Here is a 115343-nt window from a genome sequence, read left to right on the forward strand (position 1 = left end):
GTTACCATAATTTTATTTTTTTAATATCCTAAATATATGACTTCTAACGGAAAAGCTACCGAAGGTTTAGTTCAACAAGGGCTTGGCGCAATAGCGGGTTAAGGCTAAAATTAAATTTCGGCTTTCTATTCCGCAAAAGCCAATTATATTGGCTTTTTTAATATATTGGCAAATAGATGTAGCTTTTGCTACGTTTCGGCTGAATTGAAACTCGTCGCTTCAATTCACTGTAACTTCGTAAAGCACTCAAACGTTATAGACAAGCATAACCGCAGACGAACAGACAGAGTAAAAAATGACTACAAAGCTTTATATAATAGGAAATGGATTTGACCTTCATCATTATTTGAAAACCAGCTATAATGATTTTGCTAATTATTTACGTAAAAATCATAACGATATTTATTCGATATTGGAAAGTTATGTTTCCTATCCAACTTCGGATAAAGACTTGTGGTCTAGATTTGAAGAGAATTTAGCCAATCTTGACGCAGAAGAAATTCTATCTGAACATTCAGACACTTTACCAAATTATGCAAGTGACGACTTTAGAGACAGAGATAGATATGTTTTCCCTGACATAATGGAAGAACACTTTCAGAAATTAACGAGTGGACTTTTCTCGGCATTTGAAGAATTTATTCAACAAGTTGAGTATCCCTACTATTCTTGGGAACACAAAATTGAAATTGACAAAGAAGCTACATTTTTAACTTTCAATTACACTAATACGCTTGAAAGGCTTTATTCAATAGATAAATTTAGAATCATTTATATTCATAACTCTGTCTTTTATAGTGCAGGCGAAATCATACTTGGACACGGAATTGACCCAGAGACTTTTGATGAGAAAAAACCAGAGCCACCTGACGACTTAGACTCTGAAGAACTAGAAGATTGGTATAATAGAAATGATAACTATGACTACTCCTATGACGAGGGAAAACAGAACTTAATGAGATATTTTAAAGCCACATATAAACCAACAAAAGAAATAATAAATCGATATTCTACCTTCTTTTCTAACCTAAAAACGGTTGAGAAAATCTTCGTTTATGGACATTCAATTTCTTCGGTTGACTTACCTTACTTTGAAGAAATAGTAAGAAATATAAGTGATGATGTTAAATGGACAGTTTCATATTACAACTCTGACGAACATAAGAGACACAAAGCAACACTTGCCAAACTTGGAATTACATCTGAAAATATTCGACTTATTCAACTTGAAGACATACAAGAGAATAATAAACAGTTGAAAATTGAATTTTAAACTGACAAAATGAAAAGAATGACAGCCTATAATAACTAAGCTTTCGTCTTGCCCACAGGGCTAGAGATGAAAGCCCGTTGAACCGAACCGTAGTAGCTTTATATATTATGGAGTTTTCGAAGTGTTGTTTTAAGATACACCAGCAGTAATTTTAGGATTACTGCTTTCAGCTCCACTCTCTAAAAGATTTGGTTATCTTTGGATTTTCGAAAAAAAAATGATTAACATTTTCTAATTGATTTTTTAATTCGTTTTTTTCATTAACTAGTAGTTCACACTCCGATTTCTCAATATTGGCAGAATAACATTTTGAGGCGACAACTTGAAAAAAGTAATTGCAGAAAATAAACTTTTAACTTAAAGACGACAAGAATGCCAGTCTATAATACTATATTGATAAAATACACATTTTAGAGATATACTAAAAAAAATTCTTATCCCCCTAAAATCAATTATTAAACAGTATATTTGATATAGAATCAAACGATTCCAATCATAGTTTAAAACTTTCCGAATAAGGTGCTTACTACAATTCAAAAAAGTGAATATCCCTGTTTATAAAGCATACGGAACAAAAGAGGCTAACCCTCTTTCTCCGCGAAGAAAACCGATAACGAAAGCTATCGGTTTTCTTTGTGTCTATTTACCAACTTGGGGATCTGTAATCCCTTGTCGTTTTGAAATAAATCTTCAGGTTCTAGGACGAATGGCCATTCGTCCTTACGTTTATTTCCTATTTAGGTGAATTAAGAGCCATTTGGTTTCCCTCGGAGTCCAGAAAGATGGCAAAGTATCCAATACCATCTGCGTGTGCTGTTTTAGGCACTATTATTTGTCCGTTGTTTTTCTCTACTTGATCCAGTGCTATTTGTAAATCTTCCCCAGCGTTTAAGTACATAGTAACACCATTTGCTGATGGTTTATATCCTTCTGCCTGAATGATAATACCAGGAACCATTTGTCCATCATGAGGAAAAATCCCCATTTGCATTCCATCAATATCTATTTTTTCTATCTCGATGCCTAACAAGATTTGGTAAAAACGAATGGCTCTTGAAATATCAGTAGCAGGAATTTCGAATAAGGCTATGTAACTATTCATCTTTTTTTCTTTAAAAGTGATTAAAGTGTCTTTTATTTTGGCTTCAGCATCGGTGTTGTTCAAATTATGGCATGAAACAAAACAGATGAGAGCAACTAAGGAGTTAAAAAATATTCTTCTGACTATCATATGTTTTTAATTAATTTGATAGTGTAAAAGTACAAGTTAGCAGAAGATCAAAATAGTATAAATGCGACACTAGTTTATTTCTTTGTAGAAGAGTACAGAGAGCACCATATTTTCACTTCCCAAATACTCTTTTGGTGTTATACCTACGAGGTCTTTAAAATCTTTTATAAAGTGATTTTGATCGAAATATTCACTCTCATAAGCAATGTTTGTAAGTGTCTTTGATTTCTTGTTGAGCAATAAATGTAAAGTAGCTTGCAAGCGAATGGCTTTTCCTAACTGCTTTGGACTAATGCCAATTTGTTTTTTAAAATGTCTTTCAATTTGTCTTCTTTTTGAAAGGTTCTCTTGCACAAGAATGTATATGGGTGTCGTTCCATTTGCTTTGAGAAGAGCATCAACCGTTGATCTTACAATAGTATGGATGGTATTTGTCTCCTTTAGTTTTTTTAATAAGAAGGTTTCAATAACTTGAATTCTCTGCTCTGTATCAATAGCTTGAATCATTTGTTGTTCTAGTTCTGAGGCTTCAACTAATCCGAAAAGTTCAGAAATAGGAGTTTCTTTGTCAACCAAGTTTTCAAGCGGTGTTTTTACGAAATTTGCAAATCCAATGGGATAGAAGCAGATCGCAAAAGTATCAACATGTCCAGTAGGTAAAATATCAAATGATTTTGTTCTTTGTCCCATTACCATTGCATTAGGGTGAAATATAAAGTCTGTTTTAGAAACGTATCTTTTAATCTTGTCACCAAAATTGAACGCCATTTCGATGCATCCATCCGGTATAATTTTTTGTTTTTGATTCATTGGATCAAAAGGCACTTCTAAGGTCCAATAATATTTGACAATGGATGCTAAGTCTTTATGTGGTTTGTATGTATGGTAAATCATTTAATCAAGGGGTTAATAGTGTGACGCAAACTTTATTTGATTCAAAATACAAGATAAGAAGTATTGGTGAAAGTACTACTATAGCTATGGTTCGTAAAAATAGTTGATTTAGATACATTAAATTCTTATGAGAAAACACTTTGGATGTCTTATTTTAAAATTGATCTACTTATTTTAGAGCTACTCCTGTTGAAAAAGGTAGCGCAAAGGTAACAGCAAATTATGTTTTTGAGGCACTCGAAATTGAGATTCTCACTTTGAAAACGACTTGCTCTTGGAGCCGGCTGGAAAACTACTCCGAAGTCATGAGTTTTTTCTATTTAAACATAAAGATATTTTGTAAAAAACACATGTTTTTATAAAAAAACAGTCATAATTACATATAATTTGTGTTTTTGAAATTATACCATATATTTGACTTATGTTATTTTGTATTTATTTATAATAAATAAATGTTGAATATCTATTAAATAGAAAAATTAAGTTTAAACACTCTTAAAATGAGAGCGGAAGCTATTGCATCAAAAGATTTATTAGCAAAAATTCTGGTGGAACAGAAAATTCATGCCATAATGAAGCCGTTATTAGACATGTAGCTCACGTACAAGGTCAACCTAAACCAGGATATACTCCATTAGGAGAAGCTATACTAAGATGGATTTTTGATTAATAGTTAAAACACAAGAGAGATTGTTTTCTGATAAAATAATCTCTCTTTTATAAATAAGTATAAAAAATGATGCAAATAGGGGTACTAATTAAAACAGTAATACTTTTAATTATATTATTGGTATTACAAATATTACTTACATTAGCTTTTCATTTTCTTTACCCAGAATCAAACTTACAAATTCATGTTCAGATTGCTATAGATATAAGTATTCTGTTTGTTTTTATTCTGGGATTTTTTTCTTTTTATAAAGATAAAATAGAGATTAATAAGAAATCTCTTAAGCCTAACTTAATAATATTCTTTTTGTGTCTCATTATAATTTGGGTTTATGTAAGTCCAATATTTAAATACCCTTTTTTATCATACTCTTTAAATCTTGAGAAATTAAATATATGTATAGAAAAAATTATTGTCCCAAATAGAAATGGAATTTTAGAACTCTATCCTTTTGCGAGATTAATATTGATAACTCCAATATTAGAAGAGTTACTTTTTAGAAAAATAATACTAGTACAATTAAGAAATAAATATGGAATATATTTATCAGTAATTTTCACAAGTATATTATTCAGTATTAGTCATTTATATTTATATAATTTTTTAATATTTTTTATTGGCAGTGTTATTCTCTGTATTATTTTTTTAAAAAGTAATAATATCAAATATAGTATAGTATATCACATACTAATGAATTTAATCACTATTTTACTATGTTAATTAACTCGAAAGTCATTGACTGTATGTCTTAAAACTAATCTCCAGCTGTTCATATTCGTGTTTTTTGTAAATTTACAAATAATGGAACAGTTTTAGCGAAGTTTAGTTAGCAACAAGCTCATTTCAACATTGCGAAATAAACAACTGAAATAAAATGTATAAGTATCATTTTCGCCCTGAATTTGGATCAGAGAAACTTTTGATTGAAATCTTTAATGGTGTAGAAAAAGAAGAATTTCTTTCTGATTTCTTTAATGCAATTAAAATATTAAAGCCCAAAGTTGTAGACCTTGAGGATTTATGGATGAATGATGAAATTTTAATACATATAAATTCCGAAATGGGAGAATTCATTCTTTCATTGCAAATAAAGTGGTTCAACAAAAGCTTCATAAAAATTCTTATCTAGACGAATTTAACTGAATAACAAAAACGTCAGCCTAACATAAATAAGCTGACGTTTTTGTTGTATTCAAAGCAGCATTGAAAATCCCTTACTAAAACGAGTTTTTCAATTTTATACTTAATTAGTTTCTTTTTTACTTACTTTATTTATTCTCTCTTGAATATCTTTCCAATCATAATAATGAAATACTTTACCGTTACTCATCATTACCAGCATACCTTGATTAAAAATATTACTCACCCCTAAAGAAGTTACCTCTAAGCCATCACATTCAATTGCAGAAACAGGTATCTTAGCAATTAATCTGTGTTCATGAGGGTTTCCCTGTTCACCTTCCCTAGGATAAATTAAAATTGAATTATCTTGTTGATCTGAAACAATAATATACCCCGAATTAGCATCTTTTTTATAAATAGCTATTCCTTCATGATCTCTCTTAGCATCACCTTTAACAAAGAAAGCCAACTCTTCATTTCCTTTTTCTGGATCAGCATAATATTTGCGCAATCCTGCTGTTTCATCAGAGTAATAGACATAACCTAGCTCTTGGTCTACTGCAATAGCTTCTATTTCTTTTTTTCCGCTATAAACACCAAACTTTCTTTTTAACACCAAATTTATCTGACCTTCCTTATTCGCTTGCAGAGCATATTGCCATAAATACTCATTAGAAAGCCCACTTTTACGTCCTACAATAGCATAGATTTGCTTATTATCATCCTCTTTCTTCTCATATAAAGCGATTCCCATTGGTTCATTATACCCATCCTCTACTTCTCCTTCAAAAACTTTTAAACCACCTTGATCAATTGGCGTTAACTCTGGCAATTTAAAAATTCTTATTGCATTTGCATTTCTCTCTGTAACAACAGCAATATCAATCACCATATCTTTATAAAAAAAACCATAAGCAATATCAACATTATTTGGACGTGCCATATCAATAAACTTATGTACAACTTTACCTTGTAAGTCATATGCATATACTCCTCCTCCATCTTCTTTATCTGTTCCAATAATTAAGCTTTTAGATTGATCTATTGGATTAATCCAAATAGCAGGATCATCTGTATCAAAAACTGTTTGCTCTGTAACAATTGTTGGCTGAATAGCATCTGGGGCTATAGGAGCTAACTTATCTTTACAACTACTCAATAATCCTAAGACTGCTAAAGAGTATAAAAATCTATATTTCATTATTTCTACTTTTTTATTTGATGTGTAAATAAAACCTTTGCTTCTTTCTTATCTGCTTGAACTACCTGAACTATTAATTCATTATCTAAAATAGTGAAAGTCATAAAACCTGGTTCTGCAGCGGCAAAAATGGTATGCTCCATATCTCCAGAAGCTCGAACTTCACTCGCTGCACCAGAAAGAAATTGTGTGGTATAACGATGTTTAGGCTTGATAATTTGCAGGTCATGTTCATGTCCACATATATAAGCATCTACTTTATGTCTATCAAAAAAATCCGCAAACTTTAAAGCAAAACCTTGTGTATCTTTATTTTCTTTACGTTTTCCTCCACTGTACATTGGATGATGTCCTACTACAATCTTCCATTTTATAGTATCATCTTCTTTACCTAAAGTTTCTTCAAGCCATTTCATTTGTTGTTCGGTGTCTTGTTGTCGTAAATCACCGTATTTACTTCTCTTGTGATAACTTTCTATAAATGGATTTGTATCCATTATTACTAACAATACCTTCTCACCATTATCTAATTTAAACTCTTTACTATAATAACGGTCTGGCATATTCCAACGTCTACTAATATTAGTATAATCTATTTGTGCTTGAACATTACCTAAATAATCATGATTTCCCAAAGCTACATACCAATCAGTATATAAAGATGGATTAGTATATATACTCTCAAACGAAGATATCCAATGATAATCGCTTGTGCTAGCAACTCCATTTGGGTAAAAATTATCACCTACTGATACTACAAATTCACCATCTAATACTACCATTGCATTTCCCATTTCTCTAGCCACATCTTTCTGGTAATAATCCCCTACACGTCCAAAATCTCCCATGACAATAAAGTTAAAACTATTCTCTTTGTAAGTTAAACTTGGAATATTACTTCCTGTATACCCCGTACTTTTTTCATATTCAAAAGGAGTCTGTGCTTGTATTGTAGCGGTACAAACTGCTAATAATAAACTATATATTATTTTTTTCATGATAGATTGTATAATAAAACTAGGGCGAATATTCTTCGCCCTAATTTCTATAGATATTTATTTATTAGAAATCAAACTTAAGTCCTAAAGTAAATTTAGGTTGGTAATACTCCATTTGTTTTACTCTATGACTCACTCCTTGATAATATCTTAGGGGTTGATTAGTCAAGTTATTTGCTTCAGCAAACACACGTAAATATGAAGTTATTTTATACGAGGCATTTGCGTCCAAGAATAATTGTTTATCATAATAACTATCTTCAAAACTATTTCCTCCTAATGCATCTAAATAATCTGAAGAGTAATTTAATGATACACGGGCTGAGAAACGATCATTCTCCCAAGACAACGAACCATTAAACATATGCGGCGATGCACCAGGTAACTCCATGTTTTTTCTTATCTCTCCATCTTCATTAGCTATTCCCTTAGCTTCTGTATATGTATATGTATAATTCACATAGACTCCTAGACCTTTCCAAAATTTACCAGGTATAAAATCAAATTGTCTTTGAAAAGCCACCTCTACTCCAAACAAGTTTACTTGGTCCCCATTTCTTTGTTGCATAAACTTCCATGTGTCCTCTGATTGAATAGGATTAACTTGTCCGGGAAACAACTCGTTAAAATTCTCATGTGTAAAAGAATCAGATCTATAGTTATAGATAAAATCTTTTAAGTTCTTATAAAAAACACCAGCAGAAAACATTCCTACAGATTGAAAATATTTTTCTGCCATTAAATCAAAGTTATAAGCATAAGTTGCCTTTAAGTCTGGGTTACCTGCAGATACCATATTATCTTGAGATACCACATTAATATATGGAGCTAAGGCATAATAGTCAGGTCTAGCTAAAGCAGTCGTAAAGGCTGCTCTATAAATCCAATCTGAATCTGTCTGATATTTAAAAGTAACACTAGGCAATACATTAGTATAATTATTTGTATTACTAACCTCTCCTATTAAGTCGCTTTCATCTACAATATGATTACCTGTATAATCTATACTTGTATGTTCAATTCGAGCTCCCAATATCATAGATAATTTCTCATTGAAGTCTTGATCCCAACGAATATATCCTGCATATATATTTTCTTTAGCTTTATAGTTTAAAGCTAAATATTCTCCTGGCACTGCCTCCTTCTTAAATAAATTAGAATTGTGTAAATCTAATCCTCCTAAATATTGATTTGAAGCAAAATGTCCTGGAACATATTTACTACCTGGCTGAAAACCAGATCCATCATAATAACTACCAGGTACAGTAGCTAAATTGCCAATGGTATTCGTTCCTATTGGAGAGAACTCATAGAACATATTCTCTCTCTTTTTATCTTTTAGTCGAAGACGACCTCCGAATCTTAAACGTCCTTTTTGATTTTCAACAACAGAAAAAGGAACTCTAAAATTTAATTTAGCACCAAACTCGCTATCCTTTGTGAAATTATCATTTTCTGATAACTTTCTCAATGAAAAGTTATCTGGTTGATCTCCTAAGGCAGTTACTAGTGGATATTTTCCATTAGTTAAATCTTCTTGCATCGCGACTTTCTTATTTTGAAAATCTATATAACGTTCCCCTGGACGATCTTCTGATGCACGTGAATAATTAACAGACCAATCCATATCTAAATTACTAGACCATAAATGCGTTCCACTTAATGCATAATTCTGAATTCTTTGATCTTCTAAGCGAGTGTTTTTATTTCTATTATTATCAAGTCCTCCCTTTGTTTCTCTTCTTATATCGCCAGTAAACCCAGTGATACTGTTATCTTGATCATACTCTGGCTTAATACCTCTGTAACGCACACGATAACGATTCTCTCTGTCGTCTCTCCAGTTATACATTGCACTAGCATAGATAGTATGATTATCATTAATCTTATAATCAAAAGCTCCTGAGAAACTACGACGAACGCGTTGTACATCATACTTACGAATGTCATATTCGCTCATATAAATATTGTCATATTTATCCTCACTCCATACTCCCTCCACATTATCTGATCCAAAATTATTACTATTATAAGAACCACTTAAGATCATTCCGAATTTAGAATCTAAAAAGCGATTACCATACACAAAACTTCCTATATAATTTCCTTTGTCTCTTATAGGGTTAAGTCCACCTGCTAGAGTTGCCGAAATACGCTCACCATAAGGTGAAGCACGAGTAATCAAATCAACAGACCCTCCAATAGCATCAGCATCCATATCTGGAGTTAAGGTTTTGTTTACTTCTATAGAAGATATCATATCCGCAGGAATTAAGTCCATCTGAACATTTCTATTATCTCCTTCTGCTGAAGGAATTCGGTCTCCATTTAATGTAACAGAATTTAAACTAGGAGCTAAACCACGGATAACTATATTACGGGCTTCTCCTTGATCATTTTGCATTGTGATTCCTGGTACACGTTTTAGAGCATCACCAATATTAGAATCAGGGAAGCGCCCTACCTGGTCTGCTGAAATAACATTAGTAACATTAGCATTATTCATCTGTTGATTTAATGCTTTAGCTTGTCCTTTTAAACGTTCTCCTATTACTACAATACCTTCTAAGGTTTCTACATCTGTTGAAAGACTTAAATTAATTACTTTATTCTGTCCTGAACTCACTTCTACTTCTTGTTCTACTGAAGTATAGCCAATATAACTTACTGATAAGACATATTTCCCTTCTGGAATATTTAAAAATTCATAATACCCATTATTGTTACTTACCGTATATTGCTTGCCATTATCTAATAAAACAGCTGCACCTGGTAATGAACTCTTATCACCAGAGTCTATTACTCTTCCTGACACAATTCCTTTTTTAACACTATTATTTTGTCCTTGTATTGGTATTGCAAAACAAATTGCAAATAAGAAAAATAAGTACTTTAATTTCATAATAATAACATTGAATAGTTTTGCTAGCAAACTTAGTATCAACCTATCAAGTCAATGTTTAGTTAATATTATTAATAAACAAATTACTATATTTTAAAATAGATATAAAATAAACAAAAATAGAATCAATAAAGAATCATATATCTAAATAAATATACTTTAACTCAACAAATCCACACACAATTACTAAAATCACCAATAAAACCAACATTAACGCTTTATTAATTATCTATTCCAACGTTAATTTACTGAAAACAAAAAGCCCTCATAGAATATCTACAAGGGCTTTGTTTATATATAAAAACTTATCTCATTAATTACTTTTATTCTTAATAGACACACCTTCAAGGCTAAGATCATTCACTAAGGCATACGAGGTATATTTTCTGATAGGAACTATTTCCTTCTTACTTTCCACACCATTTGTTCCCATGATAGTTATAAACTGTTTTCCATCACTAGTTAAACTTATAGCAGAATAAGGTATTTCTATAACATCTTTATACACTAACGAAATCACCACTCTATTCTCTGCAATCCCCTCTCCATTTAGTTTTAAACCGTCCATCACTTGAGGTGATTTATCTAAAAAGAAAATATTTGTATCATTCTTAAGATTCACTTTGATAGGAATGTGTTGCCCTTCCTTAGTCTCGAATGAACTCACAAGAGTACTCTGTCCTGTCATACCTTGTTTCCATTGTACCATATCACTAGTAGGTATTTCAAAAAACACATCATAGCCCACTATAGTATATAAACTATGCTTATCATTCGCTGTCAGTATATCGCCTACTTTTACAGTGATATTCTTTACTACACCACTATATTCAGACTTAACAGCATATCTACTATACTTGGTATCTGATGCATTTATTTTATCACTTAGCTCAATTACATTCTTACGCAACTCTTCCACAACTTCACGTTGTTTAACAAAAGCGACACTGTCTCTTCTAGCTAATTTTTGTAATCTATTCTCTGCACGTTCTAAATCTTTCTTGAGCCCTTTGTATTCACTCTTTTCTTTATCTTTCTCTTTCTTAGAGACCTGTAGACTCCCCACCTCTACTTCATAGATTACCTGTCCTTCTGAGACTGCCTGTCCTTCTTTTATAAAAAGTGACACTACCTTCCCTTCTATAGACTCCTTGACAGGTGTGTTAAATTTCATTTTCACCTTAGCTGCATACTCCTTTGTATAGGTATGGTATTTACTATTCAACACTAACACCGTAGGAGCCACATTCTCTTTCACTACTTCAGTTTTCTCCTCTTCCTCTTCTAAGACTACTTCTTTTTCAGGTTGAATTACTTCCTCAGTAGCTGCAATCGTTGGAGATTCAGTCACCTCCTTTTCTCCACCTTTATCTTTATTTCCATAATAACCTACCCCTACTAAGAATACAATACTTAGAAGTGTCATTATAATCTGCTGAAGTTTTACATTTTTTTTATTCATAACCCACTCTTATCCTTACAAAGATAACTAACTGATGCAAAGGACTGAAAAAAAAACAATCCAAACATCTAAATTACAATAAAAAAAACCAATATTGTAAACAATATTGGTTTCATCCTCAATCAAAAATCTACTAGAGTATATTAATGTCCTCCCAAAGCTCTATACAAATCAACTAGCGACGCTAAATGATCTCTTTTTAACTCTGCAAAACTCAAACTACTCTGCAATGCTAAACTCTGTGCATTAATAACCTCTAAGTAAGATGCCTTATCCATCTCAAACATAAATTTAATGTTAGCTAAAGAAGTGTTTAGAATATTCACTCGCTTTTGCATCATCTCTTCTTTTTGAGATAGTTTATCGATTTTTACCAATGCATTATGTACATCCGTAAAACCAATTATAACTTTATTTTTAAATTCTATACCAGCTTTCTCTCGTTCTACAACAGCGATTTCATAAGCTGTTCTTAACTTCTTTTGATTAAATATAGGCTGTATTAAACCACCACCAAACATACCAAATAAAGAAGCTGGTGTCTTAAACCACTGTGAACTTTCAAATGCGTTCAATCCTCCTTGAGCAGATATTATTAAATTAGGATACATCTGCCCTTGAGCTGCTCCTACTTTTGCATTAGCTGCTTTTAAAGCATATTCTGCTACTTGTACATCTGGACGAGTACTTAAAAAATCCGCAGGTACTCCTGTATTTAAATCTGTTGAAAAATTTAAATCACTAATCGTAACAGAGCGAGATATAGCCTGCGGATAATTATTTAAAAGTAAATTCAATCCACTTTCTTGTAAGGCAATTTCTTGCTCTATCTGAGGTAATAATTCTTTTGATTCTAACCACTGTGCCTCTGCTTGTTGCATCGCTACAATAGTCTCGTTACCTACCTCGAACATCTTTTTAGTTAATAAGTATGTACTCTCACGAAGTGCAATACCTTCTATCGCTATTTCGAGCTGTTCGTCTAACATTAGTAAGTTGATATAACTAGTAGCTACCTCAGCTACTAATCTATTTTGGATAGCTCTCTTTACCTCTTCCGTCTGCATCATAGTTGCTAATGCAGCTTCCTTCTCTCTTCTAAGCTTCCCCCATATATCTAACTCCCATGATAAATCAAGGCTTGCTGTAAAATCATCATTAACACGTCCTGCCCCACTAGCTGCCAATTGGCTATTCTTAGAAGACTCTGTTCTACTACCTGCTACGTTCATAGTCAACTGTGGTAATAGTGCCATTTTTGACTGAGTGAATAACAACCTTGTTTGTTCGATATTTTTAACAGCAACTTGTAAATCAGCATTGCGCTCTAATGCAGATTCAATCAAACTCGTTAATTCAGTGTTCTTAAAGAATTCCGAATAACTCAACTTCGCTAGATTATTAGCTGTAGTATCAGAAGCAGTCTCTTGATAAAACTGCTCTGGTGTGTCTACAGTTGGTCTTTCATAATTCTTACCTACTTTACAAGCAGTTAATAATGTCGAACCAATCGCTATATATACTATTTTTCTCATTGTTTTCTTGTTTTGAACTACCATTAATCTCTTAGTTTTCTACAACTTCAGAAACGTCTGGTTGCTTACCACTAATTTTCTCTTGTAAGTACTGGAATGCAACATAAAGGAAAGGAATAACGAATACTCCAAGAATAACTCCTAATACCATCCCTCCTGCTGTACCAATACTAATAGAGTGGTTACCTTGTGCTGACGAACCTTGAACGAACATCAAAGGAATTAGACCTGCTACGAAAGCAAATGATGTCATCAAGATAGGACGAAGACGTAAACGCGAAGCTTCTAATGCTGAGTCTACAATACTCATCCCTCCTTGTCTTTTCTGAACAGCAAACTCTACAATCAAAATTGCATTCTTCGCGAGCAGTCCGACCAGCATGATGAGTCCTACTTGCACATAAATATTATTAGCAATACCTACAGAACCTATGGCTAAGAATACTCCCATAATACCAACTGGTAGTGATAACAATACTACTAATGGTAAGATATAACTCTCATACTGAGCTGAAAGAATAAAATAGATAAACAAAATAGATAACCCAAAGATAAACACCATCTGTCCTCCAGATTTCTTCTCTTCTTTACTCAGTCCTAACCATTCAATACTATATCCTGAAGGTAACTTCTCAGCTGCTACTTTCTCTACTGCCGCCATTGCATCCCCTGTACTTGTACCAGGGTTGATAATACCATTTACAGCGATAGAGTTAAATAAGTTATGACGACTGATAGCTTGTGGTCCATACACTTTTTCTAAGTGCGCTAATGAACTAATCGGAATCATCTCTCCCGAACCAGCTGTCACATAGATAGTTTTAAAAGATTCTTCATCTGCTCTAAATTGAGCGTCTCCCTGTACAAATACCTTAAACTGTTTACCAAAACGGTTAAAGTCATTTACTTGTGCTGATCCGTAGAACAACTGTACTGCACTCATCATATCACTTACTTCCACTCCATGCATCTTTGCTTTTACAGGATCTACTACGATTTTATACATTGGGAAGTTTGCTTTAAACATCGTGAAGGCACTTAGCACTTCATCAGTCTCACTTAGGTCTTGATTAAACTGATTTACAACATTTGCAAACTCTGTAATATCTCCACCACGTCTATCCTGAACTACCATCTCTAATCCATCAAAATCTCCAAATCCTGGAACTGTTGGGTTAGCAAACACATAGAAATCACCTTCTTTTAATGATGATAATTCTTGATTTAACTGTGCAATCAACTCATTGATGTCAGTTACCTCTCCTCTTTCTTCTAAAGCTTTAAAAGAAATGAATCCCATACCATAAGCAGGACTGGCTGCATTACCTAAAATGTTGAATCCTGAAATAGTGGTTACAGACTTAATAGCAGGGTTCTTTCTCATGATCTCATCCCCTTCTTTTAAGACCTGTGCTGTTCTATCAATAGATGACCCTGGAGGTAATGATAGAGCAAACATCGCAAATCCCTGATCCTCATTAGGGATAAACCCTTTAGGGGTTGTATTCATTAAGAATACCATTCCTACTATAGAACCTACTAGAATACAGAAACTCAATACTTTTCTTTTGATTAAGAAATGTACTCCTTTTATATATCTATTCGTTAATGCTGTAAATCCTGCATTAAACGATCTAAAGAATCTTCTCTTAAACCCATCTTTCTTTACCTCTCCCGTATGTTCTAAATCATGGTGATGATTCTTTAATAACAAGGCACATAAAGCAGGGCTCAATGTCAAGGCATTTACAGCAGAAATCATAATCGCTATCGCAAGTGTATATGCAAACTGCTTATAGAATACTCCCACTGGTCCTTCCATAAACCCTACAGGTAAGAATACTGCTGACATTACTAAAGTAATCGAGATAATCGCTCCTGAGATTTCACTCATGGCCTTAGTAGTTGCCTCTTTTGCATCTAAGCCCTCGAGTTCCATCGTACTGTGTACTGCCTCTACTACTACAATGGCATCATCCACTACAATACCAATAGCTAGTACTAATGCAAACAACGTCAACATATTAATCGAGAACCCTAACATATTCAAGAAGAAGAAGGTACCGATTAATGATACTGGTACTGCTATCGCTGGAATAATAGTTGATCTAAAATCTTGTAAGAAGATATATACTATCAAGAATACTAATAAGAATGCCTCTATTAATGTTGTTTTTACCTGATTTATAGATTCATCTAACTGTGTCTTATTAGCGAACGTTACATTGTATTTTAGCCCTTTTGGCAACTGAGGAGTTAATTCTTCTAATACCTTGTACACTTGAGTTTGAATCTCATTTGCATTAGATCCTTTTGTCTGGAATACAGCCATTGTTACAGCTTCTTGTCCATTGATTTTATTCTCCTCATCATACGCTACTGCACCAAACTCGATGCGTGCGATATCTTTTAAATAAAGTACATTACCACTTTTATCTGCCTGTACTACGATATTCTCGAATTGTTCAGGAGTATTATATTTACCTGGGTATGTCAATGTATATTGTACTGCTCCTCCTGCATTCTGACCTAAGTTACCTGCAGCTACTTCCATACTCTGACTTTGGATAGAGCGCTCTACATCAGCAGGCGTTAATCCTCTATTTGCCAGTTTATGTGGATCTAGCCATATACGCATAGCATAATCCTTCTCACCAAATAGCTGTACGTTACCTACCCCTTTAATACGTTTTAACTCACGTACTAAGTTGATACGAGCATAATTCTGTACGAAGGTTTCATCATATAGAGCAGCATCCTCACTGATTAGGTCTACTACCATGATCATACCTCTCTGTTCTTTCTGAGTGATTACCCCCGCTTGTAATACCTCAGCAGGTAAGATACCTGTCACCTGAGCTACCCTGTTCTGTACGTTTACTGCCGCCTGATCAGGATCAGTTTCTAAATCAAAGAATACTGTGATAGCTGCTGTACCATCATTACTAGCTGTTGACTCTATATGAGTCATATTTTCTACCCCGTTAATTACCTCTTCTAAAGGAGTCACTACTGATTTCAATACTGTCTCAGCATTACCTCCCGGATAAGAAGCCATTACAGTTACACTCGGAGGTGCAATATCAGGGAACTGTGCCATAGGTAACTGTGTAAGTCCTACTGCCCCTAATATAACAATGATAAGAGATATAACTGTAGCTAATACAGGTCTATGTATTATCTTTTTAAGCATTTGATCTGTTTGTTTTAATTAAATAAAGAATCTTTGAGCCTACTTACTCGCTTGCTTTAGCAGTTTCTGTACTTGTATTACCTCCTGCATTTTTTGCTGCAGATAATACTGTCACAGTCATACCATCTTGCAGTTTATCTACTCCTGTTGTTACAAGTGTTTCTCCTTCTTTCACACCATCAGCGATAAAGTAAGTATGCAAGTTCTTTCCGATAATTTTAAGTTGTCTTTGATCAACTGTATTGTCTTTATTTACTACATAAGCAAAGATCTTATCTTGTAAGTCTGCAGTAGCAGCTATAGGTACTTGTACAGCATCTTTATGTGTAGCCATCAGGTTCACAATACCTGTACCTCCATTTCTCAATAAACGATCTGGGTTATCAAATACTGCACGTACACTGATAGAATTAGTACCTGCATCGAACTCTCCATTAATTACATCTACCTTACCACTTATAGGATACTTATCTCCATTACTTAATTCTAATTCTATAGGCATCTTCAGTACATTCTCTGAACCACCATTCTCTTTTACTAGATTAAAGTAGTCTGCTTCTGTCAATGAGAAATAAGCGAACATCTGAGAGATATCAGACATAGTAGTTAATTCCTCTACTTCACCAGCTGTCACTAAGTTTCCTACACGCTTAGTAATACGTCCTAAGAATCCATCTACAGGAGCCTTAATCGTACAGTAGCTTAAGTTTAACTTTGCTTCTGCCACAGCTGCCTCTGCCTGAGCCACGTTTGCTTTAGCGTTATCTAACACAGCTTGTGCAGTTTTTAACTGTATTGGAGATACAAAAGAATTATCTAATAAAGACTGTACTTTATCTTTTTCTAATTGAGCATTTACAAGAGCAGCCTGAGCTGCCTTTAGACTAGCATTTGCATTATTTAGTTGTATTTGATACGGTTGAGCGTCTATTAAGATTAATGCCTGCCCCTTCTTTACATAACTTCCTTCTTCTACAAGAATCTTATCAATATAACCTGAAGCTTGTGCACGTACTTCTACATTCACCCTTCCTTCTAACGATGCTGTATATTTTTTTAATACAAGAGCATCACCCTTCTCTACTACACTTGTTCTAACTTCTAATGAAGGCTGCCCTGCATCTCCTTCACTTGATTGCTTATTACAGCTAACGAAAAATACAGATAAACCAAATAATAGGCCTCCTAAAAACAAAACTTTCGTACTTCTATAAATTTTATTCATTTCTAACGCTTTTTACACAACAAAAATCAAAAATTATACCGCTCCTACTTCTAGAATTAGTTCGAAGCGTAAAAATTCGAACCTGAAGCGTCAAAAGGCCTTACTTACCTGAATAAACTCTCTCTTATACTTACACATAGACACAAAAAAAGCTACTAATGTAGCTTTATGAATTTAACCAATTTTTAAGTAATGGTGCCTTCTCACGGCTTACGATCACCTCTCTCTGAGGATCTTTTACTAAGCCTATTTTTAATTTCCCATTATAATAGTTCTGTACATGCTCTATACTATCTACACTCACGATATGCTGTCTATTAGCTCTAAAGAATATCTCTGGAGACAGCTCTTCTTCTAACTCCTCTAAGCTCTGACTTACGATTACAGTAGTTTTATCCTTTAAGACTAGATGTGTAATCTTTAATTCTGAATAAATAAAATCAATCTCACCCACCTTCACAGTCTTAAAACCATCCTTATAAGGAATCAAAAAACGAGAGCGATAAAATGCTTCTTTCTTGTGTAAGCTACCTAATATATCTTTAATCGAATCACTTAATACAGGAGAACTTCTAAGTGCTTTAAACTTATTCAATGCCTGTTCTAACTCTTCTTCCCTTACAGGCTTCATGATATAGTCTATACTATTCACCTTAAATGCTTTTAAAGCATACTCATCATAAGAAGTCGTAAATATCACAGGTGCTTTTATCTCTATCTGCTCAAATATCTCAAAACACAAACCGTCTTCTAATCTAATATCCATCATGATCAAGGACGGCTCCTCATGATGCTGTAACCATTCTATACATTCTTTTACACTCTCTACTACAGCTACGATTTCTATTGTAGAATCTAATACCTGCAATAAACGAGATAATTTATTAGCATTTCTTACCTCATCCTCTACGATCAAAACTTTCATCATGTATATTTTCTTTCTTAAGCTATTATTTCTAATTATTTATCATTCTTATTTAGTAACAAAGGCAACCTTACCACAAAATCTTTATCCGTTTTCTGAATAAGAACCTTGTGTTTACTTAGCAGACGATAGCGTTCTTTAATATTCGTCAACCCTACTTTAGAAGAAGGTAAGGTTACGACTAACTCTTGAATATTATTGCGAATCACCACATAATCCTCTTCTACATAAATATCTATTCTTAGTGGACTCTCTTTAGAAGCACTATTGTGCTTCACAGCATTCTCTACTAATAACTGTATAGCGATGGGTGCCACATAGAAGTTTTTCTTATCCACCTCTTGCACATTGATATTTAACAGTACTTTCGCCCCCATTCTTTCTTTAATTAAGTAGAAATAAGATTCTACGAAAGTCAATTCTTCTGACAGACTGATGGTGTTCTTTCTCACATTAGATAGCATATAACGATATACTAGTGATAAGTGATCTATAAACTTCACAGCGATATCCTGATCTTCTATTACTAACTCTGATAATGTACTGAAGTTATTAAATAAAAAATGAGGGTCTAGTTGCATCTTTAGCGATTCTAACTCTGACTGGCTCGCGATACGTTCTAGTTGTTCCGCTTTTAATTTAAGCTCTGCAGCATCTACCATGGACTTTTTCCAATTATTAATCAAAAAATAACCTGTGTGAATAGCACTGATAAAAATCCCTGTATTTAAACTAATGATTAATGACTGCCATAAATCTATCTTTGCCTCTAAATCTATTAACTCAAAAGACTCGTAAGGAGATAGATAGACATACACAAAATTAATAGCAAAATACACTGTAAAGATAAATATAAGTAGTAAGAAGAACTGTACTACTACACGCATCACTGGCTGTTTATCCCAAGGCAAAAACTTGTTCAAAGCTCTACTCAACCAAAGGCTCACCTCTGTAATGGCCATACAGTATAGAAATAGAACAAAGGCTGACTCCCACATCTCTTCTACATCCATTCTGAACCAATCTGCGTCATAAGGATTAAGTAAAAAATGAGAGAATAAGTAAAGTAAAAAAACTAATGGCACTACCATTAATCGATAGTGTTTTAAAAACAGTGATTCCTCTTTTACTTTCTTGGTCGACATCTTCCTTAATTAAATTCTATAACAAAAGTAAATCTATATTTCCACATTTAGAACCTTACCTTACTCAAAATGATATATCCTATCTTGAAACGGAAAAATACTACACCTACTTGTATTCTTTATCCATATTACCCATTTTAATTTCCAAAAATCATGTAATTAATACGAAAAAAACACAATTAGATAAAATCAGCTGAGATTTATACAAATAGCACATACCCATTTGCCAAATATATAATAACAAAAAAAGTAGTATAACATCAACTAGCTATACTACCTCTGGTAAAATGAAACAAAACAAATTATTTAATTAAAAGACACTTCTAACCCTAACATCTCAACTCTGTCAGACCTACTAACCTATTCTCAAAAAATTCTACAAAAGAATAATCTAATACACTAATCACACCTACCTCTTCTGATAATAATGCTGTTAATGTCTGTATATCATCTTGTAGGATATATTCTATATCTAAATCTGTATCTTCTAAGAGTTCTTCTACACTATCAATATCACAGTACTGATTCTCATCTAATAGTACAATAGCCCCTTTATGCTCCCCTATTAACAATTCTCCTATCAAGGTATGCTCATCCCATCTCCCTATAATAAAGATATACGAAGAGAAGATAGAGTCCTCATTCATCTCCTGAATAGACAATACATGATCTGTAGTAGTAAAAGTAAAGAAAGACACTGAAGCAACAGTTCTCATCAAAGCAGTATGACTACTGACCAACAAAAAACGAAAGTAATCATCCGAAAAGTTATAAGTATGCCTTAAGCCATTTATCTCATGCTTAAAAAGCACATCAACTCCTGAATCTATCAGAAATCGATAACGTAAAAACTCATTCATAGTAGTTGTATTGGTTACCTTAAAATTAATCAATTAAAAGGCATCAAAACACTCCTGACTAAAAACATAACATTCTGATAACATTAATATTAAATCCGAAAACAATAAAATGAATAGAAACGAAGAATGGGACAAAATAATTAATGAGCCTAAGGCTGATGATAGACCAATGCAACTATTAATAGATTATGATGAAAAAGGAAAAGTTATCTATCTATTATTATGTAGATACTTCTCTGATTCTGAGTTTAGAGCTATCGCTCCTGTCAAAACCATATCAGAGCCTAACTTCTCTCAACTCCTTAATAATTTTAAACAAACCACTAAATTCTAATCGATTGTATATAATTGTTTTTTTCCTTCTGAATCTACAGCTATTAAAAGTTAATTACCCACATAAGAATAAGGAGTAAAACTCATATACATCTACTGAGCGCTAATTCAAGTGCTTTCTCTAACTCCTCTCTAGAAGAATCTTTAGACATAATAATATTTTCATCTTTTTCTAATCCGATAAAACCATGTCTACTTCCTTTATTATGCATAGCACTAAAAACAATCTCAGTATCATTTGCTGATACAGATAATAGTATTGAGTTTTTATATAATTTAGCCATTGTCTTCACTCCTATTCCTTCAAGAAACTCTTGTTCCATCTTTTTTAAATCTCCTTCAGGTCTTTTTCCTTCCTTGCTAAAACTCAATGTATATAAAACAGTATCTAAAAGTACCCTAATACTAGGATTTTCAAGTGAGGTAAATGGAGGTATAGTAAAATTAAAACTATCCTTCACTATCAAAAAAGGATGTACTATATATTTATTCTTATCTTTAAATAGAATTATATCAACTAATTGTTTCATTATCTTATAACTCTAATTGTTATATTAATGTCATTATCTAATCCATATTTAATTGCACGGTTAATCTGTCCCCATTGATCAGTACTTCCTTTTCCTGTTTGAACAGCAAGTTCTAATGTTTTACTAGTATAACTTGTTCCCTCTTTAACACTAAGTGTCCCCTGCCTTGCGTTTGTAAATCTAGCTAACTTATCTATATATCCTTTCAATGTATTATATACAGCATTCTTTCCTTGATACCCTGTTAGAACCATACTCTTTATACTAGTAGCCACACCATTTTCTATTTTGTCTATTACAGGGAAATTATTAGCCTTTTCTGGATTTACCCCAACATTTGCTCTATTATTCTTCCTCGTTCTAAAGGAAGGTAAGACCCTACACTTTTTTAGGCATTAATGCCTTTACCCCTGTCATAATCCCTTTAGAAGCTAAAGTAAAACCTATTCCACTTGCAGCATACTCCATACCATGACCTGCCCAATCAGCCTGAGTAAAACTAGGATCATTATATCTAACGTAATCTAGATTATTAGCTGGTAATCTAATCTCAGATTTAGGTAATGCCCTTGGGTCGTTTGCCATTACTTTACCAAACATACGATCATACTCTACCTGTCTCTGAGTCATTAAACTTAGTAACTCTTGAGAAGTATAGTTTCCATTAACACCTCCAGTAACTCGAGGACCATACTGAACCGTAACTCTGTCTCCTTGTAAATTAAAAGATAATTCAAAACCTTCTAAGTCTATTCCACTTGTTACATTATTTTCAGCAAAAGCATAAGGAGAGTTCTGAGAATATTTAGGTGATAAAGGATCTATGTTTAAAAATCTTCCTATAGAAGGATCTGACATCCTAAACCTGAAAAAATAAATATTTAACCCTAACTCTTTTTGAATCTCTTGTCCTTGAAACTGATACTTATAATCCTTCATCAGCCCATCATTCTTCTGATTATAGCCCTTATGGGCTAACCCAAAAGGATAATAGTTCGTCTCCTCAATGATCTCATTAGACTCTATAGCGTTATTCTTATTTGCATCACTATATGAGAGTCTCACATTGCCCAAGTGATCTTTGTACTGATATACATACGCACTCTTCTCTGCATTAAAGAATCCCTCTGCTGTAGGGAAGAAACTAAGCTTGCCCTTTACATACTGAAATCCATCTAAATAATCCGTTAGCGTAACGACGCCCTTCTCTGTGACTTTCTTCTTTACCTTCTCTCCACTAGCTGTATAAAGATACTCTATTTTATCACTTCCGAAGTTAATCTCTACAGGTAAGTTTAGGTGATTATACCTAATCTTACTGATTTTTTTATGCTTATCACTAGTAAGGTTACCGAAGTCATCAAACCCATAATCTGCTCCACTAGTATTGACTTGCTTAAAACCCTCTTGATTTCCTGTAGCATCCCTTACAGTAGACAGTCTATTACTACCTAACTCATACCCAATTCTCTTAACTCTTAAAGTGAAATTAAAGAGTCATTATGCACGATAAACTCTCTTAAGTAAATACATTCAAATTCACTAGGTTGTATTTCTAGTGTTACTGACTTAATAGGCTTATCAGTTATATCAATAAATCTACTAACAGCTTGTCTAACCCTAGAAGAATTACTATAATATACATAAACTTTTTTGCCTTGATACTGCTTTAAATACACTAAATCAATCACTGTTGTAGGTGGACAATTTCGAATAGCAAGTATTAAATTACTCCTATTTTCATAATCGACATGAAAATCAATTATATATTGGTTAACATCCTCATCTACCAAATCAAACTCAATCTCTTTTATGGATTTCTCAAACACCCTTTTAAAAGTACTGTCTTTTATTACTAGTTCACTTAGTTTTTCTTCTTTAGAGGACTTTAACCGATTACTATTATTTTTACAACTTAATAGAGATATGCTCACTAATAAGATAATCAAGTATTTCATAATTCGTTCTTTTATTCTCACACATTAAACATTTTTAAACCAACTACTTTTAAAAAAACTTTCCCATTTTTCCATATATATAGTGAAATCCGTTTTCCAAAAGAAAGGAGATGCACAGAGCTCTGTTAACTCTTCCATTATACTAGTGAATCTTCTCTCCAACATCACATCATCATCACCGCTTACCATCACATAGCTATAATAACTGTTTAAAAACTGATCTATACAAACTTTCTCTAATCCCCTATTTCTAATACTATCTAATTCTGTGAAAAAAGCATACACAAAACCTTATACTCTTCAAAACTAATTATTGAGAGCACAGCATAAGTTAAACGCTCTTCTATAAGCGCCTTAAAATCGTTTATTAACATGTTACTATCAATCATAAACATTCATATCTATTAACTACAAGTCATAAAACAACCATTTCACATAGCTGCATTAAGGGTATTCAAATCCAAATGTTATTCGTTTCACACTATTATCTTTCAATAAAGTTATCTAAAAAAACCTTATCAGAATTACACAATTCAAATTGAGCACTATAATTTAACACTACTCATTTTTCCTCCTACACCCTCTTTTCTCCTATCTATTTTTTTACTACCTTTGCCTACAGTAAAGGCTTTGACTCAATGGCTATTATTGAGAATATTCTTCTATTCAAAGTCTGGTACATCTCACCAAAAAGAAAGCACAAATCACAGCTTTTAAAATTTTAACAAGTTTCTTAACATCATAAATTCACTACGAATCGAGTATTCATGCGGTCTCCGTTGTGGTTTTTTCGGAAGGTGTTCGGAAAACACCCCCTTTTTCCGAACACTTTGCAATGAACTTCCGAACAACGCCCAAACAACCTTCCCAAAAGCCTTACTATCATTGGCTTTACCGTGTGTTTCAAATCACTAAAAAACACTGATATGTTAATATTTTTAACATCTGTGATTTGTCCTGTTTTTAGATTTTAGATTGCTTTTAATATTCTCATATTTAGAACTTTTATAAACATTACTCTGCTCTAAATCTATTAAAATAGATATACTTCATCTAACATTAAATTTCTCTAATCCTAAAAAATGGCTTGATTTATGATTTAGTTTTGCAATAAAATCAGAGCTATGAACATACTTTTAATAGAAGACGAAGTAAGCGTATCTAACTTCATTAGAAAAGGTCTAGAGGAGAGCCAACATCAGGTGGCTTTTGCCTACGATGGGATGATAGGATTACAACTAGCGATGGAACAAGAGTTTGATTTGATTATTCTAGATGTCATTCTTCCCTATATGAACGGATTCGAAATCTGTCAACAAATAAAAAAATACAAAGGAGATATTCCCATCCTCATGTTGACTGCCTTATCTACGCTAAATGATAAGGTCAAAGGATTTAATATGGGGGCAGATGATTACCTGACGAAACCTTTTCACTTCGAAGAATTATTGCTGAGAATAAAGGCACTGACCCGTCGTAATACAATGGCTATGCCTACTCTAGAGTATAAAGCTGCGGATCTAATCATGAATACGTATAAAAAGACAGTAACGAGAGCAAATAAAGAAATCGTTTTAACCCAAAAAGAATATACCTTACTAGAATACTTCTTAGTGAATAAGAATAGAGTATTAACGAGAACACAGATAGCTGAGGCGGTCTGGGGTATCGGATTCGATAGAGGGACGAACCTCATCGATGTGTATGTAAATTATGTGAGACGCAAAATAGACAAAGAGTACAACACACAACTGATACATACAGTTATCGGTATGGGGTATATACTAAAGGATGAATAGTTTTTGGATTACAGTTAACGGTTAACGGTTTACAGTTTTCGGTTTACAGTATTGCCCTACGAGCATAATGTACTTAGATGAAGTAATAGTCTAATGATTGATACAATAGCCTAAACAGTTTCACAACATCACAACATCACAAAAAAACGATTTCACACCTTCACGGTTTCACTATTTCACAAAAAGACTATTTCACAAAAAAACAGAATAATGAAAATACGCAATAGACTTTCACTACAGTTCTCTGGCTTATTTGCAATTCTCTTATTGGGAGTGCTAATTGCAGTCTATTTTGTAGTATCTAGCCATTGGCAAAATACCTTCTTTAAACAATTAGAAGATCGCGCCTTCACAGTAGGCCATAACTATCTAGCAGAAGACAACTTCACTAAGGCAGAGTTCGATGAGGTCTTGCGCAAATATCCTCGTACATTACCTCTAGAGAAAATAAGAATCTATGATATTAATCTAGATCCAACCTTTATAGAAGAAGGGGATCTAAAATGGGATAAAAAGACACTAGAAGAGGTTATTGCAAAAAAGAAGATATACTTTAAACTTGATCAGGAGTACGTGGTAGGTATTTTCTATAGAGATAATTCTGGGGACTTTATCGTGATGGCTAAAGCAACTAATGAAAAAGGAGTAGCAGCATTACAACAGTTAAGAACAGTTATGCTGATCAGTCTAGTGATTGCCTTACTTATTACTTTTTTCCTCTCGCGTTTATTCGCTGGTTATTTTCTAATCCCGATTACCAGAATTAATAAGTACTTCGCGAAGAAGAATATAAATACTTTATTTCAGCCCATCCCTACACAGGATATGTCTAAAGACGAGATACGTACGTTAAGCGAGACTATTAATGATCTCTTTAATCGAGTACAAGAATCCTTTGACAACCAACAGGCATTCGTGTCTCATGCTTCGCATGAGCTAAAAACGCCTATCGCTTCTCTTATGGGGAATGCTGAGATAGCGCTACGTCAGAGCAGAACAGAACAGGAGTACGTAAAGGTACTACAAGGGGTAGTGAACGATGCAATACACATAGATCAGATGATCAATAATCTATTGGCATTATCACAACTAGACAGTTCTGTGTATCCATTACATAGACATGCTTTTGAAGAATTCTGGTGGACGATGATAGACCACCTTATAGCAGCTCAAAAAGACTTAAACCTAAACCTGACCATCAGCACAGAAGAAGACTTACACGAGCTATTCTTTAATGGCAACGGCAACTTATTAGAGCTAGCCCTTTCTAATATTATATTGAATGCCAACAAGTTTTCTCACAATGCACCTATAGAAGTAACACTGGATACTGATACCCACAATATCATTATTATAGTAGAAGATAAAGGCATTGGGATAAAAAAAGAGGATCTAGACAAACTATTTCTTCCTTTTTACCGTTCTAGTAATGCATTCGGGATAAAAGGAACTGGACTAGGTCTATCGTTAGCTTCTAAAATAGTACAATTGCACAAAGGCACATTGACCATAGAATCAGAACTAACAGTAGGTACTAAAGTGACCTTAATGATTCCGAAACTGCATCAATAGTAGTCATCTCAATCATTATCTAAATTATAATTCAACCTAACAGCGAGTATAAGATTTTATACTCGCTGTTTTTTTTGTGATGTTGTGGAGTTGTTTGTTGAAGGAGCTTGGTAGGCCCTCTAAGAGTATTTAACTATTAAACATCAGATGAAAACTGTTAAACCCAATCTCACATTAAAATTTTCTAATCTCCTTTTAATCCCCTATTCACATCTCTTTAAGACCGTCCTAATTATCGTGAAATAAGTTTGCCTTGTTAAAAAGAAAGTAAAAAAATAGACAAGAATTTATTTTATGCATATCACTAAAAGATCATTGTTATCCCTAGCTTTAGTACTGTCAGCGACAGTGACTAGCTATGCACAGGATAAAAAAGCACCTATCGTGGTGAGAGATGCGGAAACGCTAATTCCGCTACCTGGCGTGACTATCGAAGACATTACAAATGATAAAGTAGATATTACTTTAGACAATGGACAATTCGAATTAGACAATACAGACTTAAAAGAGATAAAACTACGCCTAACTTATATCGGATATACAGATAAAGAAATAACAATAAAGGTGGGAGATTATCCTTCATTTATAGACTTAGATGTAGAGGATAATTTATTAGAAGGAATTGTCGTAACAGGATATACTAAACAGTCTCGTTCTAAAACAACAGGAGCTGTCAGTAAAATAGAAGCTCAAGCGATCAATAAATCACAAGTGAGTTCTATGGATCAAGCCTTACAAGGACAAGTGCCTGGGTTATATGTGGCTTCTCCTTCTGGGCAACCTGGTACTCCTGGTAGGGTGACTATCCGCGGTATCGGTTCTCTTCAGGATGAGAACACGAATCCTCTTTATGTATTAAATGGAATGCCTATCTCTCCTGCTACATTTTCTGCTCTGAATCCTGAAGACTTTGAAGATATCACTGTTCTAAAAGATGCAGCGGCTACTGCTCAGTATGGTTCTAGAGGAGCTAATGGGGTGATCGTAATCACTTCTAAGAAAGGGGCACATGACTCTGATGGATTAAGGGTAACTTATCAAACTCAATACGGGTATTCTGAAGCCAATAACAGCAAATGGGATATGATGAATACGAACCAACGTCTTCAGTTCGAAGAAATGCTTCAAGACCAAGACTTACCTGGATGGGCATATTCTAGAAACAACCCTTATAAGACAGTAAATGGTGTACAGGTAGCTAAGACAGATGTTGATTATATAGAAGGAGATAGACGATTAGCTGAGATTAGACAGACTAATATTGATTGGAAAAAGAAGTTAATGAGAAGAGGGATTAATCAATCTCATAACTTAAGCTTCCAAGGGGGCGATGATAAGACTCAACACTATACTTCATTAAACTACTTCAAACAAGATGGTGTATTATACAACTCAGGTATAGAAAAGTTCAATGTGAATAGTAATATTCACCATAAGTCTGGTAGATTGAGTACTAACTTCTTCTTCAACTTAGCGAATATTAATAGTCAAACTTCAGAGTCTGACTTTGATGTAAGCGAGACAAATCCTGTAGCTTCTATGTACTTCGCGTTACCTTATGAGAATCCGTATGATGAAGATGGAAAACTTACTCCTGGTACGAATAGATTTGGTACAAATGCTTTAGCAATGTATAACGATGTTAGCCGAAGAGAAAAACAGCAGAAAGGTGTATTAGCAGGTAACTTTGCTTTTGATATTACAGATGACTTTAAACTTACTAGTACAATAGGGGTTGATTATACTAAGCTAAGTAATACACATATCATCAAACCTGATACGTACTTCGGAGACCTAGTAGAAGAAGGTGGTAAAGGAATGTATAGTCAAGGTGATCAGACTAACATCGGGCTAATGGCTAACTTCGGGGCTAACTATAAATACAGATGGGATGCACACGAGATAGAAGCGATAGCCTTAATGGAGATGAATAGACAGAAGTATAACTATCACGGCTTTACAGGATATGGGTTAATAGATGGGCTAGACCATACCGCAGGTGGTATCACACCAGGTACACCTGAGAATGACTTCATTCCTAAGATAGAGGGTAGAGCTTCTGAGAACTTATTACTTTCTCAAGTTGCTTTAGTGAGATACTCATATGAGAACAGATTTACGTTGTCTACGAGCTTAAGAAGAGATGGTTCATCCCGTGTACCTCGTAATAACAGATATAAGTACTTCTATGCTGTGGGAGGTAGTTGGAATATGAAAACAGAAGACTTTATGCAGAATATAGATGTTATCTCTATGGCACGTTTAAGAGCTAGTTATGGATTAACAGGTAATGCTAATGGCTTCGCTAGTGACTTCGGGTACCGCCGTCTTTATGGCCCTGGTCAATACAACGGAGGTACTGCCCTTAACCCTATAACGCCAGGGAACAATCAGTACAACTGGGAAATGAATAAGATTCTAGACTTAGGGTTAGAGTTCGGTTTATTTGAAAACAGATTAATTGGAGAAATAGACTTCTATAACCGTATTACGAGTGATTTATTCTTAGATAGATCTCTTTCTAGTACATCGGGGTTTGAATCCATAGCAGATAATATGGGTAAAATTCGAAACCGTGGTATTGAATTAAAACTGTCTGGAGATGTGGTAAGAAGTGGAGACTTCACCTTTAACTTAGGAGTTAACTTTGCTTATAACAAGAATAAAATCTTGAGCCTAGGAGATGAGGATGAAATCATCACAGAAGACTACTCTATCCATCAAGTCGGCAAGCAAATAGGACATTTCTATATGGTGAAATGGGCTGGTGTAGATCAGCAGACAGGTGCTCCACTCTATTATGACAAAGAAGGTAATATCACGACTACTTATGATCCTGATAATGCTGTATTAGTTAAAGGAGGGTTTGACCCTGCTATCAAAGGAGGGTTTACAACTAACTTTAAATACAAAAACTTAGAAGTAAGCGCCTTATTCTCTTTTATTAAAGGAATGTATAGACTTAACACAGGAGAGTTTTACAGAACATCCGCAGACCAAACTTACCGTATCTATAACCAGTCTACAAGTATGTTAGATATGTGGCAAAACCCTGGTGATGTCAGCGATAATCCTAGTGCAAAATACGCTCGTTATATGACTGATAGAGAGCTACAAAAAGCAGATTACTTAAAACTTAGAAACTTAAGTGTAAACTATAGATTTAAAGACTTCGGTAAATGGAATAAAATAGTGAAAGAGATCAATATATTCGCTCAAGGGCAAAACCTATTGACTTGGACAAACTTCAAAGGACAAGATCCTGAAGATGACAATAACTGGTACCAATATGAATACCCATTACCACGTACCATCACAGCAGGTGTAAAAGTAATTTTTTAAAGCAATGACAATGAGAACAACCATATATAAAATCAGTGCAATACTATGCTTAGCATTAGGAGCTATTAGTTTCCAGAGTTGTGATAGTATGCTAGATATAGACCCTAAAGATGCTGTAAATGAAGAACATATTTACAGTTCGGTTAAGCAATTTGAGTTTGGAGTATTAGGAGCTTATACAGAGCTAAACCTAGAATACAATACCTTAATCGGTTCGATCATGGCAGATGATTGTAAACTAGCTCCTAGTAATGCTGGGGTAAACTCTTATGCTGTCAATCTTAACCGATGGACTTTTAGCGCAGACGATGACCTTCTACAACAGATATGGATAGATTACTACCACAGCGTGTACAAGATTAACACACTACTAGAAAACATCCATAAAGTGCCTACTAGCAATGAGGCTGAAGTAGAAAAACTAAAGGAACTAAAGAGTGAATTACACGGTCTAAGAGCTTTAATACACTTCGAACTACACCGTATGTTTGGACAGTCTGAATACTTAGGGATGACAGCTTATACAATCCCTTATAAGACGAGTTCTGATGTATATGGGAAGCCAGGTAAACAAACAATACAAGACTTCTATAAACAACTAGAGAATGATCTAGTGGAAGCAGAACAGCATATTAATAAAGATACCACTATTCGCTTAAGTCAAGATGCTATCTTAGCTTTAACTGCACGTGTGGCATTATATTCACATGACTATACAAAAGCAGAAAGATATAGTACTCTGCTAATTAATAAATATCCACTAGCAACGGCAAAAGAGTTTGAAGGAATATGGGAGGACACTTCTAATGCTGAGGTTATTTTTAAACTGAAGCGCAACAATGATGACAACATTAGACCTAACATATTCTGGTATGACTTCAGCAATGGTAAAACACTGTACTATGCTTCACAGAAGCTAAGAGATCATTTTGACTCAGAAAATGACCAAAGGTATGAACACTTCTTCGGTATAGAAGATGATGCAGTCATCAGTAAATATGATGGTAGCGCATTCAACGATCGTATTAATGATTACAAAGTATTTCGCATCAGTGAAATGTATCTTATACGCGCAGAAGCATATCTAAAACTAGGTAATAATACCAGTGCTACTAATGATATTAATACGCTTAGAGACAATAGAATTAAAGATAATACTCACTTTACTACTGTGACGCTACAGGATGTATTACAAGAGCGTTTCTTAGAATTATCCTTCGAAGGACATCGCTATTTTGATTTAAAAAGATTAGGCTTGCCATTAGAAAGAGATTCACGTGATCTAGCAGTAGATACTGATAACACGATAATTAATGCTTTTGATGAATACTATCAACTACCTATTCCACAAAAAGAAGTACAAGCTAATCCAGCGTTAAAATACTAATACTAAAAAAGGCTATTCCTAAACAGAATAGCCTTTTTCATTTACAATAAACCTCGATTCATACTCTAAAGTATAAATCAACAATAGCAGGCCCCCACCTGCTATTGTTTTCGAAACAAACTAACCGTTATATCTGTATATTTTGACTTAATAATAACTTATCATATACAGTTACAACTTCTACATTAATTCCCCCAAACTAATGTATTTTTATATATTCGTCTTGGTGTTGCTCTAAAGCAAAACGCAATTCTTCAATAACTTCTTCCTTTAGTCTTTCTGGTGAAACGACTTTCACATATTTACCAAACTTCATGATTTGTTGCTTCAACTCATAATTTGGTTTTACTAATAAAGTAGCTAAAATACGTTCTCCACATACACTCTCTGTAATTACCTGAGATGAGTGAAGTGGGCAAGAATTTAAAACAGCTCTTTGACTCTTATCAAATGAAAGGACTACTTCGTGAACATCTTGATCGGTAAAGTTTAAGCCTATAATTTCACTAAACTTAGTTCTAGCTGACTCTGAGCATCCTTTAAAACGTTCGTTCTCAATCATCACATCTGATATAGTATCTAAAAAGTAAGTATGGTAATCATTATCTTCTAACGCAACAACATACCACGCATCTTCAAATTCTTTAAACAGTATAGGTGCTATTTTCACACGATATGGCTCTCCTTCTGACTGATTAGTATAAGTAAAAGATATTTTTTGATTTTTCGTCATTGCTGTATAGATCATTCTAATCGTATCTATTGGCAATACTCCTTTCTTAGATACTGGATCGATATAAGTAGAAGCTGACTCCCTAGATCCATTACTCGAATTAAGTATATCTGTAGTTACCAGATCTTTTAAATGTAATAAAACTTGATTTGCTCTTGCCAAATATTTAGGAGCAATATAATACCCTTTTTTAGCATTATCTAGTGATACCTCTACCCCAAACTCTGTAGACAAGTCACTAAGTGCGCGATACAGTGTACGTTCACTAATATCAATGTCATAACTTGCTAAGTACTCTAAAAGCTTTTCCCGCGAAGGATAATGATTTTGATTCAGGTAATTTAATACCAAAAAATAATAGCGTAATTTCTTCATTTTAACCCCAATTAAAATTAAGTGATAGTTGTGTTTTTTATAAATAACTAAATTAGCTTTTTTCTCTAATAAAAAAAACTATCTAATTGGGATACAAAAGTAATCCTATTATAATACAAGGTATTCAAAAATTGGGTGAAAGTGTCTTTTTTCTTAGTTAAGCCCAGTAATCTCAATTTGAGAATAGTTGAAATATTTATTCATAACCAGCTACTTCAACTATGTATTAACACATTTATAAATAGCTTAAATCAGGCAACGATAAGGTTATTTGATTACACCTTTATTAATAAAAATAGCGTCTATTTTAAATATAGACGCTATGGGGACACTCTAAATTCTTAGCTAGCCAACACTCTACTAGAAATTGCATCACAAGTTATACAACTCACAATATGCACGTTCTATACTAAGTATGGTTGATAGTAATGATACTTCTATACAATGTTCGCTCCTAATTAAAAAACAATTCGCTCATCTAAAAGAACATTACAAACATATTAATTTACCAATCTTCATAATCTAAAAAAAAGTAAAGCAAGTAATTTATTGAGTAAAGAAACTACTAACCACAATATACAGGTATAAAAAAGGAGTCACTTTACCCATGACTCCCTCTTCTTATACTATATAACTCAGATACTATCTCACTAGATAAATACCATCTTCTTTTATCTCTATCTTCTTCTCTTTATAAAGAGTTCCTATTGCCTTTTTAAAGGTCTTTTTACTCATGTTTAGAACTGTCTTGATATCTTCTGGATGACTATTATCATTCAGCCCTAAGAAACCTCTGTTGTGCTCTAATTCTCTGATAATAATTGTAGCACTGTCTACTACTCCATCAAAACCTAATTTGTTTCTACTAACGTCTATTTTTCCATCAGGACGAATAGATTTAATATACCCTATGATACGATCTCCTGTGTGTAACTCTTCAAACACTTCATTCTTATACATAAGACCAGCATGTTTTTCATTGATAATTACATTAATACCTAAATCTGTAATATGAGATACAACTAGTTCTACTTCTTCTCCTTCTTCTACAGTAATATCCTTATTATCGACAAACTGCTTTAATTTACTAGAACCTACCAATCGCTTACTTTGATCATCAAGATACATATAGATCAGATATCTATTCCCTTCTTTCATAGGACGGGCTTGTTCTCTAAATGGAACGAACAAATCCTTTTCTAACCCCATATCCATAAAGGCTCCATATTCATTAATGTAGCTTACTTTTAATAACGCAAACTCATTTACATATATTTTAGGCTCTAAAGTAGTAGCTACTGGTCTTTCTTCTTGATCTAAGTAAACAAAGACAATCATCTCATCTCCAACTCTAATATTCTCAGGTTCGTATTTACTAGGTAAAAGAATATCTGTTTCACCATCTGTTAAATAAAGTCCAATACCCGCTAAACGAGCAACCTTTAATTTATTATCATCTCCTATTTTAATCATATTCTTGTATATCTTTTATATTGTGAACTTAAGTTCACTTTTACTTTAATTCTAAGTCAAAAATGTCCTTCAATACCTCTACTTCAGGATTAATCTCTATAAAATGTTGGTACTTATCTTTTGAGTCTAATACTCTCTTAACTAGCTTAATCTCTTCGTTTACAGTAATATTTAATTCAATTGCAAAGTTCTGTAATTTTTTGCGAAGGTAATTAACCAAGTCATACTTATTCTCTTCAAAACTCAATTTAGAACCCTCATTTGGCAATTCTAATTCAATACGAGCTTCATACAAAGTAGGTTGAGCCATTCGCATTAAAGAAGCCATTAGCATTAATCCTGCTCTAGTCAAACGATCTATATAATAGTTCCATTCTCCCATTAACTGATCATAGGTAAAAGCCTGTTTAGGTAAGTCATCAGGGTTAATTACAACTTTTTCTAGAGACGAAGCCAACTCTTTTCTGTTTCGAATACTAGTCAACGATAAGGCAGAAGCTCTTTTAGGTTGTTCTGCTATAGGATTAGTATTACTTTCTATATTGAGTGACTGATTATTTAATGACTCACTTGCCTGAGGTTGTACTAGATGATTTGACTCAACAGTTTGAGCTCCTTGAGGAGCAACTGTATTATCATATTGATTATTTACACTTTGAGCATAACCACCTTGCTCTACTACAGGTACATTATTAGGCACTTGTATGTTTTGAGCTGATTGGTGAATACTATTTACCTCTTGTACAGATGTGTTTTTACTTACACTTGCCAAAGCATTTAACTCATCTAAATTACTTGTAAATTGTCTATTATGAAGTAATTCTTTAAGCGCTAAAGCTGGTATTATAAATTGTTTATCTTTTTTTTTTCGCCTTCAAAAGATAAAGACGCTAACTGCATTAGACACAATTCTACTAGTAATCTCTGGTTTTGACTTGATTTATACTTTAAATCACAATCATTCGCTATCTCTATTGCTTGTAACAAGAAAGGCATTGATGTTTGTTGTGACTGATTATAAAACAATTGTTTTCCATGATCTCCAATCTCTAATAGATTGATTGTCTCAGGTGTTTTACAAACCATCAAATCTCTAAAGTGAGAAGCCAATCCAGATACAAAATGGTGTCCATCAAATCCTTTAGATAAGATATCATTATACGCTAGTAATAATGCAGGAATATTATTCTGTAAAACAAAATCAGTGATACGAATATAATATTCAAAGTCTAATACATTAAGATTTTCAGCAACAGCTTGTCTTGTTAAGTTTCTACCACAATAAGAAACAACTCTATCAAATATAGATAATGCATCACGCATAGCACCATCAGCTTTCTGCGCTATAATACGCAAGGCATCATCCTCAAAGTTGACTCCTTGACTTCTAGCAACATCAGCTAAGTGATTAGCCGCATCAGCAATAGTGATTCGTTTAAAATCAAATATCTGACATCTAGATAAGATAGTTGGTATGATCTTATGCTTCTCGGTAGTTGCTAATATAAAAATAGCATGACGAGGCGGTTCTTCTAATGTTTTTAAGAAAGCATTAAACGCTGCAGAAGATAGCATGTGCACCTCATCTATAATATACACCTTATACTTTCCAGTCTGTGGTGGTATACGCACTTGATCAATAAGACTTCTGATATCATCCACTGAGTTATTAGACGCAGCATCTAATTCAAATACATTAAATGCAAAGTCCTCATTTGGATCATCATATCCCTCTTGGTTTATCTTTCTAGCTAAAATACGAGCACATGTCGTCTTACCTACTCCTCTAGGTCCTGTAAATAACAAAGCCTGTGCTAAGTGATTACTCTCAATAGCATTAACTAGAGTACTTGTAATAGCTTGTTGGCCTACTACATCTCTAAATGTTTGGGGTCTATATTTTCGGGCAGATACGATAAATTGTTCCATAGGTCTCTTATTATCGCAAAGGTAGTTTATTTTTTAGAATACAGAAATTATTCTCTTAACTCAGCAGGGAAAAACTCATCTTTACCTATCTTGTTTGACCACTGTTTTCTAAGTTCATTTAAGTGAATAGGCTTATGAGGCTCTCTGCTTTCTAACTCAAAAGTATAAAACAAATACTGTAACTGTACTTCTATATAAAAGTCATCCAAATAAAGTTCTGGATGATACTCCGACTTCAAATCTAAACTGAATGTTCGGGCGGCAGTATTAGACCAAAAAGCCTTCCACCCACTTTTAAACTCCTTAATCAATTTATATACAGTCTGTCCTGTCTGACGATCAATAAGCTTAATCAGCACTTTCCCATCATTACGAGACAGTTTCTTTAATCTCGCTGTAAACTGTTCTTCTAGATATTTCTGAGAGCGTTTTATATATTTACGCTTATCACTATTACTAGTCATCTTATCTAGGTTTGCATTAAGAATCACTAGATTCTCTGCTGTTGCCTTTGCATAAGGATATACTCTACGCAATCTATTGCGAAGAATAATCATATCACGTCGATACTTCTCGTCTTTAATATCTACCCCAATATAAATCTCAGGAATAGTATATTCCTGTATAGTATCTCCTTCTATTATGAGTTCATGCGGTATCTCTGGTACTTCAACTAGCTTCTTATCTTGTGCAATAAGGTATTGCACAAAAAACACAAAACTAATTACTAAAAGCTTTTTCATAACCTAAATTATACTCCAAAATTATCTCTTTTTGTTGAGTAATAATAATAGTATTAGGTAAATTAGCAAAAAAATAAAATCATGAGTACAAAGACAATTCTAGATGACAGTTCACTAGCTTTTTTAGAAACATATTTAAATAACCCATCTCCTACTGGACATGAGTCAAATAACCAAAAGACTTGGATGGAATATCTAAAACCTTATGTAGACACTTTTATTACAGACACTTATGGTACTGCTGTAGGAATAATCAATCCTGATGCTCCTTATAAAGTTGTGATAGAAGGACACGCTGACGAAATCTCTTGGTACGTTAAGTATATCACTGAAGAAGGTTTTATTCACGTAGTTAGAAATGGTGGTAGTGATCACATGATCGCCCCTTCTAAACGAGTACATATCCATACTAAAAAAGGAATTGTAGAAGGTGTATTCGGATGGCCTGCTATACACATCAGAAATAGAGCTGGAAAAGAAGAATCTCCAAAAATAGAAACAAACTTTATTGACCTAGGATGTGACTCTAAGGCTGAAGTAGAAGCATTAGGAGTACATGTAGGTTGTGTGATTACATACCCTGACACTTTCACTATCTTAAACAATAATCGTTTTGTATGTCGTGCTATTGACAACAGAATGGGTGGTTTTATGATTGCACAAGTAGCTCGTTTATTAAAGGAGAATAACAAGGCACTACCTTTTGGACTTTATATCGTAAACGCAGTTCAAGAAGAAGTAGGATTAAGAGGTGCTGAAATGATCACACAAACGATTAAACCTAATGTAGCTATCGTAACAGATGTTTGTCATGATTCTAATACACCGATGGTAGACAAGAATATCGAAGGGGATAATAAGATTGGTAGAGGTCCTGTAGTAGGATATGCTCCTGCTATCCAAAATAACTTAAGAGAGTTAATCGAAGAAACAGCTGAGTATAACAATATTCCTTTCCAACGCAATGCCATGAGCAGAGTAACAGGTACAGATACAGATGCCTTTGCTTATAGCAATGGAGGTGTTGCTTCAGCACTTATCTCTCTTCCTCTAAGATATATGCATACTACAGTAGAGATGGTTCACAGAGATGATGTTGAAAACACAATCAAACTAATCTACGAAACACTACTTAAAATAGAGAATAACGAAACTTTTTCGTACTTTAAATAACATAGTAAGGCAGCCATTCGCTGCCTTATTTTTTATGAATTATCTACCAATTTTATACAAACAAATCAAAGGAATATGATTAAATCCTCTATCTTTGAATAAAAATACATTTAGATAATGTCCAATTACAATCGCAACAAAAATAAAGTTGCAAAACTAAATACAAACTTAACTCTTGCACAAATCATTGAGCAAGCAGGTACCAATCCAGAATATAGAATTGTATTTTACAATCGTTTTTTAAAAGATGATATTTATGTGCTCGTTGAAAAAGGAGCTTTAGAAGGTAAGACTGATGGTAGCATGGATCCTACACCTCCTATTATTGCTTTTGAGAACAACTGTATTCCTGTATTTACACATCCAGATAGAATATACGATGCTAGTGCTATACATCAAGAAATGGATTATATGAAAGTAAGAGGAAATGACTTCTTAGAAATGACACTAGGAGCTACTATCATTGTCAATCCTTTTTCTAAAGTATACAAAGAATTAGTCGTAGAAGAAATAGCAGAAATGCTGAACGGTAGTATATTCAACACCTTAAGTAGCCCTGTATTAAAAGCTCAGATGAATGTAAAAATAGGAGCACCAGAGACTGAACCTACTGTTTTATTAGAAGAGTTAAAAACTGCCTTTTCTGAGCACGAACTTATTAACGCAGCTTATATCGGTTGGACATTTAATGAGATCTTAGATAAAAATGCTCATTATGTATTCGCGATAGAGTGCGCTAAAGAATTAACTGATTTTAAAGAAGTAGCAGATTTAATCTCTAACTTCTGTAAACCTCATTTAACGAAAGAGGAATATATAGATATTATCAAGTTAGAAAAGAATGGAAACTTTAGCGATTATTTCTATAATCACGCCACTCCTTTCTACACAAAATAACAAACAATGGCAAAGGAAGCTAAATTCACCCCTATCGACTTAGAATCGTGGAACAGGACTCCTTACTATGAATATTACCGAAATATTCTAAAGACAAAATATACGGTAAGTATTAAAATAGAAATTACAGAAGTATTCAGTCTATACAAAAGTAAAGGATACAAGTTCTTTCCTACCTTCTTATATATCATCATGAAAGCACTTAACAACAGTGAGGAGCTTCGCACTTGTATACATGAAGGTCAACTAGGCACATGGAATTTTTTAGCCCCACAATACACCCTCTTTCACGAAGATGACAAAACATTTTCTGATTTATGGAGTGAACACGCTGATGACTTTAAAGCTTTTCACCACAATATCATCTCTGATATCGAGAAGTACAAGGATGTTAAAGGAATAAAGATAAAAGAAGGTCTACCTGCTAATTTTGTTCCCATCTCTTGCGTTCCTTGGATTAGCTTTGAGAGCATTAGTCAAGATACTTCTCATGACTCTGATTTTTTAAAGCCAATTATTCGTTTTGGCAAGTATTATCAAGAGCATGATAAGGTTTTAATACCATTATCTATATATGTCAATCATGCTATAGCAGACGGATATCACACTTCCATGTTCTTACAAGACATACAAGATATCGCAAACGATGCTAGAAACTGGATATTATAAGGATTATCTCTACAAGAGGTAATCCTTTTTTTATTTCCTCCCTACTTCAATAAACCTCATTATCAAACAACTACCCTATCAATCCCTTCATAGTCTCTGTTAATTTATCCTTCTTAGACAAATAACCCCCTTGTCGCGTATATAATTAGTGTACTTTTGCCGATTCTAAAATTTTTAATATATGCCACAACAACATAAGAATAGTTTTTTCTTTTTAGTATATCTAGTAGGGTTAAGTATCATAGGGTTTTTAGCAACAGATATGTACTTACCAGCATTTGACAAGATGCGTATTGATCTTGACACCACTAAAAGTAATATTAGCGCTACCTTAAGTTTATTCCTTGCTGGATACGCTATCGCACAACTAATGTGGGGACCAATATCTGACAAAGTCGGTAAACCAAAAACCATTATAATAGGTCTTAGTATATTCACTATTTCCTCTTTAGCAATTTTCTTTACAGATAGCGTAATCGCCTTTATCGTATTAAGACTAATACAAGCTATCGGAGTATGTGCTGCTGCTGTTAGCTGGCAAGCCTTAGTTATAGAAAAATATCCTTCTAGCGAGACGAATAAGGTATTTGCATCTATTATGCCTTTAGTAGCCCTATCACCCGCTCTAGCGCCTTTATTAGGAGTATACTTATTAGATCATTTCGGATGGAGATCTATCTTTATCACATTAGCAATTATATCTGTTCTTCTGATTTTATACACTTTCACTATAAAAGAAGAAAAGAAAGTAGAAGAAACAGTACAAGTTGAAGCAAAGAGTATTTCTTATTTCGAAATACTTAAGTCAAAAAAATACGTAGGTAATGTACTTATCTATGCATTGTGCTCTGCTGCCTTCTTTGCATGGCTGACAGGATCACCTTTCTTCTTAAAAGAAATGGGATACAATGAAAGCGAAATAGGCTTTAGTTTTGTACCTCAGACCATTGCCTTCTTAGTAGGTGGCTTTGGATACAGAACACTATCTTCTAGAGTAAATGGAGACGTATTAATGCCTTTCTTTATAGCATTATTTGTTATCGCTATTAGTTCACTTACAGCATTAGCAGTGTTTACTACTCCTACCCTGACTACCTTATTAATCCCGTTTTGTTTAATGGCTTTTGTCAATGGAGCATCATACCCTATTGTAGTTTCAGAAGCTTTAAAGCTATATCCTAATAACTCAGGTAAAGCAGCTGCTCTGCAAAACACTATTCAATTAGGAATGTGTTTTATCGCTAGCTCCATAGTTTCTCTATTTACAGAAGACGCTTTATTTACTACTGTATTAGTTATGACCGGAACTATTCCACTAATATACATAGCCTACCGATTGACAAAAAGTTCAAAATAATAGACACAAAAAAAGGAACCTAAATATTTAGGTTCCTTTTTTTTATATATTCTATCTACATATTATGCGTTAGATACATCTACAGTAGTTGCTTCTGCAATTTGTTTGTAAGTACCATTCTCTAACTTCTCGCGGATAGCTTCATAAGCTTTTAATGTCTCATCGATATCCTCTTTAGTATGAGTTGCTGTAGGAATCATTCTCAATAAGATAATTCCTTTAGGAATAACTGGATAAACAACGATTGATAAGAAAATATTATAGTTCTCTCTCAAGTCATTTACCATAACCATTGCCTCAGGAATACTTCCTTCTAAGTACACAGGAGTAACACAAGTATTTGTATCACCGATGTTGAATCCTCTGTCTTTTAATCCATTCTGAAGTAAGTTTACATTCTCCCATAACTTCGCTTTTAACTCAGGATTAGTTCTTAAAAGCTCTAAACGTTTTAATGCTCCTTTAGTGAAAATCATTGGTAATGATTTTGCGAACATTTGAGAACGTAAATTATATTTTAAATAATCAATAATATCTTTATCTGCTGCTACGAAAGCTCCGATAGAAGCCATAGACTTAGCAAAAGTAGAGAAGTACACATCGATACCATCTTGACATCCTTGCTCCTCACCTGCTCCTGCTCCTGTAGCACCTAGAGTACCGAATCCATGAGCATCATCAACTAATAAACGGAAGTTGTATTTCTCTTTAAGAGCTACTATTTCTTTTAATTTACCTTGTTGACCTCTCATACCGAATACCCCCTCAGTGATCACTAAGATACCTCCACCTGTAGTTTCAGCCATTTTAGTTGCTCTCTCTAAGTTCTTTTCGATACTTTCGATATCATTGTGTTTATAAGTAAAACGTTTACCCATATGTAAACGAACACCATCAATAATACAAGCGTGAGAATCTACATCGTATACGATTACATCATTCTTCGTTACTAAAGCGTCGATGATAGAAACCATCCCTTGGTAACCAAAGTTTAATAAATAAGCTGCTTCTTTTTGTACGAATGCTGCTAATTCATTTTGTAATTGCTCGTGCATTGTAGTATGTCCAGACATCATACGAGCACCCATTGGATAAGCTGCTCCATATTCAGCAGCTGCTTCAGCATCTACTTTTCTAACTTCTGGGTGATTAGATAAACCTAAATAATCATTGATACTCCAGTTAATAACTTCTTTTCCATGAAACATCATACGATTTGACAAAGGTCCCTCTAGCTTAGGAAACACATAATATCCTTCCGCTTGAGATGCCCATTTTCCTAAAGGCCCTTTATTTTTCTGTATTCTGTCAAATAAATCGTTTACCATAATATAACTATGTTTAAAAAAACAATTGCAAAAATAATGATATTTTGTATGCTTTCATAATAAATAGGGAACTATTTGAACCGAAACCCCTCTAACTGTGATAGTATTAAATGCATTTTACATATAATATCTCAATATAAAAACGCGAACAAAATGACCATTTTTTTCACAAAACATCTAATGAAAAGTGTTTTTAAAATAAAAACCTCCCAATATGGGAGGTTTTTACTTCATATTTTTAATATAATGCAGGGTATAAATTAGGATTTACCTCATTCATCATTGCATAAACTTTTTCAAAAACATCTTCTGATGATGGCTTAGAGAAGTAATCTCCGTCTGTACCATAAGCAGGTCTGTGTGCTTTAGAAGTCAATGTTTGAGGATCGCTATCTAAGTGACGGTATCCTTTTTGTTCTTCTAACACTTTTTGAAGGATATAAGCAGAAGCACCACCTGGCACATCTTCATCGATAACTAACAGGCGATTTGTTTTAGCAAGACTCTTCACGATATCGTGGTTCAAGTCAAATGGCAATAAAGACTGAGCATCTATAATCTCAACATCTATTCCTACTTCTAACAACTCTTTTGCAGCTTGCTCTATAATTCTTAAGGTAGAACCATAAGATACGATTGTCATATCTTTTCCTTCTTTGATTGTCTCTACTACACCGATAGGAGTTTTAAACTGCCCTAAGTTATTAGGCATTTTCTCTTTTAAGCGGTATCCATTAAGACACTCGATTAATAAAGCAGGCTCATCACTCTCTAATAAAGTATTGTAGAATCCTGCTGCTTTTGTCATATCTCTTGGAACTAATACATGCATTCCTCTGATTGCATTTATAATCATCCCCATAGGAGATCCTGAATGCCAGATACCTTCTAATCTATGACCACGTGTTCTAACAATCAATGGAGCTTTTTGGCGACCTACTGTTCTATATTGAAGAGTAGCTAAATCATCACTCATGATTTGGATAGCATATAATAAGTAATCTAAGTACTGAATCTCAGCGATAGGTCTTAGCCCACGCATTGCCATACCGATACCTTGACCTAAGATAGTAGCCTCTCTAATACCAGTATCTGTTACTCTATTTAATCCATGTTTCTCTTGAAGTCCTTCTAATCCTTGGTTTACGTCACCGATATTACCAGAATCCTCTCCGAAGATCATCACATTTTTATGATTTTCTAAGATAGTATCGAAGTTATCTCTTAGTACTACACGAGCATCTACTTCTGTAGCATCTGCATCATAAGTAGGCAGTACCTCTTCAATAGCTGTAGCTGTACCCGTCATTAGGTGAGAGCTATATCTAGGTTGGTTCTTAGCGAAGAAATCATCGATATACTGCACTAATGCACCTTTACCTGATTCTTTAATCACCATTCTCAGTACCTTACGAGCTGTAGTGATTACATCTCTTCTGATTGGCTCTTTAATACCAGCTAAATCATTAGCCATCTTCTCTATAAATACTCTATTTGCACTAGATGCAGCTACAGTACCTAATAAAGCTACTAATTCATTACGCTCAGCGATGATTGGATCTACATAAGCTTTCCAAGCAGCTTTTTTGCCTTCTAGTACTTCTTTTTTAAGTTGTTTATCTAGCTCATCTAACTCTTCCGCAGTAGCAATATCAGAAGTAATCATCCAGTTTCTCATCTGAACGATACAATCGTGCTCTACTTCCCAAGCTAAACGCTCTGGACTCTTATATCTCTCATGAGAACCCGATGTAGAGTGTCCTTGAGGTTGAGTTAACTCTTGTACGTGTACTAATACAGGTACGTGCTCTTCTCTAGCTATTTTAGAAGCTTGGTTATAAGTATCTACTAAAGCTACATAATCCCATCCTTTCACACGTAAGATTTCATATCCATTACCATGCTCATCTCTTTGGAATCCTTTTAATATCTCAGAGATATTCTCTTTTGTAGTTTGGTATTTTGCGTGTACAGAGATACCGTATTGGTCATCCCACACATTCATTACCATAGGTACTTGTAATACCCCAGCAGCATTGATAGTCTCGAAGAATAATCCTTCTGAAGTAGAAGCATTACCTATCGTACCCCATGCTACCTCATTACCATTTACAGAAAAGTTTCCTTCCTTATCAGCATCTGCAAACTCTCTATAAAATTTAGAAGCTTGAGCTAATCCTAATAATCTAGGCATTTGCCCAGCTGTAGGTGATATATCTGCACTTGAGTTTTTTTGGTCAACTAATTTTTTCCAATTTCCGTTCTCGTCTAAGCTGTGAGTAGCGAAGTGCCCTCCCATCTGACGACCTCCAGACATCGGATCATTCTCTAAATCAGCATGTCCAAAAAGTCCTGCAAAAAATTGTTCTACTGTCAATTGTCCTATCGCCATCATAAAAGTCTGATCGCGGTAATATCCAGATCTAAAGTCTCCATTCTGAAAAGCCTTCGCCATAGCAAGCTGTGGCACCTCTTTTCCATCTCCAAAAATTCCAAACTTCGCTTTTCCAGTAAGCACTTCACGTCTACCAAGTAAACTACATTCTCTACTTAGTTTCGCAATCTTATAATCTTGAATTACTTCTTTCTTAAAATCATCGTAAGAAAGAGCCGTTTTTGTTTCTTTTTGACTCATTGTAAAATACACTAATTTACTTGTTACGAATATAAAATAATATCACTAAAAAAGCTAGTACATACTTCTTCATTATATTGAATTAATACATACATCTTTTGATAATCAATCAAAAAAACAGTAAAAAAATTACACTAAGTAAAAATTAAAGTATTTTTAACAAAACGATATTATGAATTTCGTAATCACATATAAAAAAATATCCCCTACAAAGAGGGGATATCTATTATTCGATAATTGTTAAAATATCTTCTAGTGCAAAACGTACTTTCTTCATAGGTAATAACCAATCATTTTCATGATCTCTTTCTCCTATCGCTAAAATAGTTACACTTCTCAGTCCTTTCTTATCTAAACCTAATGCCTCATCTAACTGATCATTATAGAAGCCCTCCATAGGTGAAGCATCTACTCTTAACTCAGCCGCAGCTGCAATAGCCATACCAAAAGCAATATAAGCCTGACGAGCTGCATGCTCTGCTTGCTTCTCTTGTGACATTGCTGCAAAGTTACCTTTGATAAATCCTTTATAATCATTCATAGCACCAGGAGCTAACTCTCTCGTCTTCTCTACATTATCGAATACAGCATCAATGCGCTCTTCTGTATAAGCATCCCAAGCAGCAAAAACCAAAACATGTGAACTATCCACCACCTGACTTTGATTCATAATCACAGGTAATAGCTTCTCTTTTAACTCTTGATTCTTGATTAAGATCATCTCGAAAGGTTGTAACCCAGAAGAAGTAGGTGCCATACGAGCTGCCTCGATGATCTGCATTACTTTTTCGTCTGCTATCTTAACTGAACTATTATATTTCTTAGTAGCATAACGCCACTGTAAACTCTTTAGTAACTCCATAATTTATTAATTATCTCTTAGCCAAAAAAGCTAAAACATTATTCTCTATACGTTCATTAATATTAGAGATATCAGCCTTCACAAATGGTTCTCCTATAATCTTCTCATATAGCTCTATATATCTATCTGATACACTATTGATATACTCATCCGTCATCTCTGGTATTGCCTGTCCTTCTTTTCCTTGAAAGCCATTGCTGATTAACCATTGTCTGACGAACTCTTTAGACAATTGCTTTTGAGCCTCCCCTTTTGCTTGTCTTTCTTCATAGCCCTCTGCATAGAAGTATCTAGAAGAATCTGGCGTATGTATCTCATCGATTAACACAATCTTTCCGTCTTTAGTCTTCCCAAATTCATATTTAGTATCCACTAAGATCAAACCGCGCTCTGCTGCTATCTCACTTCCTCTCTGATACAGTGCGTGTGTGTATTGCTCTAATACCAAATAATCTTCTTCAGAGACAATCCCTCTTGCCAAGATATCTTCTCTCGAGATATCTACATCATGAGCTCCTAAATCTTCTTTAGTAGATGGAGTGATAATAGGTGATGGCAATTGATCATTCTCTTTTACCCCTTCAGGCAAGGTCACTCCGCATAACACTCTCTTTCCTTCTGCATACTCACGAGCAGCATGCCCAGCTAGATAACCTCTGATCACCATCTCCACCTTAAACGGCTCACATACATGCCCCACCGCTACATTAGGATCAGGTGTAGCTACTAACCAGTTAGGAACGATGTCACTTGTCATCTCCATAAACTTGGTTGCTATCTGATTTAGGATTTGTCCTTTAAAGGGAATTCCCTTAGGCATAATAACGTCAAAAGCCGATAATCTATCTGTAGCAACCATAACTAATAAGTCGTCTGCTATATTATAAACTTCTCTTACTTTTCCGCGGTAAACTGACTTTTGATTTGGAAACTCAAAACCCGTTTTTGTGATTGTGTTATTCATATTCTTGTTATAGTTGTGTAGTTCTTTTCTATTCTAGTAGGCTATCAAATCTAATAGCGCTGTTTCAAATCTGTCCTTAGGCAGATATTGATCTTCTAAAGCTTTCACAAATGGTATGGCTGTCTCTAAACTGGCTACCCTTCTTACAGGTGCATCTAAGTCTTCAAAACAATTCTCCATAATCATCGCCGACATATCACTTGCAATTCCTCCGAATAAGGAATCTTCCTGCAAAATTATAACTTTATTTGTTTTTTTCACTGATTTAAATACAGTTTCCTCATCTAAAGGTTGTAAAGTTCGTAAATCTATCAAATCAGCCTTAATATCAGGGTGCTTGTCTAGCACTTCCATCGCCCAATGCACTCCTGCTCCAAAGGTCACTACGGTCACATCTGCCCCTTCTCTCAACACACTCGCCTTTCCAAACGGCAGTGTATAATAATCCTTAGGTACATCCTGATAAATACTCCTATACAACAGTTTGTGCTCAAAGAAGATCACAGGATTAGGGTCATTAATAGCAGTAGCCATTAGCCCTTTTGCATCATACGGAAAAGCAGGGTACACTACCTTAAGTCCTGGTGTTTTTGTAAACCAAGCTTCATTGGTCTGTGAGTGGAATGGGCCTGCTTGTGTACCACCACCACACGGCATACGCACGACCACATCTGCCTTCTCATTCCATCTGTAATGTATCTTTGCCAAATAGTTTACAATCGGATTAAACCCAGTAGATACAAAATCGCCAAACTGCATCTCCATAATCGCTTTTCCTCCATTGATAGAATACCCCATCGCGGCAGAGACTACTGCGCTCTCACAGATAGGTGTATTGCGAATACGCCCTTTGCCAAACTGCTCTACGAAACCATCTGTTACTTTAAATGCACCTCCGTATTCTGCAATATCTTGCCCCATGATGATTAAGTTATCATGGCGTTCAAAAGATTGTTTTAACCCTTCTGATATCGCATCTATCAGTCGAATATTAGCTACTTCTGCTGTTGGTTGTATATCTTCATACTGATAAGGAGCATACATATCATTCAGCTCTGTAGCCAAGTCCGCTACTATAGCAGGCTCTTCTTGTGTTGCCTTCCAGTCCTTGTCTATCTCTTGTTTAAACTCTTCTCTAATCTGTTCGTCTAAAGCATCTGTCAGTACGCCTATTTCTTTTAGATAAGCTCTGTAATTCTCCACAGGGTCTTTTAGTTGCCACATATCCATCAGTTCTTGAGGCACATACTTTGTACCACTAGCTTCTTCGTGCCCACGCATTCTAAAGGTCAAGAACTCTATCAATACAGGACGAGGATTCTCACGCATAGATTGTGCCAGTGCACTGATCCGCTGGTATACTTCTAAGATATTATTCCCATCTATAATATGACTTTCCATCCCATATCCTATCGCACGATCTGCTAGATGCTCACATCTATACTGCTCATTCGTAGGAGTCGACAGTCCATAACCATTATTCTCGATTACAAAAAGAACAGGTAAGTCCCACACAGAAGCAATATTCAGCGCCTCGTGGAAGTCTCCTTCAGAAGTAGCTCCTTCACCTGTAAATACTGCTGTTATCTTATTCTCATTTCTCAAGGTATGCGCTAGGGCAATACCATCTGCTACACCCAACTGAGGCCCTAGATGAGAAATCATCCCCACGATATGATACTCTTGAGTACCGAAGTGAAAAGAGCGCTCACGTCCCTTAGTGAACCCATTTGCCTTTCCTTGCCATTGAGAGAACAAGCGGTGTAAAGGAATATCTCTAGAGGTAAACACCCCTAAGTTTCGGTGCATAGGCAGAATGTATTCGTCCTGCTCTAAACTAGCAGTCACTCCTACACTGATAGCCTCTTGCCCTATTCCGGAGAACCATTTAGATACTTTGCCCTGTCTGATCAGGATAAGCATCTTTTCCTCTACCATTCTAGGTTTGAGTAATTTTTTATAAAGTCCAAGTAACTCTTGGTCTGTTAAGTTTTTTCGGTCGTAATGTAATTGTTTCATAATTGGTTTAATAGACTCTAAAAATAAGCATTTGCCCCTACTAAACAAATTAATTCTAAACAAGTAATTACATTATTCTATAATCACTTTTACAACTCATAACAATACTTACTTTCAAAAAACTTTAAAACATTCTTACCATAAACTTGATTAAACTCTTCTTCTGTTATTTCTATTTCTTTCCCATTCTTTATCTTATAATACCATGTTGGCGGATTAAAAGAATCATCTATTTCTCTTGTTCCAATATAGGTTCCAAAAACAGCATAGAGCTTATTCTCATGTAACTTATAAACTTTTTCAGTTCCTCCTCTACCTTCTCCATATTCGTATAATAACTTCTTTCTAAAATCTGTTCCAGGTACAGAGGTATAAATAGAATCATTATATACTTCATCAAAAACATACTCTTTACTATTGGAATTATACAATAAGAATTGAAATTTGACTGGTGGATACGCTGGTAAAAAATGAAATGCTGAAATATCTAAATAACCATCAAAATTATAATCTTGTAAATAAATCTTAAAATTAGGTTCGTCCTTATAATACCAAAATACAGACTCAATTTCTATTCGTTTAACCTCATGTTTATCACTTATTTCAGCTATCTCAGTTACATTATAAGTATCGTTCGAATAATCAGTTTTATTTAAAAACGCTTTATACTGTTTCTGAGGGTACCCCTTACCTTTAGGGTTAGCCATTACAAAAGGCATTACAGCACCATTGCTCACATTAGTCCATTCACCTACTACCTCTCCTTTATCATAATCAAAGTGCCCTCTGAATGTATTACCAAACTCTTCTTTAAACTCTAAAATTCCATGACTCACAGTTCCATTAATATCAATAAAAGTTCCATTATTTAGATAATAGTAATATCCTGATATCTCGTCTTCAAATACTTTTAAATACATATCAAAAGCATATTTATCATCTATCTTACCTGTAAAATGGTACGTATAATGAACATCTACATCCTTCCATCTTTTATCTGTAAAATCAGCACTATCATCCCACTCGCTTAGTTCTCCTTCGTCATCCCACTCCTCTTCTGCAAGAACCACTTCTTCTGTAGTCGTATTAGGAAATTCTTCTATCTTCTTCTTACAAGATATAGTGACTAATACCACACTTAATAACAATAATATTATTTTACTCTTCATATTTCAACTTTATTAACTCCTTAAAAATAAAGTTATTTTCATTCAGCTCCCTTATCCTTTTTACTTATAAGTATAATTCACAATCTACACCATCTCTCTTGCTGATTCTAGGAGTATTCTAGGGGTTTTCTTGCAGTTTACTAGCCTAGAGAGGCATTTTCTCGAAGGAAGGTGCAAGGATGCCTCTAGCAACCCTCAAGCAACATCATAGAAATATAAGCTAAACTCAAATGTCAAATCAACTTTCAATAAAGACAGTTTTAAATAAAATGCTGATAGTATTCAAAGTATTTTTAACTTTTTTTGCCTCTAAAAACGTATTTACTGGCTTCATCAAGGGTTCAATAAATGGACGAGAAGTGAACTAGAAGAAAAGTACCCTTCTGATATCTTAATTTTACAAAAAATAAAGCAACCATTTAAAAATCAAAATTATGGCAGAAGCAATGAACGGAATGTTAGGTGGCGTATCTGGTAAGGTAGGTCCCGTAATAGGCGTAAGATGGCGAGGTCGCTATTTCTGGCGATCTAAAGCGAGGAAAAGCACTAAACCTTTTTCAGAAAAACAACGGATACAGCAGGAGAAAATGGCACTTGTATCTTCTTTTTTAGCCAAAATAAGAGGATTTATTAATCAATACACACCAATGAGACAAGGTGAGAAATCACTTATCAATGGGACAGAACAACAATCTTCGTTTTTACTCAGACATGGTATCGGCTATGAAGGTGACAGAGGGTACTTACAACTCAATCTAGTCACTGTATCTATAGGAACACTTCCTGTAGCACATATCCATAAAATACAACTTACAGAAGATAAGCAAATCAAACTAGAATGGGAAGACAATAGCTATAACAGCATGACAGCAGAATCTGACCTGCTAAGCGTCGTAATCTTTCACAATGAAGAAGAGGAATTTCAGATCTATGATACGGTAGGACAACGAATGGATAAAATAGGACTGATCACACTGAAAGAACAATGGACTTACGGTACGATCCATATCTGGACAATGTGGAAAAACAAAGAAGAGACACTGAATAGCACAAGTTTATATCACGAAGAAATAGCTCTAGATTAGCTGATCAGATACAGTGTAGTACTCTACTTCATTCCTGCCTAAACAACCGATAGAAATGAAGTAGATACACTATGCTATTATACCTAATAGAACTTTTATATTATCTATCAGATTCATTTCATAGTACATTAGGTAGAATAATGAACTATATAATCTGATGATGATAACTGATGTAACGCTTAAAACAAAAAAAGGATTAGATAACCTACTGATTATCTAATCCTTTTTAATACTTCTAAGAGCAACAACTATTTCTTAAAGTCCTCCATAGGTACATAGATAGTGGTAGTCGTAGGAGTGTAAATACCAAAAGTAATACATCCTAATAGACCATCTACAAAGCTCATTTGAGTCTTCACAACATAGTTCGTTTTCTTATCTGCTAGTTCACTTCCTTTATACCCTTTGTTTAAAGGAATTAAACCTGCTATAAGCGCATGATTCTTCTTTTTGTTTACTTCTACCACAGGCATTGTTAGATCAGTATCACCTACTGCTACTTTTGCTGTATAACAAGATGTCATAGTTATTGCAACTACACAACACATCAAGGCTAATTTAATTGTCTTCATTTTTACTATTCTTATTTTTAATGATTCTAAATATACTACCCCTTGAAGTATATTAAAAATAGAGAGACAGTATTATAACAATATCATAGATAATATAGATTATCAAATAAATAACTTATAAAAAATATTAAAAACAGAAATGTAATTTAAAAACACTACTATTTAGAACAGTAATAAATAAAGACATAAATAGTCAATTTAAGCTATTCACTTTATAAATCAGATTACGTATCGCTAATTAGATCTAAATAAGTTTTTTTTACATACAAATCAAGGCGAAATATACACTGATTAATACAACAAATAACTCCCCCTAAAAGCTTTATCCCCCTCAGAATCACCTTACATATTAACCCAATACTACAAAGCAATTCTGCCCCCTGGTTCTTTCATTAGCGATATAACCTTACTCTAAGTGAAATCACTCATGTAGACCTGTTTTGTATAATAACTATTCGTTTAGATGCCAAATACATAATCTGGGTTAAAAATGAACTAAGATTTACACTAGATTAATCATTTCCCATTTATAGTACTTATATTTGCAAGGTTATACATTGAATAAACTACTCTGTCAGGGGAATCGTGTGAAACTCACGAGCTGTCGCGCAACTGTAAGTAATTAGAACTAATTATAAGTCAGATCACCTACACAGTAGAAGTATAATATTATGGTATTGCTTTCGCGATTTGAAGCAACATAGTTATACTAATATCTTTCCCTTATGACATTTTAGAAAGAATAGTATACTAAACAACTAAAAGCCAAAATAGCTATTCCATAATTTATGAATATTAAAAGTAATAACTAACTCAAAAAAGAATCATTACAACAATATGGAAGGTCAATTAACAAACAGAGAGTTACGTATCCAAAAAAAAATAAAGGATTCGGAAACACACGTATTTAAAGCTGTATTCCCAGGACAAACTAATCACCACAACACCATGTTCGGTGGAGCGGTAATGTACATTATGGATGAGATAGCATTCATGACAGCTACACGTTTCTGTCGTAAACCTATTGTAACTGTATCTAGTGATAAGATTGATTTTAATCATCCTATCCCTGCAGGAACACTAGTAGAGCTTATCGGGACAGTAGTACGTGTAGGAAGAACGAGCCTAGATGTACGCGTAGATGTATTCGTAGAAAGTATGTACAGAGAAGGAAGAGAAAAAGCGATGACTGGTACATTTACTTTAGTAGCGATCAATGAGAGCAAACGCCCTGTTCCTGTATTTGACGAAGTAGAAGAATAGTAAATCTTTATATCATACAAAAAATCCCTAACGAATAATCATTAGGGATTTTTTTATACACACTGTTTTGATTTCTATTCTAAAAACAGCACACGCTTGGCGTCTTCTAACAAGAATTTGCTCAAGCCACAACACTATTTCACAATAAAAGCTACCTTATTCAGATAGCTTTTATCGCAAAAAAAATTAAAGATTATTCAGCAATTGCTTGCTCAACTTCGTCTAACATCATTTTGATAGACTTAAGTCCTCCTCCTGATAAATACCATATTTCTGGGTTTAAGAAAATGATTTTATCATTTTTATATGCGTTTGTTTGTTTTACTAATGCATTAGCAAACTCCTCTTTACCCATAGTAGCTCTCTTAATAGCAGCTCCTCTATCGATTACGAAGATGTAATCTGGGTTTAATTCTTTAATGAACTCATTAGAGATCGCTTGACCATGTGTAGCAGCTTCGATGTTTTGATCAGCAGGTTTTAATCCGAATACATCATGGATAATCCCGAAACGAGATCCTTTTCCATAAGCACTTAAACGTCCTTCGTTAGCAAGCACAACTAAACCTCTTTTCTCAGATTTAGCAGTAGTCTCGTTAATCTTAGCCACACGCTCATCGATTACTTTTAACTCTTTCTCTACCAACTCTTCTTTACCAAACAACTTACCTACTGTACGTTGGCTAGCTTTAAAAGAATTCATATAATCTTTAATATCAATATCAAGATTAATAGTAGGAGCTATTTTACTAAACTCATCATACATAGCAGCAGTACGAGCTGCGATAATGATAAGTTCTGGTTCAGCTTCATTTATTTTCTCCATATTAGGTTCTTTAATACCACCTACATCTACTAAGTTAGCATCATCTGCATACTTAGATAAGTAAGCAGGCATATTACCTTTAGGAGCTCCTTTAAATTCTATACCTAAATCCTCAAAAGTATCTATCATTCCATAACTAAGAATAACAGTGTTTTTAGGGTTTTCTTTTACTTCAGTAGTTCCTGACAAGTGCTCAACTGTCACTTTTGCTACATTCTCCTCTGTAGTCTCTGTCTTCGTTTCTTTACAAGACGTAAAGATTAAAGCTGAAGCTGCCACGCAGCTTATTAAAAATTTACTCATAACAACTCGATTAGTTAAAATTATTTAAAGTATATACATACCTTATTGTTACAATTATCAACTATAGTCATATCTATATCGAAAACTTCTTTCATAATATCCTCGCGAATAATATCATCCGTTAATCCGAAATGGATAATCTTATGATCTTTAACTGCTGCAATATAGTCTGCATACGAAGAAGCATAATTAATGTCGTGCACTACAATAATTATGGTCTTTCCATAATCATCTGCCAAAATTCGAAGAATCTTCATAATCTCAACAGAGTGTTTCATATCTAAATTATTAAGCGGCTCGTCTAACAGAATATACTCTGTATCCTGTGCCAATACCATCGCTAAGAAAGTACGCTGACGCTGTCCTCCACTTAATTCATCTATGTATTGTTCTTGAATATCTGTTAATCCCATAAAAGCGATACTCTCCTCTACCTTCTCATGATCGATAGCATTCATTCTACCTTGAGAATGCGGAAAACGCCCAAACTCGACTAACTCTTTAACTGTTAACCTTACATTAGGATGATTTGCTTGTTTTAAGATTGATAATCTTTTTGCGAAATCTCTATTCTTAAAATTGACAATATCTTGATCTAATAAATTTATAAGTCCTGAGTCTTTAGCGACTAAACGACTAATAATAGATAACAGAGTACTCTTACCTGTTCCGTTCCCTCCTACTAGACATGTGATTTTTCCTTTTGGAAAAGAAACTGACACATCATTTAGAATCATCTTCTCACCATACGTCTTAGATACATTCTTTACTTCTATCATCCTTTGTTACTTTTTAATAATAAATAAATAAAATACACCCCTCCTACAAAATTGATAATAATACTAATAGTAGTACTCATATTAAAGAGATGCTCCACTAGATATTGTCCTCCTACAACAGTAACCGCTGTTAGCAAACAACATGCTAGTACCATATAACTATGCTTACTACTCTTCACAAGCTCGTAAGTCAAATTGGCAACTAATATTCCTAAGAACGTAATAGGCCCTACCAATGCCGTAGAAATAGCTACCATCACAGAGATAATAAGCAAATTAGCTTTGATCACTTTATGATAGTCTACCCCAAGACTTATGGCATTCTCCCTACCTAAACTAAGTACATCTAACTGTCTAAAATATTTAATCCCCACTAGCATAGAGGCTATTAATAAGACAGCGGATATAGTCAATAGATTTAGGTTTATCTTATCAAACGAAGCAAACATTGCCGACTGTATGATTAAGAATTCATTAGGATCAATAAGCATTACTATAAAAGAAGAGAAACTCCTAAACAGTGTTCCCATTAACAGTCCCACTAATAGTAATAAATACATACTCTTACTCTCTCTTCTGAATACTAAATAGTACATCACTAAAGAGAATCCTAACATTAATACTACAGATATCGCAAAGTTGGTTTCTGAATTAAGAACCTGAAATGTTCTATCTCCATAAGCAAACACTAGCAAAGACTGTAACAACAAATAGAATGAATCAAACCCCATAATAGAAGGTGTCAAGATTCTATTAGCTGATATTGTCTGAAATATAATAGAGGAATACCCTATAGCAAACGATATTAAAATCATCGCAATAACCTTATATCCTCTTCTAGGTAATACATAATCTAATTTGGTTCCCGTAAAGGTGAACATATATATAGCAATGAATAATAATAAAACAACTGCTAAAACTGTAATAATCTTGTTCTTAAACATGTTTAGCGCGTTTAAATATTAGTATTAAAAATATTAATCCACCTATAATACTTACTGTTAATCCTATCGGAATCTCATAAGGTGCTATTAACATTCTGCTTATTATATCACATACCATTAAAAAGATCGCTCCTATCAATGCTGTATAACTAATCGTCTTCTTAAGATTATCTCCAAACATCAAACTCACAATATTAGGAATAATAAGTCCTAAAAAAGGAATCACACCTGCTGTCAGAACCACTACAGTAGAAGTAATAGCTACAAATATCAATCCTAGATAAGTAATCTTCTTATGATCTAATCCTAAACTACTCGCGGTGTCTTCTCCTAAACCTACGATAGTAAACTTATTAGCGTATAAATAGCTCAAGAACACAATCGGAACTCCTAAGTATAAAATCTCATAGTTCCCTTTGATAATAGATGAAAAGTCTCCTATCAGCCAACCTTCCATATTCTGAACCAAGTTCGTTTTATAAGCAAAGAACGTAGATATCGCATTAAGGATATTTCCAAAAACTATCCCTACTAATGGAATAAAAATGATATTGCGCATTTTTATCTTACTCGAGATCTTTAAGAAAATAACACTTGCTAATAAAGCTATTGTAAATGATAAAATCATCTTATAGACCATCCCTCCTCCTGGAAATAATATCATACTAAATAATATTCCCATCTTACAAGCGTCTAAAGTCCCCATCGTAGTCGGTGAGACAAATTTGTTAAGAGAAATCTGTTGTACAATCAATCCAGAAATACTCATACCAATACCTGCTATTAATACAGATATCATACGGGGTAATCTACTTACTAACATAACCAATATCTCATCCTGATCTAGTCGGTGTATATCAAATACAGATATATCTTTTACGCCAACAAATACAGAGATGAAAGAAACTATAATCAGTATAAGAATTAATAATATTCTTATCATTTACTCGTTTGTTTTTATTTAGAATCAAATTAAATAATCGCAAATATAAAAAAGTAAAGTGGCTAACAAAAGAAAAAAACTTATCAATTTATGTAAACTCAATTAGTTAGATTATCGGTATACTAATGTATACACGGATTCTATCAAACAAACACAAGTATTAACTCTTCATTTTTTAATTAATTAAATTTTATAACGTTAAAATTAAAGTAATCACAATTCGGCCTTTTTTAAAATAAATCTCATTAAGTTCTATTTCATGGTAAATAACAGCTCATTTATTACCTAAACAGAGACTGAAACATACAGTTATAATGTGTTTAACCCATCTTTATTCTCATTCATTAATAAATCGACAAATACTCTCACGGACTTTTTGAGATAACTGTCTTTTAATTGAATAATAACAGCTTCTCGCTTCATATCACTATCTATAATCGGGATAGCATAAAGGTCTTTTTCTCCATGTACAGTTGCGTAAGTAAGAACAGTTTGATAAGCACCTTTTTTGACAAGGTCAATAATCATAGAAGTTTGATTAGTCTCTATGGCAATATTAGGTCGGATATTATACTTTTCGAACTCCCTGTCTAAAAAGTTACGCGTACTGAACCCCTGTACAGGCAAGGCTAGTCTATACTGTTCTATCTCCTTTAGTCTAATCTCTTTTAGAAGTGCTAATTCAGAATCTCTAGCAACCATAAAAGCCATATCTGATATCAATACAGTCTTATAAATGAAGTTCTCTTCATGTGCTCCATCAAAAAAAGTCAGAGCAAAGTCAATATACTGTTTCTCTAGATAATGCATTAACTCATTGGTCGTACCAAATGTCACCTCTATCTTCACTTCTGGATATGTCTGTGTAAAAAGAGTAAGAGAAGACAGTACTAAAGACTTTAGTCCCCACGTAAGCCCTATACGCAATACTCCTGTCTTTAGCCCCTCTAAATCCTCTAATAAGAGCTTTCCATCTTCTGCAGCTCTTATACTTCTCTCAGCATAAAAAGAGAATAACTCTCCTGCTTCTGTCAGTGCTATACGCTTTCCTATTCTATCAAATAGTGGTTGGCCTATTTCTTCTTCTAACTGTTTTATTTGTTGAGATAATGTACTCTGTGTAATAAATAAATGCTTAGAAGCTTCCGTAAAATTGAGTAATTCTTTTGCTTTTAAGAAATACCTTAGTTGTCTTAGTTCCATGAGTTGATCGTTTTTACCGATTGATGTAATAGAAAAATACCGTTTTACTAATATAGAGCTTCCTCGTAACTTTACAAAAAATAAAGAATATGAATACCACCACCTATACAGAAGAAGTCGTTCATATAAAAGCTGTTAAAGGAACCACTACGTACAAAAAGATTAAATGGAGTATATTTTTAGTAGGAGTTTCTGTATTCGCTCAATTATATAATTTCCAACCTATATTATCTGAAATCACACAATACTTTAAAGTAACACCTTCTGAAAGTAGCTATCTAGTATCTGCTAGTACTTTAGGTATGGCTATTGGTCTATTACTTTTTGCATTTATCGCAGATAGTTATCCACGTAAAGACATCATGCTCTTCTCTCTAGTCACCTCTACGATGCTCACCCTCTTATCTGTATGGGCTAATGATTTTTCTATCTTAGTCAATATTAACTTTATAAAAGGAATGTGCATATCTGGGGTATCAGCAGTGACATTAGCCTACTTAGCAGAAGAAATAGATCCTAAGTACATCGGAACAGCCATAAGTTTTTACTTGGCAGGAAATACTTTTGGAGGAATGTTTGGAAGAATTGTTGCCGCATTAGTATCTGGGTGGCTTGGTTGGCAAGCAGCAGTATTTACTATAGGTATACTCGCTGTAGTTATTGCCATTGCATTTTATATCTTATTTCCAGAGTCTAGATTCTTCACTCCTAAAAAGCTAAAAATAAAACACAAGCTAAGACAGATGAAGTCTATATTTAAGAACTATAAGATAATGGCTATGTATCTCGTCGCGATCTGTCTAATGGGGGCGTTCGTAAGTGTATATAACTTTTTAGGTTTTAAACTTGAATCAGCTCCTTATAACTTACCACATTATCTTATCGCTATGATATTCTTAATGTACGCATTTGGTATTTTTGGTAATATGGTTGCCGGATCTTTATCAGATAGATATTCATCTCGTATGATACTTCTAATCGCTTTAGGATTAATGTTAATAGGTGTAATAGGTATGTATATGGACAACCTTGTTATTATCCTATTAGGATTGACTTTCTTCACCATCTCATTCTTTAGTGGACATACCATAGCTAGTAGAGTAGTAACGACTCTAGGTAAGGAAGCAAAGAGTTCCGCAACAGCCTTGTATTGGTTCTTCTATTATATAGGCTCAAGTATTATAGGCAGTTCTACAGGAGTCTTTGTGAATAAAGGCAATTGGAATGGGTTCTTCTATACGCTTATGGGCATGACTATAATAGCCCTTCTTGCGACTTATCTAAGTACAAGACAAACGAAAAAAGCCACTGAATAGTGGCTTTTTGTTTATATGTTTCTATGTATTAGAACCAACCTTTTTTGTTTGCTTGGTATGTATTATAGAACTCCTCATCTGTTTTAGTTAAATAGATAATTCCTTCAATAAGTCCAATGATTCCAGCAAATCCACAAGTAACTAATCCTAAGATTAATTGGATAACACCTTCTTTAGTATACCCTAAGTAGAATTTATGGATAGCGAAAATAGGTAATAAAATTCCTAAAATACCAGCTACCACTTTTTTGTTCTCTTGAGAAGGAGTAGTTGCACTCTTCTGTGTAGTAAATTGTTCCATCTTTTTATATTATTTTTTTTGCAAAATTAAAATTGTTTATCCAACAAACAAGAAAAATATAACAATATTTTAAATAAAAACAACAAACACAAATAATACCACTACAAAACAACCACTTAACATAACTATTTTACAAAAACAACTAACTCTCAAAATAAAATAAAAAACACCAATACTTAAACTTCAATACAATAAAAAAAGCAATCTATAAAACATAGATTGCTCTTTTGTCAATAAGGTGAACTTATCTGAAGCTATTTCTTAAAGCTCACTAATTCCATTTGTGAGATCTCTTTAGTATTGATAGGACTAACAAGAGCTTCAGCTCTACTCAAATCAATAATTCTGTATCTCTTCACTTCTCCGTCGGCATCATTTTCTAGACTTATCATCTCACCTTCTAGTACCCAATTTCCTTTAGATTCCTCTAAACTGTATTTGTCAATTGCCTGGTACTTTCCACCTTTCATGATATCAATTTCAATTAGTGATTTTTGGTATCTTTCTTTATGACTTCTACTCACTCCTTCTTGGAAGTCGAAATGAGCTACAATCCATGTTTTTTCAATATTAATACTGTTAACACTTAATGCTTTGTCAATTTCTAAGTTATTATTATCGTCTGCACTGCAACTAGCTAATAATGAACTCATACCAATAATCAAAACTCCAATTAAAACTTGCGCACATCGTCTCATAATGTAAATAATTAAAAAAAATTAATAATAATCTTTTTTAATCCGTGTACACCTCCTCTCCCTCTGGAGGTATTAATACATCAACTGCCTTGCATTCCCCTTTTCGACGTTTTACAGGTATATAAAATCACTGTAAATAAAATAAACACAATTAAGTTTACATAATAAAAAACAGACTAAAAAAGAACGTTTTTAAATACTAGGTAACTCCGACATTGTTACCTTATCTTTTATTTTCTGAGACAAATGTATAACCGTAGTTTTCGCATCAATATGACATAAATCATAAAAATTCTACATATTAACTTCTAACTTAATGGAATAACCCTAATCTTATTCTAATATTAGAAACTTTTTTAGCAATACAAAAAGTTAACATTTATAATATAACAAACTAAACACAGTACTTTAACCTTATTAACACTAATATCCACAAACAAATCACGAATAACCAGAAATACAATAAAAAACAACAACAAGAATTACCTTAATTTTTTGTTGCTTTTTTAAAGACATAAAAGATTATAATTCTACATTTTGATCTGTTTTTTTAACTTTTATATCTCTTCGACCTCTATTTCCACTATATATCGCAAATTATTTTTAACTCCTAATACCTCTTTTTTCATAAAAGGCATCTACTATTTTTATTAAAACTAGAGATCACATCAACAAAAATGTTATAATATCTCAAACCTCATTAATAAAACACCTTAGCAATATACAAATACAGTAAAAGCCATGACATGAGTATTAGCTTTAAAAAAGAGATTCCAGAGCTTACAAAACAACAGTCCCCACCGTCACTAGCTCTGGAATCTACAAACACAATAACTCACTCTACATCAATAAAATACATCATATCTCACCTAAAACACGATATAACACCTAAGTATTTCAAAAAACCCTTTTCAATACTTATAAAACCTTATCTATACTCTAAACACATTATCAATATTTTTACAGACAAAAACTATTCCTAAATAGCTACTTTAAACAATTATTCTACTTTTTAACCAAAAAGAGCCTTAATCACATTGATTAAGACTCTCAGTACATATTATAAATAAAAATATCTTTTATACTTCTACTTCTTTTTTAGATAGCATTGGTTTCAACCCTAAGTTATTCAATAATCTTTGGTCTGATGATAGACTAGGATTAGGAGTCACTAATAATGTTTCGTTATCTCCTGAAAACATTGAGTTAGCTCCAGCCATAAAACACATTGCCTGTTCATAATCAGACATTTCTATACGCCCAGCACTTAACCTCACCATAGTAGTAGGCATCACAATACGAGCTGTAGCAATCATTCTGATCATATCCCAAGTTTCTACTTTAGGCATTTCTTCCATAGGTGTCCCTTTTACACGTACTAAAGCATTAATAGGTACAGATTCTGGATGTGTATCCATAGTAGCTAAGGTATGCAACATAGATATTCTATCTACATCATTTTCTCCTAAACCAATTATACCTCCTGAACATACTGTTATACCTGCCTTGCGCACATTATCAATAGTATTAATACGATTAGAAAATGTACGAGTAGAGATAACCTTGTCATAGTGATCTTCTGAGGTGTCTAAATTGTGATTATAAGCATATAAGCCAGCCTCTTGTAATCTTTTAGCTTGTTCCTCTGTTAACATTCCTAAAGTACAACAGACTTCTAATCCCATTTCATTTACACCTTTAACCATATCAAGTACTTTATCGAAGTCTTTGTTATCTCTTACCTCTCTCCATGCAGCTGCCATACAAAATCGAGAAGACCCTGCTTCCTTTGCTTTTTTAGCAGTGCCTAATACAGTCTCTAAAGGCAGTAGTCGCTGTACCTTTATATCTGTATGATATCTAGCTGCCTGTCCACAGTAAGAACAATCCTCTACACACCCTCCTGTTTTAATAGACAATAAAGTACTTACTTGTACTTCCTCTGGATTGTGATATTGACGATGTACTAAAGAAGCTTGATGAATTAATTCTAATAAAGGAGTATCATATATTGATTGAATCTCAGCTTTAGTCCAGTTGTGTCTAATTTCCATTTTCTCTTTGTTTATTTATGATAGATATTTCAAAAATAAAAGGAAAGAAAAAAGAAAGAATAGTCCACTTTTAGATTTAGACCTATTCCACTTCTAATTTTATACCAACCACTCTATACTCGTTATATTTCATATATAACACCACCATAATTATATTAAATCTAATTAAAGCAAAGCATTAATACATTAAATAAAAAATAAATACACATTCAATTAATTATTACCAAAATAATAACATTAAAAACACAATAAAATATATTACTTTATTGTTATAGAAAAAACAATAAACAGATTACACAAAAAACTCAATCACTATGTCAAACAATCCATCATTCTTTATTCCGTATAAATACTTACTTTGTTTTTACTTATTACTGAATTTTGTACTCCGCATTGTATTAATTAATCACCCTATAACCACTTCTACTTTTACCTCAGGAGAAGTATTATCTGTATTTGGGCTAGGTTTTATCCGTGATATTCTCATATTCAGTATAGGATATTTTATATTTTGGCTCTACTTTATTTTCTTTTCAAATCAGAAGTATAATAAACCCTATGGATATATCATATTCGCTATCCTATTAGGTTTATGGGGATGGGTTACCTTTGGCAAAACTATTATATCAGAATATGGTGGTGTACTTCCTGAGATAGCTATTACCTTCTTATCTATAAAAACAGTGTTATTCGGCATCTGTCTTTTCTTACCTCAACATAGAACAACCGTTCGAAAAATAAGTTATGCTCTTACATTATTTATCTTCGTATTAATCCTTGTGCAAAACACAGTGAGTGAATTCTTTTTTTGGAATGAGTTTGGTGTTAGATATAACTTTATCGCAGTTGATTATCTCGTATATACTAATGAAGTCATTGGTAATATTATGGAGTCTTATCCAGTGGTTCCATTATTTAGCATCATCGCTTTAATCACATTATTAACTACATATTACATTTTCAAAAAAACAGAGTATGTTATAGAACATCTTGCTCCATTGAAAAATAAGGTTATACTTAGTATTGTTTATTTACTTGTATTTGGAATTTCTTTATCTGCTATTACTAAGGTAATGACTCCTCTAAATACAGATAATATATTCGCTGAAGAATTAGAAAGTAATGGGGTTTTTAAATTCTATCAAGCTTTTAATAACAGTGTCATTGATTATTTTAAGTTCTACAATACGCTACCTGATGATGAACTAGCTAAAAATATTAAACAATTCTACCCTCAATATAATGGAGCTTCTTCACTTCTTAGAAATATCGATAATGATAGTACAACTACCAAAAAAAATGTAGTCCTCATAAGCATAGAGAGCCTTAGTGCAGACTTTATGGAGTTTTATGGCAATACAAATAAACTTACTCCTTTCTTAGATAGTCTAGCGATGAAAAGCTTATTCTTTACCTCTACATATGCTACTGGTAACAGAACTGTACGTGGACTAGAAGCTATAACGCTGTCTATACCACCTTCTCCTGGTGAAAGCGTTGTAAAGCGTAAAGACAATAAAGATAAATTTACAACAGGAAGTATATTTGCTAAAAATGGATACACTGTTAAGTATCTATATGGAGGAGACGCATATTTCGATAATATGCAAGACTTCTTCGAAGGCAATAATTATAGCATTGTAGATAAGTCTAATTTTAAGCCTGATCAGATTACCTTTCAGAATGTATGGGGAGTAGCAGATGGAGATATGGCTAAGAAAGCCATAGAAGTAATGAATGAAGAATATCAACAAGGCAACCCTTTCTTTAATCATATCATGACTGTAAGTAACCATAGACCTTTCACTTATCCTGATGGAGTATTAGATACCTCTGACCTTACTAGTGCTAGAGATAAAGGAGTTAGATATACTGACTATGCAATCAAAGAATTTTTTGCATTAGCTAAAGAACAACCATGGTATGATAATACCATCTTTGTGATCTTAGCTGACCACTGTGCTTCTAGTGCGGGTAAGACACAGCTACCTCTAGATAAATATAGAATACCTGCTATGATATATGCTCCTAAAGGGCTTATCCCACAACAATTTGATCAAATGATCTCACAGATAGATGTCATGCCTACCTTATTAGGTATACTTAACTTTAAATATGACTCTAAATTTTTTGGAACTAATGTTTTACAAGCAGATTATAAACCAAGAGCCTTTATAGCTACTTATCAAGATTTAGGTTATATCCGAGACAACACATTAACCATCCTTAGTCCTAATCAAAAGGTAAGACAATATGGATTCAATACTCAGACTGTTAATAATCTAGTAACTCCTCTTACTCCAATAGATGATGTACAATCTAAGTATGTAGATGAAGCTATTTCATTTTATCAATTTACAGCTAAACAGCTAGAATCAAAGAGTTATAATAAATAAAAAAGCAGGGAGAGTAGTGCACACTACTCTCCCTGCTTTTTTAAACACACGTAACACAATTATTTATATGAATGCTGTCTACAACAAATAAACAACACAAAATTGTTCTAAAATAATTCAATTCTACATTTACATAAGAAAACGGGAAAACACCACTTACCTTGCTCTCCCGTTTTAATTTTAAAAAACACTTATCACTTTGTAATATATAATTGAAAAAAACTTATCAAATTTAATTAATGAAAACACTAGCACAGCATTCTTCTTAATCTTAGTATAAAACTCCTTAATTCATTTAAATTAATAAGTATTAATACTTAATTTTGATACTGCAAAAATCACTATTATTGTATAACTCACATAGGACATTTGTCCTTAATGCTATAAAAAAATGTTAAGAATAAATATTGACTTTCTATCATACATTGAATCATTGGCACAGACTGATGTTTTTAATGACAAAATTTTATTGCAACCTTATAAGCCTAAAGAAGTTCTACTACATCAGGGTGATCCTGTTACTAAGGTTATTGTTATTAAAGAAGGGATTACTAAATGCTATATCACAGAAGAAAATGGTAAGGAATATATCCCTGAGTTCTTAAGTACAGGAGAGATAATGGGAGAGATAGAGTTTATTGGTAAAAAAAACTGTCTATGCTCAGTAGAAGCTATAACACCCGTAAGTGCTTATATCATTCCTCTATCCGTATTTGAACATTTATTAAAAACAGATATAACCTTTAATAACACCCTACTAGAAGTAGAAGCATTAAGAGTGTTTCATACTAGCGAAAGAGCATCTTTTCAACAACTTTATACAGTAGAACACGCACTAGAAAAACTGTTAGAGCTACAAGAGAAAGAACAAGTACATATCTCTAAAGAAGATATGGCTTCTTATCTAGGTATCACTACACGTACCTTAAACCGTGCTTTAAAAAAAGTACAAGAAGAGGAATAAAAAACGAGGGAATAGTATGTATTCCCTCGTTTTTTTATACTTATTACATCCAGTGTAATGCTGATGATTCTACCTGATAAAGCCATTTATCTCTTAACTTCACTAACTCACTATACTGAGTAGTACTAAAGGATACTATTCCACCTGCGGTATATATCTTTAAACTACCTACATCTGCAGACTGTTGCCACCATAACTGTGACACCACTATCTTCTGTATCTTATGCGGTTCTAAATAGATATGAGAGATATCCCATATTCCTCTTCTTATCACGATGAAGTCTTCATTTACTTGAAGTAATCCTACTTTATAAAGTCTATAAAGAGCTAATAACATTATCACACTATAGCTCATTGCCATTCCTATAAACGTAACAGAACTAAAGTTTGCTCTAAAGAACAAGGTTAAAAACACTAAAGGAACAACTATGAATAAGAATACTCTAAATCCTAAGTATCGATAATTATATTTTAGAACAGTAGTGTACCCCTTGTTATCTTCTTTAGCCATTATTATTTTAAACAGATCCTTTCTCTCTTGAGTAGAACAGCCAGGTATCTGTAATCCTGATTTCTTATTATTCTCCTTATCCCCTGCTACTTGGCTTATTTTCAAACTACAGATATCAAATAACTTCTGAAAATAATTCTGCTCTATCTCTATTTTTTGTACTCGATTAGGTCTAATGATTGTATTTCGTGTAGATAGTAATCCATGAGACAACAACAATGTCTTATTCGAAAATGTCACTTTAAAATCCCAAAATCGCAACAAAGTACGGATCACATTCACTACTAATACCGTAATCACTAAAAAAACAACTAAGTATAGAAAAGCGACCAAAGGCAGCCCTCCTTCTATATAATTTGTCACCTCTTCTTTATCAATATACTCTTCTATAGAAATACTTCTCACTATAGAATCATACACCATATTAAAGAATACAAGTATTAACCCCAATGTGTATAGATAATTAGACGTTATACCTACTTTTAGAAGAGTCGTTATACTGATTCGTTTTGAATCTTCTTGCTCTTCTATAATGTTTTGTTCTCCATCTACTAAGTCTATTGAGGTATCTTGTATTACGTGTTCATTCTTATAGTTCAGTAGTATTTGTTTTAATGCATTAGCATCTGATAAAGCCATAGAAGGGATGGTAGCTTCTTTATCTTTACTACCTGCAGAGTCTATTTCTACAGAGTACACATTGATTATTTTGTTGATAAAACTCTGATTAAGATTCACCTGTTGTATTTTCTCTAGTTGAATAGTAACTTTAGATTTATTAATAATCCCTTTTTGAATTATAAAAGAATTAGTTTCTTCATCAATGTAAAACAGAAAGTTACGATAACTTAAATAAGCTATTCCCAAACTTAAGATACTTCCTAAGATCACTACTCCCCAAATACTAATAGGTAAATCTATACGCTTATTCACTAAAAATAAGACTATAAGAGGAACAAAAGCTCTTACTATCTTCTGTAAAGCATTCAGAAAATTAGCAATGATTCCTATTGTAGCTTGTCTAGTAGGCTGATAAAAACTATTCTTATTCATGAACAGATTCGTGTGAGTGTTCTACAATATCTAGATTAGTCCTTAAAGCCTGTTGAGGAGACTTCGTTATCTTCTGTATAACATACGCTTTTAGTTGCTCTCCCTCCTCTTTAGATATCCCTGTTATCTTCAGATCACCTAATGCTCCTCCTGCAGTAAAAAACTCCACAGTACATAAATTAAATACACGTAGTAATGCTCCTTCATATACTCCTACATGCTGCACTCTATTAAAAGGAATAACAGTCTGAGATCTATTAATAATACCTGTTTTATAAATAATATCTAGCTCACGTAGCGCATAGCCTTTCATTGCTACTCCCTTCATAGAGATAATACAGATAAGAATAATCAATATAACTCCTAATCCCATAAGTGAGTATAACAATGCTTCATTCAACAAAGGTTCACTCGTCAAATACTGAAAAATATAAGGTGTAAAAGCAATTAGTAAGATAATAATAGAAATTATTATTAACCTTATCCCGACTACTGTTCGATACCTAGAATCTAAGTTTTTAAACATTACTTGCCCTACTTGAGGTAATGCATCGATATCGATTTGTTTATTTTCAAACATACTATTCATACTCTTGTCCTTCTGTGTAAACAGACATTAATTCTACTAGTAAATATATCATTTAAAAAGAGATACTACTGTATGCAATCCATAAAAAAAGTCCTTTAAAAGTAATACACCGTTAAAGGACTTCTTATTATAAGTTACTACATTCTTACTTTACAACTTGATTTACAACACCTATATAGTAAGGCTTTTTCGCATTATCTTTTGCACCAATTAAGATAATAGAATAAAACTGTGAAGGTTTAAACACAACATCTTTTCTAGTTGCGAGTACCTTACCATCCTTATCTTTGATTGTTAGTGCATAACTATTAGCATCTAATGCATTAAATTCCTGTGTTTTCACAGCAGTTGTCTCATTGTCTTGAACTCTATTTTCAAACTCCTTTACTACTGTCTTATCATTAAACTGAACAGTAGCTACTACATTATCCGAGCTCAAATTAAAGAAACGAACTCCTGACTGCTTAACTTCATTTAAAGGGGTTGCTTTCTTAACATTATCCTCTGTTATAAAGTGGATTACCTTCGATTCGTTCCCTCCTATAAAAGAAGTATAAAACTGCCCACTAGTTATCTTCTTCGTAGTTGTAGTAATTGGCTTGACCTTATTACCTCCATAGATGTCTATTAATCTATTTCCTTGCCATAGATTCACATAACCTACACTCTGATAAAACAGAGGATAATATGGACTCTGAATAGGGCGACCATCTGCAACATAAATAAGTGCATCTTCACTCTCATAGGCATTTACCATAGTAAAACCACCTGCATGTTCTGACAAATCAATATAATCGTCATCACTGCTACAACTAAACACTGCAAAACTTAGAAGCAATACTGTCAATAAACTTAAAACTCTTTTCATAATAGATCTTTTTAAATTAGTTTCTCATCATCTTTAATTACTTATAACGACATGCAATAATCATGCAAGTCTATGTATGAACTACCATTAAAATTTTCTAATACTCTTATTCACTTAGTTTTCTATTCGCATACAATAATAAAGACTCTACATAGTCTCCATCAAAGTCAATCTTATAAATTTTAGACACCTTAAATTCCTCTATCTCCTCAAACCATTCACCTGAAGCAGATAACTCTTCGAATGCAAAATACTCACTATCATCACTATCCATATACTTCCCTACATAGACACAATCCTCTTCCTTAAATTCTAATCCAAAAGCACCATATTTATTCCCAATAGCTTTTAAAGTATCAAAAATATTGTCTTTTAACTGAATAGGGCTACTATAAAAGTCAACATGTTTTGCTTTCAGTACTTCTTCAATAAAAGCAATATTTTCTCCACGCTCTATAGTAGATATTTTATCCACAGCTATCAACTCATACCCATCTATAATATAATCGACCGAATTACACTTCGTTAATAACCACTTATCATTATAAGCTAATACTATACCTAGTATTAATTCTTTCTTTCTACCTTTTAAGCGAATGCCTACTAATTTATTCAAGTAATCTTTTATCATAGTAATAGATATTAATGAATTAGGTAATACGTAATGAGAGAATTTTGCGCTCTCTACTCCCTATTCTCAATAGGTCTTTACTAAAATTATGAATATTTCGACAATTATTCACAAATAATCCCTCTTTTTTAACCACAAAACAGAAGTGAATCAACATTCTATTAATCAAATAGATATACTTAAATGAGTAAATCAATATTACTTTTTTTGATATTTATTTTTTCTATTCCCCTCTAAAAGAAAGCATATTTGACTAAAAACAAATACTTCTGTATAATAAAAAAGCAGGATATACTATCCCGCTTCTATTCTATAATTACTATTTTGCTTTAAGATGAGTAGCTACACCTATTCTATTCCATGCGTTTATAGTAACCATGCACATAATAAGTTGCGCTAAATACACTTCACCAAATAACTCTTCTGCTTGCGCATATAATGTATCACTAATTCCTCCTTGATGAATAAATGTAACCGCTTCAGTCATCTCCAGAATCACACGTTCTTCTTCTGTAAACAGCTCTGTTTCTTGCCACCCTGCTAACACTAATAATCTTCTAACAGATTCTCCATGCTTTAAAGCGTCTTGTGTATGAATATCTAAACAGTACCCACATCCATTTAACTGAGATGCCCTAATCTTTATTAGCTCTTTATGTATTGGTGTTAATTCTGATTCGTTTAAGTATTTTTCTAATAATAACATTCCTTCATACGCCTTAGGCTGTACACCATAAATTGTCTTTCTCATAATCGTAACTTTATTGTTTTTAATTTCAACAAATCTAAAGCTATGATTAATCAATAAACTTAAACAGGTTTAAGAAAATCTCTTCTTCTTTATCTCACTTAAATACTCTGGGCTAAACCCTAAATAAGAAGCCATTAAATACTGAGGAATACGTTGTATAAACTCTGGAAATCTCTCTTCGAAGTGGAAGTACAACTCTTCTCTACTAAACTCGTACAAATACTTCACTCTATATTGAGCAGCAGCATATGCACGTTGAAAAACTTGTCTATAGTACTTCTCCATAATTGGGTGTTTCTCTACTAGTAAAACAAATTGTTCTCTAGTAATCACGATTACTTCTGACTTCTCTACTGCTTGAATATAAAAGTTACTATTCGTATGCTGTTCAAAAGCCATATTATCCGTTAACCACCAATTCTCTATGGCAAAATCCGTAGTCTGTTCTATACCATTATTCTTCATATAATAACTTCTCAAGCACCCTACTTCCACAAAGAATAACTTATCACAAAGCATATCTGCTTCTAAAAGAATCTCTTTCTTTTTGACCTTGATCAGCTCAAAATAAGATAAAATAGAATCTGCTTCAGGTACTGATAAAGTCCCTACGAATTTTTCGATATGTTGTATAAGTTTGTTCATTGAATATAAGTTATAAAACAAAGATACTTACTTCAAGTGTAATTGTTTATAATACGTTATCTTATACTTTGTAAAATCATCTGTTAGTTTACACTCAAAGAAATCAAAAGTATGCACAGCACCTTTTACTTCTAAGACTGTGACTTTTCCTCCATTGCTCTCTACAGAAGTCACATACTCTTTTGCTTCATCTATTAGAGGATCATATTCTGCTAGTACCATTGTCATAGACGGTAGTGATTGGTAGTTCTGCATCTTATTAGGCACTGCATATTCCCTCCACTTATTCTTATCCCCTGACAAATAATGTTTCCACATATAAGTTGCACTTTTCTTAGATTGCATAGGTGCATAAGCATAAGTGTCCATAGAAGGAGTATTCAGCTCATCTGATGTAGGAGGATATAGAATAAAAGCATTGCTTATTGGGATATTATGATGATCTCTATTTAAGTGTAAGAGTGATAACGCTATTGTTCCTCCTGCACTACTTCCCATCACACTGATATTCTGTTTATTTCCTCCTATTGCTTCTATATTGCTATAACACCATTCTAGAGCACTTACACTATCTTCTAAAGCTGCTGGAAAAGGATGTTCTGGAGCTAATCTATAGTCAACAGAAACTATGATAACCTGAGCCTCTCTCATTAGATCTCGCAACTGAAAATCATACTGCTCTGGACTTCCAAAAATAAAAGCTCCTCCATGTAAGAACAAGACTACAGGCAAGGGTTTCTCTATTTCTCTTGGCTTATATATTCTTATTTTAAGAGAAGTATTATATGCTGTAGAAATTACTTGATTATATACACTGATATCATGAGGTATAGTTATAGCTCCCTCCCCTAGCATTAACCGTTCCTCTTCTATGCGTATTTGTTGAGGATTATACTCTAAAAGAGAGTCATAGGGTATCTGAGTCCAAGCGCTTAACGAAAGTGCTATTAATAGTTCTTTATCTATATTCATATCTTAAATGATTACTGTAAAGAACAAAAGTCTTGTCTTTTTACCACATCCTAGAGGACATAGGTCTATAAATTCACTTCCTTGCGTATTCTACTCAAATGCCTTGGGGTAATATTTAAAAATGAAGCTAAGTATATACCAGGTATCTGCTGTATATAGTGAGGATAGTTCTGAAGTAACTTCAGGTACCTATCTTTAGCATCTAGACGTTGGATATCGAAGAGTTTTTCTTCTAATTCCATAAACTGCTCTTCTAATAACTGTTTAAAGAAGTTTGTCCATACTATGCTATCTACACATAGTTTATCTACATCTGCTTTATAGAGGACATATAATTCTGTTTTGCCTATAGACTGTATATTCTCCTTAGATGGTTGTCCTGATATAAAGGAAGTCATCGCTGTCATCATACTTTCGTCGAAGGTGATACAGTATGTACGCTCTTCTCCACTTTCTAATAGAAAATAAGAACGCAAAACCCCCTTTTTTATCCACACTATCTTATCAGCTACCTCTCCTTCGCAGATTAGCATTTCTTTATTTTCTAATACCTGCTCTTGTACTAATAGTGATAATGACTTCCACAAGTCTTGTTCTATCACATTAGACAGTGTACTAAATGACTTCTTTCTCATCAGACAGACTCTTTTATTTCGATGGTTCTAAAGGTAAGATTAATACGTGGAGTATGAACCACTTTTGTAGGAGGTAATCTATGTAGCCAATTTTCTTGTGTAGTCCCTTTCATGACTAATAGACTTCCATTGTCTAAGATAATATCAATCTTAACTCCATTCTCTTTGTGTTTGAAAGCAAATTTACGAACTGCACCAAAGCTCAGAGAAGCTATAGCTCCATGTTTTTTTAAATCCTTCTCTCCATCGCTATGCCACGCCATTCCCTCTTCTCCTGTGTGATATAAATTTAAAAGACATGAATTATAAGTCTCCCCTGTCCTCTCTTCTACTATTTTCTTTAATGCTAATAACTCTTCCGTCCAGAGCAATGCTGTCTTTGTAATATTCGAATAAGTATAACTAAATGGAATGTCGCCATACCAAGCCACCTTTCGCTTAGTAGTTACTTTCTTCCCAAAGATAATAGCTTGATCACATTGCCAATCTACATGAGTCAAAAGTTGATCATAATAGTAGTCACACTGCTCTTTATTAAATACTATCCCATAATAATCAACTTCTCCATCATAAGGAAGAATGTTTGTAAACTCTTGACTATAATCACTAAACAAATCCATAAGCACTGATTTAATGCTACAAGTTTATAGATTATCTAACACAGAATAAAAAAAGTAATGCGATAAATTAAAGCAATATGATACTAACAAAAAAACGGAGTTACTATTTAAAGCAACCCCGTTTTATGATAACACTATATTCTTCTTTACTCCAATGGCTTCATCCCTGCTTCTCTAAAGTACTCTATTTTACTTAAGAACATCGCAGCCATACGCTCTGCTCGCCACTTCGCTTCATCAGCTATTTTTCCTTCATATAGTTCATCCACCGTACCATTAAAGATTCTCTTCCATTCTTCAAAATGCTCGCCTTCTACAGGTAGCTGTGCATGAGGAGGAAAAGGTTTTCCTCTATATGTATACTCTTCTAATAGAATAGTTTGCCAGAAGGCGTACATTTTCTCTAAATGCTCAGGCCATCTCCCCTCTAGTTTACTATTAAAAATAGGACCGATAAACTCATTCTCCTGTACTCTTCCATAAAAGGTATCTACTAATACCTTAATATCTTCTATGTTTTCTATATCTTTTCTCATTACAAATTATTATTTTTACACACTATCTGTTTACAAACAAATACTAAACTTCACTGCTATGATTTCAATATCCATTTTAGGTTCTGGTAAAGTTGCTCGACACTTGATACTAAACTTTTTAGAACACGACAATATTTGTTTACAACAAGTGTATGCACGAACTCCTAACAAAGTTAAGGACTTAGTCTCTCAGAATCAAATTATTTCAGATATCAATGAGCTAAAACCTGCAGATATTTTTATCATTGCAGTTAGTGATGATGCTATAGAAGAAGTATCCTCTATCATCCCTTTAAAAGATGCCTTTGTGGTTCATACTTCTGGGACAATGCCGATGAACTCTATTGCTACCACAAGTAGAAAAGGAGTCTTCTATATGCTACAGACTTTCTCTATCGATAAGGAGGTTGATTTCAGCCTTATCCCTTATTGTATCGAAGCTAGTAACAAACAAGATTTTGAACTTTTAGAAAAGTTAGCTTTATCTTTTTCTGAAAGAGTGTATAAAATCTCTACTGACCAGAGACAGTCTATACACCTAGCAGCAGTATTTGTAAACAACTTCACCAATCATCTTTTTAAACTAGGTGAAGATATTTGTAAAGAGAATATGGTGCCCTTTGACATTCTAAAGCCTCTAATTCTAGAGACTGCTACTAAGGTCCAGACTTTATCTCCTAGAGAAGCCCAGACAGGACCTGCTGCACGTAATGATCAAGGAACTATAGACCGTCATCTAGAAGCGCTAAATGACCCAATAAAAAAAGAAATATATCAACTTATAACTAATTCAATACAAAATAACTAATGTCTAAACATTTTAAAGAAATAATGAATGACATCACTACATTCATATTTGATGTAGATGGTGTATTAACAGATGGTACTGTACACGTAACGCAAGAAGGAAATTTACTAAGAGATATGTACATTAGAGATGGATATGCGATGAAAGCCGCTATCGAAAACGGATACAATGTATGTATTATCTCAGGAGGTAGTAATGAAGGTGTACGTACTAGATTTGCTAATCTTGGAGTGAAAGACATCTACTTAGGAGTACCTGATAAAGTAAAAGTATTTAAAGAGTATATAGCAGCTAATAACATCAATCCTGATACTGTATTATACATGGGAGATGATATACCTGACTATCATATCATGCAAGAAGTAGCACTACCTACTGCTCCACAGGACGCTGCACCAGAAATAAAAAGAATCTCTAAGTATATCTCTCATCTTAACGGTGGTAGAGGGGCTGTGAGAGATGTGATCGAACAAGTCATGAAAACACAACAAAAGTGGTTTCAACACTTTAACGCTAAATTTGACTAATAAAAACTATGCTTAATAAGCTATTTAAGGATTATAATATCGTACTAGGATCTAATTCTCCTAGACGTAAACAATATTTAACAGACTTAGGATTCACCTTTACAGTCCGAGCTTCGGATATAGATGAGTCTTATCCTGAAGAACTAGTAAGAGAACAAATCACTGACTATATCGCTAAAGCAAAGGCTGATGCTATAGAAATACTACACGATAACGAAATCATCATCACCAGTGATACTACAGTATGGAATAATGATACCTCACTAGGCAAACCTGAAAGTAGAGATGAAGCCTATACCATGCTGAAGAGCTTATGTGGTCATGAGCATGAAGTAATCAGTTCTGTATGTTTAAAGAGCAAGGAGAGCGTAAGTGTATTCCACTGTATTACTAAAGTGAGTTTCTCTGACCTATCTGATGAAGCCCTTTATTTCTATATAGACCAATACAAACCTTATGATAAGGCTGGGGCTTATGGTATACAAGAATGGATAGGATTAGTAGGCATAGATAAAATAGATGGTTCTTATACTAATATAGTAGGCTTACCTACTAAAGAGCTTGTTGAAGAATTACTAAAATTCATTAAAAAATAAATATGCTAAAAGAATATTACACAGAGATCATAGCGACTGTAATTACATTAGTTCTATATATTCCTTGTAGAAAGTTAATAGGATATATCATCCGATCATTCTCTACTAAAGAACAGCGTAAAGATAGCCGAGTACTACTGATCATCAGATTATTTAATACACTTCTATCTGTTATTTTTCTAATTCTCATACTAACGATTTGGGGAGTTCAGCCGGAGAATTTCATGGTTACACTTACGTCTGTATTTACAGTAATAGGTGTAGCGATGTTCGCTCAGTGGTCTTTATTAAGTAATATCACTGCCGGAATCTTATTATTCTTCTCATTTCCATTTAGAATAGGAGATACCATCAGATTACAAGACAAAGATTTTCCTATAGAAGCTAAGATCATTGATATCAAGGCATTCTGTACTATATTACTCACTACAGAGAATGAGAAAATCTCTTATCCAAACAGTTTATTATTACAAAAGGGAATCGTTATAGTCAATAAAAAAGAGGATATAGACAATCCTACAATATAATAGTGGCACAAATTTTGTATTTACCATTTCGGTTTAAATAGTCAAATGGTAGTAGAAGAAAGGCTAGTTAACCTATTTATAGGTTTTACTAGTCTTTTTTTTATAAAGTCAAAACTAATCAATAAAACTACTTCAGAACACAAACACTTATCTATACTGTACTCTTTATAGAAGATCATAGATTCTATTCTAGCTATATAAAGAACAGTACCACGAGATCATTTGCAGTTTATACCTCCTTAATTTCGTTGAAATGAATGCAATTGATTGGAGTATTTTTATACTAATTTTATTTATTGTTATCACCATTAAGCACTTTAAACTTAATAAAGCAGATAACAACTCTATTTACGAAAAGTCAACACTACACTATGGTTTCAAGATTATAGCGGTACAATCTTTTATATACACTTTTATCTCTCTTCCAGGACAAGCTTATTCACAAGGAATGACATTCCTACAGCTGTATCTAGGTATTCCCTTAGCCGTATTTATCGTTATATTCTTAATTATCCCAAAATACAAAAAACACAATACTAAAAGCGCATTTGAGTACATCAAGACGAAGTCTAATAAAAGAGTCTACTACTTAACCAGCATTATTTATCTAATCCTAAGATTACTTGTTCTTACTATTACATTCTATGCTACGGCTATGATACTCTCTATTTTATTAAAAATAGATTTCAAAATCTTACTCTTAATCATAAGTGCAATTTTTATCGTTCTAAACATTCTTTTTAAAAACAAAACCAATTTATTCCCTAGACGAAACCAGTTATTATACGCCATTATAATAACGACTATCATCTTTCTGACCATATTATATAAACTACCAGAAGGTATGTATCTAGAAGATACATTAAGCTTCACCGCCTCTTTTGATAAACTTACCGTGATCGATAGCGATCTTGCTTTAAAAGATAATTTTGACTTGCTTAAATGTTTAGTAAATGGTACTATACTATTCGTCGCCCTATTATCTATAGATACAAAGATTCTACAGATATATAGACAGAGTAAATACTCTGATAAGACTAAGGATGGATTGATTATCAATGGGCTATTCAATGTCCCATTTCATTTCTTTATTCTATTGACAGGGTGTGTGTTATTTACATTTTATCAGTTTAACGATGCCCCGCTACACTACAACCCTCATAATGTACACACAGTATATCAATCTGAATATGCAGAACAATACGACCATATCAAACAAGAGTATCAAAAAATATTGAACTTAAAGAAAGAAGCTAGCTTCTTATACAGTGGGCAAATCTATCAGAACTACAGTAATCAAATACTAAAAGATCAAATACTAAGCTTAACAGAAAATGCAAATAAACTTCAACTAGAAGCAAAAAAATTAATTAAAAAGGCGAATCATAATGTAGAAGTGAATGATTCTGACTTTATACTTCTTCACTTTATCAACTTTCATGTACCCACAGGGATAGCAGGTGTTATCATGGCTTTATTTTTTATCTGTTTACTTTCGATAGGATTTCACGAAATAAATTGGCTATCAAAAAAAACAAAAAAACTGTTATCTCAGACCAAGTCAAGTGCTCTGCCTCATCCAGACAGCAAAAGATATCATGATATCATTACTCTTATTATTATTATCCTTGCTCTGATTATAGTATATAATATTCCCGTATTTTTAAATCTTATCCAAATACTATGGGCGTACTCTTCTCTGTTTTCAGGAACTCTACTTGGTATTTTACTAGTGACCATGTACTTTAAAAACAATAATAAAGCTTTGTTTTACACCATTTTACTAACTCAAATCACTATTATTACCCTATACATCACTACTCCTATTCATTATCTATGGTATAACACTATTGGGCTAGCTACTATCCTTATACTAGTACCTATCTCTAACCTAATTAGTAAACTATTTTCTAATCATAATAGATCTAATATTTTATCTTAGTATTAGATTAACCACACTTAGTTTCTAACGCATATCATCCAAAGATTCGGATTAGCACTCTATTGCACTGAAGCACGTATGATGCTCTAGTCTCATTTTGTATAAAAGCTATATGATAATGCTATAGGTCTATATTGTGTCCGTTATTTTACTTGATTTAACGGACTCACTACAGACTCATAACGGACTCACTACGGACTCAAATCAAGTGAGACAAGAATAAGAATGCTCTCAGAGTACAATAAATTACTTACTTACCTGGCTTTAAAAAATGTACTGATGTATGAGTAGCTATATTATTACCAATGCATTGTTATCTCCTTAGCTCTTTGTAATATAGGTTCTTCTACTCTTTCACTTTTATAACCACCTATTATTTAACAATATAATCAATAAAAAAAAGTATATACTACATCATGATATGTACTATACACTTTATATTCTTTCTTTAGTTATTTATTCTAAGAAAGCAAGCTTACACATTCGCAAATGGCAAACTCCACTTATACTTCACAGCTAATACTCTAATCAGAATAATAATACCTGCTGTACCTACGTATAAGATATCCTTACTCAGCTCAAAATAATTTAGTAAATAATAAACCAAACCTCCAAGGATACATGCTGTGGCATAGATCTCTTGTTTAAAAATAAGTGGAATCTTATTCGCTAAAATATCGCGAATAACCCCTCCAAAACAAGCAGTAATCGTACCTAAGGTAACACAGATAATCGGGTGTAAGCCTACTGTCATCCCTTTTTCTATACCGATTAGTGTGAACACAGCGATACCTATGGTATCAAATAGGAAAAGAGAATAACGCAAGAAGTTAAACTTCTTATAGAACACAATAGCCATAGCTACCCCTAATAAGGTTACATAAAAATAACTAAGATTAGTAAGCCACATCACAGGTGTCCATCCGATCATCATATCTCTGATAGTCCCTCCTCCAATAGCTGTCGCGAATGCTAAAATAGTCATCCCAAACAGATCTAACCTTCTTTCACGCCCTGCTAATGCTCCCGAAATTGCAAAAGCTAATGTTCCGAGCAAATCTAAAATATCGAAAAAATTAAACATTAAATAGTATAAAAATAATGCGCTAAACCTTAGCTGTTAAATAATTGTAGTCTTTTAATACCGTTTCTATAAACTCCTGATCAGAGAGTGTCTTCAGCTCACCTATACCTAGTACGCTCTTAAGTTTAACGACTAGCTTCTGTAATAACTCGTGATCTCTATTTGCTTTAAAAGTAGTTAAAGCTTCTTTTATAATATAAACATCTTTATCTGTCAAACTTAACACCTGCGCAAATAATGGGGTGTACTCCTCCTCTACTTCCTGAAAAATAGTGGATGACAAAAGTAATCTTTCTTTAACAGATATCACTGCTGTACCTGCTAAAATATCACCTAATCGCTGACTCTTATCTGTACATATAATTGTAATCAAACCAACTGCTGCTGAACCTATCCAAAAATCTACTAATCTCATTACCCAACGGCTAGCATAGTCTACCACAGAAGCTTCATAGCCATCTATCTTAATTACCTTAATCCTCATAATCTTCTTACCAGGAGTAGCTCCCTGCATAATCGTCTCAAAAAATAGAGTATAAAACAAAGCAGGAGAAGCGATGAGAATCATAACCGCAATTTTAGACCAATCATCTATAAAAGCATTAACTATTCTTAGTTGACTTACAATATAAAAAATCAGAATCAAATACAATCCCTTAAAAATAAGATCTAAAATAGAAGCAATCATTCTTTCACCAATAGATGCAGTTTTAAATTCTATTTTGATATTTTGTGTTGTATTTATTGTTAAATTAGCCATAAATTATCTGCTTTTAAATGAGAGAAGTCGCTTTTATCAAATATAATAAAGAAAAATGGATTGAATATGAACATACAATATATTCTAACTCAATTCATAAACCTGATTACTTAGCCGATATGTACATTCAGTTAATGAATGACTTATCCTATGCACAAACTTATTATCCCAAGAGTAAAGTTACACAATATCTCAATATTTTAGCAGCGCAAACTTATCAAAAAATTTACAAAACAAAACGTATTGAGGAAAATAGACTTGTTTATTTCTTTAAAACAGAAGTACCTCTAGTTGTGCATGAAAATCGTAATTATCTTTACTTTTCTGTACTAACCTTTCTGATTATTGTAGGTATTGGTTTTGTTTCTGCTCATTATGATTTAGAGTTTATTCGTTTAATATTAGGAGATCATTATGTTAATCTAACGTTAGATAATATACAGAATGATGACGCGATGGGTATCTATAAATCTGGTAGTAACTGGGGAAGCTTTGTAGGTATAGCGTTTAACAATCTATATGTATCTCTACAATTTTTTATATACGGAATCTTCGCTGGGTTAGGCACACTATTCTATCTACTCTATAATGGCATTATGCTAGGTGCGTTTCAATATATGTTTATTAGAGAAAATGCTTTTATGGATAGCTTTAGAGGGATATGGTTACATGGAGCTATAGAGATCACAGGGATTATCATTGAGGCATTTGCAGGCTTTGTATTTGGAGGAAGTCTTCTATTTCCTAAAACCTTCTCGAGAAAGAATTCCTTTATTCGAGGATTTAAGAATGGATTTAAAATATTCTTAGCGATGGTACCATTCGTTATCACAGCTGCTTTTATAGAGGGCTTTATAACACGCTATGCTAAAGAGATGCCTGATGTACTAAACTATATTATTATACTAGGTACATTCTCTATCATTATTTATTACTTCTTCATCTATCCGAGAAGAGTATATTCAAAACTTATTAAATTATAATCTATGTTTGTTGTTTTTAAAAAAAGAGATTTTAGTGACTTAATGAATGATACAATTTCATTCTTTCAAAAAGAAGGAAAACCATTCTTCAAAAATTACTTTACCCTATGTGGTATCCTATTACTAGTCTTATTTGTATGTACTTACTTTTTATTTGATATGGTATTTTCTGGGTCTAGCTCTGCAAATAACTCATCATTAGATACATTTATAGACAATAATGTTGGTCTTTTCTTCTTAGTAGTCTTAGTAGCGGCGGTTGTTACTATTCTTATAAGTATTATCGCTATGTCATATCCTGTATACTATCTAAAGGCGATGGTAGAACACCCTAAGGATTATCAAGATATAAAGCATATTACTAATCCTCTAAAAAAGGATATTTGGAGATTACTTGGCTTCGCACTTGCTTCTTTTTTCACTATATTTCCCTTAATTATAATTGCTTTCTCTATCGCGGCTGTTTTAATATTTTTATTAATAGGGATTCCCCTTTTACTGATTATGATGCCTGCTATTGCTTCATGGATAAACTTAGCTTATTATGAATATGTGACCAATAGAAGTGGAATCTTTGAATCATATCAAACAGCTTACTATATGCTGAAAAGTAAATTCTGGATTATCGTAGGGAACACTTTCTTAGTATATCTAGTAATACAAATCGTTACTACTATGGTAAATATTATCCCTCAAATCATGTTCTATGGAGGTACAATATTCAGTGAAAAAAGTTCTTATGATCTAGAAGACACACAAGGTTTTAAACTAATGTTCATCGGTATCGTTATCTTAAGTACACTAGTATCTTTTGTGATGAACAATATTATGTTGATTAATCAAGGATTAATTTACTACAGCATCAGAGAACAAAAAGAAAACACACAGTCTCATACAGACATTGATATGATCGGAAAAAACTAATGAAGAGATTCTTATTTATACTATTATTTTTATCATTCTCTACTCCTCATTTTGGGCAGGCAGAGCAGGATACTATTGTATCTGGTGTAGAGTCTTCACAAGATGAAGAAGACGCTCATGAAGCTGGAGTTATCAAGGCTAAACCTGTCAATGTACTTCCGTACTTAGAGGAGACGAGTACAGATATAGTACCTACTAAATTTGAGACAGATTATAAAAAGAAATACAAGAAAGATCCAGACTTCGATTATAAAGAAGAGCTTAACAAAGACTCTATCTGGAAGCGCTTTAAGCGATGGTTTAATCAACAACTAACTGACTTCTTTAGACAATTTGATATTGACTATGAAACAAGTAGCCGCTTACAAGTTTTTTATAGAATAGCAGGAACACTAGTTATCTTTCTTTTAATTTATTATATCACAAGAGCTGTTATTCAGAAAGATGCCTATTGGCTATTCAAGAAGAGCGCTAAAAAGATGGAGATACAGGTAGATGAAATAGAGCTAAACCTTAAAGTAGTGGACTTCCCTTCTCTATTAAGCAAAACCATTGCAGAGCAACAATACCGTCTAAGTATTCGTTACTATTACCTATGGCTTCTACAGAGATTACAAGAAAAAGAGGAGATCGAATGGCATATCGAAAAAACAAACTCTGACTATCAAAACGAAATAAAAGATAGCAAACTAAAAGAGGATTTCAGGTACCTTTCTTATCTGTATAACAATATATGGTATGGAGAATTCGAAATAGAGGAATCTGAGTTTAACCGTGCAAAACAGTCATTTGACACTATACTAAAACAAAGCTAAAATGAGTAAATCGACAAAAACAATGTTGTTCCTTTTTATCGTGATTATGGGCTTTGTTTATTTCATAGAGTCTAATAAAGTAGATCCGATAGATTGGCGCGAAACTTTAGATAATACACATAAGATTCCCTTTGGGACATATATACTAGATCAGGAGATAGAGAAAATATTCCCTAATGATAGTGTAATCAGAATAACAGGAAACGTCTATGACTTCTTTAGAGATAAAAAATATGATAGTGTACATAACAGCACACTGTTTTCTTTAAAGAGCTATGGGTATATTGATTCTTTTGCTAGAGTAAATTTACATCACTATATCGCAAAGGGAAACAGTGCTGTTATCTTTCAAGATAATATAGACGGGCTAATAGAAGGTATAGAGATGAATCATCTACAGTATACATTACAAGAAGAACTATTAGATCAAGATAAAGTATCAGTGACATTGACTAATCCGAATATTTCTACTTATTCGTTTCAGTTAAAAGACTTAAATACAAACTACTTCAATATTCCAGATTCTCTACGTACAAAGGTAGAAGTGCTAGGATACTTAAAGTATAAAGGAGTCAAATATCCTAACCTCATCCGCTATAAAAAAGGATCAGGTCAACTTATATTAGGACTTCAACCTATTGCATTTACAAACTATAATTTGTTAGAAAGTAATAATCACCTTTATGTTCAGGGTATATTATCCTACTTACCTCAACAGAATACCTACTTCACAGTATCTAGATTACCAGGAGATAATGAGTACCACTCTACTTCTATTCTTAGATTTGTGTTTAAACATCCAGCCTTGACATGGGCGTGGTATTTCTTCCTAGGAACTTTGTTTGTATTTATCATTTTCACAGCTAAAAGAAAGCAAAGAGTTATACCTATTATCACACCGCTGTCTAATACTACTGTTGAGTTTACCAAAACAGTATCTAACCTTTATATTCAAAATAAAGATTACGAAGACCTGATTAATAAACATATAATATATACTCTAGAGAAAATAAGACGTGTACATTGGTTAGACACCTCCAAACTAGATGAATTATTTATCAACAACTTACATATCAAAACCAAGAAGGATAAAGAAGATATCATCAAATTTGTTAGGTTTATAGAGCAGTTTAAAGCTGCACCACACTATGCATCAGAAGAAATGCTAATCGAATTAAACAAAATAATTGAGAAAATCATTGATTAAAAATATACTATGGAAAATACAGTAACCCCAGAAGAAAACTTACACTTCGAATCTAGACTAGATTTGAGTTTGTTACAAGAGAAGGTAAAAGGAATCAAAAGTGAGATACAGAAAGTAATCGTTGGTCAAGATAAAACAATAGATCAAATCATTGTATCTCTATTAGCTAATGGGCATATTCTATTAGAAGGTGTACCAGGAGTAGCTAAGACACTTTCTGCTAAACTACTGGCACAGACCATCGATATGGACTTTAGTCGTATCCAGTTCACACCAGATTTAATGCCTTCTGATATATTAGGTACCTCAATATTCAATATGCAAAAAAGTGAGTTTGAGTTTAAAAAAGGTCCTATATTTTCTAATCTAATCTTGATCGATGAGATAAACCGTGCTCCTGCTAAAACTCAGGCTGCCTTATTTGAGGTAATGGAAGAAAGACAAATCACAATAGACGGGCATTCTTATAAAATGGAAGAACCTTTCTTAGTAATTGCTACTCAGAACCCTATTGAACAAGAAGGTACTTATCGATTACCTGAGGCACAATTAGACCGTTTCTTATTTAAGATTAATATAGACTATCCTTCATTAGAAGAAGAGATTGCAATCGTTCAGAGAGAGCATGAATTATTAGATAAAAAGAAAACTACGATGATTAATAAAGTAGTTACTCCTAATGAGATTATTTCTTTCCAAAAGCTAATCAAAGAAATTATCGTAGAAGAAAAGATCATCGAATACATTGCTAAGATCGTTGCTGATACTCGTATTAATCCACTGTTATATCTAGGAGCTTCACCTCGTGCCTCTATTGCTATTCTAAATGCTGCCAAGGGATTCGCTGCTATTAACAACAGGGACTTTGTGACACCTGAGGATATTAAAGAAGCTGCTATACCAGTGCTAAAACACCGTATCATAGTATCACCTGAAAGAGAGATGGAAGGGCTAACAGCGAATGACATTATTAATCAAATCATCGAATCAATAGATATTCCTAGATAATAAAGACAATACTTATGTTTAAATTATTCAAGCAACTTTATTTACAAAAACGAGTGTATATGGTCTTAGGGACTATTATAGCTCTATTTGTACTTGCCTTTATATTTCCAATACTGTATAAAGTTGTTTGGGGGTTATTTATATTATTTTTTGCTATCATCTTGGTAGATATCACACTGTTATTCAACAAGAAGAATAAAATAGATGCTGTGCGTATCTTACCAGAAAAATTGTCTAATGGTGATGATAATACCATTTATATCTCCATAGAGAATAAATATAACATCACAGTACAATGCTACATTATAGATGAGATCCCTTTTCAATTTCAAAAAAGAGATTTTGAAATCACTAAAACTCTGACTTCTAAGGAGCAAAAAACACTTAGCTATACCTTAAGACCTACGAATAGAGGAGAATATGTCTTCGGGAAGTTAAACATATATGTATCTAGTCCTCTTAGATTAGTATCTAGAAGATTTGTATTTTGTGATGACATTACTTTAGCTACCTATCCTTCTTTTATTCAGATGAAGAAATATGATTTGATTGCTTTTTCTAAAAACAAATATGCTTTTGGGATGAAAAAAATCAGAAAAATAGGTACTACTACTGAGTTTGAACAAATAAAAGAATATGTATTAGGAGACGATATACGCAATATAAACTGGAAAGCAACTGCTAAATCCAGTCAATTAATGGTCAACCAATTTCAGGATGAGAATACAGAATCTGTTTATAATATTATCGATAGAGGACGTGTGATGCAAATGCCTTTTAATGGTCTATCTTTACTTGATTATGCGATTAACTCTACCCTAGCCTTATCTAATGTTATCCTTAAGAAAAATGATAAAGTAGGATTAATGACTTTCTCAGAGAATATCACAAACCAACTTCCTGCTGAAAGTAAAATAAGTCAATTACAAAAAATCATGGAACAACTATACAGAGTTAATACAAACTTTGTAGAAAGTGATTTCGGTAGGTTATATGCACACATCAAACACAAGATTACACATCGCAGTTTGATTATTCTTTACACTAATTTTGAATCCTTATCTAGTTTAAAAAGACAATTACCTTACCTAAGAGCTATTGCAAAAAATCACGTTTTATTAGTCGTTTTCTTTGAAAATACAGAATTAACTAAACTCACTGAAAAAAAGGCTAAAAACACAGATGATATTTTTGACAAAGTAATTGCAGAAAAATTTAACTTTGAAAAGCGTTTAATAGTAAATGAATTAACCAAATATGGTATTCAGTCTATACTAACAGCTCCAGAAGAATTATCCATAAACACGATTAATAAATATCTGCAAATCAAAGCTAAAGGTACCTTATAACATGATGATTAAAAGAATAGATAGCCCACAAAACACCTTGATTAAAAGCATTGTCCAACTACAAGAAAAATCTAGAAATAGGAAACAATCAGGTACATTTGTTATTGAAGGGCTTCGAGAAATAGAATTAGCAACTAAAGGAGGATATGCATTAAAGACTCTTTTATTTTATCCTGACCTTGTATCTGAGACTTCTCTGCGACCTTTCATTTCAAGAGAAACAGAGTTAATAGAAATTTCTAAAGAGGTCTATCAAAAACTAGCTTATAGAGATACAACTGAAGGGGTGATAGCTATCGCGCATACAAAATCATTAGCTCTAGAGGATCTAAAGCTTTCTGAAAATCCTATTATCTTAGTAGCTGAAGCGACTGAAAAACCGGGGAACATAGGTGCTATACTTAGAACTGCTGATGCAGCTAATATAGATGCTGTCATCATCGCTAACCCTAAAAGTGATATCTATAATCCTAATGTAGTCCGCTCTAGTGTAGGATGTGTTTTTACAAATCAGATAGCAATGGCCTCTACAACAGATGCTATTGCCTTTCTAAAAAAACACAATATCAATATCTACTGTGCTACATTACAAGATTCAACTTCTTATCATACGAGAGATTACAAAGAAGCTACTGCCTTCGTAGTAGGTACTGAAGCTACAGGACTTACACAAGAATGGAGAGATGCTAGCACTAAGAATATCATCATACCGATGAGTGGAGTAATAGACTCAATGAATGTATCTGTGGCTGCTTCTATCTTACTGTTCGAAGCAAAACGCCAACGAGATTTTAAATAACAACAAACATAGCACCTCATCCAAGGTGCTTTTTTATTTTATATAGCGGTAAATAGTGACATTGCAATACTGTTTTTTATTCTATTTTTGAATACAAAAATAAAGCAACATGGGACACAGACATATCGTAACTAATATAGACTTAACACCACAGGGAGAAGTAGAATATCATTTTATAGGAGAGTGGAAATATGAAATACCTTTATTCTTCTTTCCTCTATTCAGCATTCCGGTACAGTCTAAAGAGTTAAAAGATTACAGTCTAAAACCTTCTTATCTTCTATACTTTAGAATGAAAGAAGCCATGCCTCTATTTGAACAATTCCACCAATGGATACAATCGAATATAGATCTACTCGTTCCTAAGGAACATCAACCTGCTTACTTTGAGTCTTATCAAAAGCAACTATATTACTTCAATAATTTAGAAGGTGATAGTCTTGTACTTGATGGTTCTGATGTGTATAATATGAGTGAAGGTAGTCACAAGACTTTAGCGAAAGAATATTTAGCTACTTTAGAAGGGTTAGCTACTGAGTTTAAAGAACTATTAGATAGTAATGCAAGTGTAGAAGAGTTTAACACCTCAGATATTGCCAGCTATTTCTTCCCTTTTAGCACCCTTCAAGAGTATCTTAATAATGATAATGCCAACTATGGATGGGATTGGTTAGAAGTTGCTTTTGAGCCAAACTACGACTTTTTACACTTTGAGGAAAATGAGCGCTGGGGAATAAAAAAGCTTAATGGAGAGGTTATTCTACCTGCTATTTATGATGGAATTGGAGAGTTTGAGGAAAGTGGCTTAGCCTATATTATTCTAAATGACAAATGTGGTTTAATCGATAAACAAGGAAACATTGTACTTGAACCAGTATGGGACTACGTTAGTACAACAGGGATAACTTATGTAGAAAGCACAACTGACAATCCTGATGAATATACATCTATTATAACTTGTTCATTAAAAATGAACGAGAAATATGCCTTATACAATATCAGTACGCAGTCGTATATCACTGATTTTATCTATGACGAAATTGAATTATTAAAAGACGATTACTATAACGTTCTTCAAGGAAATCTATACGCCGTATTCAATTACAAAGGAGAGGAATGCATTCCGTTTACCTCTACTGCACCATTCGAATATTACTATCAGTTCTTCTGTGGTAAGCACGATAATAAGGACATTATGTATTCTAATCAATATAGTTTTATAGGTAATTATGACTTTAGCGATATTTCTGATATTGGTACAGGAGATTGTCTATTAGTGCCATCTGCAAAGGGTACTAAACTAAAAAAGATAATTGATGCACACGGCAACTTGGTCTTAGACGATGTAAAGATGGCAGAAGGCCTAACGGATAAATGTATTAAAGTAATCACAGATCACGGAATGACGATCTATGATATAGAACTAAAGGAGAACTTAATTGATTATGTGAAAGGACGTATAGAGAAGTACATCTTGATGGACATCAATCTACAAATCGGACAGGTATATATCAGTTCAGGAAAGAAAAAAGGTGTTTACGATTGTGTCAATCGCACTTGGGCTATCCCACTACAAATAGCTGTTGAGCTTAAGGTTTTAGGCATAGAAGCTTATGCAATTAAGAACAACCTATGGAATATAACGCCGATTGGGCAAACTATACCTGTAGTAGAAGATTGTAATTATATTGCTTTGCACCCCCTAAATCATGAACCACAAGTTGTAGTGGTGTATAAAGATAAAAAAGTATACCAATACCAAGATAATGCTTTAGACTTATTACCACTTACACAGTTAATCGCATTAGCAACGCGTATGCACTATAATCAAGACGGAGAAGTAAGCCTATTTAAACCGTATTTTGCAGAACGAGTAAAACAAGTCACTACAGATGATTACCTAAGTTTAGAGTCTTTCTATATCCACAGAATTAAAGACTTTTACTTAGATAATGACTGGATAGAAGAATACAATCAATTAATCAACTTTGCAGAACAGCTCAATAATGATGAACTGCTTCAGGATTTAGCCTATCGTTATCTCACAGAAGAGGACTATATTGATTATCCTAAAGCTATGAAACTGTTTTTAAAAGCTTCAGAGCTCGGAAATCATTACGCAGCTACCAATATTGGTTATATGTATTTTGAGGCTTTAGGAGTACCTTATAACAGTGAAAAAGGATTACAATACTACCTACTTGGAGCAGAAAGAGGAAATAATCAAGCTAAACTTAACTTAGCTTACCTATATTACCAAGGAGCTGAAGGTATAGACATAGATTTCGAAAAAGCCTTACATTACTTCTTACCATTAGAAAAAGTTGGTGGATTTTATGTTACCAACTATATTGCAGATTGTTACTATCTATTAGGTGAGTATAAAAAAGCAATGAAATTCATCAAAAAAGACCTTAAAGGAGAAGATCATTTAGGTTCCTTTTTAATGGGTAAATGCTATAATTTAGGCTATGAAGTCAAACAAGATACAGCTAAAGCGATTGAATATTTTGAACAGGCAGTATCTAAAGGCTATGTATATGCAGCCACCGATTTGTTATATATCTATGCCTATGACGAGAAGTTTAAAAACAGTGAAAAGTTAGCCTACTATTTAGAAATAGCTAAAGAGAATGACTTAGATTTACCTACTGACTTCAAAGGTAAAAACACTTTAAAAAGTTTTTTAAAGAAATGGTTTAAATAATATGATACACATACGCCCAGCCATATTAGAGGATATACCTCAACTACAACTGCTTTATCAAAAGCAGTTTGTAGTGATGCAAGAATATCAACCAGATTACTTTAAAGCTGATCTACCTGCTATTGATTTCTTAGAAGAAACAATACAATCAGACGAATGGGACTTCTTAGTAGCTGTTGATCAAGGCAAGCTTATTGGTATGGTTGCTTTATTTATTGAGCAAACCTTACCTTATGAGTGTTTTGTACCTCATAAATACCTCAACTTTGCAGATATTTATGTAGAACCTGAGTATCGTAGTAAAGGGATTGGAAAACAATTAATAGATGCTGTTAAACAATGGGCAAAACATAGACAAGTAGACTACATAGAACTTCTGGTAGTGGAGCAAAACAAACGTGCTTATGACCTCTATCTCAAAGAACACTTTGAACCTGTACATACCGTAATGAGGTATAAAATATAATAGAAATACCCTTATATATCATTGCAAAGGCATTTCTTATTATTCTTTTAGACCTTTGACAATGCCAAAACTCAAAAACAAAGCTATCAATAACAATACACAAATTAAAACCAGCACTACTGCAAATGCTAAAGTGTAATCTACTCTATTTGCTACTCCAAAAAACACACTTCCAATAGCTGCTACTCCAAATGCTGAACCTATCTGTAGACTACAGTTTACTACTCCCGAAGCTAATCCTGCAAACTGAACAGGTACATTACTTAAGCTTAATCTAACTACAGATGCTAAGGTCAATCCCATTCCACATCCAATGACAAACAAATCAACCTTAAACAACAAGGGCTCAAAACTATACAAAGTATATAGTAATAATAAGAAACCTATACCATAAATAACTAATCCCAAAGAAAGAATAGTCTGTTTAAAATATCTACTAATTACAGAAGAACTCAATGACATAATAATAAATCCAATACCAAAAGGAATAATAGCCTTACCCGCTTCCATACTTGTCCAATACAATTCTTCTTGTAAATAAATACCTAATACTAAATAAAACACTCCACTTGCATAGTATAGAAAACTTATAATCACTCCTAGTTTTAAATTCTTAAACTTAAAGATAGTAAAGTCTACTAAAATGCTCTTTCCTTCTTGTTTACGCATATTCTGAACCTTGATAAACAAGTACAAAAACACTACTGATGCTATTAAAAACATAACAGTCTGTATAGCTATTCCTTTCTCTACTATTGTCGTTAAAGGATAAATAAAGCTCATTAATCCTAGACTTAACAATGCAGTCCCTCTATAATCAACTTTCTCTATAGACTTATGATCTTGTTTTGGTAATGTTATAATTGCCATCACCAACGCAATCACCCCAACGGGTAAATTAACTAAAAATATCACACGCCACCCTAAGTCAAATATATTCCACTCTATCAAAACTGCTCCAAGATATTGTCCTAACGCAGCGGCTATCCCAAAAGTGAAACTATACAAAGCCATTACTAAACGCTTTTCTTTTTCGTCAAAAAGCGTATGAAGAATAGCCAAAACCTGTGGTATCATAACTGCTCCTGATACCCCTTGTAATACTCTACCTATAATCATCATCACAGGAGATTGAGAGAGACCACAGAGTACAGATGAACTAATAAAACCTATCAATCCAATAATGAATATTCTCTTACGCCCATAAATATCTCCAAATCTACCACCTGATATTTGAAACACAGCATAAGCACAAGTGTAGAAAGATACTATCATCTGCAATTCACTACTACTCGATCGAAGAGAATATTGTATAGAAGGCAATGCTAAATTGACAATATAAAAATCCAAGGGAGAAAGTATAGTGGCTACTAATAAAATAAATAGTATAAACCTTTTGTCTTTAAAAATCATAGAACACATTTTAAAAACTTAGTTTAAGCTTTAACTCAACTAAGCTATTATTACCTTACAAAATTCCTAAAGAATTACACCTAATAGATAACGCATATAGAATTATAAACAACGTTAGAAGAAGTATTATAACTAACTACAAATCATTTTACTAACAACTTATTTAAAACCAATATAAATACTTATTTTTGCAAACGATAAGAAACATAAGCTATGTTACAAGGAAATAATCAGGGAAACTTAATCGTAGATAGTCATCATATAGAAGGAGCTACACATACTATGGATATTACAGTGATCCATACCGCTATAGCCAGTATAAAACACGGAACTTATACTGCGGAACAAGACTTCTATCACACTGTACTTCCTACTAAAGAATCTATTCTTACGTGTAATTGTATACAAGGAAGTAGCTTAACCTTAAACCATGACAACCTCAACATTCATGAACAAGGAGCGCTATTGTTTAAAGAAAGAGCTGTTCCTTATGAACACATTATGAAAACGGCAAAAGACAAAAGAGGAGAGTTTTTAGAAATTGCAGTAAACAAGACCTTTGTTACCAACTTATTTGAAGAAGAAAAAGAATACTTAGAAGAGCTATTAGGTAGCCAATCTCCTAAACTTGTATTTGACTTAAATCTAAATTCCCTCCAAGTCTTACAACAATTAGTTTCTCATCCTTATCAAGGAAAACTTGCTGAGCATTATATCAATAATAAAATAGAAGAAGCTCATTTATTACAATACCACAATTGGAGTTATAATAAAACCCCTAAAGAATTAAGCCTTCACAGAAAAGATGAACAAGCACTACACGAAATCAAATCGTATATTACAGATAATTATAACAAAGACTTCACGATACAAGAGTTAGCACTGAGAGTAGGTATTAATCAAACCAAACTAAAGAAAGGCTTTAAAGCACTCTTCGGGACGACTACGTTTAAGTACATCCATGACCTGCGCATGCAGAAAGCCTTAGAGATGATAAAAAGTAGAGAGTATAATATCTACGAGATAGCAGAGTATATAGGTTATAGACACAGTCACCACTTCTCCACAGCATTTAAGAAGTACTATGGTCAACTACCTACTAAAATAAAAACATAACCTATGCTACCAACTCCTTTCATATAAAACCCTTCCCTTGTTCACTTTCTTATCTTTAAATCCCTTATTTTAGTCATCATAATACTATAACACATGATTAGAAAAGCACACTTAGAAGACATACCTACTATACAACAGTTATACTTTAATTTATTCGAAGTAATGGCTGACTTAGAATCTCACTATATGAAGGCTGCTCAGCAAGACACTGCTTTTATAGAAAGCGTTATCAAAGGAGAAAATGATTTTATTATTTTTGCAGCAGAAGACGATAAGGAAGTTCAAGGCTTTGCTATAGCACAGCTGCAGAGTGCACCACCCTATAACTGCTTTGTACAACAGCGTTGTGTTTATCTAATGGATTTAGTTGTTGACCCAGATAGTCGCGGAAAAGGCTATGGAAAGAAGCTAATCCATGCTGTCAAAGAATGGGGAGTACAAAATAAGGTAGACTACTTCGAACTAAATGTTCTCTCTCAAAATAAAAAAGCTATAGACCTATACCTAAGAGAAGGGTTTGAACCATTTAATATCTCTATGCGTATGCGTCTTGACGACAAAGCATAAAACAAATGAAGCAAACTGACTATGCAATAGGTATCACCATACCAATAGAGGCAGATTATGTACTATCACCTACTGTACTATATGATGATACACTTACAGGTATCTACTTTAACACAGAAGATGAGCAGTACGGTCGTATCACATTTAGTAATCTAGATGCGATACGAGTATGTCGTGGAGAATATCTTCCCTATCCAGATGACTGGACAGAAGATAAGGAAGTGCCTTGGGTCTATGTAGTACAGCATTCTAAATGGCAAATGGAACGATATATGTATGAAAAAAGTCATTATGGAAGAACTTATGAATTTGGTGGTGATGTAGAAGATATGCGTACAGACTTTAAGCATTATATCTTTAAGTTTCACGACCAATTTGTTGAAGTTATCGCAAGAGGTTTTTGGTGGGAAAAGGACGCTAACTCTTTAATGAACCAACCTCTACAAAAAGGCCATCCTTTCTTAAACTTACCAGAGGAAGAAGCAACTTTACATCAAGCCCATGGATTAACTACTCAGATTACTAAAAATACACTGCCTATAGATGTACTAATAGAACAAGCTAAATATTGCTCTCAAAAGTTATATCAATTCGCTCTAATATTTGAAGGTAAAGCCAGTGTTGACAATACTGTATCTATAGTCAATAAAGATGGTAAAATACAGAGCGAGCTAAGAGGATATTTTGGCGGAAAGACTAAGGTATTCGACGGGGTTCCTACTTTAGAAGAAGTCCTTCCCTACATAGAAAAATATATGTCAGAAGTAGCAGAAAGAAGAAAAGCAATGAGAAAATAGATTTTATTTTCATTATATTACGCTCTAGAATTTCTAATCATTATGTAGACACTTTCAGATTAATGACTCATAAAATATTTCAAATTATCTAATTATCCAGAACTACTCTAGTTTTCTAGCTGACAGGTGTTAGGTTGATTTGATATGAGTCCGTTATGAGTCCGTAGTGAGTCCGTTATGAATCCGTTATTTTGACTAAAATAACGGAGTGAATATAGAAGCATTTCTCTATCACTGCTTATTCATTTCAAGCCAGACTCGACATAAACATTAAGAGAGGTCAAAGGGATTTACTAGATTATTCTTAACAATTACACAATATCATTCAGAATATATCTCTTTCGTAAGAATATACTTCATCAATTCACCTTCACCAATTGATATTTTATCATCACGTATTGTGTTATTTAGTCTATCAAATCCTATATGCACTGCAATATACAACCTAATCAATTGATAACAAACAAGGTGTAACAAATAATTCTAAATAATAAATCTCTATTTTTTTAACAAAACATAGTTCATCTATAACTGTTTTTTCACTATATTTAATGAACACTATTTTAGATATAAAAGTTGCGAATTATATATGACAGAGGAAGAAATAGAATTAGAAAACAGAGCAATTGCTAAAGAATACAAAGAGCTTTTAAAAATAAGTTATCAGACCTTATCTGAGGATGATAAAAAATTAATCCGTAAAGCATTTGATGTAGCGGTTGAAGCTCATAAAGATCAAAGAAGAAAATCTGGAGAAGCTTATATTTTCCACCCTATTGCTGTGGCAAAAATTGTCGCTTCAGAAATCGGTTTAGGCCCTACTTCCATTGCTGCGGCATTAATGCATGATGTAGTAGAAGACACAGATATTACAGTTGAGCAAATAGAAGAATGGTTTAATCCAAAAATTGCCAAAATTGTAGAAGGATTGACCAAGATGGCTATGTTAGAGCCAGATCCTCATATCTCTATGCAAGCGGAGAACTACCGTAAAATGCTATTGACACTAAATGATGATGTGCGTGTAATCTTGATTAAGATAGCTGACCGACTTCACAATATGCAGACCATGGAAAGCATGGTAGATTATAAACAGGCGAAAATAGCGTCAGAGACTTTATATATCTATGCTCCGTTAGCTCATCGATTAGGGTTATTTAATATTAAGACTAAACTAGAAGATTTAGGTCTAAAATATACAGAACCTCGCATCTATCAGGACATCGTCAATAGGATGAAAGAGAGTAAAGAAGAGCAAGATCAATACATACAAACAGTAAGTGATATTCTGAAAAAGTCATTAGACGAAGAACAGGTAGAATATTCAATGAAAGGAAGGCCGAAGTCGATCTACTCTATTCGTCGTAAGATGAAAGCACAGAATGTAACATTCGATGAGGTATATGACAAGTTTGCCTTGCGTATAATTTATAAATCTACTCCCCACGATGAGAAATTCATTGCCTGGAAGATTTACTCTATTGTGACAGATCACTTCCGCCCTAGTCCGAATAGACTTAGAGACTGGATATCAGCACCGAAATCTACTGGATATGAAGCTTTACATATTACAGTAATGGGGCCGAAAGGAAGATGGATAGAGATTCAAATCCGAAGTGAGCGCATGGATGAAATTGCAGAAAAGGGATATGCCGCTCACTATAAGTACAAGCAAGGTATTACAGAAGAAAATAGCTTAGACAAATGGTTAAATCAACTTAAAGAAGCTTTAGAAAATGCAGAGACAGACGCTGTAGACTTTGTTGAAGACTTTAAGCTGAGTCTATACGCTAAAGAGATTTATATTTTCACACCGAAAGGAGAGATTAAATCACTTCCTAAAGGAGCTACTGCTCTTGACTTTGCCTTTGCGATACACTCAGAAGTAGGATTGCGCACTAGAGGTACTCGTGTCAACGGCAGATTAGTACCGCTAAATCATGTACTTGTCAGTGGTGACCAGGTAGAAGTAATCACATCTGAGAATAAGAAGCCGAGCGTAAGCTGGCTAGACTATGTGACTACTACTCGAGCAAAAAATAAGATTAAAAGTTCGCTAAACGAAGACACGAAGCGCATTGCTGAAGACGGTAAGGAACAATTACAGCGCAAACTGAAACATCTAAAAGTAAATCTAGACGAAAAAACTGTGAATGAAATGGTAGCTTATTTTAAGCTAAAAACAAGTCAAGATTTATTCTATAGAATTGGAGCTGGTGTCATTGATAACGTTCAGTTAAAAGAATATGCTGCCAATAGAAACAACTCTTTATTTAGCTTCTTTAAAAAGACGATAAAAAGAGCGCCTTCTATCCCAGTTATCACAGATACAGCAGCTAATAAAACAGGTGATTTACTTGTATTCGGTAAAGACAATGAGAAGTTAGATTACAAACTAGCTACCTGTTGTAACCCTATACCAGGTGATGATGCATTCGGGTTCGTAACGATAAATGAAGGAATAAAAGTACATAAGACAGACTGTCCTAACGCGATCAGTATGCGATCTAACTATGCTTATAGAATCATCCAAGCACACTGGGTAGATTCTAAGGAAGCGATGAACTTCGAAGCGACTATCAATATCACAGGTCTTGATTCAGCTGGTCTAACTACTGAGATTACGAAGATTATCATAGAAAGTAAAGTCATCAATATTCGCAGTATCTCATTAAGTGAAAATGCTGGAATATTTAAAGGATCTATCACAGTGATCGTTCCGAATAATGATGTACTGAAAAAAATGATGGGTAACCTTAAGAAAATCGAGGGAATAGAAAAAGTAACACGTGTAAATCCATCATAAAATAATTATAATTTATTCGCATATAGACTAACCTTATTTGATTTATTATAATTCAAACGAAAATAGCTCTATATTTGCAACTAAGATATTTTTGAATATGGGAAGTGAAAAAAATCAAGAAATCGTAAAAAATGTGTTCACGAAGTTTTTAGAAGAAAGAGGACATCGTAAAACACCTGAGAGATATGCTATTCTTCAAGAAATATATGATAGCGAAGAGCACTTTGATATAGAGTCTCTTTATATCAAAATGAAGAATAAAAATTATCGTGTAAGTAGAGCTACGCTTTACAATACTATTGAAATTCTTTTAGAATGTGGACTTGTTAGAAGACACCAATTCGGTCAAAACCAAGCACACTATGAGAAGTCATATTTCGATAAACAACATGATCACATTATTTTAACTGATACAGGAGAAGTAATCGAGTTTTGTGATCCTCGTATACAGACTATTAAAAAGACAATTGAAGAAATCTTTAATATAGACATCCACAATCATTCTCTATACTTCTATGGAAATAGAAAGACAGTAGAAGAGGAAGAACAAGTGGAAAACAACAACTAATTTTCAAACTTTTTAACAACACAAACAATGACAGTAGACTTACTACTAGGCTTGCAATGGGGCGATGAAGGAAAAGGTAAAATCGTAGATGTACTAACTTCTAAATATGACATCATTGCTCGTTTTCAAGGAGGACCAAACGCGGGACACACTTTAGAATTTGATGGGATTAAACATGTATTACGCACTATCCCTTCTGGAATTTTCCATAAAAATTCTATTAACATCATTGGAAATGGTGTAGTGATTGACCCAGTAGTTTTCATCAAAGAGATTGAGGGATTAGAGAAGTTCAACATCGACATTTACACAAGATTATTAATTTCTAGAAAAGCTCACTTAATCTTACCTACTCACCGCTTACTAGATGCAGCTTCTGAAGCAGCAAAAGGAAAGGCAAAAATCGGTTCTACACTAAAAGGTATTGGCCCAACTTATATGGACAAAACAGGTAGAAATGGATTAAGAGTTGGAGACATCGAACTTGCTGATTTTAAAGAGCGTTACCGCAACTTAGCAGACAAGCATGAGGCGATGATTAAGTTCCACGATGTAGAGTTACAATACAACTTGGCTGAATTAGAAGAAGAGTTCTTCGCAGCAGTGGAGCAATTAAAGAAATTAACGTTCATCGATAGTGAAAACTATATCCATACAGCTCTAAGAGAAGGTAAATCTGTCCTAGCAGAAGGTGCACAAGGATCACTGTTAGACGTTGACTTTGGAACATATCCATTCGTTACATCATCTACTACTACAGCAGCAGGTGCATGTACAGGATTAGGAGTAGCTCCAAATAAAGTTAAAAATGTGTTTGGTATTTTTAAAGCTTATACTACACGTGTTGGTAGTGGGCCATTCCCTACAGAATTAGATAACGAAATCGGTGCTACTATGGCAACTGTAGGTCGTGAGTTCGGTTCTGTTACAGGACGTGCTAGACGTTGTGGATGGTTAGACCTAGTGGCTTTAAAATACGCAGTAGACGTGAATGGAGTTACAGAATTATACATGATGAAAGCTGACGTATTATCAGGTTTTGAATCATTACAAGTATGTACTAAATACTCGTATAAAGGAGAAGAGATCACTCACTTACCTTACAATATCGAGCCAGAAAACGTTGAGCCAATTTATGTTGAGAAAAAAGGTTGGAAAGCTGACTTAACAGGATTGACAGAGTATGATCAATTACCAGCGGAACTAAAAGAGTATATCAAATTCATCGAAGATGAAGTAGGTGTACCAGTAAAAATAGTTTCTGTAGGTCCAGATAGAACACAGACTATCTTAAAATAAGATACTTAAAAAACACTTCTTACGAAGTGTTTTTTTTTGCCCTTCTTCTAGCCTGTTTATAAATTCTTCTTAACTAAAATCTTTGTACGTATTTTTTACTTAAATTTGAAAAAAATATAGTGACTTGAGAACAATACCGTATTATTTACTTTTTATACTATTCGCATTACTAGGTTTTAGTCAAAACAAAAAAAAAATCATCATACATCACGCAGACTACTCTGATATCAATCATGAGGTACTGCCAGATGCTGTAATCTTAACAGGAAATATATCTGCTGAGCATGACGGTATGAATATGACATGTAATAAAGCGTACTTCTTCGAAAAAGAGAATTATCTAAAGCTTTTTGGGAATGTTCACATTGTACAAGGAGATACCTTAACAATGAATAGCCATTATGCTGAATATAATGGAATCAACGGTTTTGCTTATGCGCAAGGAGATGTATTACTTACTTCTCCAGACTCTACCTTAGAGACAGATACTTTAAAATATGATCGTTTAAAGGATCTTGTATTCTATGACAGTCATGCCACTATTCACAACAAGGGTAATGTATTAGAAAGCGAAAAAGGACGTTACTACACTACAGAAAAGAAGTTCCAATTCTTCACAGCTGTAAAAGTAACTTCAGATAAAGGAACAGTGATCAAGTCTAATCACTTAGATTTTTATGAAGTACCACAACACTCATATGTATTCGGTCCTTCCACTATAACTAACAAGGAAGATTATATCTATACTGAAAATGGTTTTTATGATGTAAAAAACGATTTAGGTAAGATGGTAAAGAACTCTTTTATCTGGTATGATAAAAGAAAAATAGAAGGAGATTCTATCTATTATTCTAAACTAAAAGATTTTGCTTCTGCAACGAATAACGTTAGAATAACTGATACTATCAATAAAAGTAAAATAACTGGACACTACGCAGAGTTATACAAAGCTAAGGACTCGATGTTCGTTACTAAAAAAGCTTTAGTTAGTATGAAATCACAAGAGGGAGATTCTGTGTATATGCACGCTCCGCGTATTTTACTGACAGGAAAGGATAAAGAGCGCGTAATACGCGCCTTTAACGATGCTCGTATACTACGTGATAGTATGAGTGGTAAAGCAGACTCTATTCACTGGAGTGAAAAAGCGGGCTTAACACAGATGATAGGTAAACCTGTTATCTGGAATGGAGATAGTCAGGTCACAGGTCGTTTTATTCACCTACTTAGTAATGCAGAGACTCAGAAGATGGACTCTCTAAAAGTATTAGAAAATGCCTTCGTGATTCAAAAAGATACAATAGGAGATGGTTATAATCAATTAAAAGGTGTTAACTTATACGGTAAATTTAAAGAGAATAAACTAGATGAGTTAGACTTGATTAAAAATGCAGAGCTTATCTATTATATGTATAATGACAAGAACGAATTAGTCGGTATCGATAAAGGGATTTGTAGTCATATCAATGTCAGTTTCTTAGAAGGTAAGATTAACACGGCTACAAAATATGTAGATCCTAAAGGAGACTTATATCCTGAGAAGCTACTACCTAAAAATGCTCGTCTATTAAGAGATTTCTTATACAGAGGTGACGAAAAGATAAACTCATTAGAAGATATATTCACTGATGAGGAATTACATAAAGAGAAAAAAGGAGAACAAGCAAGAGAAGACATGAAAGAAGGTTATAATAAGCCTATAGACATTCTCCCTGAAACAATAAAAGCTACACCTGGACTATCTAAAAAACTAGAAGAGGACAGCAAAAAACAAGAGAACAAAGCGCCTAAAAAAGGCAAAAAGTAAAGTAATGAAAGAAGATTTTTATAAATATCAAGCACAGACTTCACCTAATCCTCTAGCAATGGAGATATCTCATGCTAAAGGTTCTTATATATATGACAAGAATAACAAAGCGTATTTAGACTTCGTAGCAGGTGTATCTGCATGTACATTAGGACATCAACACGAAAGAGTGAATAACGCGATTAAGGATCAATTAGATAAATATTCGCATGTAATGGTATATGGTGAATATATCCAAGACCCTTCTGTAGAATTTTGTAAACTGCTAGCAGAGAATATCCCTGCTCCACTAAATAAAACCTATTTAGTAAACTCAGGTACTGAAGCTACTGAAGGTGCTTTAAAGTTAGCAAAAAGAGTAACAGGAAGAAGTCAACTAATCTCTTGCTTCAACGCGTATCATGGTAATACTATGGGATCTATGAGTGTTATGGGGTTTGAGGAAAGAAAGCGTGCTTTTAGACCACTACTTCCAGATGTAGACTTCATTCACTTTAACTGTGTAGAAGATTTACAAAAGATAACAACCAAAACAGCTGGTATTATCTTAGAGACTATACAAGGAGGCGCTGGATTTGTAGAGCCTTTTGACGGGTTCTTAACGAAAGTACGCGAAAGATGTACTGAAGTAGGTGCCTTAATGATCGTAGATGAAATCCAACCAGGTTTCGGTAGAACAGGTAAACTGTTTGGATTCCAAAACTATGACGTAGTTCCTGACGTGATCGTTATGGGAAAAGGTATGGCTAGTGGGATGCCAGTAGGTGCATTCACTGCTAGTGATGAACACATGAATCAGTTATATGACAACCCTAGATTTGGACATATCACTACTTTCGGTGGTCACCCTGTTATCGCAGCAGCAAGTTTAGCAACTTTAAGAGAATTAGTAGAAACTGACCTTATGGCTCAGACACTAGAAAAAGAAAAGTTATTTAGAGAACTATTAGTTCACCCCCTTATTGAAGAAATCAGAGGTCGTGGTCTAATGATTGCACCTATGACACCTAGTGCTGATATTACTAATAGAGTAATCATGAAGTGTCAAGACAAAGGATTAATATTATTCTGGCTACTGTTTGAAGGAAAAGCGATAAGAATCACTCCTCCCCTTACAGTATCAGAAACAGAAATAAAAGAAGGATGTGCTATCATCATTGAAGCACTAAATGAAGTACAAAAAGAATTAGGATTATAATATCCTAAATAATCAACTTAAATACAAATATGCATTTAGATAACGAAGAAGAAGAATACAAATTATCTCTATCTCGTTTTGAGTCTATGTTAAAGACCAATAAGGTTTTGTTTTTTGATTCAGAAGAGTTTGAGAATATCATTCTACACTATCTCGATTCTGGAAAGCTAAACCTAGCGAAAAAAGCGCTAAAACTGGGACTAGAACAACATCCTAACTCTATTGGGTTAAAACTGGTAGAAGTAGAATTATTAGTATTCCAAAATAAATTAGAAGCTGCTGACCGCTTATTAAACGAAATAGAAAGTATAGATCCGGAGAATGAAGAAGTGTTCATTCAACGCGCTACTGTATACTCTAAAAAAGGAAGACATGAAGAGGCTATCGTATCTCTACAAAAAGCATTGACTCTGACAGAGGATCTAGCAGACGTCTACTCTTTATTAGGAATGGAATATCTATTATTAGATAAAATAGATCAAGCAAAAGATAACTTTATTCTATGTCTAGAACATGATGAAGAAGATCAGTCTGCTTTATATAATGTTGTATACTGTTTTGACTTCCTTAGTGAGAATGAGGAAGCTATATCGTTCTTAACTAAATTTATTGACAAGAATCCTTATAGTGAGATTGCTTGGCACCAATTGGGAAGACAGTATTTTACAATTAAAAATTACGAAAAAGCAGAATGGGCTTTTGATTATGCTACCCTGATAGACGAAGAGTTTATCGGTGCTTATATCGAAAAAGGTAAAACACAAGAGAAGCTAAATAAGTTTAAAGAAGCTATTGACAACTATATGACTACTTTAGAATTAGATGATCCTAACTCTTATGTATTAATGCGCATAGGTAGTTGTCATGAAAGTCTTAATAACTTTCCTCAAGCTTATCAATATTACAAAAAAGCAGTACATGAAGACCCTATGCTAGACAAAGGATGGATAGCATTAACTGATTTATGTATCACAGAGTCTAATTATGAGAAAGCATTATTCTATTTGCAAAAAGCACTTCAAATAGATGAATTCAATGAAAAATACTGGATAAGACATGCTATTCTAAATAAAACATTGTTTAACTTTGAAGAGGCTGAACGAGGTTATAAGGTAGCTGCTGAACTTGGAACAGATATTGTAGAGCATTGGACAGGTTGGGCGGATGTATTGTATCTTCTAGGAGATTTTAACACTGCGATACAGAAACTTTTACAAATAGCTAACTTCCATCCTAATGATGCTGAAATTGATTATAGATTAGCTGTTATATACTTTACCCTACATGATATAGATAAAGGTACAGAATATCTAATTAATGGTCTGAATAAGAACTTTGAAAAGAGAGCAATTATAGAAACATACTTCCCTAATCAATGGGAGAACCCTATAGTACAAAGTATTATCAAAAATTACAATAAACAATAAAGCTATTCTTAAGAATAGCTTTTTTTATAAAAACTCAATATGACTAAACGCTACGGATTAATAGGTAAAAACATAGATTATTCTTTCTCACGTACCTACTTTGCAGAAAAGTTTGAGAAATTAAAAGACAAAAAAAGTATTTATGTAAACTTTGATTTACAAAACATAAATGAGTTTTCTAAAATACTAGAAAACCACAAGGATATAAAAGGGTTAAATGTAACTATACCTTACAAACAATCAATTATTCCCTATCTAGATTCACTTTCTAAGAAAGCTAAAGCTATTGGAGCTATTAACACAATTCAAATCAATAAAAAAGGACAATTAAAAGGCTATAATACAGATTGGTATGGCTTCTACCACTCCCTAAAACCAATGCTAAAGTTTCATCATAAACGTGCCTTAATACTCGGTACTGGAGGAGCTAGCAAGGCAATTGAATATGCCCTTAAGAAATTAGGTATAAAATACACTTTCGTCAGCAGAACAAAAGAAGACTATAATCTAACTTATAGTGAACTGACTGAAGAAATAATGAATCATTATACGATCATAATCAATACTACACCGGTTGGAACATTTCCTAATATTGACCAGATGCCTGAAGTTCCTGTACATCTGCTATCAAAAAGGCATATAGTATATGATCTTATCTATAACCCTGAAGAAACTACCCTAATGAAAGAAGCAAAAGTATATGGCGCAAAAGTGAAGAACGGCTATGAAATGCTAGTACTTCAGGCGGAAAAAGCATATAAGATTTGGAATAAACCATTCAGTAGAGATTAATACTAAATAATTGATATAATTAGTTCTAGCAGAATAAAAGTACGATTTATTCAATATTTTTTACTAAATTTGAGAGAGCGCGTTTATTTATTGCGCTTTACTACATATTGTTTAAATAAATACTTTTTCAAACATGTTAGAACAAAAGAATGATAACCTGCATGAGCTAGCAGATGGACAAAAACCGGAATCAAATTCAAATGCGGTTGTCCCAACTGATAAAGAAATAGCTCTTGATTCTATTACAGCTTCAAATGCTGAGGAAGGTGAAGATTTAGCTTCTTATGAAGAAACCAACATCCCTACTGTTAACTACGAAAAACTAGACTTAGAAAAACTAACTAAAGAACTTCATAAATTAGTCAAGAATTACAAAGTAACAGCTATTAAAGATCACGTAGAAGACATCAAAAAAGAATTCTATAGTAAATATAATGATCTTATAGATGAAAAGAAAGAAGCTTTCTTTGACGAAAACCCTGATGCAAATGAATCAGATTTTCAGTACATCCTTCCTATTAAAACTGATTTTGACAAATACTATGATGAGTATAGAGTAGCTAAAAATGCATACTTTAAACAACTTCAGAATAACCTTAATGTAAATCTAGAAAAACGTTTAGCTATTATAGAGAAATTAAAACAATTAATAGAAAACGAGCATAATGGTGATGCATTAAAACAATTAGGAGAACTTAGAGAAGAATGGAAGACCGCTGGTCCTATACCCAAAGACAAATACAATCACGTATGGAATAACTATCACTTCCATGTAGAGAGATTCTATGACCAGTTACACCTAGATAGAGAATCAAGAGATCTTGACTTTAAATATAACTTAGAACAGAAACAAAAGCTAATCGCAAGAGCAGAAGAACTATTAGAAAATGACGACATTATTAAGTCATTTAGAGAGCTACAGACGCTACATAGAATCTGGAAAGAAGAGATAGGACCAGTAGATCGAGAGATAAGAGAACAAATCTGGGATCAGTTCAGCGAAATCACAAAACAACTACACGATAAGCGAGAAATATTATTCGAACAACTGAGAAGTGTCGAAAGAGAAAATCTTGCCTTAAAAGTGGCTATAATAAGCGAAATAGACATTCTTTCTAAGCAAAAGATAACCAACCATAACCAATGGCAGAAAGAAATAGCTAAAGTAGAAGAGCTAAGACAGCGTTTCTTCTCTATAGGTAAAGTACCAGTAGATAATAACGAACAAGTTTGGGATCTATTTAAACTAGCTACAAGAAACTTTAATAGTAATAAAAATGCTTATTACAAAGAGCTTAAAAAAGAGCAACAAGACAACTATGCTAAAAAACTAGCATTGATAAAAAGAGCTCAAGAATTAAAGGACAGTGAGGATTTTGCAAAGGTTACTCCTATTATGAAAAAGATACAGGATGACTGGAAACTAATAGGTCATGTACCTCGCAAATATTCTGATCAACTATGGGCTGATTTTAAAGAAGCTTGTAACTCTTATTTTGATAGATACCATGCTATTAAAAATAAAGAATCTGCCGTAGAACTAGATGCTTATAATAGAAAGAAAGAATACTTAGATCTATTAAAAGGATTTCAATTATCTGGTGATCACAAGACAGATTTAGGAGAAATCAAGAATCATATCAACAATTGGAAATCTATTGGTGCTGTACCTGCTAACAAACGTTTTATAGAAGGTAAATTCAACAAGATTCTAGATGTGCTATTTGACAAACTAAGTTTAAGTAAAAGAGAAACTGAAGCGGTTAAGTTCAATAATAGATTAGAATCTATATTAGAGACAAATGATAAGCGAAAGCTACAGAATGAAGCTGTATTTATTCAAAGAAAAATAGAAGAAATAAACTCATCTATTATTCAATTAGAAAATAACCTAGCTTACATTCAGAATCCTAGTGACGATAATCCTTTTGTAAAAGAAGTTAAAAAGAGCATAGAAAAACAAAGAGATGATTTAAAAATCTGGGAAGATAAATTAACCCAAATCAGAAATATATAAGTACAAAAAAAGAGAAACTAAGGTTTCTCTTTTTTTTTGTATTCTTGAACAGAAATACTTTAGAAAAAAAGGTGGATTTAATAAATCCACCTTTTTATATCATAATAGAATCCTATTATTATTTATTTGTTTTAGCTTCTAATGCTTTTAATTTATCAGTCATTTCTAATGCACGATAAATATTTTTTAAAGTACTAATAGCTGCTTCATTACCAGGATTGATAGAAATAACTTTCTCTAAGTCATTCATCGCATCTTTATAAATAGCATGTTTTTCTTTTTGATACTGCTCATATTTCTTATTATCAGCAGCAGACATACCTAAACTATTCATTTTATTAGTCAACTCCTGGTCTGGTTGTAACTTAAGGAAAGCCATGTTTAAATAAGCATTTTCAGACTTAGGGTTAATACGGATAGCTTGTTCATAATATTTACGAGCATCTTCAAAACGTCCAGCATCAAAACTAGTAACTCCTAAGTTGTATAATAATACATCATCATTAGGGTTTTTAGCTAAAGCTTGTTTTGCTAATTCCTCATATTTACCCATATTATTAGACTTTAGGTAAAGATCCATATGAGTTAATAATAAGTTGATATCGTCTGGATTAGCTTCTCTAGCTGCTACGATAGCTTTTTCAGCCTCTTCTGTTTTACCTTCTTGGCTATAGATCAACACTAAGTTTTTAAGAATCTCTGGTCTTTTAGAGTCCTCTTTTACAAACTTAGGGTCAGTATGAGTACCTTGTTTTACCATCAAGTCACGCATTTTAGCGTCTTTCCCGAAACTTTGTACTTGACCAGAAGCTTTCTCTACTGCAGTATAGTAAGACTCACTTCCATTATATCCTAAATCAACTAATTTCTTATAGTTCTCTACAGCAGTAGCATAATCTTTAGAGTTAATAGCCGTAGAAGCCGCATAGTATAAATACACAGTATCTTTAGGACTTAACTCATAAGCTTGAGTAAAACGTCTAGTAGCACCTTTATAATTAGCAGAACCATTATCTTCGATAGCTTGTCCTACAACTTTAGTAGCAACACTTGCTATCTCTTCGTCGGCTTGCTTAACGATTTTACTTCCTTTATTTGTTTCAAACTCATTCAATTTTTTGTAAGAAGCAATAATAGCATCAACGTTATTATCTACATCTACATCCTTTTGAATTTGAGAATAGGCTAATGTTCCTTGTAGAGCATAATATTGTGCTTTCTCAGCGTTAGAAGCATTTCCTAATACTGCTTCAACTGCTTTTAAAGCAGCAGTTGCTTCAGTTACATTTCCTTTTTTTACAGCTTTCTCAGCGTCTTTAAGCTCTTTTTTTTGAGCCATTGTCAACCCTGATAACATTAAAGCTGACAATAAGTAAACATATCTTTTATTCATAATATATTGGTATGTGTTTTATTCTAAATTATCACTCCCTTGATCATCAATATCAATGATTGTATCAATATCTCCTTCTAAGATATCTTCATCATCCTCTGCCATAACTTTACATACAGCTGCGATAGAGTCATTTCCTTTAATATTAATTAAACGAACTCCTTGAGTTGCACGTCCCATTACACGAAGATCTGAAACTTTCATACGAATGGTTAAACCTGATTTGTTAATGATCATTAAGTCATCTGCATCAGTAACAGAATTAATAGACACTAACAATCCTGTCTTATCAGTAATGTTCATTGTCTTAACTCCCTTACCTCCACGGTTAGTCTCACGGTATTCATCTAAAGAAGAACGCTTACCATAACCATTCTCTGACACCACAAGAATCTCACTATTTAAATCACTTACAGATACCATTCCGATTACTTCATCTTTATCATCTGCTAGAGTAATACCTCTAACACCTGACGCAGTTCTTCCCATAGGACGAGTTTTCTCTTCATCAAAACGAACTAATTTACCAGAACGAAGTGCTAATAACACCTTACTCTTACCATCAGTTAATTTTGCTTCTAGTAATTCGTCATCTTCTTTAATCGTAATTGCATTAATACCATTTTGACGAGGTCTAGAATATTGCTCTAATGGTGTTTTCTTCACCTGACCTTGTTTGGTAGCCATGATAACGAAGTGCTCATTGATGTACTCTTCATCTTTAAGATCTTGAGTACAGATGAATGCTTTCACTTTATCATCATTCTCAATATTGATTAAGTTCTGAATAGCACGTCCTTTACTTGTCTTAGTTCCTTCTGGAATTTCATAAACTCTCATCCAGAAACACTTACCTTTTTGAGTAAAGAATAACATGTATTGGTGATTAGTAGCCACATACATATGCTCTAAGAAATCTTGATCTCTTGTACCAGCAGATTTCTGCCCTACTCCTCCTCTATTCTGAGTTTTGTATTCAGTCAGTGGAGTACGTTTAATATATCCTGCATGAGAAATAGTAATTACTACTTGCTCATCAGCAATTAAATCAGTGATACTAACATCTCCTCCTGCATATTCAATAACAGAACGACGCTCATCACCATATTTTTCTTTTATCTCAGTTAACTCCTCTTTAATCAAGTTCATTCTTAGCTCTACGCTAGCTAACAACTCTCTTAAATGATTAATTAACTTCATGATTTCTTCATACTCAGCACGTAGTTTATCCTGCTCTAGTCCTGTTAACTGACGTAAACGCATTTCTACAATAGCACGAGCTTGAATCTCTGATAAGCTAAAACGCTCTATTAATTTAGCTCTAGCCTCATCAGCATTACTAGAAGAACGAATAAGAGCAATTACTTCATCGATATTATCAGATGCAATAATTAATCCTTCTAAAATATGCGCTCTTTCTTCTGCTTTTCTTAACTCAAACTGAGTTCTACGAGTCACCACATCTAAACGGTGATCTACGAAATGAGAGATTAACTCTTTTAAATCTAATAACTGAGGTCTTCCATTTACTAATGCGATATTATTCACACTGAACGAAGACTGCAATTGAGTATATTTATAAAGTGTATTTAAAACAATATTTGGAACAGCATCACGCTTTAATACGTATACAATACGCATTCCTTTTCTATCAGATTCATCGCGAATAGTAGCAATACCTTCGATCTTTTTCTCGTTAATAGCTTCAGCAGTTTTCTTAATCATTTCTGCTTTATTAACTTGGAAAGGAATCTCAGTCACTACGATAGACTCTCTACCATCTACTTCTTCAAAATTAGCTTTAGCACGCATTACTACACGTCCACGACCAGTTTTAAAAGCTTCGCGTACTCCTTCATATCCATAGATAATACCACCAGTAGGGAAATCAGGAGCTTTAATATAATTGATTAATTCATCGATTTCAATATCATTATTATCGATATAAGCCAATGTACCATCTATAACCTCTGATAAGTTATGAGGTGCCATATTCGTTGCCATACCCACTGCGATACCCGATGCCCCATTCACTAATAAAGTAGGGATTCTAGTCGGCATTACTTTAGGCTCTTCTAAAGTATCATCGAAGTTTAATTGAAAATCTACAGTCTCTTTGTCAATATCAGCAAGAATCTCTTCAGACATCTTCTTCATTCTTGCCTCTGTGTAACGCATCGCTGCAGGACTATCTCCATCTACAGATCCAAAGTTACCTTGTCCGTCCACTAGTAGATAACGCATACTCCAATCCTGTGCCATACGTACCATAGCGTCGTACACTGAACTATCTCCATGTGGGTGATATTTACCTAAAACCTCTCCTACAATTCTCGCAGACTTTTTATGTGCTCTATTAGACATGATGCCTAATTCATACATTCCAAATAATACTCTTCGATGAACAGGTTTTAAGCCATCTCTAACATCAGGAAGCGCTCTAGAAACAATAACTGACATCGAGTAATCGATATAAGCAGATTTCATTTGCTCCTCTATGTTAATAGGAATTAACTTTTCTCCTTCAGACATAAGTATATAAAATTAAAAATTGTCAAATTATTAAACGCGCTAATATACAGTTTTTATAGGTTTTCTCCATGTTTTTATACAAGTATTTCACTTGATTATCTAACAAATTGATTTTTTCTAAAAAAAACACTTTCTTCCTTTTTTATTAAAGTTTTTTTTTGTCAATTAGCTAATGTCAGCTTTATACTATAGGTACACTTTTTGTATCTTTAAAGATTAAAATGAATATTCACCTAATTTGAATTGAAAAATGGATGATAATTTCTCACAAGAAGTAAAAGATGTAATTTCGTATAGCAAGGACGAGGCTATTAGGCTTAGTCATGACTCTATTGGTACTGAGCATCTATTACTAGGACTATTAAAAGTGGAACAAGGTGAAGCGTCTAATATTTTAAATAACCTGGACATAGATGTTGATTTTCTACGTCACAAAATAGAAACATTAAACCCTGCTTCTCATAATAAAGAACTGCTGAGTAATAAACTACAATTACACCTCACAAAGCAAGCTGAGCGTGCATTAAGACTTACATACTTAGAAGTAAAGTTATTCAAAAGTACAGAGATAAACTCTGTTCACTTGCTACTTTGTATTCTAAAAAATAGCGATGATCCTACTACGCAAATCTTAAATAAGATGAAGGTGGATTATGAAGCTGTGAAACAAGCTTATTTAAATACTAGTGAGCCTCAAAAAGACTCTTCTGATGATTTGTTCGAAAGTCCTAAAGCACAAACTTTTGATGATGCAAGTCAAGATGACAGTAAAAGTACTGACAGTAATGACAATATTACAGCTAAAACATCTAAGAGAAGTAAAACTCCTGTATTAGATAATTTCGGTAGAGATTTAACCGAAATGGCGGAGAACGGCAAGCTAGATCCTGTAGTTGGACGTGAAAAAGAAATAGAGCGTGTGTCTCAAATTCTAAGTAGACGCAAGAAGAACAACCCTCTACTAATCGGAGAACCTGGTGTAGGTAAATCTGCTATAGCGGAAGGATTAGCTCTACGTATTATTCAGAAAAAAGTATCTCGCATCTTATACAATAAGAGAGTTGTAACTCTTGACTTAGCTAGTCTTGTAGCTGGAACTAAATACAGAGGACAGTTTGAAGAGCGTATGAAGGCTGTAATGAATGAACTAGAGAAGAATGATGATATTATCTTATTTATTGATGAGATACATACTATAGTAGGTGCTGGTGGAGCTACGGGTTCACTAGATGCTTCTAATATGTTCAAACCTGCATTAGCTCGAGGAGAAATCCAATGTATTGGTGCTACTACATTAGATGAGTTTAGACAGCATATCGAGAAAGATGGAGCTTTAGAACGTCGTTTCCAAAAAGTAATCGTAGAACCTACTACTGTAGACGAAACAATTACCATCTTAAACAACATTAAAGACAAGTACGAAAGCCATCATAATGTAACCTATACTGACGAAGCTATCGAAGCATGTGTTAAGCTAACGAACAGATATATGAGTGATCGTTTCTTACCAGACAAAGCTATCGATGCTATGGACGAAGTAGGTTCTCGTGTTCATATAACTAATATCAATGTACCAGATAATATCCTTGAACTAGAACAAAAGCTAGAACATACTAAGGAGCAAAAGAATGAAATGGTACAAAAACAAAAGTATGAAGAAGCTGCTCGTTTAAGAGATGATGAAAAACAACTAGAGAAAGACTTAGCTGTAGCTCAAGAAAACTGGGAACAAGAAGTAAAAGAAAACAGAATAGTGGTTACTGAAGAGAATGTAGCTGATGTAGTTTCAATGATGACAGGCATTCCTGTAAATAGAATTGCAGAAAAAGAAATCACTAAGCTCGCTAATCTTCCTCAGTTAATTAAAGGTAAGGTAATTGGTCAAGACGAAGCTGTTAGCAAAATAGCGAAAGCGATTCAAAGAAATAGAGCAGGATTAAAAGATCCTAATAGACCTATTGGTTCCTTTATTTTCTTAGGACAAACAGGAGTTGGTAAAACCCAACTAGCTAAAGTAATCGCTAAAGAAATGTTTGACTCAGAAGATGCTCTTATCCGTATCGACATGAGTGAATACATGGAGAAGTTTGCTATCTCTAGATTAGTAGGAGCGCCTCCAGGATATGTCGGTTATGAAGAAGGTGGTCAGTTAACAGAGAAAATTAGAAGAAAGCCTTATAGCGTGATTCTTTTTGATGAAATCGAAAAAGCACATCCAGATGTATTTAATATGCTGCTTCAAGTACTGGACGATGGACATCTAACTGATAGCTTAGGACGCAAAGTTGATTTTAGAAACACCATTATCATCATGACTTCTAATATCGGAGCACGTCAATTAAAAGATTTCGGACAAGGAGTTGGTTTTGGTACAACTGCTAGACAGGAACAAACAGATCAACATTCTAAATCTGTGATAGAAAATGCACTAAAAAAGGCCTTTGCTCCAGAATTTTTAAATAGAATAGATGATATCATTGTGTTCAATGCTCTAGAAAGAAAAGACATAGACTTAATCATAGATATAGAACTTCAGAAGTTATTTAGAAGAATTACTGACCTTGGTTATGAATTAACATTAAGTACAGACGCAAAAGATTTTATCGCAGAAAAAGGCTTTGATAAACAATATGGTGCAAGACCTCTTAAAAGAGCGATTCAGAAGTATATCGAAGACCCGCTAGCAGAAGAAATTGTAAACTCTAAAATAATGCTAGGCGACAGTATCGAAATGAAGCTTAATGAAGCGAAAGATGCACTAGAAATAGCAACTATAGCAAAATAATAAATACTCTTCTCTCAAGAAGAAATCAATAAAAAGAGGATATCCCTAAGGGATATCCTCTTTTTTTACCTCCTTACGTATTTTATTCCTCTTCCCTTCTACTCCATACTTTTCTCTATCTCGTTCTAAGTTGCTTTAGGATTCCCAGGAGTACTCTAAAGCATTTCTTCGACAAAACCCTCCTTTTACCTAGTAAACTCCAAGTATACCCCTAACAAACCTCAAGAAAGTGCAAGCTAAGCCCTTACATTTTATTTTTTAAACCAAAACTATTACACTGCAACTTAATTATCCATCTATTTTTTGATTTGATTATAATTTTTTACTCTTAATGATCATAGTCCGCTTTACGATCCAAACCCTACTATAAAACGTAAAAAATCAAACACTTAACTTACTTGTTTCTTACATATTCTCTCTAAAGCACTGTCAATATGTTGTAAAATTATTAAATTTTACTTTTTTTTCTATCTCGTGTAAAAGCATTATATTTATTACACTACATTCGCATTAGATTTATTATTATATGTTAGACAAAGTAATTGTTGGTAGTGAAGAATGGTGTTCTTTTTCTACTTTAAATATTCCTGCTATTAAAGCGCGTGTTGACTCAGGTGCTAAGACATCTGCGTTACATGCTATAAACATTGTCCCTTTTGAAAAAGAGGGAGAAAAGTGGGTTAAATTTGACGTCAATCCTCTTCAGAACAATGGAAAAACAGTAATTCATTGTGAATCTAAGGTAATAGATAAAAGAATCGTAAAGAGCTCTAGCGGCTCTAGAGAATCTAGATATGTAATCCAAACCGAAATATCTATTGCTGACACGAATTGGATGATCGAGCTAACTTTGACCAATAGAGATTCTATGGGATATAGAATGCTACTAGGAAGAGAAGCTATGGGAGGACGTGTACTAGTAGATCCTGAAAAACACTTCTTACTAGGTCAACCCACTACAGAAAAACTAGAAGAATACTATACTAAACCAAAAACAGAGAAAAAAGGTCTACGTATAGGTCTATTAGCAAGTAATCCTGATTTGTATAGTAATAAAAGAATTATAGAAGCAGGAGAATTAAGAGGTCATGAAATGCACTTCTTAAATCTGAAGTACTGCTATATGAAACTAGATGCTAACCAACCAGAGATACACTATCGAGGTGGACGAGTTCTAAATGATTTTGACGCAGTAATACCACGTATACGTCCTAGTATGACGTACTATGGATGTGCATTAACTAGACATTTTGAATCTTTAAAAGTATATAGCTTGAATAGTGCCGCAGCGATAGCACAGTCAAGAGACAAACTATTTTCACTTCAGTTATTACTAAATAATGGGGTAGACATTCCTACTACAGGATTTGCTAACTCACCTTTAGATACTAATGATTTGATAAAAATGGTAGGAGGAAGCCCTCTTATTGTCAAATTGTTAGAAGGGACACAAGGAAAAGGTGTAGTATTAGCAGAAACTAAAAAAGCAGCAGAAAGTGTAATCAATGCCTTCAAAAGTCTGAATGCAAACATCTTAGTACAAGAATTCATTAAAGAAGCAAATGGTAAGGATATACGTTGTTTTGTAGTAGACGGAAAAGTTGTAGCAGCGATACAGCGCGAAGCTCTACCAGGTGAGTTTAGAGCTAATATTCACTTAGGTGGAACAGCATCTGTGATCAAAGTAACACCTGAAGAAAAGAAGATAGCCATCAAAGCTGCTAAGGCAATGAATCTAAAAGTAGCTGGAGTAGATATTATTCGCTCTGCTAAAGGTCCTCTATTATTAGAGGTAAACTCTTCTCCTGGATTAGAAGGAATAGAAGGTGCTACAAATAAAGATATTGCTTCGGAGATGATTAAAGCGATAGAAAAACAAGTTAAATGGTAATATTATAAGAGAGTGGTGATCTAACAATCACCACTTTTATTCTTTTTAAAATCAATATAAATTATGAACCCATCTACTAACGGCTGGATCAAAAAATACTTTACAGAACACCGAGACTATCAAATCTTCTCTACACAGAACTGTCATGAGATATCAACACAAATTAGAAAAATAGGTTTTAGTTACGGAATAATTGATATTGATGAATTACCTAGTATTTATAAAAACTTTAAATACACACAAGAAGAACTTTCTAAAATCTGTTACTTACAGCTCTTAGAAAAAATCTATTATATATATAACAATGGGGATAATCAACAAAACTTCATTGATAAGCTCATAGAGTTTTACGAAGTATTCATTCCTCACAAGAGCAATATTTTCTCTTCTTTCTTTGAAGAAAAGAATCCTTATAACAAACTAGAAAATATCTTTTCGATCAGATGTAAAGAACACTTCTTTTCACAGTCAAAAAACAATGATTTTGTACTAAACATGATTCTATTATTCATTGATACACTAGCATTCGAGGCTTATATCAATGAAAAAATAGATCCTACGATCTTTATACAACACACGGTAGAACAATTAAAGGAAATAACATTATCCGTTAAAAGAAATAAAGAGGAGTTGAGCAAAAAAGATCTACAACTTATTGACTTTTTAGACAAAACGAATAGTACTAACTCAATAGACTCTATAAAGTTAAATACACCTATCAGCAGCTTTGAAGCAAACTTTATGATAGATTATATCGTATGTAATTCTTGGAAAAATGATATACAGGAGATTATACTTCCTAACTTTGAGGAAGCTCCTTTCTTAGCTATTCCTTATTCACAAACGATGATAGAGGAAAGTATCTTTTACTTTTCGATAGTATTAGTCAAAAATAAATATGATTATCATTATTACAAATCAAGTAATCTATTTGATAATGTCATTAAAAATTCTACAAGTTATATAGAACTTCTATTAACGCGAAACAAAACTAGGTTAATCAATGAGTTACAAAAGAATACACAACTCATGAAGTTATTAGTGGACTCTACACATAGAGACTTAAATAAAGAAGAAAAAAAGATGGTTAAA

The 115343-nt window shown here is 33.5% G+C and carries 96 protein-coding genes and 1 pseudogene (1 of these 97 running past the window's edge); 45 read left to right on the top strand and 52 right to left on the bottom strand.

Annotated elements, in window-relative coordinates:
* The first annotated feature begins 295 nt into the window (after positions 1-295).
* A complete protein-coding gene (locus tag HX049_RS08610; RefSeq protein ID WP_006265040.1) occupies positions 296-1273 on the top strand; it encodes a bacteriophage abortive infection AbiH family protein in 978 nt (325 codons plus the stop codon).
* Positions 1274-2006: 733 nt separating this feature from the next.
* Here the strand turns inward: HX049_RS08610 and HX049_RS08615 are convergent.
* A complete protein-coding gene (locus HX049_RS08615) occupies positions 2007-2375 on the bottom strand; it encodes a VOC family protein (RefSeq protein ID WP_286415440.1) in 369 nt (122 codons plus the stop codon).
* A 198-nt stretch (positions 2376-2573) separates the two neighbouring features.
* Entirely contained in the window at positions 2574-3398 is an 825-nt protein-coding gene (locus tag HX049_RS08620; RefSeq protein ID WP_286415442.1) for an AraC family transcriptional regulator, read from the bottom strand.
* Between the two features lie 739 nt (positions 3399-4137).
* Here HX049_RS08620 and HX049_RS08625 point away from each other — a divergent pair.
* Both HX049_RS08625 and HX049_RS08630 read left to right on the top strand, forming a co-directional pair.
* Positions 4138-4788 (top strand): CPBP family intramembrane glutamic endopeptidase, encoded by a 651-nt coding sequence (locus HX049_RS08625; protein ID WP_286415508.1) that lies wholly within the window; start codon positions 4138-4140, stop codon positions 4786-4788.
* 154 nt (positions 4789-4942) lie between these two features.
* Positions 4943-5197, top strand: coding sequence for a hypothetical protein (locus HX049_RS08630; protein ID WP_286415443.1), 255 nt, complete (start codon positions 4943-4945; stop codon positions 5195-5197).
* A gap of 114 nt (positions 5198-5311) precedes the next feature.
* Here the strand turns inward: HX049_RS08630 and HX049_RS08635 are convergent, their stop codons facing one another.
* The 10 genes from HX049_RS08635 to HX049_RS08680 form a co-directional block, all read right to left on the bottom strand.
* Positions 5312-6391 carry a phytase gene (locus HX049_RS08635; protein ID WP_286415444.1) on the bottom strand — a complete coding sequence of 360 codons (1080 nt, stop codon included), beginning with the start codon at positions 6389-6391 and terminating at the stop codon, positions 5312-5314.
* A 5-nt stretch (positions 6392-6396) separates the two neighbouring features.
* The gene (locus HX049_RS08640; RefSeq protein WP_286415446.1) at positions 6397-7389 is read right to left on the bottom strand and encodes a metallophosphoesterase; all 993 of its coding nucleotides are present in this window, start codon (positions 7387-7389) and stop codon (positions 6397-6399) included.
* Between the two features lie 64 nt (positions 7390-7453).
* Positions 7454-10291: a TonB-dependent receptor gene (locus HX049_RS08645; RefSeq protein ID WP_286415448.1), complete on the bottom strand. Its 2838-nt coding sequence runs from the start codon at positions 10289-10291 to the stop codon at positions 7454-7456.
* Between the two features lie 313 nt (positions 10292-10604).
* Positions 10605-11753 (bottom strand): biotin/lipoyl-binding protein, encoded by a 1149-nt coding sequence (locus HX049_RS08650; RefSeq protein WP_286415450.1) that lies wholly within the window; start codon positions 11751-11753, stop codon positions 10605-10607.
* A 143-nt stretch (positions 11754-11896) separates the two neighbouring features.
* Positions 11897-13312: an efflux transporter outer membrane subunit gene (locus tag HX049_RS08655; protein WP_353653714.1), complete on the bottom strand. Its 1416-nt coding sequence runs from the start codon at positions 13310-13312 to the stop codon at positions 11897-11899.
* Between the two features lie 7 nt (positions 13313-13319).
* Entirely contained in the window at positions 13320-16481 is a 3162-nt protein-coding gene (locus HX049_RS08660; protein WP_006259358.1) for an efflux RND transporter permease subunit, read from the bottom strand.
* A 43-nt stretch (positions 16482-16524) separates the two neighbouring features.
* Positions 16525-17706, bottom strand: coding sequence for an efflux RND transporter periplasmic adaptor subunit (locus HX049_RS08665; RefSeq protein WP_006259359.1), 1182 nt, complete (start codon positions 17704-17706; stop codon positions 16525-16527).
* 166 nt (positions 17707-17872) lie between these two features.
* Positions 17873-18634, bottom strand: coding sequence for a LytR/AlgR family response regulator transcription factor (locus tag HX049_RS08670; RefSeq protein WP_286415455.1), 762 nt, complete (start codon positions 18632-18634; stop codon positions 17873-17875).
* A 32-nt stretch (positions 18635-18666) separates the two neighbouring features.
* A complete protein-coding gene (locus HX049_RS08675) occupies positions 18667-19776 on the bottom strand; it encodes a sensor histidine kinase (RefSeq protein WP_286415458.1) in 1110 nt (369 codons plus the stop codon).
* A gap of 329 nt (positions 19777-20105) precedes the next feature.
* Positions 20106-20636 carry a hypothetical protein gene (locus HX049_RS08680; protein WP_006259362.1) on the bottom strand — a complete coding sequence of 177 codons (531 nt, stop codon included), beginning with the start codon at positions 20634-20636 and terminating at the stop codon, positions 20106-20108.
* Between the two features lie 109 nt (positions 20637-20745).
* On the opposite strand from HX049_RS08680, the gene HX049_RS08685 reads away from it, so the two are divergent.
* Positions 20746-20970, top strand: coding sequence for a hypothetical protein (locus HX049_RS08685; protein ID WP_006259363.1), 225 nt, complete (start codon positions 20746-20748; stop codon positions 20968-20970).
* A gap of 82 nt (positions 20971-21052) precedes the next feature.
* Here the strand turns inward: HX049_RS08685 and HX049_RS08690 are convergent, their stop codons facing one another.
* The 5 genes and pseudogenes from HX049_RS08690 to HX049_RS08710 form a co-directional block, all read right to left on the bottom strand.
* Positions 21053-21499 carry a contact-dependent growth inhibition system immunity protein gene (locus HX049_RS08690; RefSeq protein WP_006259364.1) on the bottom strand — a complete coding sequence of 149 codons (447 nt, stop codon included), beginning with the start codon at positions 21497-21499 and terminating at the stop codon, positions 21053-21055.
* Positions 21499-21798: pseudogene (locus HX049_RS08695) on the bottom strand (hypothetical protein); the annotation flags it as partial. The pseudogene HX049_RS08695 and the gene HX049_RS08690, both read right to left, overlap by 1 nt.
* Positions 21799-21877: 79 nt before the next feature.
* A complete protein-coding gene (locus HX049_RS08700) occupies positions 21878-22564 on the bottom strand; it encodes an RHS repeat domain-containing protein (protein WP_230456714.1) in 687 nt (228 codons plus the stop codon).
* 413 nt (positions 22565-22977) lie between these two features.
* Positions 22978-23457, bottom strand: a complete 480-nt coding sequence (locus HX049_RS08705) for a hypothetical protein (protein ID WP_006259367.1) — start codon at positions 23455-23457, stop codon at positions 22978-22980.
* Between the two features lie 24 nt (positions 23458-23481).
* Complete coding sequence (locus HX049_RS08710; protein WP_006263228.1) at positions 23482-23742, bottom strand: hypothetical protein; 261 nt, start codon at positions 23740-23742, stop codon at positions 23482-23484.
* 839 nt (positions 23743-24581) lie between these two features.
* On the opposite strand from HX049_RS08710, the gene HX049_RS08715 reads away from it, so the two are divergent.
* The 4 genes from HX049_RS08715 (at position 24582) to HX049_RS08730 (ending at position 31557) form a co-directional block, all read left to right on the top strand.
* The gene (locus HX049_RS08715; protein ID WP_006259369.1) at positions 24582-25256 is read left to right on the top strand and encodes a response regulator transcription factor; all 675 of its coding nucleotides are present in this window, start codon (positions 24582-24584) and stop codon (positions 25254-25256) included.
* 210 nt (positions 25257-25466) lie between these two features.
* The gene (locus tag HX049_RS08720) at positions 25467-26828 is read left to right on the top strand and encodes a sensor histidine kinase (protein WP_006259370.1); all 1362 of its coding nucleotides are present in this window, start codon (positions 25467-25469) and stop codon (positions 26826-26828) included.
* Positions 26829-27122: 294 nt separating this feature from the next.
* On the top strand, positions 27123-30170 hold the full coding sequence (locus tag HX049_RS08725) for a SusC/RagA family TonB-linked outer membrane protein (RefSeq protein ID WP_006259371.1): 3048 nt from the start codon (positions 27123-27125) through the stop codon (positions 30168-30170).
* A 10-nt stretch (positions 30171-30180) separates the two neighbouring features.
* Positions 30181-31557, top strand: a complete 1377-nt coding sequence (locus HX049_RS08730) for a RagB/SusD family nutrient uptake outer membrane protein (RefSeq protein WP_230456713.1) — start codon at positions 30181-30183, stop codon at positions 31555-31557.
* A 199-nt stretch (positions 31558-31756) separates the two neighbouring features.
* On the opposite strand, the gene HX049_RS08735 is transcribed toward HX049_RS08730, so the two are convergent.
* From HX049_RS08735 to HX049_RS08755, 5 genes are all read right to left on the bottom strand, one after another.
* The gene (locus HX049_RS08735; RefSeq protein ID WP_006259373.1) at positions 31757-32665 is read right to left on the bottom strand and encodes a helix-turn-helix transcriptional regulator; all 909 of its coding nucleotides are present in this window, start codon (positions 32663-32665) and stop codon (positions 31757-31759) included.
* A gap of 642 nt (positions 32666-33307) precedes the next feature.
* A complete protein-coding gene (locus tag HX049_RS08740; RefSeq protein ID WP_006259374.1) occupies positions 33308-34138 on the bottom strand; it encodes a CvfB family protein in 831 nt (276 codons plus the stop codon).
* Between the two features lie 40 nt (positions 34139-34178).
* A complete protein-coding gene (locus HX049_RS08745; RefSeq protein ID WP_006259375.1) occupies positions 34179-34910 on the bottom strand; it encodes a hypothetical protein in 732 nt (243 codons plus the stop codon).
* Positions 34911-34981: 71 nt separating this feature from the next.
* The gene (dnaX, locus tag HX049_RS08750; RefSeq protein WP_006259376.1) at positions 34982-36067 is read right to left on the bottom strand and encodes a DNA polymerase III subunit gamma/tau; all 1086 of its coding nucleotides are present in this window, start codon (positions 36065-36067) and stop codon (positions 34982-34984) included.
* A gap of 47 nt (positions 36068-36114) precedes the next feature.
* Positions 36115-36810, bottom strand: a complete 696-nt coding sequence (locus tag HX049_RS08755) for a DUF4294 domain-containing protein (protein ID WP_006259377.1) — start codon at positions 36808-36810, stop codon at positions 36115-36117.
* An 81-nt stretch (positions 36811-36891) separates the two neighbouring features.
* On the opposite strand from HX049_RS08755, the gene HX049_RS08760 reads away from it, so the two are divergent.
* The 4 genes from HX049_RS08760 to punC all read left to right on the top strand — a co-directional run bounded on the left by HX049_RS08760 (position 36892) and on the right by punC (position 40906).
* On the top strand, positions 36892-37983 hold the full coding sequence (locus HX049_RS08760; protein ID WP_006259378.1) for a M42 family metallopeptidase: 1092 nt from the start codon (positions 36892-36894) through the stop codon (positions 37981-37983).
* Between the two features lie 117 nt (positions 37984-38100).
* Positions 38101-38880 carry an enhanced serine sensitivity protein SseB gene (locus tag HX049_RS08765; protein ID WP_006259379.1) on the top strand — a complete coding sequence of 260 codons (780 nt, stop codon included), beginning with the start codon at positions 38101-38103 and terminating at the stop codon, positions 38878-38880.
* A gap of 6 nt (positions 38881-38886) precedes the next feature.
* Positions 38887-39549: a chloramphenicol acetyltransferase gene (locus HX049_RS08770; protein ID WP_006259380.1), complete on the top strand. Its 663-nt coding sequence runs from the start codon at positions 38887-38889 to the stop codon at positions 39547-39549.
* A gap of 181 nt (positions 39550-39730) precedes the next feature.
* Positions 39731-40906, top strand: a complete 1176-nt coding sequence (punC, locus tag HX049_RS08775; RefSeq protein ID WP_006259381.1) for a purine nucleoside transporter PunC — start codon at positions 39731-39733, stop codon at positions 40904-40906.
* 62 nt (positions 40907-40968) lie between these two features.
* Here punC and HX049_RS08780 read toward each other — a convergent pair whose 3' ends face one another.
* From HX049_RS08780 to HX049_RS08805, 6 genes are all read right to left on the bottom strand, one after another.
* Positions 40969-42234 (bottom strand): aminotransferase class I/II-fold pyridoxal phosphate-dependent enzyme, encoded by a 1266-nt coding sequence (locus tag HX049_RS08780; RefSeq protein WP_006259382.1) that lies wholly within the window; start codon positions 42232-42234, stop codon positions 40969-40971.
* Positions 42235-42472: 238 nt separating this feature from the next.
* On the bottom strand, positions 42473-44869 hold the full coding sequence (locus HX049_RS08785; protein ID WP_006259383.1) for an alpha-ketoacid dehydrogenase subunit alpha/beta: 2397 nt from the start codon (positions 44867-44869) through the stop codon (positions 42473-42475).
* A gap of 226 nt (positions 44870-45095) precedes the next feature.
* Positions 45096-45731, bottom strand: a complete 636-nt coding sequence (locus HX049_RS08790) for a nitroreductase family protein (protein ID WP_006259384.1) — start codon at positions 45729-45731, stop codon at positions 45096-45098.
* A gap of 10 nt (positions 45732-45741) precedes the next feature.
* On the bottom strand, positions 45742-46695 hold the full coding sequence (locus tag HX049_RS08795) for a phosphoribosylaminoimidazolesuccinocarboxamide synthase (protein WP_006259386.1): 954 nt from the start codon (positions 46693-46695) through the stop codon (positions 45742-45744).
* Positions 46696-46728: 33 nt separating this feature from the next.
* A complete protein-coding gene (locus HX049_RS08800) occupies positions 46729-48714 on the bottom strand; it encodes an alpha-ketoacid dehydrogenase subunit alpha/beta (RefSeq protein ID WP_006259387.1) in 1986 nt (661 codons plus the stop codon).
* An 89-nt stretch (positions 48715-48803) separates the two neighbouring features.
* Positions 48804-49883, bottom strand: coding sequence for an XAC2610-related protein (locus tag HX049_RS08805; RefSeq protein ID WP_006259388.1), 1080 nt, complete (start codon positions 49881-49883; stop codon positions 48804-48806).
* A 434-nt stretch (positions 49884-50317) separates the two neighbouring features.
* Between HX049_RS08805 and HX049_RS08810 the strand changes: the two genes are divergently transcribed.
* A complete protein-coding gene (locus HX049_RS08810; RefSeq protein ID WP_006259389.1) occupies positions 50318-50968 on the top strand; it encodes a DUF6266 family protein in 651 nt (216 codons plus the stop codon).
* 248 nt (positions 50969-51216) lie between these two features.
* On the opposite strand, the gene HX049_RS08815 is transcribed toward HX049_RS08810, so the two are convergent.
* Positions 51217-51540, bottom strand: coding sequence for a Bor family protein (locus HX049_RS08815; protein WP_006259390.1), 324 nt, complete (start codon positions 51538-51540; stop codon positions 51217-51219).
* Positions 51541-52377: 837 nt separating this feature from the next.
* Here HX049_RS08815 and HX049_RS08820 point away from each other — a divergent pair.
* Positions 52378-52803, top strand: coding sequence for an acyl-CoA thioesterase (locus HX049_RS08820; protein WP_006259391.1), 426 nt, complete (start codon positions 52378-52380; stop codon positions 52801-52803).
* 193 nt (positions 52804-52996) lie between these two features.
* On the opposite strand, the gene HX049_RS08825 is transcribed toward HX049_RS08820, so the two are convergent.
* The 5 genes from HX049_RS08825 to HX049_RS08845 form a co-directional block, all read right to left on the bottom strand.
* Positions 52997-53932, bottom strand: coding sequence for a siderophore ABC transporter substrate-binding protein (locus HX049_RS08825; RefSeq protein WP_006259392.1), 936 nt, complete (start codon positions 53930-53932; stop codon positions 52997-52999).
* Between the two features lie 20 nt (positions 53933-53952).
* Positions 53953-54711 (bottom strand): iron ABC transporter ATP-binding protein, encoded by a 759-nt coding sequence (locus HX049_RS08830; RefSeq protein WP_006259395.1) that lies wholly within the window; start codon positions 54709-54711, stop codon positions 53953-53955.
* The gene (locus tag HX049_RS08835) at positions 54708-55655 is read right to left on the bottom strand and encodes an iron chelate uptake ABC transporter family permease subunit (RefSeq protein WP_006259398.1); all 948 of its coding nucleotides are present in this window, start codon (positions 55653-55655) and stop codon (positions 54708-54710) included. Before HX049_RS08835 ends, HX049_RS08830 begins: the two co-directional genes overlap by 4 nt.
* On the bottom strand, positions 55648-56598 hold the full coding sequence (locus HX049_RS08840; protein ID WP_006259399.1) for an ABC transporter permease: 951 nt from the start codon (positions 56596-56598) through the stop codon (positions 55648-55650). Before HX049_RS08840 ends, HX049_RS08835 begins: the two co-directional genes overlap by 8 nt.
* Positions 56599-56907: 309 nt before the next feature.
* Positions 56908-57801 carry a LysR substrate-binding domain-containing protein gene (locus HX049_RS08845; RefSeq protein WP_006259400.1) on the bottom strand — a complete coding sequence of 298 codons (894 nt, stop codon included), beginning with the start codon at positions 57799-57801 and terminating at the stop codon, positions 56908-56910.
* 89 nt (positions 57802-57890) lie between these two features.
* Between HX049_RS08845 and HX049_RS08850 the strand changes: the two genes are divergently transcribed.
* Positions 57891-59117, top strand: a complete 1227-nt coding sequence (locus HX049_RS08850; RefSeq protein WP_006259401.1) for an MFS transporter — start codon at positions 57891-57893, stop codon at positions 59115-59117.
* A 28-nt stretch (positions 59118-59145) separates the two neighbouring features.
* Here the strand turns inward: HX049_RS08850 and HX049_RS08855 are convergent, their stop codons facing one another.
* From HX049_RS08855 to bioB, 3 genes are all read right to left on the bottom strand, one after another.
* Positions 59146-59418, bottom strand: a complete 273-nt coding sequence (locus HX049_RS08855; RefSeq protein ID WP_006259402.1) for a TM2 domain-containing protein — start codon at positions 59416-59418, stop codon at positions 59146-59148.
* A 254-nt stretch (positions 59419-59672) separates the two neighbouring features.
* Positions 59673-60116 (bottom strand): hypothetical protein, encoded by a 444-nt coding sequence (locus tag HX049_RS08860; protein WP_006259403.1) that lies wholly within the window; start codon positions 60114-60116, stop codon positions 59673-59675.
* Between the two features lie 1079 nt (positions 60117-61195).
* Positions 61196-62170 (bottom strand): biotin synthase BioB, encoded by a 975-nt coding sequence (gene bioB, locus HX049_RS08865; RefSeq protein ID WP_006259406.1) that lies wholly within the window; start codon positions 62168-62170, stop codon positions 61196-61198.
* A gap of 314 nt (positions 62171-62484) precedes the next feature.
* Here bioB and HX049_RS08870 point away from each other — a divergent pair, with 314 nt between their 5' ends.
* Both HX049_RS08870 and HX049_RS08875 read left to right on the top strand, forming a co-directional pair.
* Positions 62485-64566 carry an LTA synthase family protein gene (locus tag HX049_RS08870; RefSeq protein WP_006259407.1) on the top strand — a complete coding sequence of 694 codons (2082 nt, stop codon included), beginning with the start codon at positions 62485-62487 and terminating at the stop codon, positions 64564-64566.
* Between the two features lie 391 nt (positions 64567-64957).
* Complete coding sequence (locus HX049_RS08875) at positions 64958-65530, top strand: Crp/Fnr family transcriptional regulator (protein WP_006259408.1); 573 nt, start codon at positions 64958-64960, stop codon at positions 65528-65530.
* 43 nt (positions 65531-65573) lie between these two features.
* On the opposite strand, the gene HX049_RS08880 is transcribed toward HX049_RS08875, so the two are convergent.
* From HX049_RS08880 to HX049_RS08925, 10 genes are all read right to left on the bottom strand, one after another.
* On the bottom strand, positions 65574-67094 hold the full coding sequence (locus HX049_RS08880; protein ID WP_006259409.1) for a PH domain-containing protein: 1521 nt from the start codon (positions 67092-67094) through the stop codon (positions 65574-65576).
* Complete coding sequence (locus HX049_RS08885) at positions 67087-67683, bottom strand: PH domain-containing protein (RefSeq protein WP_006259410.1); 597 nt, start codon at positions 67681-67683, stop codon at positions 67087-67089. The genes HX049_RS08880 and HX049_RS08885 overlap by 8 nt, the downstream gene beginning before the upstream one ends.
* 145 nt (positions 67684-67828) lie before the next feature.
* On the bottom strand, positions 67829-68551 hold the full coding sequence (locus HX049_RS08890; RefSeq protein ID WP_006259411.1) for a DUF4397 domain-containing protein: 723 nt from the start codon (positions 68549-68551) through the stop codon (positions 67829-67831).
* A gap of 106 nt (positions 68552-68657) precedes the next feature.
* Entirely contained in the window at positions 68658-69182 is a 525-nt protein-coding gene (locus tag HX049_RS08895) for a hypothetical protein (RefSeq protein ID WP_006259412.1), read from the bottom strand.
* Positions 69183-69501: 319 nt separating this feature from the next.
* Positions 69502-69933, bottom strand: coding sequence for a carboxymuconolactone decarboxylase family protein (locus tag HX049_RS08900; protein WP_006259413.1), 432 nt, complete (start codon positions 69931-69933; stop codon positions 69502-69504).
* 69 nt (positions 69934-70002) lie between these two features.
* Entirely contained in the window at positions 70003-70578 is a 576-nt protein-coding gene (locus HX049_RS08905; RefSeq protein ID WP_006259414.1) for a Crp/Fnr family transcriptional regulator, read from the bottom strand.
* Positions 70579-70605: 27 nt separating this feature from the next.
* The gene (locus tag HX049_RS08910; protein ID WP_006259415.1) at positions 70606-71550 is read right to left on the bottom strand and encodes an alpha/beta hydrolase; all 945 of its coding nucleotides are present in this window, start codon (positions 71548-71550) and stop codon (positions 70606-70608) included.
* 65 nt (positions 71551-71615) lie between these two features.
* Positions 71616-72185: a Crp/Fnr family transcriptional regulator gene (locus HX049_RS08915; protein WP_006259416.1), complete on the bottom strand. Its 570-nt coding sequence runs from the start codon at positions 72183-72185 to the stop codon at positions 71616-71618.
* Positions 72185-72805 (bottom strand): alpha-ketoglutarate-dependent dioxygenase AlkB family protein, encoded by a 621-nt coding sequence (locus HX049_RS08920; RefSeq protein WP_006259417.1) that lies wholly within the window; start codon positions 72803-72805, stop codon positions 72185-72187. The genes HX049_RS08915 and HX049_RS08920 overlap by 1 nt, the downstream gene beginning before the upstream one ends.
* Positions 72806-72951: 146 nt before the next feature.
* A complete protein-coding gene (locus HX049_RS08925; protein WP_006259418.1) occupies positions 72952-73341 on the bottom strand; it encodes a group III truncated hemoglobin in 390 nt (129 codons plus the stop codon).
* Between the two features lie 58 nt (positions 73342-73399).
* Between HX049_RS08925 and HX049_RS08930 the strand changes: the two genes are divergently transcribed.
* The 5 genes from HX049_RS08930 to HX049_RS08950 all read left to right on the top strand — a co-directional run bounded on the left by HX049_RS08930 (position 73400) and on the right by HX049_RS08950 (position 77741).
* Entirely contained in the window at positions 73400-74149 is a 750-nt protein-coding gene (locus HX049_RS08930) for a Rossmann-like and DUF2520 domain-containing protein (RefSeq protein WP_006259419.1), read from the top strand.
* Complete coding sequence (locus HX049_RS08935) at positions 74149-74676, top strand: KdsC family phosphatase (protein WP_006259420.1); 528 nt, start codon at positions 74149-74151, stop codon at positions 74674-74676. The genes HX049_RS08930 and HX049_RS08935 overlap by 1 nt, the downstream gene beginning before the upstream one ends.
* Before the next feature lie 8 nt (positions 74677-74684).
* Complete coding sequence (locus tag HX049_RS08940) at positions 74685-75272, top strand: Maf family nucleotide pyrophosphatase (RefSeq protein ID WP_006259421.1); 588 nt, start codon at positions 74685-74687, stop codon at positions 75270-75272.
* Between the two features lie 2 nt (positions 75273-75274).
* The gene (locus tag HX049_RS08945; RefSeq protein WP_006259422.1) at positions 75275-75799 is read left to right on the top strand and encodes a mechanosensitive ion channel domain-containing protein; all 525 of its coding nucleotides are present in this window, start codon (positions 75275-75277) and stop codon (positions 75797-75799) included.
* Between the two features lie 253 nt (positions 75800-76052).
* Positions 76053-77741: a hypothetical protein gene (locus HX049_RS08950; protein ID WP_006259423.1), complete on the top strand. Its 1689-nt coding sequence runs from the start codon at positions 76053-76055 to the stop codon at positions 77739-77741.
* Between the two features lie 475 nt (positions 77742-78216).
* Here the strand turns inward: HX049_RS08950 and HX049_RS08955 are convergent, their stop codons facing one another.
* Entirely contained in the window at positions 78217-78825 is a 609-nt protein-coding gene (locus tag HX049_RS08955; RefSeq protein ID WP_006259425.1) for a trimeric intracellular cation channel family protein, read from the bottom strand.
* 22 nt (positions 78826-78847) lie between these two features.
* The gene (locus tag HX049_RS08960) at positions 78848-79585 is read right to left on the bottom strand and encodes an RDD family protein (RefSeq protein ID WP_006259426.1); all 738 of its coding nucleotides are present in this window, start codon (positions 79583-79585) and stop codon (positions 78848-78850) included.
* Between the two features lie 17 nt (positions 79586-79602).
* On the opposite strand from HX049_RS08960, the gene HX049_RS08965 reads away from it, so the two are divergent.
* From HX049_RS08965 to HX049_RS09005, 9 genes are all read left to right on the top strand, one after another.
* Entirely contained in the window at positions 79603-80568 is a 966-nt protein-coding gene (locus HX049_RS08965) for a stage II sporulation protein M (protein WP_006259427.1), read from the top strand.
* A gap of 3 nt (positions 80569-80571) precedes the next feature.
* Complete coding sequence (locus HX049_RS08970; protein WP_286415470.1) at positions 80572-81492, top strand: hypothetical protein; 921 nt, start codon at positions 80572-80574, stop codon at positions 81490-81492.
* Positions 81492-82307, top strand: coding sequence for a DUF4129 domain-containing protein (locus HX049_RS08975; protein ID WP_286415471.1), 816 nt, complete (start codon positions 81492-81494; stop codon positions 82305-82307). Before HX049_RS08970 ends, HX049_RS08975 begins: the two co-directional genes overlap by 1 nt.
* A 1-nt stretch (position 82308) precedes the next feature.
* A complete protein-coding gene (locus HX049_RS08980) occupies positions 82309-83514 on the top strand; it encodes a hypothetical protein (RefSeq protein ID WP_286415473.1) in 1206 nt (401 codons plus the stop codon).
* Between the two features lie 9 nt (positions 83515-83523).
* The gene (locus tag HX049_RS08985; protein ID WP_286415475.1) at positions 83524-84522 is read left to right on the top strand and encodes an AAA family ATPase; all 999 of its coding nucleotides are present in this window, start codon (positions 83524-83526) and stop codon (positions 84520-84522) included.
* A 14-nt stretch (positions 84523-84536) separates the two neighbouring features.
* Entirely contained in the window at positions 84537-85871 is a 1335-nt protein-coding gene (locus tag HX049_RS08990; RefSeq protein ID WP_286415477.1) for a DUF58 domain-containing protein, read from the top strand.
* Between the two features lie 4 nt (positions 85872-85875).
* Positions 85876-86670, top strand: coding sequence for a TrmH family RNA methyltransferase (locus HX049_RS08995; protein WP_286415509.1), 795 nt, complete (start codon positions 85876-85878; stop codon positions 86668-86670).
* Positions 86671-86779: 109 nt separating this feature from the next.
* Entirely contained in the window at positions 86780-89377 is a 2598-nt protein-coding gene (locus HX049_RS09000; protein WP_286415480.1) for an SEL1-like repeat protein, read from the top strand.
* A gap of 1 nt (position 89378) precedes the next feature.
* A complete protein-coding gene (locus tag HX049_RS09005; RefSeq protein ID WP_286415482.1) occupies positions 89379-89843 on the top strand; it encodes a GNAT family N-acetyltransferase in 465 nt (154 codons plus the stop codon).
* Positions 89844-89882: 39 nt separating this feature from the next.
* On the opposite strand, the gene HX049_RS09010 is transcribed toward HX049_RS09005, so the two are convergent.
* Positions 89883-91256, bottom strand: a complete 1374-nt coding sequence (locus HX049_RS09010; RefSeq protein ID WP_286415483.1) for an MFS transporter — start codon at positions 91254-91256, stop codon at positions 89883-89885.
* 213 nt (positions 91257-91469) lie between these two features.
* Between HX049_RS09010 and HX049_RS09015 the strand changes: the two genes are divergently transcribed.
* The 11 genes from HX049_RS09015 (at position 91470) to HX049_RS09065 (ending at position 105650) form a co-directional block, all read left to right on the top strand.
* The gene (locus tag HX049_RS09015) at positions 91470-92372 is read left to right on the top strand and encodes a helix-turn-helix transcriptional regulator (RefSeq protein ID WP_286415485.1); all 903 of its coding nucleotides are present in this window, start codon (positions 91470-91472) and stop codon (positions 92370-92372) included.
* Between the two features lie 93 nt (positions 92373-92465).
* Positions 92466-92939 carry a GNAT family N-acetyltransferase gene (locus HX049_RS09020; RefSeq protein ID WP_286415486.1) on the top strand — a complete coding sequence of 158 codons (474 nt, stop codon included), beginning with the start codon at positions 92466-92468 and terminating at the stop codon, positions 92937-92939.
* Between the two features lie 5 nt (positions 92940-92944).
* Positions 92945-93736 (top strand): hypothetical protein, encoded by a 792-nt coding sequence (locus tag HX049_RS09025; protein WP_286415488.1) that lies wholly within the window; start codon positions 92945-92947, stop codon positions 93734-93736.
* Positions 93737-94325: 589 nt separating this feature from the next.
* On the top strand, positions 94326-96542 hold the full coding sequence (locus HX049_RS09030; protein ID WP_286415490.1) for a RelA/SpoT family protein: 2217 nt from the start codon (positions 94326-94328) through the stop codon (positions 96540-96542).
* Positions 96543-96639: 97 nt separating this feature from the next.
* On the top strand, positions 96640-97110 hold the full coding sequence (locus tag HX049_RS09035) for a Fur family transcriptional regulator (RefSeq protein ID WP_025124782.1): 471 nt from the start codon (positions 96640-96642) through the stop codon (positions 97108-97110).
* Between the two features lie 27 nt (positions 97111-97137).
* The gene (locus HX049_RS09040; protein WP_286415491.1) at positions 97138-98409 is read left to right on the top strand and encodes an adenylosuccinate synthase; all 1272 of its coding nucleotides are present in this window, start codon (positions 97138-97140) and stop codon (positions 98407-98409) included.
* A 124-nt stretch (positions 98410-98533) separates the two neighbouring features.
* Positions 98534-100216 (top strand): OstA-like protein, encoded by a 1683-nt coding sequence (locus HX049_RS09045; protein WP_286415492.1) that lies wholly within the window; start codon positions 98534-98536, stop codon positions 100214-100216.
* 4 nt (positions 100217-100220) lie between these two features.
* On the top strand, positions 100221-101414 hold the full coding sequence (locus HX049_RS09050) for an aspartate aminotransferase family protein (RefSeq protein WP_041890063.1): 1194 nt from the start codon (positions 100221-100223) through the stop codon (positions 101412-101414).
* A 29-nt stretch (positions 101415-101443) separates the two neighbouring features.
* Positions 101444-102841 carry a tetratricopeptide repeat protein gene (locus HX049_RS09055; RefSeq protein WP_286415493.1) on the top strand — a complete coding sequence of 466 codons (1398 nt, stop codon included), beginning with the start codon at positions 101444-101446 and terminating at the stop codon, positions 102839-102841.
* A 39-nt stretch (positions 102842-102880) separates the two neighbouring features.
* Entirely contained in the window at positions 102881-103633 is a 753-nt protein-coding gene (locus HX049_RS09060; RefSeq protein WP_286415494.1) for a shikimate dehydrogenase family protein, read from the top strand.
* A gap of 133 nt (positions 103634-103766) precedes the next feature.
* Positions 103767-105650: a DUF349 domain-containing protein gene (locus HX049_RS09065; RefSeq protein ID WP_286415495.1), complete on the top strand. Its 1884-nt coding sequence runs from the start codon at positions 103767-103769 to the stop codon at positions 105648-105650.
* 118 nt (positions 105651-105768) lie between these two features.
* Here the strand turns inward: HX049_RS09065 and HX049_RS09070 are convergent, their stop codons facing one another.
* Both HX049_RS09070 and gyrA read right to left on the bottom strand, forming a co-directional pair.
* Positions 105769-107043 (bottom strand): tetratricopeptide repeat protein, encoded by a 1275-nt coding sequence (locus HX049_RS09070; RefSeq protein WP_286415497.1) that lies wholly within the window; start codon positions 107041-107043, stop codon positions 105769-105771.
* 18 nt (positions 107044-107061) lie between these two features.
* A complete protein-coding gene (gene gyrA, locus HX049_RS09075; RefSeq protein WP_286415498.1) occupies positions 107062-109575 on the bottom strand; it encodes a DNA gyrase subunit A in 2514 nt (837 codons plus the stop codon).
* A gap of 250 nt (positions 109576-109825) precedes the next feature.
* On the opposite strand from gyrA, the gene HX049_RS09080 reads away from it, so the two are divergent.
* From HX049_RS09080 to HX049_RS09090, 3 genes are all read left to right on the top strand, one after another.
* Positions 109826-112360 carry an ATP-dependent Clp protease ATP-binding subunit gene (locus tag HX049_RS09080; protein ID WP_286415500.1) on the top strand — a complete coding sequence of 845 codons (2535 nt, stop codon included), beginning with the start codon at positions 109826-109828 and terminating at the stop codon, positions 112358-112360.
* Between the two features lie 526 nt (positions 112361-112886).
* Positions 112887-114251, top strand: a complete 1365-nt coding sequence (gene rimK / locus HX049_RS09085; protein WP_286415501.1) for a 30S ribosomal protein S6--L-glutamate ligase — start codon at positions 112887-112889, stop codon at positions 114249-114251.
* A 63-nt stretch (positions 114252-114314) separates the two neighbouring features.
* Positions 114315-115343 carry the 5' portion of an LETM1-related biofilm-associated protein gene (locus HX049_RS09090; RefSeq protein ID WP_286415502.1) on the top strand. 141 nt of this gene lie beyond the right edge of the window, so only the first 1029 of its 1170 coding nucleotides appear in the window; it begins with the start codon at positions 114315-114317; the stop codon falls past the right edge of the window.

This window comes from Myroides odoratimimus (assembly GCF_030326305.1).
Taxonomy (GTDB): Bacteria; Bacteroidota; Bacteroidia; order Flavobacteriales; family Flavobacteriaceae; genus Flavobacterium; species Flavobacterium odoratimimum_A.

Bases quoted from the DNA above. Each gene is read 5' to 3' on its own strand.
- HX049_RS08610 (WP_006265040.1), top strand. From the start codon at position 296: ATGACTACAAAGCTTTATATAATAGGAAATGGATTTGACCTTCATCAT.
- HX049_RS08615 (WP_286415440.1), bottom strand. From the start codon at position 2,375: ATGAATAGTTACATAGCCTTATTCGAAATTCCTGCTACTGATATTTCA.
- HX049_RS08620 (WP_286415442.1), bottom strand. From the start codon at position 3,398: ATGATTTACCATACATACAAACCACATAAAGACTTAGCATCCATTGTC.
- HX049_RS08625 (WP_286415508.1), top strand. From the start codon at position 4,138: ATGCAAATAGGGGTACTAATTAAAACAGTAATACTTTTAATTATATTA.
- HX049_RS08630 (WP_286415443.1), top strand. From the start codon at position 4,943: ATGTATAAGTATCATTTTCGCCCTGAATTTGGATCAGAGAAACTTTTG.
- HX049_RS08635 (WP_286415444.1), bottom strand. From the start codon at position 6,391: ATGAAATATAGATTTTTATACTCTTTAGCAGTCTTAGGATTATTGAGT.
- HX049_RS08640 (WP_286415446.1), bottom strand. From the start codon at position 7,389: ATGAAAAAAATAATATATAGTTTATTATTAGCAGTTTGTACCGCTACA.
- HX049_RS08645 (WP_286415448.1), bottom strand. From the start codon at position 10,291: ATGAAATTAAAGTACTTATTTTTCTTATTTGCAATTTGTTTTGCAATA.
- HX049_RS08650 (WP_286415450.1), bottom strand. From the start codon at position 11,753: ATGAATAAAAAAAATGTAAAACTTCAGCAGATTATAATGACACTTCTA.
- HX049_RS08655 (WP_353653714.1), bottom strand. From the start codon at position 13,312: ATGGTAGTTCAAAACAAGAAAACAATGAGAAAAATAGTATATATAGCG.
- HX049_RS08660 (WP_006259358.1), bottom strand. From the start codon at position 16,481: ATGCTTAAAAAGATAATACATAGACCTGTATTAGCTACAGTTATATCT.
- HX049_RS08665 (WP_006259359.1), bottom strand. From the start codon at position 17,706: ATGAATAAAATTTATAGAAGTACGAAAGTTTTGTTTTTAGGAGGCCTA.
- HX049_RS08670 (WP_286415455.1), bottom strand. From the start codon at position 18,634: ATGATGAAAGTTTTGATCGTAGAGGATGAGGTAAGAAATGCTAATAAA.
- HX049_RS08675 (WP_286415458.1), bottom strand. From the start codon at position 19,776: ATGTCGACCAAGAAAGTAAAAGAGGAATCACTGTTTTTAAAACACTAT.
- HX049_RS08680 (WP_006259362.1), bottom strand. From the start codon at position 20,636: ATGAATGAGTTTTTACGTTATCGATTTCTGATAGATTCAGGAGTTGAT.
- HX049_RS08685 (WP_006259363.1), top strand. From the start codon at position 20,746: ATGAATAGAAACGAAGAATGGGACAAAATAATTAATGAGCCTAAGGCT.
- HX049_RS08690 (WP_006259364.1), bottom strand. From the start codon at position 21,499: ATGAAACAATTAGTTGATATAATTCTATTTAAAGATAAGAATAAATAT.
- HX049_RS08705 (WP_006259367.1), bottom strand. From the start codon at position 23,457: ATGAAATACTTGATTATCTTATTAGTGAGCATATCTCTATTAAGTTGT.
- HX049_RS08715 (WP_006259369.1), top strand. From the start codon at position 24,582: ATGAACATACTTTTAATAGAAGACGAAGTAAGCGTATCTAACTTCATT.
- HX049_RS08720 (WP_006259370.1), top strand. From the start codon at position 25,467: ATGAAAATACGCAATAGACTTTCACTACAGTTCTCTGGCTTATTTGCA.
- HX049_RS08725 (WP_006259371.1), top strand. From the start codon at position 27,123: ATGCATATCACTAAAAGATCATTGTTATCCCTAGCTTTAGTACTGTCA.
- HX049_RS08730 (WP_230456713.1), top strand. From the start codon at position 30,181: ATGAGAACAACCATATATAAAATCAGTGCAATACTATGCTTAGCATTA.
- HX049_RS08735 (WP_006259373.1), bottom strand. From the start codon at position 32,665: ATGAAGAAATTACGCTATTATTTTTTGGTATTAAATTACCTGAATCAA.
- HX049_RS08740 (WP_006259374.1), bottom strand. From the start codon at position 34,138: ATGATTAAAATAGGAGATGATAATAAATTAAAGGTTGCTCGTTTAGCG.
- dnaX (WP_006259376.1), bottom strand. From the start codon at position 36,067: ATGGAACAATTTATCGTATCTGCCCGAAAATATAGACCCCAAACATTT.
- HX049_RS08755 (WP_006259377.1), bottom strand. From the start codon at position 36,810: ATGAAAAAGCTTTTAGTAATTAGTTTTGTGTTTTTTGTGCAATACCTT.
- HX049_RS08760 (WP_006259378.1), top strand. From the start codon at position 36,892: ATGAGTACAAAGACAATTCTAGATGACAGTTCACTAGCTTTTTTAGAA.
- HX049_RS08765 (WP_006259379.1), top strand. From the start codon at position 38,101: ATGTCCAATTACAATCGCAACAAAAATAAAGTTGCAAAACTAAATACA.
- HX049_RS08770 (WP_006259380.1), top strand. From the start codon at position 38,887: ATGGCAAAGGAAGCTAAATTCACCCCTATCGACTTAGAATCGTGGAAC.
- punC (WP_006259381.1), top strand. From the start codon at position 39,731: ATGCCACAACAACATAAGAATAGTTTTTTCTTTTTAGTATATCTAGTA.
- HX049_RS08780 (WP_006259382.1), bottom strand. From the start codon at position 42,234: ATGGTAAACGATTTATTTGACAGAATACAGAAAAATAAAGGGCCTTTA.
- HX049_RS08785 (WP_006259383.1), bottom strand. From the start codon at position 44,869: ATGAGTCAAAAAGAAACAAAAACGGCTCTTTCTTACGATGATTTTAAG.
- HX049_RS08790 (WP_006259384.1), bottom strand. From the start codon at position 45,731: ATGGAGTTACTAAAGAGTTTACAGTGGCGTTATGCTACTAAGAAATAT.
- HX049_RS08795 (WP_006259386.1), bottom strand. From the start codon at position 46,695: ATGAATAACACAATCACAAAAACGGGTTTTGAGTTTCCAAATCAAAAG.
- HX049_RS08800 (WP_006259387.1), bottom strand. From the start codon at position 48,714: ATGAAACAATTACATTACGACCGAAAAAACTTAACAGACCAAGAGTTA.
- HX049_RS08805 (WP_006259388.1), bottom strand. From the start codon at position 49,883: ATGAAGAGTAAAATAATATTATTGTTATTAAGTGTGGTATTAGTCACT.
- HX049_RS08810 (WP_006259389.1), top strand. From the start codon at position 50,318: ATGGCAGAAGCAATGAACGGAATGTTAGGTGGCGTATCTGGTAAGGTA.
- HX049_RS08815 (WP_006259390.1), bottom strand. From the start codon at position 51,540: ATGAAGACAATTAAATTAGCCTTGATGTGTTGTGTAGTTGCAATAACT.
- HX049_RS08820 (WP_006259391.1), top strand. From the start codon at position 52,378: ATGGAAGGTCAATTAACAAACAGAGAGTTACGTATCCAAAAAAAAATA.
- HX049_RS08825 (WP_006259392.1), bottom strand. From the start codon at position 53,932: ATGAGTAAATTTTTAATAAGCTGCGTGGCAGCTTCAGCTTTAATCTTT.
- HX049_RS08830 (WP_006259395.1), bottom strand. From the start codon at position 54,711: ATGATAGAAGTAAAGAATGTATCTAAGACGTATGGTGAGAAGATGATT.
- HX049_RS08835 (WP_006259398.1), bottom strand. From the start codon at position 55,655: ATGTTTAAGAACAAGATTATTACAGTTTTAGCAGTTGTTTTATTATTA.
- HX049_RS08840 (WP_006259399.1), bottom strand. From the start codon at position 56,598: ATGATAAGAATATTATTAATTCTTATACTGATTATAGTTTCTTTCATC.
- HX049_RS08845 (WP_006259400.1), bottom strand. From the start codon at position 57,801: ATGGAACTAAGACAACTAAGGTATTTCTTAAAAGCAAAAGAATTACTC.
- HX049_RS08850 (WP_006259401.1), top strand. From the start codon at position 57,891: ATGAATACCACCACCTATACAGAAGAAGTCGTTCATATAAAAGCTGTT.
- HX049_RS08855 (WP_006259402.1), bottom strand. From the start codon at position 59,418: ATGGAACAATTTACTACACAGAAGAGTGCAACTACTCCTTCTCAAGAG.
- HX049_RS08860 (WP_006259403.1), bottom strand. From the start codon at position 60,116: ATGAGACGATGTGCGCAAGTTTTAATTGGAGTTTTGATTATTGGTATG.
- bioB (WP_006259406.1), bottom strand. From the start codon at position 62,170: ATGGAAATTAGACACAACTGGACTAAAGCTGAGATTCAATCAATATAT.
- HX049_RS08870 (WP_006259407.1), top strand. From the start codon at position 62,485: ATGTCAAACAATCCATCATTCTTTATTCCGTATAAATACTTACTTTGT.
- HX049_RS08875 (WP_006259408.1), top strand. From the start codon at position 64,958: ATGTTAAGAATAAATATTGACTTTCTATCATACATTGAATCATTGGCA.
- HX049_RS08880 (WP_006259409.1), bottom strand. From the start codon at position 67,094: ATGAATAAGAATAGTTTTTATCAGCCTACTAGACAAGCTACAATAGGA.
- HX049_RS08885 (WP_006259410.1), bottom strand. From the start codon at position 67,683: ATGAATAGTATGTTTGAAAATAAACAAATCGATATCGATGCATTACCT.
- HX049_RS08890 (WP_006259411.1), bottom strand. From the start codon at position 68,551: ATGAAAAGAGTTTTAAGTTTATTGACAGTATTGCTTCTAAGTTTTGCA.
- HX049_RS08895 (WP_006259412.1), bottom strand. From the start codon at position 69,182: ATGATAAAAGATTACTTGAATAAATTAGTAGGCATTCGCTTAAAAGGT.
- HX049_RS08900 (WP_006259413.1), bottom strand. From the start codon at position 69,933: ATGAGAAAGACAATTTATGGTGTACAGCCTAAGGCGTATGAAGGAATG.
- HX049_RS08905 (WP_006259414.1), bottom strand. From the start codon at position 70,578: ATGAACAAACTTATACAACATATCGAAAAATTCGTAGGGACTTTATCA.
- HX049_RS08910 (WP_006259415.1), bottom strand. From the start codon at position 71,550: ATGAATATAGATAAAGAACTATTAATAGCACTTTCGTTAAGCGCTTGG.
- HX049_RS08915 (WP_006259416.1), bottom strand. From the start codon at position 72,185: ATGAGAAAGAAGTCATTTAGTACACTGTCTAATGTGATAGAACAAGAC.
- HX049_RS08920 (WP_006259417.1), bottom strand. From the start codon at position 72,805: ATGGATTTGTTTAGTGATTATAGTCAAGAGTTTACAAACATTCTTCCT.
- HX049_RS08925 (WP_006259418.1), bottom strand. From the start codon at position 73,341: ATGAGAAAAGATATAGAAAACATAGAAGATATTAAGGTATTAGTAGAT.
- HX049_RS08930 (WP_006259419.1), top strand. From the start codon at position 73,400: ATGATTTCAATATCCATTTTAGGTTCTGGTAAAGTTGCTCGACACTTG.
- HX049_RS08935 (WP_006259420.1), top strand. From the start codon at position 74,149: ATGTCTAAACATTTTAAAGAAATAATGAATGACATCACTACATTCATA.
- HX049_RS08940 (WP_006259421.1), top strand. From the start codon at position 74,685: ATGCTTAATAAGCTATTTAAGGATTATAATATCGTACTAGGATCTAAT.
- HX049_RS08945 (WP_006259422.1), top strand. From the start codon at position 75,275: ATGCTAAAAGAATATTACACAGAGATCATAGCGACTGTAATTACATTA.
- HX049_RS08950 (WP_006259423.1), top strand. From the start codon at position 76,053: ATGAATGCAATTGATTGGAGTATTTTTATACTAATTTTATTTATTGTT.
- HX049_RS08955 (WP_006259425.1), bottom strand. From the start codon at position 78,825: ATGTTTAATTTTTTCGATATTTTAGATTTGCTCGGAACATTAGCTTTT.
- HX049_RS08960 (WP_006259426.1), bottom strand. From the start codon at position 79,585: ATGGCTAATTTAACAATAAATACAACACAAAATATCAAAATAGAATTT.
- HX049_RS08965 (WP_006259427.1), top strand. From the start codon at position 79,603: ATGAGAGAAGTCGCTTTTATCAAATATAATAAAGAAAAATGGATTGAA.
- HX049_RS08970 (WP_286415470.1), top strand. From the start codon at position 80,572: ATGTTTGTTGTTTTTAAAAAAAGAGATTTTAGTGACTTAATGAATGAT.
- HX049_RS08975 (WP_286415471.1), top strand. From the start codon at position 81,492: ATGAAGAGATTCTTATTTATACTATTATTTTTATCATTCTCTACTCCT.
- HX049_RS08980 (WP_286415473.1), top strand. From the start codon at position 82,309: ATGAGTAAATCGACAAAAACAATGTTGTTCCTTTTTATCGTGATTATG.
- HX049_RS08985 (WP_286415475.1), top strand. From the start codon at position 83,524: ATGGAAAATACAGTAACCCCAGAAGAAAACTTACACTTCGAATCTAGA.
- HX049_RS08990 (WP_286415477.1), top strand. From the start codon at position 84,537: ATGTTTAAATTATTCAAGCAACTTTATTTACAAAAACGAGTGTATATG.
- HX049_RS08995 (WP_286415509.1), top strand. From the start codon at position 85,876: ATGATTAAAAGAATAGATAGCCCACAAAACACCTTGATTAAAAGCATT.
- HX049_RS09000 (WP_286415480.1), top strand. From the start codon at position 86,780: ATGGGACACAGACATATCGTAACTAATATAGACTTAACACCACAGGGA.
- HX049_RS09005 (WP_286415482.1), top strand. From the start codon at position 89,379: ATGATACACATACGCCCAGCCATATTAGAGGATATACCTCAACTACAA.
- HX049_RS09010 (WP_286415483.1), bottom strand. From the start codon at position 91,256: ATGATTTTTAAAGACAAAAGGTTTATACTATTTATTTTATTAGTAGCC.
- HX049_RS09015 (WP_286415485.1), top strand. From the start codon at position 91,470: ATGTTACAAGGAAATAATCAGGGAAACTTAATCGTAGATAGTCATCAT.
- HX049_RS09020 (WP_286415486.1), top strand. From the start codon at position 92,466: ATGATTAGAAAAGCACACTTAGAAGACATACCTACTATACAACAGTTA.
- HX049_RS09025 (WP_286415488.1), top strand. From the start codon at position 92,945: ATGAAGCAAACTGACTATGCAATAGGTATCACCATACCAATAGAGGCA.
- HX049_RS09030 (WP_286415490.1), top strand. From the start codon at position 94,326: ATGACAGAGGAAGAAATAGAATTAGAAAACAGAGCAATTGCTAAAGAA.
- HX049_RS09035 (WP_025124782.1), top strand. From the start codon at position 96,640: ATGGGAAGTGAAAAAAATCAAGAAATCGTAAAAAATGTGTTCACGAAG.
- HX049_RS09040 (WP_286415491.1), top strand. From the start codon at position 97,138: ATGACAGTAGACTTACTACTAGGCTTGCAATGGGGCGATGAAGGAAAA.
- HX049_RS09050 (WP_041890063.1), top strand. From the start codon at position 100,221: ATGAAAGAAGATTTTTATAAATATCAAGCACAGACTTCACCTAATCCT.
- HX049_RS09055 (WP_286415493.1), top strand. From the start codon at position 101,444: ATGCATTTAGATAACGAAGAAGAAGAATACAAATTATCTCTATCTCGT.
- HX049_RS09060 (WP_286415494.1), top strand. From the start codon at position 102,881: ATGACTAAACGCTACGGATTAATAGGTAAAAACATAGATTATTCTTTC.
- HX049_RS09065 (WP_286415495.1), top strand. From the start codon at position 103,767: ATGTTAGAACAAAAGAATGATAACCTGCATGAGCTAGCAGATGGACAA.
- HX049_RS09070 (WP_286415497.1), bottom strand. From the start codon at position 107,043: ATGAATAAAAGATATGTTTACTTATTGTCAGCTTTAATGTTATCAGGG.
- gyrA (WP_286415498.1), bottom strand. From the start codon at position 109,575: ATGTCTGAAGGAGAAAAGTTAATTCCTATTAACATAGAGGAGCAAATG.
- HX049_RS09080 (WP_286415500.1), top strand. From the start codon at position 109,826: ATGGATGATAATTTCTCACAAGAAGTAAAAGATGTAATTTCGTATAGC.
- rimK (WP_286415501.1), top strand. From the start codon at position 112,887: ATGTTAGACAAAGTAATTGTTGGTAGTGAAGAATGGTGTTCTTTTTCT.